The 111,056-nt window shown below is 67.0% G+C and carries 105 protein-coding genes and 1 pseudogene (2 of these 106 running past the window's edge); 51 read left to right on the top strand and 55 right to left on the bottom strand.

What is annotated here, in order from left to right; genetic code table 11:
- Positions 1–26, bottom strand: partial view of a MurR/RpiR family transcriptional regulator gene (locus tag ACZ1A1_RS03455; RefSeq protein WP_415212139.1) — the beginning only. It extends 838 nt beyond the left edge of the window; 26 of the gene's 864 nt are visible here — the first part of the coding sequence; its start codon is at positions 24–26; the stop codon falls past the left edge of the window.
- Positions 27–262: 236 nt separating this feature from the next.
- On the opposite strand from ACZ1A1_RS03455, the gene ACZ1A1_RS03450 reads away from it, so the two are divergent.
- Positions 263–1,744 carry a M81 family metallopeptidase gene (locus tag ACZ1A1_RS03450; protein WP_463618769.1) on the top strand — a complete coding sequence of 494 codons (1,482 nt, stop codon included), beginning with the start codon at positions 263–265 and terminating at the stop codon, positions 1,742–1,744.
- A gap of 62 nt (positions 1,745–1,806) precedes the next feature.
- Here the strand turns inward: ACZ1A1_RS03450 and ACZ1A1_RS03445 are convergent, their stop codons facing one another.
- Positions 1,807–2,280, bottom strand: a complete 474-nt coding sequence (locus ACZ1A1_RS03445) for a VOC family protein (protein ID WP_313193794.1) — start codon at positions 2,278–2,280, stop codon at positions 1,807–1,809.
- Between the two features lie 190 nt (positions 2,281–2,470).
- A complete protein-coding gene (locus ACZ1A1_RS03440) occupies positions 2,471–3,364 on the bottom strand; it encodes a LysR family transcriptional regulator (protein WP_463618768.1) in 894 nt (297 codons plus the stop codon).
- A gap of 161 nt (positions 3,365–3,525) precedes the next feature.
- Between ACZ1A1_RS03440 and ACZ1A1_RS03435 the strand changes: the two genes are divergently transcribed.
- From ACZ1A1_RS03435 to ACZ1A1_RS03415, 5 genes and pseudogenes are all read left to right on the top strand, one after another.
- Entirely contained in the window at positions 3,526–4,716 is a 1,191-nt protein-coding gene (locus ACZ1A1_RS03435; protein WP_463618767.1) for an MFS transporter, read from the top strand.
- Positions 4,713–5,165 carry a cyclophilin-like fold protein gene (locus tag ACZ1A1_RS03430; protein ID WP_463618766.1) on the top strand — a complete coding sequence of 151 codons (453 nt, stop codon included), beginning with the start codon at positions 4,713–4,715 and terminating at the stop codon, positions 5,163–5,165. Before ACZ1A1_RS03435 ends, ACZ1A1_RS03430 begins: the two co-directional genes overlap by 4 nt.
- Positions 5,166–5,182: 17 nt before the next feature.
- Positions 5,183–5,573 (top strand): annotated as a pseudogene (locus ACZ1A1_RS03425) ((R)-mandelonitrile lyase).
- Between the two features lie 28 nt (positions 5,574–5,601).
- Entirely contained in the window at positions 5,602–6,621 is a 1,020-nt protein-coding gene (locus ACZ1A1_RS03420) for a zinc-dependent alcohol dehydrogenase family protein (RefSeq protein WP_463618765.1), read from the top strand.
- Between the two features lie 113 nt (positions 6,622–6,734).
- Entirely contained in the window at positions 6,735–7,244 is a 510-nt protein-coding gene (locus tag ACZ1A1_RS03415; protein WP_313193798.1) for a hypothetical protein, read from the top strand.
- A 45-nt stretch (positions 7,245–7,289) separates the two neighbouring features.
- Here ACZ1A1_RS03415 and ACZ1A1_RS03410 read toward each other — a convergent pair whose 3' ends face one another.
- Positions 7,290–8,186: a fructose bisphosphate aldolase gene (locus ACZ1A1_RS03410; RefSeq protein ID WP_463618764.1), complete on the bottom strand. Its 897-nt coding sequence runs from the start codon at positions 8,184–8,186 to the stop codon at positions 7,290–7,292.
- A 105-nt stretch (positions 8,187–8,291) separates the two neighbouring features.
- Positions 8,292–9,011: a polysaccharide deacetylase family protein gene (locus ACZ1A1_RS03405; protein WP_463618763.1), complete on the bottom strand. Its 720-nt coding sequence runs from the start codon at positions 9,009–9,011 to the stop codon at positions 8,292–8,294.
- A 198-nt stretch (positions 9,012–9,209) separates the two neighbouring features.
- Between ACZ1A1_RS03405 and lhgO the strand changes: the two genes are divergently transcribed.
- The gene (lhgO, locus tag ACZ1A1_RS03400; protein WP_463618762.1) at positions 9,210–10,400 is read left to right on the top strand and encodes an L-2-hydroxyglutarate oxidase; all 1,191 of its coding nucleotides are present in this window, start codon (positions 9,210–9,212) and stop codon (positions 10,398–10,400) included.
- Positions 10,401–10,406: 6 nt separating this feature from the next.
- On the opposite strand, the gene ACZ1A1_RS03395 is transcribed toward lhgO, so the two are convergent.
- Positions 10,407–10,826: a MarR family winged helix-turn-helix transcriptional regulator gene (locus ACZ1A1_RS03395; protein WP_415212129.1), complete on the bottom strand. Its 420-nt coding sequence runs from the start codon at positions 10,824–10,826 to the stop codon at positions 10,407–10,409.
- A 206-nt stretch (positions 10,827–11,032) separates the two neighbouring features.
- On the opposite strand from ACZ1A1_RS03395, the gene ACZ1A1_RS03390 reads away from it, so the two are divergent.
- Positions 11,033–12,850 carry a chloride channel protein gene (locus tag ACZ1A1_RS03390; RefSeq protein ID WP_463618761.1) on the top strand — a complete coding sequence of 606 codons (1,818 nt, stop codon included), beginning with the start codon at positions 11,033–11,035 and terminating at the stop codon, positions 12,848–12,850.
- Between the two features lie 37 nt (positions 12,851–12,887).
- On the opposite strand, the gene ACZ1A1_RS03385 is transcribed toward ACZ1A1_RS03390, so the two are convergent.
- Positions 12,888–13,172: a hypothetical protein gene (locus ACZ1A1_RS03385; RefSeq protein ID WP_463618760.1), complete on the bottom strand. Its 285-nt coding sequence runs from the start codon at positions 13,170–13,172 to the stop codon at positions 12,888–12,890.
- Positions 13,173–13,388: 216 nt separating this feature from the next.
- On the opposite strand from ACZ1A1_RS03385, the gene ACZ1A1_RS03380 reads away from it, so the two are divergent.
- The 3 genes from ACZ1A1_RS03380 to ACZ1A1_RS03370 all read left to right on the top strand — a co-directional run bounded on the left by ACZ1A1_RS03380 (position 13,389) and on the right by ACZ1A1_RS03370 (position 15,012).
- Positions 13,389–14,078: an RNA polymerase sigma factor gene (locus ACZ1A1_RS03380; RefSeq protein ID WP_463618759.1), complete on the top strand. Its 690-nt coding sequence runs from the start codon at positions 13,389–13,391 to the stop codon at positions 14,076–14,078.
- Positions 14,079–14,161: 83 nt separating this feature from the next.
- On the top strand, positions 14,162–14,683 hold the full coding sequence (locus ACZ1A1_RS03375; protein WP_463618758.1) for a DUF4142 domain-containing protein: 522 nt from the start codon (positions 14,162–14,164) through the stop codon (positions 14,681–14,683).
- Positions 14,680–15,012, top strand: coding sequence for a cupredoxin domain-containing protein (locus ACZ1A1_RS03370; RefSeq protein ID WP_463618757.1), 333 nt, complete (start codon positions 14,680–14,682; stop codon positions 15,010–15,012). The genes ACZ1A1_RS03375 and ACZ1A1_RS03370 overlap by 4 nt, the downstream gene beginning before the upstream one ends.
- Before the next feature lie 23 nt (positions 15,013–15,035).
- Here ACZ1A1_RS03370 and ACZ1A1_RS03365 read toward each other — a convergent pair whose 3' ends face one another.
- Complete coding sequence (locus ACZ1A1_RS03365; RefSeq protein WP_463618756.1) at positions 15,036–15,935, bottom strand: homocysteine S-methyltransferase family protein; 900 nt, start codon at positions 15,933–15,935, stop codon at positions 15,036–15,038.
- A gap of 212 nt (positions 15,936–16,147) precedes the next feature.
- Between ACZ1A1_RS03365 and ACZ1A1_RS03360 the strand changes: the two genes are divergently transcribed.
- Genes ACZ1A1_RS03360 through ACZ1A1_RS03350 form a run of 3 tightly spaced genes read left to right on the top strand, consistent with a single transcriptional unit; the run spans position 16,148 to position 18,827 of the window.
- Positions 16,148–17,149, top strand: coding sequence for an SIS domain-containing protein (locus ACZ1A1_RS03360; RefSeq protein WP_463618755.1), 1,002 nt, complete (start codon positions 16,148–16,150; stop codon positions 17,147–17,149).
- An 18-nt stretch (positions 17,150–17,167) separates the two neighbouring features.
- Positions 17,168–17,878, top strand: coding sequence for a GntR family transcriptional regulator (locus tag ACZ1A1_RS03355; protein ID WP_463618754.1), 711 nt, complete (start codon positions 17,168–17,170; stop codon positions 17,876–17,878).
- Between the two features lie 10 nt (positions 17,879–17,888).
- The gene (locus ACZ1A1_RS03350; RefSeq protein WP_463618753.1) at positions 17,889–18,827 is read left to right on the top strand and encodes an ornithine cyclodeaminase; all 939 of its coding nucleotides are present in this window, start codon (positions 17,889–17,891) and stop codon (positions 18,825–18,827) included.
- A 12-nt stretch (positions 18,828–18,839) separates the two neighbouring features.
- On the opposite strand, the gene ACZ1A1_RS03345 is transcribed toward ACZ1A1_RS03350, so the two are convergent.
- The 3 genes from ACZ1A1_RS03345 to ACZ1A1_RS03335 all read right to left on the bottom strand — a co-directional run bounded on the left by ACZ1A1_RS03345 (position 18,840) and on the right by ACZ1A1_RS03335 (position 21,470).
- Positions 18,840–19,628, bottom strand: coding sequence for an amino acid ABC transporter ATP-binding protein (locus ACZ1A1_RS03345; protein ID WP_463618752.1), 789 nt, complete (start codon positions 19,626–19,628; stop codon positions 18,840–18,842).
- Positions 19,628–20,548 (bottom strand): amino acid ABC transporter permease, encoded by a 921-nt coding sequence (locus ACZ1A1_RS03340; protein ID WP_463618751.1) that lies wholly within the window; start codon positions 20,546–20,548, stop codon positions 19,628–19,630. Before ACZ1A1_RS03340 ends, ACZ1A1_RS03345 begins: the two co-directional genes overlap by 1 nt.
- 76 nt (positions 20,549–20,624) lie before the next feature.
- Positions 20,625–21,470 (bottom strand): transporter substrate-binding domain-containing protein, encoded by an 846-nt coding sequence (locus ACZ1A1_RS03335; protein WP_463618750.1) that lies wholly within the window; start codon positions 21,468–21,470, stop codon positions 20,625–20,627.
- A 260-nt stretch (positions 21,471–21,730) separates the two neighbouring features.
- Here ACZ1A1_RS03335 and ACZ1A1_RS03330 point away from each other — a divergent pair, with 260 nt between their 5' ends.
- Both ACZ1A1_RS03330 and ACZ1A1_RS03325 read left to right on the top strand, forming a co-directional pair.
- Positions 21,731–22,819: a LacI family DNA-binding transcriptional regulator gene (locus ACZ1A1_RS03330; protein ID WP_313193815.1), complete on the top strand. Its 1,089-nt coding sequence runs from the start codon at positions 21,731–21,733 to the stop codon at positions 22,817–22,819.
- A 225-nt stretch (positions 22,820–23,044) separates the two neighbouring features.
- On the top strand, positions 23,045–23,932 hold the full coding sequence (locus tag ACZ1A1_RS03325; protein WP_463618749.1) for a PfkB family carbohydrate kinase: 888 nt from the start codon (positions 23,045–23,047) through the stop codon (positions 23,930–23,932).
- 12 nt (positions 23,933–23,944) lie between these two features.
- On the opposite strand, the gene ACZ1A1_RS03320 is transcribed toward ACZ1A1_RS03325, so the two are convergent.
- From ACZ1A1_RS03320 to ACZ1A1_RS03310, 3 genes are all read right to left on the bottom strand, one after another.
- A complete protein-coding gene (locus ACZ1A1_RS03320) occupies positions 23,945–24,613 on the bottom strand; it encodes an aspartate/glutamate racemase family protein (RefSeq protein WP_463618748.1) in 669 nt (222 codons plus the stop codon).
- 90 nt (positions 24,614–24,703) lie between these two features.
- Complete coding sequence (locus ACZ1A1_RS03315) at positions 24,704–25,744, bottom strand: DUF6282 family protein (protein WP_463618747.1); 1,041 nt, start codon at positions 25,742–25,744, stop codon at positions 24,704–24,706.
- Between the two features lie 70 nt (positions 25,745–25,814).
- Positions 25,815–27,164: an MFS transporter gene (locus ACZ1A1_RS03310; RefSeq protein WP_463618746.1), complete on the bottom strand. Its 1,350-nt coding sequence runs from the start codon at positions 27,162–27,164 to the stop codon at positions 25,815–25,817.
- A gap of 359 nt (positions 27,165–27,523) precedes the next feature.
- On the opposite strand from ACZ1A1_RS03310, the gene ACZ1A1_RS03305 reads away from it, so the two are divergent.
- Positions 27,524–28,372, top strand: coding sequence for a MurR/RpiR family transcriptional regulator (locus tag ACZ1A1_RS03305; protein ID WP_463618745.1), 849 nt, complete (start codon positions 27,524–27,526; stop codon positions 28,370–28,372).
- Here ACZ1A1_RS03305 and ACZ1A1_RS03300 read toward each other — a convergent pair.
- Positions 28,369–28,806: an Lrp/AsnC family transcriptional regulator gene (locus ACZ1A1_RS03300; protein ID WP_119255129.1), complete on the bottom strand. Its 438-nt coding sequence runs from the start codon at positions 28,804–28,806 to the stop codon at positions 28,369–28,371. The genes ACZ1A1_RS03305 and ACZ1A1_RS03300 overlap by 4 nt on opposite strands.
- A gap of 118 nt (positions 28,807–28,924) precedes the next feature.
- Here ACZ1A1_RS03300 and rocF point away from each other — a divergent pair, with 118 nt between their 5' ends.
- Together rocF and ACZ1A1_RS03290 are read left to right on the top strand one after the other, a co-directional pair.
- Entirely contained in the window at positions 28,925–29,845 is a 921-nt protein-coding gene (gene rocF / locus ACZ1A1_RS03295) for an arginase (protein ID WP_415212112.1), read from the top strand.
- A gap of 26 nt (positions 29,846–29,871) precedes the next feature.
- A complete protein-coding gene (locus ACZ1A1_RS03290; RefSeq protein ID WP_463618744.1) occupies positions 29,872–30,933 on the top strand; it encodes an ornithine cyclodeaminase in 1,062 nt (353 codons plus the stop codon).
- 84 nt (positions 30,934–31,017) lie between these two features.
- Here the strand turns inward: ACZ1A1_RS03290 and ACZ1A1_RS03285 are convergent, their stop codons facing one another.
- The 7 genes from ACZ1A1_RS03285 to ACZ1A1_RS03255 form a co-directional block, all read right to left on the bottom strand.
- Positions 31,018–32,166: an alpha-hydroxy acid oxidase gene (locus ACZ1A1_RS03285; protein ID WP_463618743.1), complete on the bottom strand. Its 1,149-nt coding sequence runs from the start codon at positions 32,164–32,166 to the stop codon at positions 31,018–31,020.
- A gap of 108 nt (positions 32,167–32,274) precedes the next feature.
- A complete protein-coding gene (locus ACZ1A1_RS03280; RefSeq protein WP_463618742.1) occupies positions 32,275–33,066 on the bottom strand; it encodes an L-fucose dehydrogenase in 792 nt (263 codons plus the stop codon).
- Positions 33,066–34,340 carry an L-fuconate dehydratase gene (locus ACZ1A1_RS03275; protein WP_463618741.1) on the bottom strand — a complete coding sequence of 425 codons (1,275 nt, stop codon included), beginning with the start codon at positions 34,338–34,340 and terminating at the stop codon, positions 33,066–33,068. Before ACZ1A1_RS03275 ends, ACZ1A1_RS03280 begins: the two co-directional genes overlap by 1 nt.
- 110 nt (positions 34,341–34,450) lie before the next feature.
- Complete coding sequence (locus ACZ1A1_RS03270) at positions 34,451–35,395, bottom strand: ABC transporter substrate-binding protein (protein ID WP_313193827.1); 945 nt, start codon at positions 35,393–35,395, stop codon at positions 34,451–34,453.
- A gap of 66 nt (positions 35,396–35,461) precedes the next feature.
- On the bottom strand, positions 35,462–36,439 hold the full coding sequence (locus tag ACZ1A1_RS03265) for an ABC transporter permease (protein WP_119255136.1): 978 nt from the start codon (positions 36,437–36,439) through the stop codon (positions 35,462–35,464).
- Between the two features lie 16 nt (positions 36,440–36,455).
- A complete protein-coding gene (locus ACZ1A1_RS03260; RefSeq protein ID WP_463618740.1) occupies positions 36,456–37,961 on the bottom strand; it encodes a sugar ABC transporter ATP-binding protein in 1,506 nt (501 codons plus the stop codon).
- Between the two features lie 24 nt (positions 37,962–37,985).
- Positions 37,986–38,723 carry an SDR family oxidoreductase gene (locus ACZ1A1_RS03255; RefSeq protein WP_463618739.1) on the bottom strand — a complete coding sequence of 246 codons (738 nt, stop codon included), beginning with the start codon at positions 38,721–38,723 and terminating at the stop codon, positions 37,986–37,988.
- Positions 38,724–38,843: 120 nt separating this feature from the next.
- Between ACZ1A1_RS03255 and ACZ1A1_RS03250 the strand changes: the two genes are divergently transcribed.
- Positions 38,844–39,632, top strand: a complete 789-nt coding sequence (locus ACZ1A1_RS03250; protein WP_313193830.1) for an IclR family transcriptional regulator — start codon at positions 38,844–38,846, stop codon at positions 39,630–39,632.
- Positions 39,633–39,673: 41 nt separating this feature from the next.
- Here ACZ1A1_RS03250 and ACZ1A1_RS03245 read toward each other — a convergent pair whose 3' ends face one another.
- Both ACZ1A1_RS03245 and ACZ1A1_RS03240 read right to left on the bottom strand, forming a co-directional pair.
- Positions 39,674–39,970 (bottom strand): DUF2218 domain-containing protein, encoded by a 297-nt coding sequence (locus ACZ1A1_RS03245; protein WP_313193831.1) that lies wholly within the window; start codon positions 39,968–39,970, stop codon positions 39,674–39,676.
- 58 nt (positions 39,971–40,028) lie between these two features.
- Complete coding sequence (locus ACZ1A1_RS03240) at positions 40,029–42,002, bottom strand: TonB-dependent receptor domain-containing protein (RefSeq protein ID WP_463618738.1); 1,974 nt, start codon at positions 42,000–42,002, stop codon at positions 40,029–40,031.
- A 333-nt stretch (positions 42,003–42,335) separates the two neighbouring features.
- Between ACZ1A1_RS03240 and ACZ1A1_RS03235 the strand changes: the two genes are divergently transcribed.
- Positions 42,336–43,115 carry a helix-turn-helix transcriptional regulator gene (locus tag ACZ1A1_RS03235; RefSeq protein ID WP_415212142.1) on the top strand — a complete coding sequence of 260 codons (780 nt, stop codon included), beginning with the start codon at positions 42,336–42,338 and terminating at the stop codon, positions 43,113–43,115.
- 11 nt (positions 43,116–43,126) lie between these two features.
- On the opposite strand, the gene ACZ1A1_RS03230 is transcribed toward ACZ1A1_RS03235, so the two are convergent.
- Positions 43,127–43,852 carry an endonuclease/exonuclease/phosphatase family protein gene (locus ACZ1A1_RS03230; RefSeq protein ID WP_415212104.1) on the bottom strand — a complete coding sequence of 242 codons (726 nt, stop codon included), beginning with the start codon at positions 43,850–43,852 and terminating at the stop codon, positions 43,127–43,129.
- Positions 43,853–43,933: 81 nt separating this feature from the next.
- On the opposite strand from ACZ1A1_RS03230, the gene ACZ1A1_RS03225 reads away from it, so the two are divergent.
- On the top strand, positions 43,934–44,866 hold the full coding sequence (locus tag ACZ1A1_RS03225) for a lysylphosphatidylglycerol synthase domain-containing protein (RefSeq protein WP_463618737.1): 933 nt from the start codon (positions 43,934–43,936) through the stop codon (positions 44,864–44,866).
- Here ACZ1A1_RS03225 and ACZ1A1_RS03220 read toward each other — a convergent pair.
- Complete coding sequence (locus ACZ1A1_RS03220; RefSeq protein WP_463618736.1) at positions 44,764–46,296, bottom strand: phospholipase D-like domain-containing protein; 1,533 nt, start codon at positions 46,294–46,296, stop codon at positions 44,764–44,766. The genes ACZ1A1_RS03225 and ACZ1A1_RS03220 overlap by 103 nt on opposite strands.
- Before the next feature lie 244 nt (positions 46,297–46,540).
- Between ACZ1A1_RS03220 and ACZ1A1_RS03215 the strand changes: the two genes are divergently transcribed.
- Both ACZ1A1_RS03215 and ACZ1A1_RS03210 read left to right on the top strand, forming a co-directional pair.
- Positions 46,541–47,434: a DMT family transporter gene (locus ACZ1A1_RS03215; RefSeq protein ID WP_463618735.1), complete on the top strand. Its 894-nt coding sequence runs from the start codon at positions 46,541–46,543 to the stop codon at positions 47,432–47,434.
- 689 nt (positions 47,435–48,123) lie between these two features.
- On the top strand, positions 48,124–48,297 hold the full coding sequence (locus tag ACZ1A1_RS03210; protein WP_463618734.1) for a hypothetical protein: 174 nt from the start codon (positions 48,124–48,126) through the stop codon (positions 48,295–48,297).
- A 12-nt stretch (positions 48,298–48,309) separates the two neighbouring features.
- On the opposite strand, the gene ACZ1A1_RS03205 is transcribed toward ACZ1A1_RS03210, so the two are convergent.
- Complete coding sequence (locus ACZ1A1_RS03205; RefSeq protein WP_463618733.1) at positions 48,310–49,608, bottom strand: alpha/beta fold hydrolase; 1,299 nt, start codon at positions 49,606–49,608, stop codon at positions 48,310–48,312.
- An 87-nt stretch (positions 49,609–49,695) separates the two neighbouring features.
- The gene (locus ACZ1A1_RS03200; protein WP_463618732.1) at positions 49,696–50,373 is read right to left on the bottom strand and encodes a CerR family C-terminal domain-containing protein; all 678 of its coding nucleotides are present in this window, start codon (positions 50,371–50,373) and stop codon (positions 49,696–49,698) included.
- A gap of 115 nt (positions 50,374–50,488) precedes the next feature.
- On the opposite strand from ACZ1A1_RS03200, the gene ACZ1A1_RS03195 reads away from it, so the two are divergent.
- The 5 genes from ACZ1A1_RS03195 (at position 50,489) to ACZ1A1_RS03175 (ending at position 56,228) form a co-directional block, all read left to right on the top strand.
- Entirely contained in the window at positions 50,489–51,469 is a 981-nt protein-coding gene (locus ACZ1A1_RS03195; protein ID WP_463618731.1) for an efflux RND transporter periplasmic adaptor subunit, read from the top strand.
- A gap of 6 nt (positions 51,470–51,475) precedes the next feature.
- Positions 51,476–53,239: an ATP-binding cassette domain-containing protein gene (locus ACZ1A1_RS03190; RefSeq protein WP_463618730.1), complete on the top strand. Its 1,764-nt coding sequence runs from the start codon at positions 51,476–51,478 to the stop codon at positions 53,237–53,239.
- A complete protein-coding gene (locus ACZ1A1_RS03185) occupies positions 53,236–54,381 on the top strand; it encodes an ABC transporter permease (protein ID WP_463618729.1) in 1,146 nt (381 codons plus the stop codon). The genes ACZ1A1_RS03190 and ACZ1A1_RS03185 overlap by 4 nt, the downstream gene beginning before the upstream one ends.
- Positions 54,381–55,499 (top strand): ABC transporter permease, encoded by a 1,119-nt coding sequence (locus tag ACZ1A1_RS03180; protein ID WP_463618728.1) that lies wholly within the window; start codon positions 54,381–54,383, stop codon positions 55,497–55,499. The genes ACZ1A1_RS03185 and ACZ1A1_RS03180 overlap by 1 nt, the downstream gene beginning before the upstream one ends.
- A 75-nt stretch (positions 55,500–55,574) precedes the next feature.
- Positions 55,575–56,228, top strand: coding sequence for a glutathione S-transferase family protein (locus ACZ1A1_RS03175; protein ID WP_463618727.1), 654 nt, complete (start codon positions 55,575–55,577; stop codon positions 56,226–56,228).
- Between the two features lie 9 nt (positions 56,229–56,237).
- Here ACZ1A1_RS03175 and ACZ1A1_RS03170 read toward each other — a convergent pair whose 3' ends face one another.
- Positions 56,238–57,857: a dihydroxyacetone kinase subunit DhaK gene (locus ACZ1A1_RS03170; protein WP_463618726.1), complete on the bottom strand. Its 1,620-nt coding sequence runs from the start codon at positions 57,855–57,857 to the stop codon at positions 56,238–56,240.
- A 164-nt stretch (positions 57,858–58,021) separates the two neighbouring features.
- On the opposite strand from ACZ1A1_RS03170, the gene ACZ1A1_RS03165 reads away from it, so the two are divergent.
- Together ACZ1A1_RS03165 and ACZ1A1_RS03160 are read left to right on the top strand one after the other, a co-directional pair.
- Positions 58,022–58,396, top strand: coding sequence for a CidA/LrgA family protein (locus tag ACZ1A1_RS03165; RefSeq protein ID WP_318912930.1), 375 nt, complete (start codon positions 58,022–58,024; stop codon positions 58,394–58,396).
- Positions 58,389–59,087 carry an LrgB family protein gene (locus ACZ1A1_RS03160; RefSeq protein WP_313193845.1) on the top strand — a complete coding sequence of 233 codons (699 nt, stop codon included), beginning with the start codon at positions 58,389–58,391 and terminating at the stop codon, positions 59,085–59,087. The genes ACZ1A1_RS03165 and ACZ1A1_RS03160 overlap by 8 nt, the downstream gene beginning before the upstream one ends.
- 6 nt (positions 59,088–59,093) lie before the next feature.
- Here the strand turns inward: ACZ1A1_RS03160 and ACZ1A1_RS03155 are convergent, their stop codons facing one another.
- Genes ACZ1A1_RS03155 through ACZ1A1_RS03140 form a run of 4 tightly spaced genes read right to left on the bottom strand, consistent with a single transcriptional unit; the run spans position 59,094 to position 63,317 of the window.
- Positions 59,094–60,122, bottom strand: coding sequence for an acyltransferase family protein (locus ACZ1A1_RS03155; protein ID WP_463618725.1), 1,029 nt, complete (start codon positions 60,120–60,122; stop codon positions 59,094–59,096).
- Positions 60,119–61,378, bottom strand: coding sequence for an O-antigen ligase family protein (locus ACZ1A1_RS03150; RefSeq protein ID WP_463618724.1), 1,260 nt, complete (start codon positions 61,376–61,378; stop codon positions 60,119–60,121). Before ACZ1A1_RS03150 ends, ACZ1A1_RS03155 begins: the two co-directional genes overlap by 4 nt.
- 14 nt (positions 61,379–61,392) lie before the next feature.
- The gene (locus ACZ1A1_RS03145; RefSeq protein WP_463618723.1) at positions 61,393–62,625 is read right to left on the bottom strand and encodes a polysaccharide biosynthesis/export family protein; all 1,233 of its coding nucleotides are present in this window, start codon (positions 62,623–62,625) and stop codon (positions 61,393–61,395) included.
- Positions 62,626–62,639: 14 nt separating this feature from the next.
- Positions 62,640–63,317, bottom strand: a complete 678-nt coding sequence (locus tag ACZ1A1_RS03140) for a sugar transferase (protein ID WP_463618721.1) — start codon at positions 63,315–63,317, stop codon at positions 62,640–62,642.
- A gap of 699 nt (positions 63,318–64,016) precedes the next feature.
- On the opposite strand from ACZ1A1_RS03140, the gene ACZ1A1_RS03135 reads away from it, so the two are divergent.
- Both ACZ1A1_RS03135 and ACZ1A1_RS03130 read left to right on the top strand, forming a co-directional pair.
- Complete coding sequence (locus ACZ1A1_RS03135) at positions 64,017–64,310, top strand: exopolysaccharide production repressor protein (RefSeq protein WP_463618720.1); 294 nt, start codon at positions 64,017–64,019, stop codon at positions 64,308–64,310.
- An 82-nt stretch (positions 64,311–64,392) separates the two neighbouring features.
- On the top strand, positions 64,393–65,379 hold the full coding sequence (locus ACZ1A1_RS03130) for a glycosyltransferase family 2 protein (protein ID WP_463618719.1): 987 nt from the start codon (positions 64,393–64,395) through the stop codon (positions 65,377–65,379).
- Between the two features lie 225 nt (positions 65,380–65,604).
- Here the strand turns inward: ACZ1A1_RS03130 and ACZ1A1_RS03125 are convergent, their stop codons facing one another.
- Both ACZ1A1_RS03125 and ACZ1A1_RS03120 read right to left on the bottom strand, forming a co-directional pair.
- A complete protein-coding gene (locus ACZ1A1_RS03125; protein ID WP_463618718.1) occupies positions 65,605–66,531 on the bottom strand; it encodes a polysaccharide pyruvyl transferase family protein in 927 nt (308 codons plus the stop codon).
- Positions 66,532–66,548: 17 nt separating this feature from the next.
- Positions 66,549–67,508: a glycosyltransferase family 2 protein gene (locus ACZ1A1_RS03120; protein ID WP_463618717.1), complete on the bottom strand. Its 960-nt coding sequence runs from the start codon at positions 67,506–67,508 to the stop codon at positions 66,549–66,551.
- A 122-nt stretch (positions 67,509–67,630) separates the two neighbouring features.
- Between ACZ1A1_RS03120 and ACZ1A1_RS03115 the strand changes: the two genes are divergently transcribed.
- The 9 genes from ACZ1A1_RS03115 to ACZ1A1_RS03075 all read left to right on the top strand — a co-directional run bounded on the left by ACZ1A1_RS03115 (position 67,631) and on the right by ACZ1A1_RS03075 (position 78,829).
- Complete coding sequence (locus ACZ1A1_RS03115) at positions 67,631–69,109, top strand: lipopolysaccharide biosynthesis protein (RefSeq protein WP_463618716.1); 1,479 nt, start codon at positions 67,631–67,633, stop codon at positions 69,107–69,109.
- Positions 69,110–69,471: 362 nt separating this feature from the next.
- Positions 69,472–70,602, top strand: a complete 1,131-nt coding sequence (locus ACZ1A1_RS03110) for an acyltransferase family protein (RefSeq protein WP_463618715.1) — start codon at positions 69,472–69,474, stop codon at positions 70,600–70,602.
- A gap of 2 nt (positions 70,603–70,604) precedes the next feature.
- A complete protein-coding gene (exoK, locus tag ACZ1A1_RS03105; protein WP_463618714.1) occupies positions 70,605–71,390 on the top strand; it encodes an endo-1,3-1,4-beta-glycanase ExoK in 786 nt (261 codons plus the stop codon).
- A gap of 13 nt (positions 71,391–71,403) precedes the next feature.
- Positions 71,404–72,606 (top strand): glycosyltransferase family protein, encoded by a 1,203-nt coding sequence (locus tag ACZ1A1_RS03100; RefSeq protein WP_463618713.1) that lies wholly within the window; start codon positions 71,404–71,406, stop codon positions 72,604–72,606.
- A complete protein-coding gene (locus tag ACZ1A1_RS03095) occupies positions 72,596–73,594 on the top strand; it encodes a glycosyltransferase family 2 protein (RefSeq protein WP_463618712.1) in 999 nt (332 codons plus the stop codon). The genes ACZ1A1_RS03100 and ACZ1A1_RS03095 overlap by 11 nt, the downstream gene beginning before the upstream one ends.
- Positions 73,591–74,514, top strand: coding sequence for a glycosyltransferase family 2 protein (locus tag ACZ1A1_RS03090; RefSeq protein WP_463618711.1), 924 nt, complete (start codon positions 73,591–73,593; stop codon positions 74,512–74,514). Before ACZ1A1_RS03095 ends, ACZ1A1_RS03090 begins: the two co-directional genes overlap by 4 nt.
- A complete protein-coding gene (locus ACZ1A1_RS03085; RefSeq protein ID WP_463618710.1) occupies positions 74,511–75,491 on the top strand; it encodes a glycosyltransferase family 2 protein in 981 nt (326 codons plus the stop codon). The genes ACZ1A1_RS03090 and ACZ1A1_RS03085 overlap by 4 nt, the downstream gene beginning before the upstream one ends.
- Positions 75,492–75,495: 4 nt before the next feature.
- Complete coding sequence (locus tag ACZ1A1_RS03080; protein ID WP_463618709.1) at positions 75,496–76,401, top strand: UTP--glucose-1-phosphate uridylyltransferase; 906 nt, start codon at positions 75,496–75,498, stop codon at positions 76,399–76,401.
- 85 nt (positions 76,402–76,486) lie between these two features.
- Entirely contained in the window at positions 76,487–78,829 is a 2,343-nt protein-coding gene (locus tag ACZ1A1_RS03075; RefSeq protein ID WP_463618708.1) for a polysaccharide biosynthesis tyrosine autokinase, read from the top strand.
- Between the two features lie 10 nt (positions 78,830–78,839).
- Here the strand turns inward: ACZ1A1_RS03075 and ACZ1A1_RS03070 are convergent, their stop codons facing one another.
- From ACZ1A1_RS03070 to ACZ1A1_RS03045, 6 genes are all read right to left on the bottom strand, one after another.
- A complete protein-coding gene (locus ACZ1A1_RS03070) occupies positions 78,840–79,622 on the bottom strand; it encodes an ABC transporter permease (RefSeq protein WP_119255173.1) in 783 nt (260 codons plus the stop codon).
- 2 nt (positions 79,623–79,624) lie between these two features.
- Complete coding sequence (locus ACZ1A1_RS03065) at positions 79,625–80,803, bottom strand: ABC transporter permease (protein ID WP_463618707.1); 1,179 nt, start codon at positions 80,801–80,803, stop codon at positions 79,625–79,627.
- Positions 80,800–81,882, bottom strand: coding sequence for an ABC transporter ATP-binding protein (locus ACZ1A1_RS03060; RefSeq protein WP_463618706.1), 1,083 nt, complete (start codon positions 81,880–81,882; stop codon positions 80,800–80,802). Before ACZ1A1_RS03060 ends, ACZ1A1_RS03065 begins: the two co-directional genes overlap by 4 nt.
- 67 nt (positions 81,883–81,949) lie before the next feature.
- Positions 81,950–82,990, bottom strand: a complete 1,041-nt coding sequence (locus tag ACZ1A1_RS03055; protein WP_415213801.1) for an ABC transporter substrate-binding protein — start codon at positions 82,988–82,990, stop codon at positions 81,950–81,952.
- A gap of 220 nt (positions 82,991–83,210) precedes the next feature.
- Complete coding sequence (locus tag ACZ1A1_RS03050; protein ID WP_463618705.1) at positions 83,211–83,951, bottom strand: SDR family NAD(P)-dependent oxidoreductase; 741 nt, start codon at positions 83,949–83,951, stop codon at positions 83,211–83,213.
- Between the two features lie 79 nt (positions 83,952–84,030).
- On the bottom strand, positions 84,031–84,699 hold the full coding sequence (locus ACZ1A1_RS03045) for a GntR family transcriptional regulator (protein WP_463618704.1): 669 nt from the start codon (positions 84,697–84,699) through the stop codon (positions 84,031–84,033).
- 186 nt (positions 84,700–84,885) lie between these two features.
- Here ACZ1A1_RS03045 and ACZ1A1_RS03040 point away from each other — a divergent pair, with 186 nt between their 5' ends.
- Positions 84,886–85,962, top strand: a complete 1,077-nt coding sequence (locus ACZ1A1_RS03040) for a phosphotransferase (RefSeq protein ID WP_463618703.1) — start codon at positions 84,886–84,888, stop codon at positions 85,960–85,962.
- 4 nt (positions 85,963–85,966) lie between these two features.
- Complete coding sequence (locus ACZ1A1_RS03035) at positions 85,967–87,283, top strand: aspartate aminotransferase family protein (RefSeq protein WP_463618702.1); 1,317 nt, start codon at positions 85,967–85,969, stop codon at positions 87,281–87,283.
- A 10-nt stretch (positions 87,284–87,293) separates the two neighbouring features.
- Here ACZ1A1_RS03035 and yjfF read toward each other — a convergent pair whose 3' ends face one another.
- From yjfF to ACZ1A1_RS02985, 10 genes are all read right to left on the bottom strand, one after another.
- Positions 87,294–88,262 (bottom strand): galactofuranose ABC transporter, permease protein YjfF, encoded by a 969-nt coding sequence (gene yjfF / locus ACZ1A1_RS03030; protein ID WP_463618701.1) that lies wholly within the window; start codon positions 88,260–88,262, stop codon positions 87,294–87,296.
- Positions 88,259–89,284: an ABC transporter permease gene (locus ACZ1A1_RS03025; protein WP_463618700.1), complete on the bottom strand. Its 1,026-nt coding sequence runs from the start codon at positions 89,282–89,284 to the stop codon at positions 88,259–88,261. The genes yjfF and ACZ1A1_RS03025 overlap by 4 nt, the downstream gene beginning before the upstream one ends.
- Complete coding sequence (gene ytfR / locus ACZ1A1_RS03020; protein WP_463618699.1) at positions 89,281–90,798, bottom strand: galactofuranose ABC transporter, ATP-binding protein YtfR; 1,518 nt, start codon at positions 90,796–90,798, stop codon at positions 89,281–89,283. Before ytfR ends, ACZ1A1_RS03025 begins: the two co-directional genes overlap by 4 nt.
- A 94-nt stretch (positions 90,799–90,892) precedes the next feature.
- Complete coding sequence (gene ytfQ / locus ACZ1A1_RS03015; RefSeq protein WP_337182946.1) at positions 90,893–91,855, bottom strand: galactofuranose ABC transporter, galactofuranose-binding protein YtfQ; 963 nt, start codon at positions 91,853–91,855, stop codon at positions 90,893–90,895.
- Positions 91,856–92,038: 183 nt separating this feature from the next.
- The gene (locus ACZ1A1_RS03010) at positions 92,039–93,004 is read right to left on the bottom strand and encodes an ATP-binding cassette domain-containing protein (protein ID WP_463618698.1); all 966 of its coding nucleotides are present in this window, start codon (positions 93,002–93,004) and stop codon (positions 92,039–92,041) included.
- The gene (locus ACZ1A1_RS03005; protein WP_119255184.1) at positions 93,001–93,912 is read right to left on the bottom strand and encodes an ABC transporter ATP-binding protein; all 912 of its coding nucleotides are present in this window, start codon (positions 93,910–93,912) and stop codon (positions 93,001–93,003) included. Before ACZ1A1_RS03005 ends, ACZ1A1_RS03010 begins: the two co-directional genes overlap by 4 nt.
- On the bottom strand, positions 93,909–94,730 hold the full coding sequence (locus ACZ1A1_RS03000; RefSeq protein WP_313193876.1) for an ABC transporter permease: 822 nt from the start codon (positions 94,728–94,730) through the stop codon (positions 93,909–93,911). The genes ACZ1A1_RS03005 and ACZ1A1_RS03000 overlap by 4 nt, the downstream gene beginning before the upstream one ends.
- A 5-nt stretch (positions 94,731–94,735) precedes the next feature.
- Positions 94,736–95,671: an ABC transporter permease gene (locus ACZ1A1_RS02995; protein ID WP_203315542.1), complete on the bottom strand. Its 936-nt coding sequence runs from the start codon at positions 95,669–95,671 to the stop codon at positions 94,736–94,738.
- Positions 95,672–95,757: 86 nt separating this feature from the next.
- A complete protein-coding gene (locus tag ACZ1A1_RS02990) occupies positions 95,758–97,350 on the bottom strand; it encodes an ABC transporter substrate-binding protein (protein WP_463618697.1) in 1,593 nt (530 codons plus the stop codon).
- A gap of 56 nt (positions 97,351–97,406) precedes the next feature.
- Positions 97,407–99,032: an amidohydrolase gene (locus ACZ1A1_RS02985; RefSeq protein WP_463618696.1), complete on the bottom strand. Its 1,626-nt coding sequence runs from the start codon at positions 99,030–99,032 to the stop codon at positions 97,407–97,409.
- A 242-nt stretch (positions 99,033–99,274) separates the two neighbouring features.
- On the opposite strand from ACZ1A1_RS02985, the gene ACZ1A1_RS02980 reads away from it, so the two are divergent.
- On the top strand, positions 99,275–100,210 hold the full coding sequence (locus ACZ1A1_RS02980; RefSeq protein WP_463618695.1) for a LysR family transcriptional regulator: 936 nt from the start codon (positions 99,275–99,277) through the stop codon (positions 100,208–100,210).
- Here ACZ1A1_RS02980 and ACZ1A1_RS02975 read toward each other — a convergent pair whose 3' ends face one another.
- The 4 genes from ACZ1A1_RS02975 to ACZ1A1_RS02960 all read right to left on the bottom strand — a co-directional run bounded on the left by ACZ1A1_RS02975 (position 100,211) and on the right by ACZ1A1_RS02960 (position 104,621).
- The gene (locus tag ACZ1A1_RS02975) at positions 100,211–101,011 is read right to left on the bottom strand and encodes a M55 family metallopeptidase (protein WP_463618694.1); all 801 of its coding nucleotides are present in this window, start codon (positions 101,009–101,011) and stop codon (positions 100,211–100,213) included.
- A complete protein-coding gene (locus tag ACZ1A1_RS02970; protein ID WP_463618693.1) occupies positions 101,008–102,045 on the bottom strand; it encodes a DmpA family aminopeptidase in 1,038 nt (345 codons plus the stop codon). The genes ACZ1A1_RS02975 and ACZ1A1_RS02970 overlap by 4 nt, the downstream gene beginning before the upstream one ends.
- Positions 102,046–102,071: 26 nt before the next feature.
- Complete coding sequence (locus tag ACZ1A1_RS02965; RefSeq protein ID WP_463618692.1) at positions 102,072–102,923, bottom strand: D-amino-acid transaminase; 852 nt, start codon at positions 102,921–102,923, stop codon at positions 102,072–102,074.
- A 135-nt stretch (positions 102,924–103,058) separates the two neighbouring features.
- Positions 103,059–104,621 carry a D-aminopeptidase gene (locus ACZ1A1_RS02960; RefSeq protein ID WP_463618691.1) on the bottom strand — a complete coding sequence of 521 codons (1,563 nt, stop codon included), beginning with the start codon at positions 104,619–104,621 and terminating at the stop codon, positions 103,059–103,061.
- A 234-nt stretch (positions 104,622–104,855) separates the two neighbouring features.
- On the opposite strand from ACZ1A1_RS02960, the gene ACZ1A1_RS02955 reads away from it, so the two are divergent.
- The 6 genes in view from ACZ1A1_RS02955 to ACZ1A1_RS02930 are tightly spaced (at most 34 nt apart) and all read left to right on the top strand, a layout consistent with a single transcriptional unit that may run on beyond the window.
- Positions 104,856–105,359, top strand: coding sequence for an Lrp/AsnC family transcriptional regulator (locus ACZ1A1_RS02955; protein WP_313193885.1), 504 nt, complete (start codon positions 104,856–104,858; stop codon positions 105,357–105,359).
- Positions 105,360–105,362: 3 nt separating this feature from the next.
- Positions 105,363–106,907 carry a hydantoinase/oxoprolinase N-terminal domain-containing protein gene (locus ACZ1A1_RS02950; protein ID WP_463618690.1) on the top strand — a complete coding sequence of 515 codons (1,545 nt, stop codon included), beginning with the start codon at positions 105,363–105,365 and terminating at the stop codon, positions 106,905–106,907.
- The gene (locus ACZ1A1_RS02945) at positions 106,904–108,025 is read left to right on the top strand and encodes a DUF917 domain-containing protein (RefSeq protein ID WP_313193887.1); all 1,122 of its coding nucleotides are present in this window, start codon (positions 106,904–106,906) and stop codon (positions 108,023–108,025) included. The genes ACZ1A1_RS02950 and ACZ1A1_RS02945 overlap by 4 nt, the downstream gene beginning before the upstream one ends.
- Positions 108,026–108,059: 34 nt before the next feature.
- The gene (locus ACZ1A1_RS02940) at positions 108,060–109,622 is read left to right on the top strand and encodes an ABC transporter substrate-binding protein (protein ID WP_463618689.1); all 1,563 of its coding nucleotides are present in this window, start codon (positions 108,060–108,062) and stop codon (positions 109,620–109,622) included.
- Positions 109,623–109,638: 16 nt separating this feature from the next.
- Positions 109,639–110,661: an ABC transporter permease gene (locus ACZ1A1_RS02935; protein ID WP_203315532.1), complete on the top strand. Its 1,023-nt coding sequence runs from the start codon at positions 109,639–109,641 to the stop codon at positions 110,659–110,661.
- Positions 110,658–111,056 carry the 5' end (the start) of an ABC transporter permease gene (locus tag ACZ1A1_RS02930; RefSeq protein ID WP_203315531.1) on the top strand. The gene runs 441 nt beyond the window's last position, so only the first 399 of its 840 coding nucleotides appear in the window; it begins with the start codon at positions 110,658–110,660; the stop codon falls past the right edge of the window. Before ACZ1A1_RS02935 ends, ACZ1A1_RS02930 begins: the two co-directional genes overlap by 4 nt.

The raw sequence follows: 111,056 nt of genomic DNA, 5'->3' as shown, positions 1-111,056 counted from the left end.
TCCGTCAATGCATGAAAAAGGTCCATCCGCGCTCCGCCGGCAAGGCCGCCCTCGCCTTCCTGAAAATGAATTTCACGTGCCAAACGGTCATAGCACAGGCGGAAACCGCATCAATACGACGCCGTATGTGAAATTAAATTTCCTATATCGGCATTTTTGCCATCCATCCTCACAGAAATCCCTTGCAAATCGCCGCATGAGTGAAAATAAATAACAAACAGAAGCTGGCAGAGGCCGGCGCCATTCATCGGGACCTGTCACCATGCGCATCTTCACGGCCTCGCTTGCCACCGAGACCAACACCTTCTCGCCCGTGCCGACGGACATGAATGCCTTCAAGGCCGCCTTCTATGCCGGCCCGGGCGAGCATCCGGATACACCGACGCTCTGCTCCTCCGTCGTGCCGATCCTGCGACGGCGCGGGCGGGCGGAGGGTTTCACCGTCATCGAGGGCACGTCCTGCTGGGCCGAGCCGGCCGGTCTCATCCAGCGCCAGACCTACGAGACGCTGCGCGACCGGATCGTCGGCGAGATCGAAGCCGCGCTGCCGGTCGATGCCGTCGTGCTCGGCCTGCACGGCGCGATGGTGGCGCAGGGTTATGACGATCCGGAAGGGGATTTCCTGTCGCGCATCCGCGCGCTTGTCGGGCCGGACGTGCTGATCGCCGTGGAATTCGATCCGCACAGCCACCTGACCGCCAGGCGTGTCGCCAATCTCGATATCATGGCGGCCTTCCTCGAATTTCCGCACACGGATTTCGAGGAGCGCGGCGAGCATGTCGTGGAACTTGCGCTGCGCACCCTGAAGGGCGAGATCCGGCCCGTCATCTCCACCTTCGACTGCCGCATGATCACCATCTATCCGACGAGCCGCGAGCCGATGCGCTCCTTCGTCGACCGGCTGAAGGCGATGGAGGGCAAGGACGGCGTGCTGTCGATTTCCGTCATCCACGGCTTCATGGCGGGCGACGTGCCGGAAATGGGCACGCGCATCGTCGTCGTCACGGATGGCGACAGGACGAAGGGCGATGCGCTGGCGGAAAGGCTCGGCCATGAGCTCTACCGCCTGCGCCGGGAGACGGCCATGCCGATGCTGGACACGGAGGCCGGCCTCGACCGGGCGCTCGCGGTTCGCGCCGCGCAGCCGGACCGCCCCGTCGTCATCGCCGATGTCTGGGACAATCCCGGCGGCGGGGTGGCGGGGGACGCGACCTTCATCCTGCGCCGGATGATCGAGCGCGGCTTCGAGAATGTCGCGGTGGCGACGATCTGGGACCCGATCGCCGTGTCCTTCTGCCATGCGGCCGGGCAAGGCGCAGAACTGGCGCTGCGCTTCGGCGGCAAGTCGGGGCCGGAGGGCGGAGAGCCGCTCGACCTTCGCGTCACGGTGGAGGGCGTCTTCGAGGCGGGCTGGCAGAGCTTCCGCAACAGCCGCGTGACGCTCGGCAGCACGGCGGTGGTGCGCCCGGTCGGCACGACCATCGATATCGTGCTGATCACCAGCCGCACCCAGACCTACGAGCCCGACATCTTCTCCAACCAGGGCGTGGATTTCACCGGCAAGGCCTTCCTGCTGGTGAAGTCGACCAACCACTTCCACGCCGGCTTCCAGCCGGTCTCCTCCGAGATCGTCTATATCGCCGCGCCGACCTCCTACCCGACGGACCCGGCGACCACGCCCTACCGCAAGGCCCGGCTCGACATCTGGCCGCGCGTCGCCGATCCGCTCGGCCTGGAGGGCTGAGATTTCCGGCCTGGCCGGGGAGCGACGGCGGCGCTTGAAACACCGCCGCGCAGCCGTTTCCTTCAGCCACGCCGGGCGGCGGTGATCGCGGCGACGTCGATCTTTTTCATCGTCATCATGGCGTCGAAGGCGCGCTTCGCCTCGCCGCCGCCGGCCGCCATCGCCTCCATCAGGACGCGCGGCGTGATCTGCCAGGAAATGCCCCACCGGTCCTTGCACCAGCCGCATTCGCTTTCCTGCCCGCCATTGCCGACGATGGCGTTCCAGTAGCGGTCGGTCTCTTCCTGGTCTTCGGTGGAGATCTGGAAGGAGAATGCCTCCGAGTGCTTGAACATCGGCCCGCCATTGAGCCCGAGGCAGGGAATGCCGGCGACCGTGAACTCGACCATCAGCACATCGCCTTCATGACCGGAGGGATAATCACCCGGCGCGTGGTAGACGGCTGTGACCGCACTGTCGGGGAAGACCTCGGCATAGAAGCGGGCCGCGGCCTCCGCGTCCTTGTCGTACCAGATGCAAATGCTGTTCTTTGCCATTGTCCGTTCCTTTCGCTCGGTTCGTTGCCGGCGGCTTCCGGCATGGATTGCCCACAGTGCCGGATCCGTTCGGCCAGAGGACGAAGGAAGCTGCCGCGTCCCGACAGCCGCCTAAAAAAAATCTCGGCAAGGACTGTCCTGACACTCGCATTTACTTAGGGCCGGCCGGGCGGTTGAACAGCCTGTCTCGTCAACCTTCCCGGTAGCGCAGCGCATCGAGGACGATCTGGAAGGCCGGGGCGTTCTGCCGGCGGCTTGGATAGTAGAGATAGTAACCGGTAAAGGGCGGCGACCAGTCTTCAAGGACGCGTTGCAGCCGCCCGACCGCCACATGGCCCGCCACGATATCCTCCGGCACATAGGCGATGCCGTAGCCGGCGAGGGCGGCTTCCACCATCGGCAGCGTCGAATTGAAGGTGAGCTGGCCGTCGACGCGCATGCGGATGTCCCGCCCGCCCTGCTGGAATTCCCAGGCATAGAGCCCGCCGGCCGTGGTGAGGCGCAGGCAGATGCAATTGTGCTGCATCAGGTCCTGCGGCGTCCGCGGCACGCCGCGCGCCGCGAAATAATCCGGCGCGCCGACCGCGACCAGCCGCCAGTCCGGGCCGATGCGCACGGCGATCATGTCCTTCTCGACCGTTTCGCCGAGCCGCACGCCTGCATCGAACCCGTCCTCGACGATATTGCGGAAGCCGTTGTCCCGGCTGAACTCGACCTTGAGGTCCGGATAGTGCGCAAGCACCGGCCGCAGCTTCGGCCAGACGAGATGCTCCAGCGCATGGTCGGAAAGGGTGATGCGCACCGTGCCGGACGGCTTGTCGCGATAGGCGGTGAGCGCCGCGATGTCGGTCTCGATCCCGGCGATGCGCGGGGCGAGCGACTGGCGCAGGCGCTCCCCCGCCTCGGTGGTCGAGACGCTGCGCGTGGTGCGGGCGAGCAGCCGCAGCCCCATCCGCGTTTCGAGCCGCTTGATCGTATGGCTCAGCGTCGACTGGGTGATGCCGATCTTGGCGGCGGCCCGCGTGAAGCTGCGCTCCTCCGCCACCACGAGGAACCACAGGAGATCGTTGAAGTTCTCGCGCATGCCTTGCCCCGGTTCTTAGCCTCGCCGTCTTATTTATGGCCTTTATCGATAAGTTCAAACGAAATACAGCGTCTAATCAATCCAATTGCCCGCTGCTACTTAAGGCACACCACGCGCCGCCCGGTCTGCTGCCGCCGGCCTCTCCTCACACGGGATCGATCATGGATACGACGTTTGACGAACGGCTGGTGAAGCCTGAAGCCGCCTGGGGCGCGGTGTTTTCGATGGCGCTCTGCGTGGCCGTTCTCATCGCCTCCGAATTCATGCCCGTCAGCCTGCTGACACCGATCGCCGGCGATCTCGGCATATCGGAAGGCAGGGCCGGCCAGGCGATCTCCATTTCCGGCTTCTTCGCCGTTCTCACCAGCCTCTTCATTGCCGGCCTCGTCCGGCATATCGACCGCAAGCTCGTCCTGACGTCCCTTTCCCTGCTCCTCGTCGCTTCCGGCCTGATCGTGACCTTCGCGCCCGACTATGCTGTCCTGATGATCGGCCGGGCACTGCTCGGCATCGCCATCGGCGGCTTCTGGTCGATGTCGACGGCGATCGTCATGCGCCTCGTTCCCGAGGATGCGGTTCCGAAGGGCCTTGCACTGCTCAATGCCGGCAATGCCATCGCCGCGACCATCGCCGCCCCGCTGGGGAGCCTGCTCGGCGATCATGTCGGCTGGCGCGGTGCCTTCTTCCTCGTCGTCCCCCTCGCGATGCTGGCGCTCGTCTGGCAATGGATCGGCATGCCTGCGCTGCCGCCGCGCGGCCGGAAGAGGTCGGGCAATGTCTTCGTCCTGCTCAAGCGCCGGCAGGTAGCGCTCGGCATGGCCGCGATCTTCCTGCTCTTCATGGGACAGTTCGCCCTGTTCACCTATCTTCGGCCCTTCCTGGAGACCGTGACGCGCGTCGATGTGTCGACGCTCTCGGCGATCCTGCTCCTGATGGGGCTTGCTGGCGTGGCGGGCACATGGGCCATCGGCCACCTGCTGAAGAGGCGGCTCTATAGCATCGTCATCGCCATTCCGCTCGTCATGGCCCTTCTTGCCGCCGCGCTGGTCGCGCTCGGCACCATGCCGGTCGCCGCCACGGTGCTGCTGGTCGGCTGGGGCTTCTTCGGCACCGCCGCTCCCGTCGGCTGGGGCACATGGCTCAGCCGCACGCTGAGCGAAGATGCCGAAGCCGGCGGCGGCCTGCAGGTCGCGGTCATCCAGCTTGCCATAACCCTCGGCGCGTCGCTCGGGGGGCTGCTCTTCGACATGTTCGGCTGGTGGAGCCCTTTCATGCTCTCTGCAATCCTGCTGCTCGGCTCGGCGCTTGCCGCGAGCGCCGCCGCCACGGACCACCGGAGGGCCGCGCAATGACAACCCCGCTCCTCACGCGCCGCACGATTCTTCAAGCCACCGCGGCCGCGCCCTTCGCGCTCAGCAAAGTCGCCCATGCAGAGAAAGCCGCCTCCATGAAGATCCGCATCGCCTTCGCCGGCCGGACGATGACCGCCGCGCTGGAGGACAATCCCTCCGCCCGCGACTTCGCATCCATGCTCCCGCTTCACGATCTCACCATCGACGATTATGCCCATAACGAGAAGATCGCCTACCTGCCGCGCAAGCTCACCGAAGCGGGCAGCGGCCGCTTTTCCGGCGAGCGGCCGGGCGACCTCTGCTACTATGCGCCCTGGGGCAACCTCGCCCTCTTCTACGGCGAATACCAATGGTCGCGCGGCCTGATCCGGCTCGGCCGCATCGACGGCAGCTTCGAACCCTTGCTGGCGCGGGGAGAATTCCCGCTTCAGATCGACCTCATCCGATAACAGACAGGAGAACGACCATGGATATCTCACGCGCAGGATCGCGGGCATCCGCCAAAGGGCCGGAGGCATGGTTCACCGGCACGGTGCGCATCGACCCGCTCTTCAACCCGTTCGACGCCGAGCGGGTGCAGGGCGCGCAGGTGACGTTCGAGCCGGGGGCGAGGACGGCATGGCACACCCATCCGCTCGGCCAGACCCTGCTCGTCGTTTCCGGCCTCGGCCGGGTGCAGCGCGAAGGCGGCCCGGTGGAGGAGATCCGGCCGGGCGACGTGGTCTGGTTCGCCCCCGGCGAAAGGCACTGGCACGGCGCCGGACGTCGCCATGACCCATATCGCGCTACAGGAGGTCAAGGACGGCAAGGTCGTCGACTGGCTGGAGCATGTCACGGAAGCTGAATACGGCGCCTGAGACGGGCGCGACACGAAAGGAATATCCCATGCTTGGAACGGTGCTTTACAGCCCCGGCGACATCCGCTGCGAAGAGGTGGCGGAGCCGGAGATCCTTCAGCCCACCGACGCGATCCTGAAGCTTGCCGCCACCTGCATCTGCGGCTCCGACCTCTGGCCCTATCGCGGGCTGCAACCGCTGAACGGCCCCATGCATATGGGCCATGAATATTGCGGCGTGGTGGTCGAGGTCGGCAGCGCGGTAAAGACCGTCAAGCCCGGCCAGTTCGTCGTCGGCTCCTTCTGCTGTTCGGACAATACCTGCCCGCATTGCCGCTTCGGCTTCCCCTCCTCCTGCGAGAACCGCGAATTCATGGCGCGCGCGCAGGCCCCGCTGCTGCGCGTGCCGCTCGCCGACGGAACCCTCGTCGCCACGCCGCACATGCCGGACGAGGACCTGATCCCGAGCCTGCTTGCTGCCTCCGACGTGCTCGGCACGGGCTGGTATGCGGCCGATGCCGCGCGCGTGCGGCCCGGCGGCACGGCCGTCGTCGTCGGCGATGGCGCGGTCGGCCTGATGGGCGTTCTGGCCGCAAGGCAGATGGGCACGGAAAAGATCATCGCGATGAGCCGCCACAAGAGCCGGCAGGACCTCGCCCTCGAATTCGGCGCCACGCACATCGTCTCCGAGCGGGGCGAGGAGGGCGTCGCCCGCATCAGGGACCTGACGGACGGCGTCGGCGCGGAATCGGTGCTGGAATGCGTCGGCACGCAGGAATCGATGTCGCAGGCGCTCGCCTCCGCCCGCCCCGGCGGCTCGGTCGGCTTCGTCGGCGTGCCGCATGGTGTCACGCTCGACGGCCAGCAACTGTTCTTCGCCCAGAAGAACCTGCTCGGCGGCCCCGCCCCCGTGCGCCGCTTCCTGCCGGATCTGATCGACCTGGTGATGACCCGCAAGATCAATCCCGGCAAGGTCTTCGACCTCGAACTGCCCCTGCAGGACGTCGCCGAAGGCTACCGCGCCATGGACGAACGGCGGGCGATCAAGACGCTGCTGCACCTCTCGTGAACCGCACCCGGGAGCCCCGCCGCCGCGGGGCTTCCGGCCGCCGGACATGTCCTTCGGGGAACTTCGCGCGGATTTAGCGATTGTATCGCCTCAACCCGGTTCGGAGAAAGGCGATGTATCACACCCATGCCAGATACCTTATCTGCTGCGCTGCGGGGCTGCTCTTCACGCCGGCCCAGGCCAGCGAGGCGCAGTTCCTCGGCGGGCTGGAAGGCCAGTATGTCGGCAAGGGACAGGTGAGGCTCCGTACCAACCGGCAGCCGATCAATATCAGCTGCACCTTCACCTCCACCACGTCGCCGAGCTCCCTGTCGCTCAAGGGGCGCTGCCGGGGCCTGCTCGTCGTCTCGCGCGCGGTCGGGGTCGACCTCAAGGCTTCGGGCGGAACCTATCGCGGCTCCTATATCGGCGCGGGCTCCGGCCCCGCCTCGCTTTCCGGCCGGCGAAAGGGCAACAGCCTCGCCCTCACCATCCAGTGGGCAAAGCCGATAAACGGCGACCGCCGCGCCAGCCTCACCGTCGCGCAGACCGGCGCGCGCGGGCTGAAACTCACCACCTCCGACCGCGACCCCGCCTCGGGAAAGACCGTCGTCACCAGCCAGATAACGCTTCAACGCCAATGATCGCCGGGAGCAGGTACGCGACACCCACTCCCGACCAGGCCGCGCTCAAACCTTCACGACGCTCGCGGTGTAGATCTCGTCGATCGTCGCGGCAAGGCTGGCGTTGAATTCCGCATCGCTCATCGTCACGCGCAGGTCTTCCGTCAGGGCCCGGGAGAAGCTGGCGATCATGTCGCGGTTGCGGCTGAGCTTCTCGCAGGCGACCGCGCGGCTGTAGCCACCGGAAAGCGCGACGACGCGGGCGACCGAATTGTGGGCGGCCAGCGGCTCGTAGAGGCCCGCGACACTCGGCAATGTCAGCTTGAGCATCACCCGTTCGCCTGCCGGCAGGGCATCGAGCTCCCTTGCGATCTCGTCGCGCAGGATGGCCTCGGCCTCCTCCTTGCTCGGACTCTTGATCGAAACCTCCGGCTCGATGATCGGCACGAGACCGTGGCGAAGGATCTGCCGGCCGATCTCGAACTGCTGGCGGACGACGGCCGCGATGCCGGCCTTGTCGGCATGGCCGATCACCGAGCGCATCTTGGTGCCGAAGATGCCCTTCTTCACCGCGCGGGCGAGCAACGCGTCGAGTTCGGGCATAGGCTTCAGCACCTGGACGCCGTTCTCCTCGGCAGCAAGGCCCTTGTCGACCTTGAGGAAGGGCACGACGCCGCGATCCTGCCAGAGATAGGCGGGAACGGGCTTGCCCCCGGCTTCCCCGTCCATGGTCTTCTCGAAGAGGATGGCGCCGATCACCTTGTCCCCCGAAAAGGCAGGCGCCGTCATGATGCGCACGCGCATCTCGTGCATGAGGCGGAACATCGTCTCCTCGCCGTCATAGTCGGAATCGGCGATGCCGTAGAGCCGCAAGGCGCCGGGCGTCGAGCCGCCGCTCTGGTCGAGGGCCGCGATGAAGCCCTCCTTGTCGGTCATCTGCGCCATCATCCTTGCATCGGTCATGCTCGCCTCCCTGTTGCATGCCCGCGGCCCCGGACGCGCTCCACCGCGCCCGGCCCGCCGGCCGATCCGCAGCCTATCATCGAGACAGGCGGATGTCCCACCGTGTCAGCGACGGTCGTCCTCTTTCGTATCGACCTCGTCGAGGCGGCGGAAGGCATAGCCCTTCGCCTTGAGCGCCAGGACGCCCCTGGCGACGCCCGCTCCCGAGGCCCGGCCCGGCTGGTTGATATGCGCGATGATGACATCGCCGTCCCGCGCATTGCCGATGATCCTCTCCGCCTTGGCGGCCGGCACCGTGGCGCCGTAATCGCCGCTCAGCGAATAGCCGCCGATGCGAAAGCCCATGGACTTGATCAGGTCCAGCGCATCGGAGCTGTAGCGCGCCGTCGCGTCCCGATACCAGCCGGCCTGCACGCCGAAATCCGCCGTGATGGCGTTGGCGCCGCCCTCGACCTCCGCCCTGACATTCGCGAGGGTTCCCGCGGGCTTGATGCCGAAGACCGGCTTGTCGCCCACCACCGCCGGAACGTGGTTGCTGCCGTGGTTCTCGATTTCGAAGAGGTCCGGATGGGCCGCCAGCAGCTTGACGGTCGGGCCGTTGCGGACGAGCCAGCGCCGAGTCACGAAAAGCGTGGCCGGGATACGGTTGTCGACAAGCATTTTCAGGATTCGCTCGTCGACGCCGCCGCTGCAGGCGTCGAATGTCAGCGCGACCTGCGGGTGGCCCGAACCGCCCTTCGCGATCGTCAGCCGCGGCTCGCGCAGATCCTTGGCGACGGCGGGGGATGCCAGCGCCAGCAGAACGAGAATGAACCAGAACCGCATCGCGCCTTCTCCCGAAATTTTCTCCGCCGGAAACCATCTTCCGGCGGGAATACGCGCCGCACTACGGCCGAGGCGGCGCGAAATTATGTCCATGCGCGCTATAGCCATCCGCGCGGCTTCCGTCATCCGCGCAGGTGTCGCATCTTCGATTGCGCACCGAATCCTGATAGGCGGCAGGAAGCCATCGAGGGAGGGGACATGGTTTTCGATTATTGCGTCGTGGGCGGCGGGATCGTCGGGCTGGCGACGGCGATGCGGCTTCTGGAGCGGCGGCCGGGCAGCAGCCTCCTGCTTCTGGAAAAGGAGGCGGCGCTCGGCCGGCACCAGACCGGACACAACAGCGGCGTCATCCATGCGGGTATCTATTATCCGCCCGGCAGCCTGAAGGCCGAGCTCTGCCGCAAGGGCGCGGAGGCGACGAAGGCCTTCTGCGCGGAAAACGGCATCCGCTTCGACGTCTGCGGCAAGCTGCTCGTCGCCACCTCCGATCTCGAGGTGGAACGCATGGAAGCGCTGCATGCGCGCTCGAAGGAAAACACCATCGAGGTGCACCGCATCAGTGAAAGCGAGCTGAAGGCGCGCGAGCCGAACATCAGCGGCCGCGGCGCGCTCTTCGTGCCCTCCACCGGCATCGTCAGCTATGCCGAGGTCTGCCTTGCCATGGGACGGCGCATCGCCGCGCTCGGCGGCGAGGTCAGGCTCTCGACGCGGGTCACCGGCATTTCCGAAGCGGTCGACGCGGTCGAGATCACCGCGGAGGGCGAAAGCTGGCGGGCAAGGAAGCTCGTCGCCTGCGCCGGCCTCCAGTCGGACCGGCTCGCCGTCCTTGCAGGCCTTTGCATCGAGCATCGCATCGTGCCGTTCCGCGGCGAATACTACCGTCTGCCGGCCGAAAAGAACGATATCGTCCGGCACCTCATCTACCCGGCCCCCGATCCCGCCCTGCCCTTCCTCGGCGTTCATCTGACGCGCATGATCGACGGCAGCGTCACGGTCGGCCCCAATGCGGTGATTGGTTTTGCCCGCGAGGGCTATCCGAAGCTCTCACTCAACCTTGCGGACATGGCCGACTATGCGCTCTTCCCCGGCTTCTGGAAGACCGTTATCGCCAACCGCGCCTCGGCGATGACGGAACTGAAGAACTCGCTGTGGAAGCCCGGCTATCTGGAAGAGTGCCGGAAATATTGCCCGAGTCTCACGCTCTCCGACCTCCTGCCGCACGAAGCGGGCATCCGCGCCCAGGCAGTGCGCCGCGACGGCACCCTCATCCACGACTTCCTCTTCGCCGGGACCGATCGGATGCTGCATGTCTGCAACGCCCCTTCCCCCGCCGCCACCTCGGCAATCCCCATCGCCGACATGATCGTCGACCGGCTGACGGCCGCCTGATCCGGCCTAACGCGTCACGTCCAGCGTGCGGAGAATGTCGATCAGCCGCGGCGCCATCTCGCGGATTTCCGTGAGGTGGATGGCGGTCAGCCTTTCGAGGATGGCGTCGGCCTTGTCCGTCAGCGCGAGAGTCTGGCGGCGGCGGTCGGCGGGGTCGGAATGCCGCGTCACATAGCCGGCGGCGACGAGCCGGCCGACGAGCTCCGTTGCCGAATGGGGCGCGATCAGCAGCCGCTCGGCAAGCCGGCCGACGGTCATCGGCTCTTCCTCGCGGTGCCCCCTGATCGTCAGGAGCGCCTGGTGCTGCTGGGCGGGAAGCCCTTCCTGATGCGCCGCCGAGGTGCTGAAATCCATGAAGCGGCGCAGCGTGTAGCGCAGGTTCGAGAGTGCTTCGTAATCGGCATCGCTCAGCCTGTCTTTCGCCATTCTCCCCTCCCGCTTCTGCATTCCGGCCGCCGGCACGCCGTGGGCGGCACTTTCCGCGACGGCATCCCTCCACCCGGCTTACCGCAGGTTGGACCGGCGGGCTAGTGCGCCAGGCGACCTCCCCGCCATGCCGTCGATCCCTGTTGATTTATATCGTATTACGATGTATTTGCGGCCGCCTTCACCATTTCAGCGACGGGAAAGCCATGCCGCAAACGAAGACCCACCACCGCCCGCACGATTTCACGGGTGGCCTTGCCCGGCGCGAGGCCGGCGATTTCACGACGGACCGGCGCGTGCTGGCGCTGATAGGCATGGCGCTTGTCGTCGGCAGCGGCGGCGCGCTTGCCGCCAGGCTGCTGGTGAGCCTGATCGCGCTCGTCACCAATCTTGCCTGGTTCGGGCAGTTCAGCCTCGCGGCGGCCACTCCCGCGCAGGCTCCGCGCTCGCTTTGGATGGTCCTAACGCCCGCCATCGGCGGCCTCATCATCGGCCTGATGGCGCGCTTCGGTTCGGAGAAGATCCGCGGCCACGGCATTCCCGAGGCCATCGAGGCGATCCTCATCGGCGGCAGCCGCATGTCGCCGAAGGTCGCGATCCTGAAACCGCTCTCCTCGGCGATCTCCATCGGCACGGGCGGCCCGTTCGGCGCCGAGGGGCCGATCATCATGACGGGCGGGACGATCGGATCGCTCTTCGCCCAGTGCTTCCACATGAGCGCGGCCGAGCGAAAGACGCTGCTGGTGGCGGGCGCCGCCGCCGGCATGACCGCCATCTTCGGCTCGCCGATCGCCGCCGTGACGCTCGCCGTCGAACTTCTGCTTTTCGAATGGAAACCGCGCAGCTTCATTCCCGTCGCGATCGCCGCCTGCGTCTCGGCCTGCTGGCGCCCGTTCCTCTTCGAGGCGGGCGCCCTCTTTCCGCGGCAGTTCCACATGGACCTGCCGTGGTGGGGCATCGGCCTTTGCGCCGTCGCCGGCCTCATCGCCGGCCTGCAATCGGGCCTCCTGACCATGCTGCTCTACCGGATCGAGGATGCCTTCGAGGCGCTGCCTGTCCACTGGATGTGGTGCCCGGCGATCGGCGGCCTTGCCGTCGGCCTCGGCGGCCTGATCGAGCCGCGCGTGCTCGGCGTCGGCTACGACCTCATCGATGGCCTCCTCAACAGCCGCATGCTGCCGCAGGCCGTGCTGACGATCCTGCTCGTCAAGGCCGCGGTCTGGCTGGTCTCGCTGTCTTCGGGCACGTCGGGCGGGGTGCTAGCGCCGCTTCTCATTCTCGGCGGGGCGCTCGGCTGGCTGGTCGGGCTGGTGTTTCCCGGCGATCCGGGCTTCTGGGCGCTGCTCGGCATGGCGGCGATGATGGGCGGCACGATGCGCGCGCCGCTCACCGGCACCTTCTTCGCGGTGGAACTGACCGGCGACGTCTCCAGCCTGCTGCCGCTGCTCGCCGCGACGATCTCCGCCTATGCCGTCACCGTGCTTCTCCTGCGCCGCTCGATCCTGACGGAGAAGATCGCCCGGCGGGGCCAGCACATCACCCGCGAATACGGCATCGATCCCTTCGAATATGCCCGCGCCCGCGACATCATGATCGAGGCGGTCGACACGCTTCCCGCGCAGATGCGCGTCGGCGAGGCCTCCGCCTTCTTCGCTACGACCGATAAGACGCACCGGATCTATCCGGTGATCGATGCGGCCGGACGGCTGAAGGGCGTCGTCTCACGCGGCGATGCGCTGCGCTGGCAGCAGAACCCGGCCCTCGCCGACCAGAGCCTCGACGAGCGAGTCTCCGATACGTCGGTGCCCGTCGCCCATCCGGAGGATACGATCGGCTATGTCGCCGACCTGATGCTGGCGACCGATGTCGGCCGCATTCCGGTGGTCGATCCGCAGAGCGGCCGGCTCGTGGGGCTGGTGGCGCGCAAGGACCTGCTACGGCTGCGCCATGCCGCCAACACGCTGGAGAACGAGCGCAAGCCCTATCTCGGGCCGAGGAAGACGACGCCCGGAAAGGCCGGCTAGCGGGAGGGCCGCTTCGACGCCGGGCTTGTCCTCAAGGCTATTTCTTCAGGACGGGCCCGGTGTCGAAGCTGGCGTCGACCTGCGCCATCCAGAGGCGGATCTGGTCGAAGAGAAGCGCGAAGTCGTAGCGCCATTCCAGGAGGAGAACCTGCCAGGCGCTGCCGTCCAAGGCAGCAAGGCGCTGGTCGAGCCTTTGCCGGAGCGCGGCGAGCTGCCCGGATTGCAGCGCCTCCCCGCCATGCACAGGGTGATGCGCCGCCTGCTGAAGCTGCCGGTCCAGTTCGAGAAGCTCGCTCTTCAATGATGCCAGGTCCGTCGCCATCGGATGGTCCTCCGTTCGATGCGCGGTAATTATATCGTAATACGATATATATTTTCAAGACCCGTGCCGGATGAAGGACCGTCGACATCCTTCCGGCATCGGCGCAAGATGCGCGTGGCGGCCGCGGGCCAGCGGGACTTTTGCGCGGAAAGTCGCACCCTGCGGGAACCTCTCCCGAAGTCTGGCATCCAATATCCGTTTCGAAGGAGCCCGCCGATGCCAGCCTTGCCGACCATTCCCATAGCCGACCCCGCGGAAGGGGAAGCCGATCTCGTCCGGCGCGCCGCCGCGGGCGAGGCGCAGGCGATCCGCGCCATCATCAGAAGCCATAACCAGCGGCTCTACCGGCTCGTGCGCGCCGTACTGCGCAACAATGCCGATGCGGAGGACGTGTTGCAGGAGGCCTATCTTCGCGCCTTCGCCAATCTCGGCGGCTTCCAGGGCGAGGCCTCGCTGTCGACCTGGCTGTCGCGCATCGCGCTCAATGCCGCGCTGATGCGGCTTCGCGCGCAGAAGCGGATGAAGCGGGCCGCGCCCGCGCCGGAACTGGCGAAAGCCGAGATCATCCCCTTCCCCCATGCCTCTTCCACCGCAGACCCGGAGCGCGTCATGGCGCAGCGACAGCTTCTTCATCTCGTCGAGGAGGCGACCGACGCGCTTCCCGAAACCTTCCGCCTCGTCTTCGTCGCCCGCGTCATCGAGGGCCTCAGCGTGGAGGAAACGGCGGCGCTGCTGGAGCTTGCCCCGGCGACGGTCAAGACCCGGCTGCACCGCGCCCGCAAGCTCATCCGCATGCGGCTCGAGGAACGGATCGGCCCTGTCCTCGTCGAGGCCTTTCCCTTCGCGGGCGAGCGCTGCGAGCGGCTGACGCAGGCCGTTCTTTCGAAACTCGGGCTTGAGGAATAGCGGGAACCTCTTCGCCGGACCGGCATCCAATGCCGTGTCAACAAAACCGGCGCCGGCCATCCGGCGGCGCCAAGGAGAGCCCGATGAAAACCCTGATTTCCACCCTCGCCGCGACCTGCATGGCCCTGACCGCCTCTTTCGCGCTGGCCGCCGACAAGCCGACCGATCCGCAGATCGCCCATATCGCCTACAGCGCCGGCGTCATCGATGTGGAAGCCGCCAGGCTTGCCCTCCAGAAGACGAAGAATGCCGAGGTCAAGGCCTTCGCCGAATCCATGCAGAAGGACCACGAGGCCGTCAACGAGATGGCGCTGGCGCTCGTCAAGAAGCTCAAGGTCACGCCCGAGGACAACGCAACCAGCAAGGCGCTCGTCACGGCGGCCGACGAGAAGCGCGCCGAGCTCGGCAAGCTCGAAGGCAAGGCCTTCGACAAGGCCTATATCGAAAACGAGGTCGCCTACCACAAGCAGGTGAACGGCGCGCTGGAGACCCTGCTCATCCCCTCGGCGCAGAATGCGGAACTGAAGAGCCTGCTGGAGACCGGCCTCAAGCTGTTCCAGGGCCATGAGCAGCATGCCGAACATGTCGCGGCGGACCTGAAATGACAATCCTCCTTCTCACCCGGAGGCAGGTGCTCGCCACGGGCGCGGCGATGCTTGCCGGCGGCACGCTCGCCCGCGCCCATGACGGCACGGTGCATGTCGCGATCAGGAACCTCGCGTTCCAGCCGGCCGAGATCGAGGTCAGGGCGGGCGAGACCATCGAATGGACGAACGACGATCCCTTCGCCCATACCGCCACCGTCAAGGGCGGCTGGGAGGTCACGATCCCGCCCGGCAAGACGGCGACCCATGTCGCGACCGCCGGCGACAATGTCGACTACTATTGCCGGTTCCACCCCAACATGAAGGGGCGGATCAGGGTCATCGGGTAGCCGGCCGCCGCCGGCGACGGCGGTCAGCCGAGCCGGCGGCGCAGGTTGTGGATATGCGACGCGCCGACCCCGCAGCAGCCGCCGATCATCGTCGCGCCGCTTTCCGCCCAGTCGCAGGCGAAGGCGGCGTATCGATCCGCCGAAAGGTCGTCGCGGATGGCGTGCAGCGCCTCGTTCGCCGCGCCTTCGTCCTCCGTGGTGAAGGCATTGGCATAGACGCCGATCTCGACCGGGCGGCCGCTTTCCGCGAGGATGGCAGCCGCGACATCGACCGCCTGCCGCATCACCTCCGGCCGGCTGCAATTGAACAGCATCGCCGAGGCACGAGAGGCCGCGATCCAGCGAGCCGCGTCCGCCACGCTCTCGCCGGAGCGCAGCGCGGGCGGCTGCGTTTTGGCGCCCGGCTCGTCCTGGAGCGTGAAGGAGATCCAGAAGGGTTTTCCGGTGGACGCCACCGCCCCCTCCACGGCTTGCGCCTCCGCGATCAGGCTCAGCGTCTCGCCAAGAAAGACATCGACGAAGGGATCGAGCTCCTCGACCAGGACGCCGAGATAATCCTGCACGCGCTCCGGCTGGAAAAGCTGCGGCTCGTAGGAGCCGAAGATCGGCGGCAGGGAACCTGCGACCTTGACCTTTCCCTTCCCGGCCGCATCCGCAGCCTCCCACGCCAGCCGGCCGGCCAGCGCGATCAGCCGGCGCCCTTCCGCGCGAAACCGCGCCTCACCGATATGAAAGGGCACCAGCGCATAACTGTTCGTTGTGACGACATCCGCCCCCGCGGCGATGAATTCCGCATGCACCTGCCGGACGATATCGGGGCTTTCCATCAGCGCCACCGCCGACCATTCGGGTTGCCGCAGCTCGGCCCCGAGGCGGACCAGCTCGCGGCTCATGCCACCGTCCAGAATTGTGATCCCCGTCATGAAACCTCCCATCGTCCGCCGAAAAGCCGGAAACATCGATAGTCCGTCCTGCCAGAAGTTTCCGGCGCGGTCCACACCGCTCATTCGAAACGGCAAGCCTTCCACCCGATGTGAGAACGTTCGCAAAATTTTCGTGCCCGAGGGTCAAGCAGCCTTGACGCAGCCGGAAAATCTATAATACGTATTATGACGTCATATAGAAAGGTACACCCATGTCCCTCCCCTCCGCCTTCGATGCCGGCGTTGTCGCGGCGCTTTCCGCCCTGAACGCGAAATCGATCAAGCATGTGTTCTTCGTCGCCTGCGGCGGGTCGCTTTCGATCATGCATCCGGCCAAGTTCCTTCTCGACCAGCATTCCGCGCTGCCGTCGGATGTCTACAACGCCGCCGAATTCGTCGCCCGCGCGCCGCGTTCGCTGGATGCAGGCTCCCTCGTCATCCTCTGCTCGATGACCGGCACCACGAAGGAGACCACCGCCGCGGCCGAATTCGCCCGCGCCAGGGGCGCGACGACCATCGGCCTGACGGTCGAGCCGGCCTCCCCGCTCGGCAAGGCCGTCGACCATGTCGTCGGCTTCGAGGCGCCCTACACGACCGGCGTGCCGATCGATGCCCGGAACAGCAACTATGCCCGGATCTACCAGATCGTCATGGGCCTCGTTGCCCGGACCGGCGGCGAGGACCTCACCGAAACGCTGATCGACAGCCTCATCGCCCTCCAGCCGGCGATCGACCGCGCACAGGCGACCTTCGCGCCGATGTTCGAGGATTATGCGCCGCGCTTCGCCAAGGAAGACGTCATCTACACGGTCGCCAGCGGCGCGAGCTACGGCGCGGCCTATTCCTTCGCCATCTGCGTGCTGATGGAAATGCAGTGGATCAACAGCCAGGCGATCCACGCCAACGAATTCTTCCACGGCCCCTTCGAGGTGCTCGACAAGGACCGTGCCTTCATCCTGATGAAGGGCCTCGACAGCACGCGCCCGCTGGAAGAGCGCGCCGACGAGTTCCTGCACCGCTTCGGCTCGGCGGAAAACATCCTCGTTCTCGATGCGGAAAAGCTCGATCTTGCCGGCATCGACCCGCAGTTCCGCGGCAATGTCGTGCCGCTGATCTTCTTCGACACGCTCTGGCGTTTCGCCTATAAGATCGCCGACCTGCGCAAGCACGAAATGCTCGCCGCACGGCGCTACATGAAGAAGATCACCTACTGACCGGGCCTGGAAGGGCGGATGGAAGACCAAGCAAACCTCTTGCCGCTCTATGAACAGGTCCGGCGCGCGATCCTGGCCGGCATCGAAACCGGCCAGTTCGCCGTGGGCAGCTTCCTGCCCGCCGAGCCGGAGCTGATGTCGCTCTACGGCGTCAGCCGGATCACGCTCAGGCGGGCGATCGGCGAGCTTTGCGCCGATGGCAGGCTGCAGCGCCAGCAGGGCCGCGGCACCATCGTCATGCCGGGCAAGGTGCGCCAGACGCTCGTCTCGCTGTCGGGCTTTTCCGAAACCATGGACGGGCTCGGCCGCAAGGCCGGCCACCGCATCCTCGCGCGGACGGACGATCCCGATGCGCCCGCCATCCGCGAACGGCTCAAGGCGAAGGCGCTGCTGCGCTTCGACCGGCTGCTGGAGGACAACGGCCGGCCGATGACCCTCGAAACGCTCTGGTTCGATCCCTCACGTTTTCCCGAGGTGATCGAGCCGGTCGCCGCCGGCGGCTCCTTCTTCGCGGCGCTGCGCGACAAGGCCGGCATTACGCCGGCCCATGCGGAGCGGCAGATCGACGTCGGCCTTGCCCTGCCCGCCGAGCGCGACATCCTGGCCGTGACGGCCGCCCAGCCGGTCTACCGGATCGAGAAGATCGTCACCGACGCCGAGGGGCGCCCGCTCGCCCTGTCGCAGCTCGTCACCCCAAGCCATCTGGTCACCTATACGATCAAGACCTGAAAGGTTCGCCATGCACGTTTTCGACGCCGCCGCCGTTCACGCGGCGCTTCCCTGGCCTTTTCTGATCGAGGCCCTGCGCAAGGCGCATTTCGGGCCGATGCCCCTTTCCGACGTGGTCGTGCAGTCGGATCCCGCCGGCGGTGAAGCCCAGTTCGTCACCCTGCCCGGCTGGGCGCCCGGCGGCCCCGTCGTCGTGAAGATGGTCGGCGTCTTTCCGCACAATGCCGCGCTCCAGCCGCCGCAGCCCGCCGTGCAGGGGCTGGTGGCGCTGTTCGACGGGAAGACCGGCGGGCCGCTTCTTGCAGCGGACGGCGCGGCCATGACGGCGCGCAAGACCGCGGCCGATTCCGCCCTCGGGGCGGCCATCCTCGCGCGCGAGGATGTGGAGGACCTGCTGATCGTCGGCGCCGGCGCGCTCGCGCCGCATTTCGCCGAGGCGCATATGGCCGCGCGTCCCTCGCTGCGCAGGGTCACCATCTGGAACCGCACCGAGGCCCGGGCCGAGGCCGTGACGGCCGCACTTCGGGAGAAGGGCATCGATGCGACGGTCAGCGACGATCTCGACCGCTCCGTCGCCGGCGCCGACGTGGTCTCCTGCGTCACCATGTCGGACACGGCGCTGGTCAAGGGCGCGCTGCTGCGGCCGGGCGCCCATCTCGATCTCGTCGGGGCCTATCTGCCCCACCTTCGGGAGGCCGACGATGCGGCACTGGCGCGCGGCACAATCTTCGTCGATAGCCGCAACAACATGGAGGGCGGCGGCGATCTCTCGCAGGCCGTCGCCTCCGGCGCGATCACCTGGGAGAGCGTGAAAGCCGACCTCTTCGAACTCGTGCAGGGTAAAAGGGAGGGCCGCACCGGCCGCGACCAGATCACCGTGTTCAAGAACAACGGCGGCGCCCATCTCGACCTCTTCACCGCCTCCGCGCTGTCCGAGACGCTCGGCTGACGCGGGGAGCGTTCAAGCGTCGGCCAGAACCCGCGCCAGGAAGGTCCGCGTGCGGTCGTGCTGCGGGCGCGTCAGCACATCGACGGGCCGGCCCTGCTCCACGATCACGCCGCCATCCATGAAGATGAGATGGTCGGCGACGTCCCGGGCAAATCCCATTTCATGCGTGACGACGACCATGGTCATGCCGTCGTCGGCGAGCTGGCGCATCACAGCGAGCACCTCGCCGACGAGTTCCGGGTCGAGCGCCGAGGTCGGCTCGTCGAAGAGCATGACGTCCGGCTTCATCGCCAGCGAGCGGGCAATCGCCGCGCGCTGCTGCTGGCCGCCGGAAAGCTGGGCGGGATAGTAATGCGCCCGCTCCTTCATGCCGACGCGCTCGAGAAGCCGCATCGCCTCCTCGATGGCCGTGGCGCGCGGCACGCGCTTCACCAGAACCGGGGCCTCGATGACGTTCTCGAGCACGGTCTTGTGCGGGAAGAGATGGAAGCCCTGGAACACCATGCCCATGCGCTGGCGCTGGCGGGCGAGCTCGTTGAAGCTCATCTCATAGAGCTTTTCGCCCTTCCAGCGCACGCCGACGGGCTCGCCGTGGAGGAAGACCGCGCCGCCCGTCGGCTTTTCGAGATAGTTCAGGCAGCGCAGCAGCGTGCTCTTGCCCGAGCCGGACGGGCCGACGATGCAGGTCACGTCGCCCCGGGTCACCGCGACGTCGATGCCGCGCAGCACCTCATGCGCGCCGAAGCTCTTGCGCAGCCGCTCGACCTTCAGGAGCGGTTCGGCATTGGCATTCTCGTTCATCACAGGCCCTCCTGCTGGCGTGCGAAAAGGCGGAAGGGAAAGAAGCCGCCCGCCTTCTTCGCGCCGGCGCGATGTTCGGCCTTCAGCCGGTTCTCGACGGAATGCTCGACGACGGTCAGGACCGTGGTGAGCACGAGATACCAGATGGTCGCGACGAGCAGCAGCGGCACCGTCTGGTAGGTGCGCGCATAGACCATCTGCGCGGAATAGAGCAGGTCAGGCAGCGCCAGCACCGACACCAGCGAGGTGAATTTCAGCATGGAGATCGTGTCGTTGCCGATGGGCGGAATGACGATGCGGAGCGCCTGCGGCAGCACGATGCGGCGAAGCGTCTGGCCGCGCGTCATGCCGAGCGTGGCGGCGGCCTCCGTCTGGCCGGCATTGACGGCCTGGATGCCTGCGCGGATCATTTCGGCGGCATAGGCGCTTTCGGTGAAGGCAAGGCCCATGATGGCGGCGCTGAACGGGGTGATGAGCGCGTTGGTGTTCCACGAGAGGAGCTTCGGCCCGCCGAACGGAATGCCGATCGAGATCTCCGGCAGGAGCAGGGCGAGATTGTACCAGAAGATCATCTGGACGAGCGGCGGCACGCCGCGGAAGAACCAGATCCAGCCCCAGCTCACGGACTGGAAGATCCTGCTTGCCGAAAGGCGCATGATGGCGAGCACGACGCCGATCGCAAGGCCTAGCACCATGGCGAGAACCGTCAGCAGCAGCGTCATGCCGAGGCCCGACAGGATGGCCGGGCTGAACATGTATTCGGCAACCACGGTCCACTGCATGTTTTGGTTGGTGACGAGCACCTGCAGGAAGACGACCGCAAGGATGGCAAGCGCCACGCCGCCGATCCAGTGGCCGATCTTCGGCACCGCGATGGGCTTGAGGTCGTGGATCGAGGGGCGGTGCGGTTTTTCGGACATCGTCGTTCCTTGCTGCCCGTTTCCGGGCCGTCTCACCGGCCCGAAGCGGCTTCGGGCCGGCGGCGATCGCGGCGCCTTAGAGGTCCGCCGGATGCTCTTCCGTGATCAGCAGTGCCTTGTCCAGCATCCCGCCGTCGTTCAGGCCCCACTTGGCCATGATCTTCTCATAGGTGCCGTCGTCGATCATCGACTGGATCGTGTCCGTCAGCACCTGGCCGAGCGGATCGCCCTTGCGCACGCCGATGCAGCTGTTGACTGGCGAGAGGACCAGGTCCGACGTCTTCAGGTCGCCCGTCTGCTTGGCCATGTAGGCAAGCTTGACCGATCCGCCCACCGTCGCCTCGGCGCGGTTGGAGCGGACGGCGAGCTCGGCCTGGGCCTGCGTGCCGTGCGTCTGCATGATGATCGGCTTGTCCTTGCATTCGCTGGCGTTCAGCCTTTCCAGGAGGCCGATGTCCCAGGCGCCGTTGAGGACGGCGATCGTCAGGCCGCATGCGTCGGCGGCGGACTTGATGGAAAGTGTGCTCGCCGCCGGATAGGCGAAGGACGTGCCGATGCGGCGCTGGGAGACGAAGTCGAGCGCCTTCAGCCGCTCGGCGGTCGTGCCGAAGGAGGCAAAGCCGGCGTCGAAGCGCTTGGACTGGAGGCCCGGAATGATGGCGTCGAAGCTCGTGCCCTCGAAGGTGAAGGTCACGCCGAGGCGCTCCTGCATCTCCTTGGCGATATCGACGCTCCAGCCCTTGAGCTGGCCGTCGGCATCGAGATATTCGTCCGGCGCCCAGTCGTTGAAGACCGCCGCCTTGATGCCGTTGTCCTTGTATTCCTGCGGCAGGGCATCGTGCAGGGCGGGAATGACGTCGGCAACAGCCGGCATCGCAAGCACGGCGCTGAGAACGCAGCCGGCCAGAATGGATTTGATCATGACAGCCTCCTTGTCGTGGCGAGCCCGGCGGGCTCGCGATTGCGCTCTCTGCTTCCCCTCACATGATGGCGAGAACGTTCTCACATATGAGACACGGAGACAGCCCCTCCGTCAAGCGCCCTTTTGCGGGAGAATGCCATTCACAGGCGTTGAAAAGCGCCGCCGATCTGGTAACACCTAAAAAGGGCTGCTGTTTTTCTCCCCAAATGGGATGAAATATTCTCATGCCGCAGCCCCCTGGATGTGAGAGGAAACTGGCCGTGGCTCCCAAAGGCAAGGCGACGATCGCGGATGTGGCGCGCGCAGCAGGCGTTTCCACGGCAACGGCCGGCCGCGTTCTCGGCGGCTACGGCTATACCAGCGAGGAGAAGAAGGAACAGGTGCTGAAGGCCGCCCAGGACCTCGGCTACCGGCCCAACGCGCTCGCCCGCAGCCTCATCACCGGCAAGACGCGTACGCTCGGCGTGGTGGCCGGCGATATCCAGAACCCGTTCTACGCCTCCGTCCTGCGCGGCATTTCCAACGTCGCGGAGGCGAACGGCTTCGGCCTGCTGATCACCAACAGCGACGAGGCCCAGCCCAAGGAAGTCCATTCGGTCGAGCTCCTGGCGCAGAAGCAGGTGGACGGGCTTATCGTCACGCCCAGCGACACCCGCAGGGCGCGGCACCTGCACAACCTGCGGGCCATGGGCGTGCCGCTGGTCCTCATCGACCGCGCCGTCGCCGGCCTGATGGTCGACCGCGTGGCGACCGACAACATCGCCGCCGCCGAACATGCCGTGCGCCATCTCATTGCCGCCGGGCACCGCCGGATCGGCATCGTCGCCGAACTGGTCGACGAGGAGAGCGGCGGGCTCGACGCCTTCCTCGCCCGCGCCATCGCGGGCGACCCGATCGAGAGCGAAACGCTCTACCCGAGCTGGCAGCGCCTGCTCGGCTATATCCGGGCGCACCGCATCGAGGGGCTGCCCGTGGACCCTGGCCTGACGCTGCGGGCGGGAAGCTATTCCGCCCTCGCCGCCCATGCGGCGGTCCCGCGCCTGATGACGGCGCCCGACCGTCCGACGGCGCTGTTCACGACGGACGGCACCATGTCGGAAGGCGCCATGCGGGCCCTCACCGAGCTGAAGCTCTCGATCCCGCAGGACCTCTCGCTCGTCTGCTTCGACGATCTCGACTGGATGAGCTTCCACCGCCCCGGCATCACCACCGTGGCGCAGCCGCGCCTCGCCATGGGAGAAGCCGCCGCGCGCATGCTGCTGGAGCGCATCCGCGGCGAGGACTATCCGCCCCGCACGGTGCTGATGCCCGCCGAGCTGATCGAGCGCGGCTCCGTCGCCCGCATCTGACCTTCCAGCGCCAGCCGCCTCATAACGGTGGGATTCCCGACGCTTTTCCGCGCCGCTCCCCGGCAGAGCCCGCGAAATCCATCGCATCTCCTCGCCGTCGCAGGCCGTTCCTTCATTCCATGCAGCCCGCCTCCGCGCAGCTTGCGGCAGGAAACCATTTGCCTTTTCTGCCGCCCGACGATAATTGAGAACGTTCTCAGTTTTCATCTCAGGAGAGCCTGCCCGATGCCCCGCCCCGCCCGAATCCTCGCCTTCGGCGACAATGTGGTCGATTGCTACCGCGACCAGAACCTGATGTTTCCCGGCGGGAACTGCGTCAATCATGCCGTCTTCGCCCGCCGCGCGGGCGCCGAGACGGCCTATGCCGGCGCGGTCTGCGACGACGATGCGGGACGGCTGATCCGCCAGGCGCTGGTCGAGGAAGGCGTCGATGTCTCCTTGCTGCGGATGGAGCCGGGCACGACCGCCTATTGCGTGATCGAGACGCCGGACGGCGACCGGCTGTTCGTCGGCGCCAATCTCGGCGTGTCGATCATCGCGCCGTCGCGGGCGGACCTTGCGCGGCTAGCGGATTTCGACGCGATCCATACCGGCCGCTCCAGCCATGTCGATGCCTGGCTGCCGCGCTTTGCCGAGGCGACGAAGGTTTCCTACGACCTTGCCACCGTCCATGCTCCCGACCGCATCGCGCAGGTCGCGCCGCACTGCTTCCTCATCGCCTTTTCCGCCGGCGGCCTGACGCGCGAGAAAGCCCTTGCGCTGGCGCAGACCGCGCGGGACGCCGGCGCGCGCTGGAGCCTCGTCACCCGGGGCATCGAAGGGGCGCTGCTTGCCGGCGAGGCCGGCGTGTTCGAGGCGCCCGCCCAGCCCGTCGAGGCCATCGACACGCTCGGCGCGGGCGATACCTACATCGCCAATGTCCTCGTCGGCCTGCTCGACGGGCGCCATCCCGAAACGATCCTGAAGGATGCGGCACAGGCGGCAGCGAACACCTGCCTGATGCGCGGCGCCTTCGGCCATGCCGCCCCCATGAGCGTCGACCTTTCGAACATGATGAGCCTCGAGGAGGTCTACCGCACCACCCGGCCCGCAAAAGCGCCCGAAGAGGCCTGACGGGCGCGCGGCTCAGATGGCCGCATCCGCCATGGCGGTCCTTGCGAGCGCGAGGCGGATGGCGGCGGGGACCGGCTCGATGATGGGGACCGCGAAACGGGCGCCCAATGCAACGGCGTGAACGGCGAGCGGTCCGCCGCCGATGATGACCGCTTCCGCGCGGTCCTCGGAGATCGCAAGGGCGCAGGCCTCCATGAGGCTTTCCTCCAGCCGCACCGGGTCGCTCATCACGCTGGCGACGTCGCCCTCCGTGAGGCGGACGCCGGTGAAGGAGGCGGAAAAGCCGTAGGCCTCCACCCGCTTTTCGATGGCTTCGACCAGATCGGGCGTCGTGGTGACGATCGAGAAACGCCGTCCGGTGCCGGCCGCCTCGATGATGCCGGCTTCGGCGATGCCGGTGACCGGCACCGGCGAGAACCGCCGCAGCGCATCGATGCCCGGATCGCCGAAGGCCGCGACGACGATGCCGGAATGGCGGGCAAGGTCGAGCGTCCTCGCCAGCTCCACGACGGCGGAGGCTCCGACCGACAGCAGCGCGTCGTCATAGATGAGCGGCGCGCCGCGCCGGGCCGTCACGCCCTCCACCGCCTGGCCGGCAGGCGCGGTGTTGCGCGCGATGGCCACCATCTCCTCGGTGGTGGCGGCATTGGTGTTGGGGTTGATGAGAAGCAGGGGCTTCATGGCCTATTCCTTGTGTGCGAAGGCAGCCGGAGGCATGCCGTCCACCTTCGCCGATGGGTTCGCCGGGCGTTCCCGCCCGGTACACTCTTCCTAGAGATCCAGCAGGTTTTCCGGGTTGGTCTTGACCATGGTGTGGATTTCTTCCGGTGTGAACTCCAGATCGAGAAGCGAGCTGATCAGGATACGCATGCCCTCGACGGGCGTCGGGCCGGAGCGGATGCCGTAATCGGTGCCGACCACGAAATGCTCGATGCCGATTTCCCGGATCTGCCGCGCCCAGGGCACGATGCCGCTGAAGGCATCCGGCGAGCTGGCGATGCCGGCGATCTGGTCCGCCCATTCGCGCTCGACATAGTAGTTCGTGCGCGGCAGGCCGCGATGGAACATCCAGTCCGACACGCAACCCTCCAGCATCACGCCCTTCTTCGCAAGGTCCTTCTGCTGCTGCGTCGACAGGCGGACGCGGCAGGGATGGGCGACGACGATCTTCCTGATGCCGAACTCGATGGCAAGGTCGACCAGCCGGATCGCCTCTTCGGCGGAAATGTGCCCGGTATTGAGATGGACATGGGGATGATCGGCGATGAGCTGGAGGATTTCGGCAAGCTCTTCCGAAATAGGCCCTTCCAGCGGGATGCGGACCGCGCGGGACAATTCGTCCCTGGCGAATTTCGGATACTGGTCCTTGAAATAGACTGGCTTGCCGTCGACGAAGGAGCCTTCGTGGCTCGCCATGTAATGGGTGCAGTGGGCGCCGAAATGCACGAAGCGGGCGCCGGCGCCGTAATAGAGCGCCGTCTTGACCGCACGCGGATTGAGGCCGCCGAAATTGGAGGTGAGGATGATGCCGCCGAAGACATCGATGCCCGGCACCTGCCAGTTGACCAGCTGGGACGTACCGTTGCTGACGCCGAGCGTGTGGTCGTAGAAGACGAGCGCCTTCATGCCCGCCGCCTTCGCCTGCTCGGCGATCTCGAAGGGCGTCAGCCGGCCGGGGCAGGATTTCAGCCAGGGACCGCTATGGACATGGATGTCGGTGGTGCCGACCATCAGCTCGTCCGGCAGGCTCATGGAGCGATTGTAGAAGGTTTCGCGCGGCAGCGGCTTTGCGGTCTCGGGGGCGTCGGTCACGTCGGTTCTCCTTGTATGCTGTTATAGTGGCCGCCGCCCGCAACTTTCGGCATGCGGGCGGCGCGCCGGATCACGAAGCTGCAGCTTTTCCGGCCGGCAGGGCGGTGGTCTCGGCCGGCTCCTTGCGGATGAAGAGGAGGATCAGCAGCACGGCGATGAACTCCACCCCGGCGATGATGAAGAGGCCGGGCGAATAGACGCCCGTGGCGGTCTTGACGGCGCCGAGGAACTGCGGGGCGAAATAGCCGGCAAGGTTCGCGATCGAATTGATGAGCGCGACGCCGGCGGCAAGCGCCGTTCCCGACATGAAGCGCGGCGGCAGGCTCCAGAACACCGGGATGGAGCCCATCGTGCCGGCGGCCGAAAGGGCAAGCGCGGCGATGACGCCCGGCGCACTGCCGGCTTCCTGGGCGAATGCCGCCAGCACGAGGCCCGTGGCGCCGAGCGCGGCGGCGACGGCGGTGTGCCAGCGGGATTCGCGGCTGCGGTCGGAAAGCCAGCCATTGGTCATCATGCCCATCCAGCCGAACAGGAAGATGCCCGACATGATCCAGCCGACCACCGTGATATCCGTAAAGCCCGCGGCGGTGATGAGGCTCGGCCCGTAGAAGGAGAGCGTCGCATTGCCGGTGATGATGCAGAAGAGGGTGAGGATGAGGACCCAGACGTCCCGGCTGCGCAGCGCCGCGCCGAACTTGTGCTCGCGGCCCTGCATCTGCGCCGCCTCCTGGTCGAGCTCATAGGCCACCTGGTCGCGCTCGGCCTGGCTCAGCCACTTGGCCTCGCTGGGCTTTGCGGTCATCACGAAGACGGCGAGCAGGCCGAGGATGATCGACGGGACGCCCTCGATGATGAAGAGCCATTGCCAGTCCCGCATGCCCATCAGGCCGTCGGTGCTCGTCATGATATAGGCGGCGAGCGGGCTGCCCAGAAGCAGGGCGATGGGCGAGGCGGACATGAAGATGGCGATGGCGCGCGAACGCCGGTGCGCCGGAAGCCAATAGGTGAGATAGAGGATGAGGCCCGGATGAAGACCGGCCTCGAAGGCGCCCTGAAGGAAACGCAGCACGTAGAAATGCCAGGGCTGCGTGCACAGCGCCATCAGCACGGACACGACGCCCCAGCCGAGCGCGATGCGCAGGATGGTCTTCGGCGCGCCGATCTTCTGGAGAAGCAGGTTGCTCGGCACCTCGAAGAGGAAATAGCCGAAGAAGAAGATGCCCGCCCCCGCGCCGTAGACGGCGTCGCTCCAGCCGAGATCGTCGAGCATGGTGAGTTTGGCAAAGCCGACATTCACCCGGTCGAGCCATGCGAAGATATAGACCAGCGTGGCGAAGGGCAGAATTCGCCAGGCGATGCGCTTGAATGTCCGGTCCCTCTCCTCAAGGGTCGAGACCGTCGTTTTCGGTTTCGTTTCCACAGCTATCCTCCCATAGGACTGTGTCGCATGCCCAGCCGGAAGGCGAGCCTGCTTATCTGATGGTTGCGCCGGCCTCCGTCCCGTTTTCCAACCGCCGGCCGGCAGGCGGTCGTCTCTTTCGAAGAGCAGCCGGAAACCTCCGCCGGCCACGACTTCATGAAAGCATTTTTTCAAAAAAAGTGTCTACAAAAAAATACATTCATGGAAAAATTGTTTTCAGGGGCGCCCTTCCGGCCTACGAAAAACGCCTTGAACCCCTTGTTATCATGGCTATTTCCATCAGCCCTGGTGAAAAGGCAGTTCCCTTCCCGGCCGGCAGCGGCTAGAGTTTGCGAAAGAAGATTTTCATGGACGCCCGGATGCAACAGCCCGTTCCCAAGCAGTCATTTCTCCAGCGCATCAGAAACGAGCTGCGCCAGATGCATCCGGCGGAGCGGCGGCTGGCGGATTTCGTGCTCAGCTTTCCGGGCGAGCTTGCGAGCTATACCGCGTCGGAGCTCGCGCGGCTGGCCAATGTCTCCAACGCCACCGTCTCGCGCTTCGTGCAGCGGCTCGGTTATACGAACTACGAGGAAGCGCGCCGGCATGTGCGGTCCGAGCAGATGTCGGGCGCCGCGCTCTACCGCGTCGTGTCGCCCGCCGACCCGCCGGACCAGACGCTGCATGCCCATCTCCAGCAGATTCACGCCAATATCGACCGTTCCTTCGCGGCCATCACCTTGCAGGAGATCGACGACGTCGCGCAGGCGATGCTGTCGGCCCGCCGCGTCTGGATTGTCGGCTTCCGCACCAGCCAGTCCTTCGCCACCTACCTGCAATGGCAGGTCCAGCAGATCATCGAGAACACGGCGTCGCTTCCCCATGCCGGCCAGACGATGGCCGAGCATATCGCCAGCATCGGAAGGGAGGATTGCGTCATCGCCTACGGGCTGCGCCGTCAGGTGCGCGCCTTCCCGCTCATCCTCTCGCAGATCGTCAAGACCGGCGCGAAGACGATGGTCGTAACGGACGACGACTGCGAGCGCCTTGGCGAGGTGACGTGGCATTTCCGCTGCCAGACGGCAGCGGCGGGGCCGCTCTACAGCCATGTCGCCGTCATGGCCCTGACGGACCTGCTCGCGACGCGCGTGATGGAGCTTGCCGGCGCCAAGCGCCGCGGCCGCCTCTCGGCCATCGAGACGCTCCACGACGCGATCGAGGAAATCTAGAGCTTTGCCCTGGTCGAACGCGGTGTCGACAGGAGAAGGCTGGTTTCGCTGCCGGTAATGCCGGGCACGAGGCGGATCTTGCGCAGAACGGCGTCGAAATCGGCAAGGCTCGCGGCGCTGAGCTCCACCAGCAGATCCCAGCGGCCGTTCGTCGTATGGATCTGCGATATCTCCGGAAAGCCACCGAGCGTGCGGATCACGCGGTCGGTCACATGGCCCTCGATCTCGATCATCATGACGCCGCGCACGACGTCCTCCAGCGCATCGGCGCGCAGCATCACCGTATAGCCGAGGATGGTGCCGTCCTCCTCCATGCGCTCGATGCGGCCACGCACGGTCGCCCGCGACGCGCCGGTTTCAAGGGCAAGGTCCGAGACGGAGCGGCGGCCGTTGCCGCGCAGGAGGGTCACGATCTTCCGGTCGAGGTCATCCATGTCAATCTGGTCTCCTGGCTTTCCAATCTGGTCAATATGCCATTCCGATATGCCAAAATTCAATATTCAGTCTGCCAGTTGCGCTTTCTACAATGGGGAAAACGAACGGGAGTACACCATGGACTGCACGCTGATCGGCGCCCCCTTGCAAATCGGTGCGGGGCAGCTCGGCTGCGAGATGGGGCCGAGCGCCCTTCGCATCGCCGGCCTTCGCACCGCGCTGGAGGAACTCGGCCATGCCGTGAAGGACATCGGCAATCTGAGCCCCCGCCCCTTCGCCGAAATGCCCCATCCGAACAAGGCCGTGCACCACCTCGGCGAGACGGTGGCCTGGGTCGAGGCGCTGTCGGCGGCGGCCTACGAGCACAGCAGGGGCGGCATGCCCATCTTCCTCGGCGGCGACCATGCGATCTCCGCCGGCACCGTTCCGGGCCTCGCGCGCCGCGCCGCCGAGCTCGGCCGGCCGCTCTTCGTGCTTTGGCTCGACGCCCATACCGACTTCCACAGCCTCGAGACGACCGCCAGCGGCAACCTGCACGGCACGCCGGTCGCCTACTATACCGGCCAGGCCGGCTTCGGCGGCTACTTCCCGGAACTCGCCCACGCCGTTCCGACCGAAAACGTCTGCATGATCGGCATCCGCAGCGTCGATCCCGCCGAGCGGGCGGCGATCCGCAAGACCGGCATCACCGTGCACGACATGCGCGTGATCGACGAGCACGGCGTTGCCGTCCTGGTGCGCAGCTTCATCGAGCGCGTCCGGGCCGCAAACGGCCTGCTGCATGTCAGCTTCGACGTCGACTTCCTGGAGCCGGACATCGCGCCCGCCGTCGGCACCACCGTGCCGGGCGGCGCGACGTTCCGCGAGGCGCACCTGATCATGGAAATGCTCCATGACAGCGACCTCGTGACGAGCCTCGACATCGTCGAATTGAACCCGTTTCTCGACGAGCGCGGCAAGACCGCCAAGCTGCTCGTCGATCTCGTTTCCAGCCTGATGGGCAAGCGGGTGATGGATCGCCCGACGCTCGCGGGCTGAACATCGCTGTTCCGGTTGGAGGAAAAATGAACACGGATCCGAAATTGAACGTCGTCCCGTTCGTCAGCGTGGACCACATGATGAAGCTGGTGCTGAAGGTCGGAATCGACAGGTTCCTGACGGAGCTTGCGGCCACCATCGAGGAGGATTTCCGCCGCTGGCCGGTCTTCGACAAGACCCCGCGGGTCGCCTCGCATTCGCAGGAAGGCGTCATCGAACTGATGCCGACCAGCGACGGCACGCTCTACGGCTTCAAATATGTCAACGGCCATCCGAAGAACACCCGCGACGGCCGCCAGACCGTGACGGCCTTCGGCGTGCTCTCGGATGTCGGCAACGGCTATCCGATGCTGCTGACCGAGATGACGATCCTGACGGCGCTGCGCACCGCGGCGACCTCGGCCGTCGCGGCGAAGTACCTCGCCCGGCCGAACGCCCGCACCATGGCGATCATCGGCAACGGCGCGCAGAGCGAATTCCAGGCCCGCGCCTTCAAGTCGCTGCTCGGCATCGACACGCTGCGCCTCTATGACATCGACGCCTCGGCGACGAGGAAATGCGCGCGCAACCTCGCGGGCCTCGGTTTCACCATCGTCGAATGCGGCTCGGTCGAAGAGGCCGTCGAGGGTGCGGACATTATCACCACCGTTACCGCCGACAAGCAATATGCGACGATCCTTTCCGACAACCATGTCGGCCCCGGCGTCCATATCAACGCGGTGGGCGGCGATTGCCCGGGCAAGACGGAACTCAGCAAGGACATCCTGCTGCGCTCGGACATCTTCGTCGAATATCCGCCGCAGACCCGCATCGAGGGCGAGATCCAGCAGCTTGCGGCCGATCACCCCGTCATCGAACTCTGGGAGGTCATGACCGGCGCAACGCAAGGCCGCAGGAGCGCGGACCAGATCACGCTCTTCGACAGCGTCGGCTTCGCCACCGAGGACTTCTCGGCCCTTCGCTATGTGCGGGAAAAGATCGCCGAACACGGCATGTTCGCGGAACTCGACCTCCTGGCCGATCCCGACGAGCCGCGCGATCTCTACGGCATGCTGCTGCGCTGCGAGAAGAAGCTCAACGCCGCCTGAAAAGAGCGCCGGTGAAAATGCGACCGCCCGGCTTGCCGAAAGGCAGGCCGGGCGGAACTGCTTTCAATGCGTGGAGCGGTTGCGCTACGTGCGGAACCGCAGGTTGCTGGTCGTCAGGCGATCGACGGTGGCGCAGCCCATGAGCTTCATGCCGCGCTCGATTTCCGTTTTCATCAGCGACAGCGACCGCTCGACGCCGGCCCGGCCGGCGGCGGCCAGCGGGAAGAGATAATAGCGTCCCACGCCGACGGCCTTCGCCCCCAGCGACAGGGCCTTCAGGACATGCGTGCCGCGCTGGATGCCGCCGTCCATCATGACATCGATGCGGTCGCCGACCGCATCGACGATTTCCGCGAGCTGGTCGAACCCGCTGCGCGAACCGTCGAGCTGCCGCCCGCCATGGTTCGACAGGACGATGCCGGTGCAGCCGATATCGACGGCGCGCCTCGCATCCTCCACGGTCATGATCCCCTTGAGGCAGAAATGACCGCCCCACTCCTTCACCATCTCGGCGACATCGTCCCAGTTCATCGCCGGGTCGAGCATCTCCGTGAAGTAGCGGCTGATCGACATCGTCCCGCTGCCCATGTCGACATGGCTTTCCAGCTGCGGCAGGCGGAATTTCTCATGCGTGAAATAGTTGAGCGCCCAGCCCGGCTTGACCGCGAACTGCGCCATCCCGGCGAGATTCAGCCGGAACGGGATCGCAAAGCCGGTCCGCTGGTCCCGCTCGCGGTTTCCGCCGGTGATGCTGTCGACGGTCAGCATCATGACCTCGACGCCCGCCTGCTTCGCGCGCGCCATCATGTCCCGGTTGAGACCGCGATCCTTGTGGAAGTAGAACTGATAGACCTGCGGCGCGCTGCTGATGCGCCGCGCTTCCTCCAGGCTGATCGTGCCGAGCGAGGAAACGCCGAACATCGTGCCGAACCTGTTCGCCGCATGGGCGACCGCCCGCTCGCCTTCGTGGTGAAACAGGCGCTGAAGCGCGGTGGGCGAGCAGTAGACCGGCATGGCCAGCTTCTGCCCCATCACAGTCACCGACATGTCGACGTCGCTGACCCCGTTGAGGACGCTCGGCAGGAGATCGCAGTCCTCGAAAGCCGCCGTGTTGCGCCTGTAGGTGACCTCATCATCCGCCGCGCCGTCGATATAGTTGAAGATCGGGCCGGGAAGACGCTTTTTGGCCAGGCGGCGGAAATCGTGGAAATTGTAGCAATCAGAAACCCGCATGGCCGACCTTGATCATCTCTCGTCATCAAAAGCACGTCATAACAGCGCGCCGCGAGTCCAACTAGGCCTCCCGCGGCCTTGTGGACAAGCGGGCGGCAAAGAAAATCTTCAATCGGCTGCGGGATTTTCTCCCGCATGCCCGCGAATTGCCCTGTCGAGATGCGTATAGCCGCCATCCGGGAAAAGCCACTGCCCCGTCATGTGGCTGGCGCGGCTCGACAGCAGGAAGGCGCAGGTGTCGCCGATCTCGCGCGCCGTGGTCATGCGCTGGCCGAGCGGAATGCGCCGGACGATCTCCTCGAGGGCCGCCTCGCCATCCGGCAGGGTATCCAGCCAGCGCCGGTAGAGCGGCGTCATCACCTCGGCGACGACGATGGCATTGACGCGCACGCCGTCAGCCAGGAACTCGACCGCCCATTCGCGCGTGAGCCCCAGTTGTGCAGCCTTGGCGGCGACATAGGCCGAGGTGCCGCCCTGCCCGGTCAGAGCCGTCTTGGAGCTGATGTTGACGATGGCGCCGCGCGCCGCCCGCAGGTCGTCCTGCAACAGATGGACCATCGTGTAATAGTGGATGAGGTTCTGGTTGAGGCTGTCGCGAAAGGCATCCGGCCCCTTGCCGATGCCGACGCCGTCATTGGCGCCCGCATTGTTGACGAGGCCGTGAACGGCACCGCATCGCGACCGGACGGTTTCGATCGCGCGCCGGCAGGCCGCATCGTCGGAAAGTTCCGCCTGCACGAACTCGGCGCCGGTGCGGCGCAGCCAGTCCGCGTCGGGCGTCCGCCGTGCGACGATGACGGGCCGGGCGCCCTCCTCCGACAGCACTTCCGTGATGCCGGCGCCGATGCCCGAGCCGCCGCCGGTCACCACGACGACCTTGCCTTGAAGCCCGAGGTCCATCACGCCCCCCGGAAACGGTAGGCTTCGAGGCTGTCGCGCTTCATCTCGATGGAGAAGCCCGGCGCCTGCGGCGGCATATAGGCCGCGTCGCGGATGATGCAGGGATCGACGAAATGCTCGTGAAGGTGATCGACGAACTCGATGACCCGCCCTTCCCGCGTCCCGGCAATGCAGAGATAGTCGATCATCGACATGTGCTGGACATATTCGCACAGGCCGACGCCGCCCGCATGGGGGCAGACCTTCAGCCCATATTTCGCGGCCATCAGCATCACGGCGAGAACCTCGTTGAGCCCGCCCAGCCGGCAACTGTCGATCTGCACGACATCGATGGCGCCGCGCATGATAAACTGCTTGAACATGATACGGTTCTGGCACATCTCGCCGGTCGCGACCTGGACGGGCGCGACGGCCTCGCGAATCTTGCGGTGACCTTCCACGTCGTCGGGGCTTGTCGGTTCCTCGATGAACCACGGCTTGACGAAGGCGAGTTTTTTCACCCAGTCGATCGCCTGGTCGACTTCCCAGACCTGGTTGGCGTCGATCATCAGGTTGACGTCGGGGCCGACTTCGTCCCGGGCGATGGTGAGGCGGCGGATATCGTCGTCGAGGTCGCGGCCGACCTTCATCTTGATATAGTTGAAGCCCGCATCGACTGCTTCGCGGCAAAGGCGGCGCAGCTTGGCGTCGTCATAGCCGAGCCAGCCGGCCGAGGTCGTGTAGCAGGGGTAGCCCTCGGCCTTCAGCGTCGCGATACGGTCCTGCTTGCCCCGGGCCTGCTCCGTCAGGAATTCGAGCGCCCATTCGGGCGTGATGCAGTCCGTGAGATAGCGGAAGTCGATGCAGCGCACGAGGTCCTCGGGCGTCATCTCGGCGACGAGTTGCCAGACCGGCTTGCCCTCGATCTTGGCCCAGAGGTCCCAGACCGCATTGACCACCGCGCCGGTGGCAAGATGGATGACGCCCTTGTCCGGCCCGACCCAGCGCAACTGGCTGTCGGAGGTGATATGCCGCCAGAAGCGTCCCATGTCCTCCGCCACCCACGCCATGTCGAGGCCGACGACGAGCGGGCGCAACGCCTCGATGGCCGCCACGCAGATCTCGTTGCCGCGGCCGATGGTGAAGGTCAGACCGTGGCCTTCGTGCGGGCCGTCGGACTCCAGGATCACATAGGCCGCCGAATAGTCCGGATCCGGATTCATCGCGTCGGATCCGTCCAGATGCTGGCTTGTCGGGAAGCGCACGTCCATAGTGCGAAGACCGGTAATCTTCATGCCTTCATAACCTTCTGCATTTTTTCGCGGAGTGCTTCGGTGCCGAGCCGGATCGTACGCCGCGTCTCGGAAAGGGCCCGGAGACCTTGGTCCCCGGGCCGGATTTCGGATCAATCGTAGAGAACGGCGGAGATTTCCGGCGAGTCGATATTGGTCTTGTCGTACCAGTAGAAGCCGGTATCGATGTTCTTCTCGACCGCCTCGCCCTTGGCGGCGGCAACGGCAGCCTTGACCGTCTCGTAGCCGATGCCGACCGGGTTCTGCGTGATCGCGCCGGCCATGGAGCCGTCACGGACCGCGTCCTTCTGGGCCTTGCCGGAGTCGTAGCCGACGACCACCACCTTGGCACCCGCTTCCTTCACGCCGTTGACGACACCGATGGCGGAGCCTTCGTTGGTGCCGAAGATGCCCTTGATGTCGGGATTGGCGGTCAGGATCGCCTTGGTGATCTCCGTCGACTTCAGATGGTCGCCGCCACCGTATTCGATGGTAACGATCTCGACATTCGGATGGCTCTCCTTCATCCGGTTGACGAAGCCGTCGCGGCGGTCGACGCCGGTGCGCGAGGTCTGGTCGTGGGCGACCACGGCAACCTTGCCGGCATCGCCGATCAGCTCGGCGAGCTTGTCGGCGGCAAGCGCGGCCGCCGCGATGTTGTCCGTCGAGGCCGTCGCGACCGGGATGTCGCTATCGACGCCGGAGTCGAAGGCGATGACCGGGATCTTGGCGTCCTGGGCCTGCTTGAGAAGCGGAATGGCCGCCTGGCTGTCGAGCGCGGCAAAGCCGATGGCGGCCGGCTTCTTGGCGAGGGCTGCGGCCAGCATGTCGATCTGCTTGTCGACCTGGCTTTCGTTGTCCGGTCCCTCGAACGTCACCTCGACGCCGAGTTCCGCACCGGCCTTGTCGGCGCCGGCCTTCACGGCCTGCCAGAACTGATGCTGGAAGCCCTTTGAGATGAGCGGCACGTAGAGCTTGTCCTGTGCGCCTGCTCCCGTCGCCGCACCGAGCAGCGAGATTGCCGCGACCGCACCAAGTAGAGTTCTTCTCGTGAACATGTTTTCCTCCTTGTGTTCACACTGCATGAACTTATCGACCGTCCGGAGGCCTCAGCCTCCCTCCGGTTATTTCGCCTCGCGCCGGCGCATCTGGTCGGCATAGACCGCGATGATGATGATGGCGCCGGTGACGACCGTCTGCCATTCCGGCGCAACGGAAAGCACGCGCAGACCGTTGGTCAGAACCGACATGATCAGCGCGCCGATCAGCGTGCCGAGGATGGTGCCGCGCCCGCCGGCAAGGCTGGTGCCGCCGATGACCACGGCCGCGATCGCCTCCAGCTCGTAGCCGAGGCCGAGCGCGGGCTGGGCGGAATTCAGCCGGCTGGCGATGAGAAGGCCGCCGATGCCGCAGATCGCGCCGGACAGCGTGTAGATGGCGATCTTCCAGAAATTCGTGTTGACGCCGGAAAGGCGCACCGCCTCCTCGTTGGAGCCGAGCGCGAAGGTGTAGCGGCCGAGCACGGTGCGGCTGAGGATCCACGAGGTGATGCCCGCGACGATGAAGAGCACCAGCACCCCGTTCGGCACGGGAAAGGCCGGAACGAGCTGGCCGATCAGCGAGCCCTGCGCGATGAGGGTGAAGCCGGGCGTGTCGTTGAAATAGATCGGCTTGGTGCCCGTGACGATCAGCGACAGGCCCTTGAGCACCAGCATCATGCCGAGGGTGGCGATGAAGGGCGGTATCTTCATGCGGGCGACCAGACCGCCGGAAACGAAGCCGCAAAAGGCGCCCGTGCCGATTGCCGCCAGCACGCCGAAGGGCAGCGGCATGCCCGCCCAGGTCAGCACCACGCCCGTCATCACCGCGCAGAAGGTCATCAGCGTGCCGATGGACAGGTCGATGCCGCCGGTGATGATGATCATCGTCACGCCCACGGCCAGAACCCCGTTGACCGAGGTGGCCTGCAGGATCGCCATGATGTTGGAGACCTGGAAGAAGTTCGGGCTGGCCAGCGAGAAGCCGATCAGCAGCACGATGAGGCTGGCAAAGGCCAGGATTTTCTGCTGCGCGCTGCCGCGCAGGCTTGCCTTTTCACTCATAGTTCCCGTGTCCCCCTCAGGCAGCAGTCTTGCCGTTGCGTTGCGTTGCCAGTTCCATGATCCTCTCCTGCTCCGCCCCGCCGGGCAGGATGCCGGTCAGGCGCCCCTCGCACATGACGGCGATGCGATGGGAGAGCCGCAGCACCTCGGGCAGCTCGCTGGAAATGACGATGATCGCCTTGCCGGCGGCGGCCAGCTCGTTGAGCAGCCGGTAGATCTCCGCCTTGGCGCCGACGTCGATGCCGCGCGTCGGCTCGTCGAAGATCAGGATGTCGCAGTCGCGCAGCAGCCATTTCGCGATGACCACCTTCTGCTGGTTGCCGCCCGAGAGCAGCCGCACCTCCTGCCGGTCGCCCGGCGTGCGGATGGCGAGCTTCTGGATATAGTCCTTCGCCACCCGGGCGAGCGCGGCCTCGTCGATCCTGCCGATGGCGTCGCAATGGCGCCGAAGGCTCGCCATGGCGATATTGGCGCGCACATCCATGCCGAGCGCCAGGCCATAATGCTTGCGGTCCTCGGACAGATAGCCGATCCCCGCGCGCACGGCCTCGGCCGGGCTCGTGATGCGCAGGGGCTTTCCGTGGACGCGGATCTCGCCGCTGTCTATCGGCTCGGCGCCGAAGATGGCGCGGGCAAGCTCGGTGCGTCCTGCACCCATCAGGCCGGCAAAGCCGAGAATCTCGCCTTTCCTCAGGCTGAAGCTGATCTCCTTCAGCTCGCGCCCGCGGCTGACATCGATCACCTCCAGCGCCGTCTCCGCCCCGGAAAGGTCGGGGATCGTCACCGCCTCGTCGGTCAGCTCGCGGCCGACCATCATGGAGATGATCCGGGAGATCGGCGTCTCCTCCGCCGCGACCGTCCCGACATAGGCGCCGTCGCGCATGACCGTCACCCGGTCGGAGATGCGCTTGATCTCGTCCATCTTGTGGCTGATGTAGATGATGCCGACGCCCTCGGCCTTGAGGCGGCGGATGATGGTGAAGAGCTCGGCGATCTCCGCGTCGTTGAGCGCGGCCGTCGGCTCGTCCATGATCAGCACGCGCGAGCGGTAGCTCAGCGCCTTGGCGATCTCCACCATCTGCTGGCGGGCGATGGTGAGGCCGGCGACGGGCGTGCGGGGATCCATGTGGATGTTCATGCCGGCGAAGATGGCGGCGGTGTCCGCGTTCAGCTTCGCCTCGTCGAGCCGGCCGAAGGAAAGGCGCGGCTCGCGGCCGATCCAGATGTTCTGCGCGACGGTGAGATCGCGCATCAGGGCCAGTTCCTGGTGGATGATGCCGATGCCGAGGTCCTGCGCCGCCCTCGGCGTGGGGACCGACACTTCCTGTCCATCGACGAGGATACGGCCGCCATCGGGCCGGTAGACGCCGGACAATACCTTCATCAGCGTCGACTTGCCGGCGCCGTTCTCGCCCATCAGCGCATGGACCTCGCCGGTCTGCAGATCGAAATCGACGGCCTTCAGCGCATGCACGCCGGGAAAGCTCTTGTCGATCCCCTCCATTCGCACCAGTTCGCTCATGACGCGCTCCTCCCCGTCAGGCTCTCAGATGGTGACGCCGCCATCCACCAGCATGGCCTGTCCCGAGACAAATCTACTCTCGTCGGACAAAAGGAAAACCACCATCGGAACGATATCGTCGACCGTCGCAAGGCGCCCCATGGGCTGGCGCGCGATGAAATCCTTCTCAGCCTGCACCGGATCGGCCGAGGCCGCAATGCGCCCGCGCAGCGAAGGCGTATCGACCGTGCCGGGGCACAGCGCATTGCAACGGATGCCCTGCTTGACGAAATCGGCGGCGATCGCCTTCGTCAGGCCGATGACGGCCGCCTTGCTCGCGCCATAGGCCGTGCGATTGGCAAAGCCCTTTATGGAGGACGCCATGGAGGCCATGTTGAGGATCGAGGCGGTTCCCGTCTTCGCCGCCCGGTCGAGCATGCCGGGCAGGCAGGCGCGCGTCAGGCGCATCATCGCCGTGACGTTGAGGTCGAAGGCGAAGGCCCAGTCCTCGTCCTTGATATCGAGAAGCGTGCCGTTGTGCACCACGCCGGCGCAGTTGAAGAGGCCGTCGAGCGGGCCGACCCGGGCCGCGATGGCCTCGACGGCGTCGGGCCGGGTCACGTCGAGCACCGCCGTCTCTACGCCCTCCAGCCCTTCCAGCAGCGCACCGTCGATATCCGTCGCGATCACGCGGGCGCCCTCGTCCCGGCATGCAAGGGCGCTCGCCCTGCCAATGCCCTGGCCGGCTGCCGTCACAAGAACGGTCTTGTCTCGCAGGCGCATGGTTTCCTCCCCGCTCCCGTTTGTATATAAAATAATGTTTCACATACAAATCACTTTGACAAGCTGGCCCCTATGTCTTTTTTGAACGGGATCGGTATGAGTGCTGGATGGGAGGGCGAGATGGCAAGGAAATCGCTGAAGACGGAGACCGGGGAAGACCTCACCGCGGACGACAAGTACCGCGCGCCAGCGCTCGACAAGGGGCTGGACATCATCGAGATCCTGGCGCGGCAGAGCGGCGGCATGACCCGGACGGAGATCGTGCGCGAGATGGGGCTCAGCCCCTCGCAGATTTTCCGCATGCTGGAGCGCCTGGTCGCGCGAGGCTATGTCGCCCGGTCGGAAGGCGGCGACCGGTACTCGCTGTCGATGAAGATGTTCGTCCTCGCCAACCACTATCCTCCCTACCGGCGGCTGGCGGCCAGCGCGCAGCCCCTGATGGACGACTTCGCGCGCCAGACGGACCAGTCCTGCCACCTCGTCATCCCGGAATTCGGAGCGGGCCTCATCATCGCCCAGGCGAGCCCCGTCTCCCATTGGGAATTCCGGGCCCGAGTCGGCAGCCAGCTCGATCTCTTCACGACGGGTTCGGGAATAGCCCTGGTCGCCTTCCAGGCGCCGGAACGCATGGAGGAAACACTTCGCCAGTGGGGCGTCGCCTCCACCGCCGCGCTCGCCGGCATCCAGGACCAGATCGATGCGGCCCGCCGGCAGGGCTATCGTCTCGGCGCTTCCGGCCAGTTCGTCGGCGTCACCGATATCAGCGCGCCCATCTTCGGCCCCGACGGCGACGCGACCGCCGTCCTGACCTGCGCCTTCATCCAGCATGTCGACGATACCAGGGCACAGAAGCTGGACGACGCGCTGGCGCGGCTGCTCACCCTCACGGAAACGCTCCGGCTTCCCTGAACCGCAGCCCGCAAGCGTCGCCTGTCACCGCTGGTGCAAGATCAGGCGGCTCTTGCCTGCCGCCAGTCGAGCCCCTCCAGCTTCTCGCGGAAGGCGAAGCGCAGGAGATGGGATTCGATGATCGCCTGCGTCTGGGCCAGCCCCTCTGCATCCGCGGCGCTCACGGCCATGCTGAGGCCGCTCTCGTCCGCCTCGAAGATGGCTTCGCCGCGGGGAAAGCGACAGTCCCCACGGCTTTCCGTATAGGTGACGGCGATCTTGTGAGCGAAATGCTTGCAGAGCTGCACCAGATATTTCCGGCCGCTTGCGGTTTCGAGATAGGCGACGGATTCCTGCACGGACTGTCCTTTCAGAATATGGAAACCCCTGCCGCCGGAGCGGCAGGGATCGGGAAGATCAGAACTTCACGCCGGCATGCAGCGTGATCGTGCGGCCCGGCGCGTAGACCGGATCGATGCCGCCGCGGTTCGAGCTCGTGGCATAGCTCGATCGCTCGAAATACTTCCTGTCGAACAGGTTGTCGACGCTGAGGCGCAGCGTGACGTTCTCATAGGATGGCGGCGTCCACTCCGTATAGATGTTGACCACGGTATAGGACGGCTGGTCGTAGAAGCCGCTCGCCGTCGCCAGTGCGTCGGAGATCTTGCCGGCCCAGGCCACGGTCGTGCCGACCTTCATGTTGTAGTCGGGGATGGCGTGGTCGATGTAGAAGGTCGCCATGTCGCCGACCGGCATGAAGGTTCCGCTGTTCGGCAGGGCCGACTTGCCGCCCGCCGTCACCCTGGCATGGGTGAAGGTCGCGCCGAAGGTGGTCTCCTCCCATGTATAGCTGGCATTGAGCGTGACGCCGCGGCTGCGGTATTCGTTCGGATCGTTGTTCAGCGAGGGCGTGTCGTAGTTCGGCAGGCCGTTGATGCGCGTGTCGAACAGCGTCACGCCGGCATTCCAGTCCTCGCCGCCGAAATTCGCGCCGACCTTGAAGTTCTTCGCCGAGCCCGTGTCGAAGGACGGGTCGGTATAGAACGCGTTGTCGCGCGCATGAACATAGCCGTAGTCGCCGATGACGTAGCCGAGCCAGGTGCGCGAGGCGCCGGCGAATACCTCGAAGCTCTCGGTGAACTTGTAGGCGACCGTCGCGTTCACGCTCGCGCCGCTGTCGGAGAAGCGCTTGTCGTCCCAGTCGTTAAAGCGGTGCGTGTCGTAGCGCGCGCCGGTCGAGACGTTGAAGCCGTTGTCGAATTCGAAGCGGCCCTGCGTGAAGACGCCGAACTGGGTGGTGTCGAAGTCGCGGTAGCGGCGGTTGTTGTTGCCGTAGTTGTCGGTGTGGTAGTCGTGCTGGCCGAAATCTATGCCGGCGGTGATCTTGCCGGGATCGATCGTGAAGGTGTTCTGGATCTTTCCGCCGTAGAGGTCCTCGTTGAGGATCATGTTGCCGTTCGTGCGGTTCTGATAGTTGGTCCGCCAATAGTCGTTCTGGCTGTAATACAGCATGAACTCGGGGTCCCAGAGATCCGTCGGGGCGGTCGAGCTGTAGGTCAGCTTGACGGTGTCGCGGGCGACCTCCAGCGGGTGCAGCTCATCGCCCGCCAGGCCCATGTTCATCTTGATCAGGCGATCCGCCTTGTCGCGGCTGCGCTCGTAGCCGAGCTCGAAGCGGTTGTCCTCGACCTCGTAGCCGAGCTTGGCGAGGATGTTGCGGGCGGCCGGTTCCGTGCCCTTCACGACATCGCCGCCGCCGTCCTTGTAGTCCTTGCCCTTCTGGCCGTGGGTCATGACGAACCAGTCGAAGTCGCCGACGCGGCCATAGGCCGCCGCACTGCCGGAAACGCCGCTGCCATTGGTGCCGACCGAAGTGCCGATCCGCGCGCCGAAATCCTTGCCGTCCTCCAGCAGATCCTTCGCGCCGACCGTCTCGTAGCGCACCGCGCCGGCCGCCGCGGCAAAGCCGGAATCGGCCGCGGCCGCGCCCGCTTCCACCTCGACGCGCTTGAGGAAGGCGGGGTCGATGACGCTGGAGCCCGTATGGTGCCAGCTCGTCGCCGTCTGCGGCACGCCGTCGACCGTCACGGCAAGGTTGGACTGTTCCATGCCGAAGACGTGGATGCGCTTGGACGGCCCGCCGCCGCCGGATACGGTGATGGAGGACTGGCGCGAGAACAGCTCGGACACATTGGCCGGCTTCAGCTTCTCCAGCTCGTCCTCCGAGACGACCGTGCCGCCCGTGGCGACCACGTTCTCGCGGCCCTGGTTGATGATGGTGATCGTATCGAGCACGGTCACCTCCTCCTGTTTCTTCTCCTCGGCGTGGAGGGCGGAAGACAGGGCGAGCAGGGAAACGCCGGCAAGCGGCATCATGCGGGTGAATTTCATCTCGGTACTCCAGCCAGTCGATCGAAGGGGCGGGAAAGCCCCCTGCCTTCCCTCCGGGCGGCGGACTTGTCACCCGCGAGGGAAGGGCATAAACATGATTTCTGAACTCATGTATTAGGGAGCACCCGTCCCCCTGTCGACGCGAAAGGTTTTGTCGGAAATGTCAAAGATTTACGCGGAAACAGCATAGCGGCGGCGCACCCGAACCGATCGAATTCTGACCCCAGGGCCATCGCCATGCAGTACACGCCGGAAGAACTTTTCGTCGGCTCCGTCGAGAACGTGCCGAATTGCACGCCCTATACGGGCGAGCAGACGATCTGGCCGAAATTCATGCTGATGATCGTGCTGGAAGGACAGCAGCAGTTCGTCATCGACAACGTCCCGTTCCGGCTGGAGGCCGGCACGGGACGGAGCCGCATGCCGCTGGTCTTCATGCTGAACGTCGCGCAGCACAGCACGCTGCGCTTCATCACCAATAGCGGCGCGCCGCTGCGCAAGGTGATGATCGCCGCGCCCCGGCCGTGGCTGAGGCGCCTGATCGAGACGGAGGACGGCGTGCCGGCGCGGCAACTGCACGATTTCCTCGCCCGGCACCTGGCGCATTTCTCCTTCGAGCCGGGGCAGCATATCCTGCAGCTCGCGGAGAAGATCGCGCATCCCCCGCCGCTGCTGGAGGGCGAGCTCGGCTCCCTCTATCTGCGGGCGCAGGGGCTCGACATCATGTGGCAGTCCTGCCTGGCGATGATGGCGGAGGAGATGGAAAGCCCGCAGGCTCCATCCTTCCTCAGCCTCAGGGCCTGCGAGCGCGCCCGCGACTACATCCTTGCCAATCTCGGCAAGGAGCTCACCATCGACCTGATCGCCGGCGAGGTGGGCGCCAGTCCCTCCACCGTGCAGCGCCGCTTCAAGGAGCATTTCGGCGTGACGGTCTTCGATTTCGTGCGCGAAAAGCGGCTGGAAGCGGCGCGGGCGGCGCTTGCCAACGAACGCGTGCCGGTCGGCACCGCCGCCTATCTCGCCGGTTACAACCACGTCTCCAGCTTCACCACCGCCTTCCGCAAGGCCTACGGGCTGACGCCCAAGCAGGTCCGCAACAGCAGGCAGCCGTAAAGCACAGAAGGCTATTCGATCTCCAGATCGGCCCATAGCGGCAGGTGGTCGGAAGCGCGGCGGGCGAGAGGGGTATCGTGCACCGCCGTGCGGTGGACCCTGACCCCCTCGCCGACGAAGATGTGGTCGAGACGCAGGAGCGGGAAACGCGAGGGGAAGGTCGGCCGGATCCGGCCGCCGGCCTCGACCTGCGCATCCTTCAGCCGCCGCGCGAGGAGCTTGTAGGAGGCCGAACGCGTCACCGCATTGAGGTCGCCGGCAAAGAGGATGCGCGCATCCCCGGGCATCGGCGCGCCGAGCCAGTCCGGCCCGATCAGCGCCTCGGTCTGGCGCATGCGCTCGGCGCCGAGAAGGCCGAGATGGGTGACGAAGACCTGAAGCCTCGCCTCCCCCACCGGCACTTCCACCCAGAGCACACCGCGCGGCTCCCCGCGGGACGGCAGGCCGCCGGCCTTCACGAGCCGCGTCGGCAGCGCCGTCAGCAGGGCATCGCCATAGCGCTCCTCCTCGAGATGGAGCGCGGGGTGGAAATGCGAGACCATGCTCAGGTGCTTCGCGATGCTTTCGGCCTGGTCGATGCCGCCGCTGCGCGCCCGCGCGACGTCCACTTCCTGCAGCGCGACGATATCCGCCTCGCATTCGGCGATCACCTCGGCGATGCGGCCGGGATCGAGCCGCCGGTCCGTGCCGAAGCAGCTATGCACGTTGTAGGTCACCAGTCGCAGCCGCCTTGCCATGCCTTCCTCTCAAGCCCCGGACGCCGTTGGAACACGGAAGGCCTTGTTTTCGTTCCGCTCCGTCGGATTGAAGGAAAACGCATGAAACGCACCCATATCCTCCACGCGGCCGTCGCCGGCGCCGTTCTCGTCGCCGGCTGGCTCGTCTACCGGACGCTGAGTCAGTATACCTGGGAGGATATCCGCAACTCCGTTTCCGCGATCCCGAAGATGAATTTCGCCCTGGCGCTCGCCTTCTCGGCCGGCTCCTATGTCTGCCTGACCTTCTTCGATTTCCTGGCGCTGCGCTATGTCGGCAAGCCGCTTCCCTACCGGCAGGCGGCGCTCGCCTCCTTCACCAGCCTTTCCATCGGCCACAATGTCGGCATCGCGGCGCTCAGCAGCGGCGCGGTGCGCTACCGCTTCTACAGGCGCTGGGGCCTCGATACGGAAGAGATCGCCAAGCTGATCGTCTTCTGCGGGGTGACGGTCGGCCTCGGGCTGATCGTGCTCGCGGGCATCTGCCTCCTCCTGCTTCCCGGCACCGCCGGCAAGGTGGCGGGTCTCGGCAGGGCCGCCTCGCTGGCGCTCGGCCTCGCCTGCCTTGCAGTCGGCGCCGTCTATCTTGCGCTTTCCGCCTTCCTGCGCGGCGAGGTGCGTGTCCGGCACTGGCGCTTCGCGCTGCCGTCGCCGGGGCTGGCCGCCTTGCAGCTGGCGGTCGGCACGGCGAATTTCGCCTTCGTCGCGGCCTGCCTTCACCAGCTCCTGAATGGTGACGTCGGCTATATGGAAACGACGGCGGCCTATGTGGTGGGCAACCTCACGGCCCTCGTCAGCCATGTGCCCGGCGGGCTCGGCGTCATGGAGGCCGCGATCGTCTTCCTTCTCGGGAGCTCGGTCTCGATCGGCGCGCTGATCGCGTTCCGGGCGGCCTATTTCTTCATTCCGCTTCCGCTCGGGGTGGTCTGCCTGCTCGCCAGCGAAGCCTTGCTGGATGCGAACGGCGAGGCGGCCCTGCGCAGGAATCCGGGCTGACGGCCAAGCAGCGACCGCCAGCCGGCGAACCAGCCGGACAGCGGCCACCAGGGCGCGACAGGATCGACGAGCGCGGTGCCCGGAACGGCCGCCGTCGCCCCGCCACGCTTCACCTCGCGGAACGGCCGCAGCCCCCGCGCCTTGCCGTTGAATGCGTCGATCACCGGACCGAGACGCCCTTCCGCGCGCACGGCCGCGCCGAAGGTCCCGGCATCCGCATCGAGATGCTCGGCCAGCAACCGGTCGCGCAGCGCGAGGATGCCGCGCCGCTCCGCGTCCGACTGCGCCTCCACGGCGATATCCAGCTCGGTATCCAGCCCCTCGCTGCGCTGGTTGAGATTGGAGGAACCGACGCGCAGGAAGGCATCGTCGACGATGACCAGCTTGGAATGAATGACGATCTCCTGCTCCGAGCCGTCTGCCCTCGGCACGACGGGATAGAAGGCGCGCATCCGCCCGTGCCGGTCGCACCGCGCAAGGCGGCGGATGAAGCGGTCGCGGTTGGCCCCGAGCACCAGGCGCTCGATGGTGCCGTGGGAACTCAGGGTCGAGACGATGACGACCTCTGGCCCGTCCGGCTCGGCAAGCCTTTCGCACAGCACCTCGCAAACCCGCACCGAGGCGAAATACTGGCTTTCGATATAGATCTGGCGGCGGGCGGCCTTGAGGGCCGCGATGGTGAGCTCCACCGCCTCGGCGATGCCCTCTCGCCCGCGGATCGCCGGCTCCGTGCGGGCGAAGGCGACGCCGACCGCCGTCATGTCGGCGACCCGGCCGTCGAGGCGGATATCGGCCGGGATCTTCAGCGCCGGGACGGCCTCGTCCGTGGCGAGAAGCCAGCGGTGGCGCGCCATGTCGCCGGCAAGCCGGGCCGCCTCGCCCTCCAGCCCCACCTGCATGTCGTGCACCGGCTCGTAGCGCTTGCCCGAAGGCATCGTGCGGCGGGGATCGCCGGCGCGGTGGGCGCTCGTGTCCCAGCGCTTGGCCGTCAGGTCGATGCCGCCGACAAAGGCGACCTGGTCGTCAATGGCTACGAGTTTCTGGTGGTGCGATCCCCGCAGCGGATGGCGGCTGTCGAAGGCCAGCATGATGCGCGGGTGGGACGACCAGCGGCGCTTGCGGAACATCTTCAGCGATTTGCCGGAATAGACCGGCCCCATCGCCCAGACCAGCACGCGGATCGTCAGCGCCGGCCGCCCTTCGACGAGCCGCAGCAGAAAGGCGCCGAGCGTCGGGGATTGCGGATCGCCCGGCCGCAGGCGGATGTCGGGATTGAAATCCCAGCCGACGATCCAGACTTCCTGCCGCGCCTCCTCCAGCGCGCTTTCCAGCGCTTCGAAATAGGCTTCGCCGTCGACGAGCACGCTCAGCCTGTCTGCGCTCGCGACACGCCAGGCGTTGCGGCCGGGCTGGATGATGGAGGAAGGCATGCTTTCTGCTGCCCCGGTCAACGGAAACCCTTCGCTTCGCACTCTCTGCCGCCTTGTCTGCTGACGTCACTGGTTCGCGCGATCAAAATCCGCGGAAGAGCGTTTGGTTCCCGCGCGCCGGAGAAGGGGGCGCGCCAAACCCGCTGTTGATGGCCGGAAACGGCTCTGGACGGGAGCGGCAGGATCACGCTTTAACGGGGCGGACGGCATCTTCGCCGCAAAGCACCTCACCGGGCGGAACCAGATGCCGATCCACGAACTTGCCGCCCTCGGCGCCGCGACCTGCTGGGCCTTCACCGGATTGATCTCGGCAGGGCCCGCCGGCCATCTCGGGGCGCTTGCCTTCAACCGCGCCCGCCAGATCTTCGTCACGGGGCTGCTGGCGCTCTATGTGCTCGCCAGCGGGGCGTGGCATCAGCTCGACATGGCCAATGCGGGCCCGTTGCTGCTTTCCGGACTCATCGGCATCTTCATCGGCGATACGCTGCTCTTCGCGACGCTCAACCGCGTCGGCCCGCGCCGCTCCGGCATCCTCTTCGCGCTCAACGCGCCGATCGCCGCCCTGCTCGGCTGGCTGGTGCTTGGCGAATCCCTGCCGCCGCTTGCGATCGCCGGCATCGCGCTGACGGCGGCCGGCGTGTTCCTCGCCATTCTCTTCGGCAAGCGGCGGGCGCAGATCCACCAGTGGGAAACGGTCAAGGGGCCGCTCTGGATCGGCGTGCTGCTGGGGATCGGCGCGGCGACGGGCCAGGCCGTCGGCTCCATCATCGCCCGTCCCGTCATGGAGACGGGCATCGATCCCTTCCTCGCCTCGCTCATGCGGGTCGGCGTGGCGGCCTTCTGCCTCAGCATCCTGATCCAGCTGCCCATCCCCTCCGTCAAGCCGAAGGGACCGCTGACGCTGAAGATCGCGGTCCTCACCGCGCTGACCGGCATTCTCGCGCTGGCTATCGGCATGACGCTGCTGCTCTTTGCGCTTTCCGGCGGCAAGGTCGGCATCGTCTCGACCCTCTCGGCCACCTCGCCCGTCATGATCCTGCCGATGCTGTGGCTGCGCACCGGCGAACGGCCCGCCGGCGGCGCCTGGGCGGGCGCGGCCCTCGTCGTCATCGGCATGGCGTTCATCTTCATCCGCTGACCGCCGGAAGCCGCTTTCGGCAAGGTAAGAGGAGCCCGCGACCGGCACCCAAGAATTGCAGCGCAGCCATCGGGGAACACGAGGCAGGCCGATCCCGTTCCGGGGGCGGAAGAGGCATGCTGTCCGTCAACGGGACAGGCGGCACCTCTTCTTCGCCTGTGTTTTTCCGGCGCCACGCAGATAGTGAAAATTCGATTAAAATCGCTTCCTGCCGGTTTACGGGCCGCATACCAACGTGCCGCTCGCAATCGCCGGTAGGTGGGATCGACCGGACGAGGCGATACCTTGGCGCCGCTCCATGATGGAGCCTGATTCGAGGAATGACCATGCCCCACCAGCGCCTCCGCTGCCCTTTCCGGGACCACGCGCCCGCTGACCGTCTCGCCCGCGCGATCGACGACATCGACCGACGGATCGAGGAGCACCGCCTTGCCGACGAGCCCGCGCCGCTCAGCGCCTACCGCGCCCGCCGGATCCTTCAGGAGGCCTATTCCCGCTGCCGCGAGCGCGCGGAAAGCCGGGCGCCGGCAATTCCCTTCCCACCAGCTGCGCGGCCCGATGTGATGCCCAAGCCGCATCGGTCACGCAGGGACCCGGTCGAGCGATACGAGGCGCTCCCGGGTCCTCACCATCCCCTTGCCGGATCACAGGATTTCAGGGGTTGCCTTGGGCAGGCGACGGAGGCAGATTTGCGTTTCCGCAAATTCAAGCGCGGATCGCATGCCTATGAGGGGACGACCATGGCCTATGACTGGACCGGTGAAACGACGCGCAAACGCAACCGCCTGAAACTGGCAACCGCCGTCTTCCTCAGCCTCGCCATCGTCCTCGGCATCCCGGCGGCCGTTTCGCCCTTCCTCTGATCGGCCGCTTCCCTACCGACCGGCCTTCAGCGGACCGCCCTTTTCCGCCACCATCGTGACGAGCCGTTCGAAGACGGAAGCCGACTGGCGGATGCCGTCATGCTCGAATTCGTTGGTGATCCAGACATCCACGTTGCCGACGGCGCGGGCGGTCTCCAGCGAGAGGCCGGCATCGACATACATGTCGTCATGGTAGACGACCGCCGAGACCGGAACCTCATTCGTCACAAGCCGGGCCTTATCATAAAGCTGGCTATAGCGCGGGCGCCGGGCCAGCGCCTCGGCGCTAGCGCGGAAGGGCTTCAGCAGCGCGATCTCCTCGAACATCCACGGATAGATCATCTCGCCGGTGAAGAGGAGCGGCCGCGCCTTGGCGTCGAATTCCGGGAATTCGCCGAGCAGCCGCTCGGCCGCCCAGCCGGTGGCCCCCTCGCCCTGCCCGTAGATCGCCTCGTGGATCGCGGCGAAGAGCGGATTGCCGTTATAGGCGGTCGCGTGCATCACCGAGCCGAGGAACTGGTCGGAGAGGCGATCCGGCGCGGCGAAGGCCTCGTCGAGCAGCCAGTGGATGTTCTCGTGGCCCGGCCCCATGCCAAGGTCGAGGCCGAGGCTCTGGAAGCGGCGCACGGTGAGCCGGTCGCCATCGGGCAGCAGAACCGGCTTGGCTTCAAGGACATCGGCGATACGGGCGACCAGCGCCCTGTCGTCGGGGTAGCGCTTATAGAACATATCGTTCTTGGCGCGCACGCGCGGATAGGTGTGACGATAGACCGCCTCGGCGGAGGGATCGAGGCTCGGAATGCCGCCGGCGACATAGCAGGCCGAAAGCCCTTCCGGCGCGCGGCTGAGATAGGTCAGCGTCAGGAAGCCGCCATAGCTCTGGCCGAGCGTCTGCCAGCGCTCGCCGCCGAAGGCGGTCTTCCTGAGATGTTCGAGGTCGTCGACGATGGAATCGGCGCGGAAGCAGGCGAGATAGTCGGCGCCGGCCTCGCCGTCGAAGCGGGCGATGGTCGCCGCGTCGACCGGGGTGGATCGGCCGGTGCCGCGCTGGTCGGGCAGGATGATGCGGTGCGTCTTCAAGGCCTTGGCGAGCCAGGAGGGGCTACCCTTCGTCGGGCGCGGCGACTTGCCGCCCGGCCCGCCCTGCAGGAAGCAGAGGAGCGGCAGCGTCTCGTCCTTGCGGGCCGGATCGACCACCTCGCGGGCGAAGAGCTCGATGGTCTCGCCCACGGGCTTCGACCAGTCGAGCGGCACCGTCACGACATGGTCGCGCACATGGAGGCCGGGAATGGTGTATTCGGAAACGATCATGGAGAAGTCCTCCTTCAGTGCACGGCGCTGACGCAACCGGAATCGAGCAGCACCTAAAGCAGGTCGGCCACCGTGTTGGCAATGCCCTCAAGCTTCGCCTTTGCCCGACGCGAGCTGCGCGATGCCGCCGAGCGCGAAGGCCGCCAGGCGGGCGGCGAGCCGCTCGTTGCTCACATGGCCGCGGCCGAGCGGGGGCATCACTTCCGAGAGGCGCTTTTCGGCGATCAGCAGCATGAAGCAGGGCGCCATGATGGAAAGGGCGGCCTGGGCGACGAGGGGATGGTCGGTGGAAACGCCCATGATCTCGGCGATGACGCCGAAGACCAGCGCCTTCTTCGGTTCCAGCTCCTCGCGCCGCAGCCTTTCGAAATGCGGCGTCGGGGAGACGAGCTCGCGCGCGATCAGCTTCGCCGGCCAGGAGGCATCGCCCTGCGAGCGCACCACGCGCACGAGAAGGCCGATCAGGCGCCGCAGCCTGTCCTTGGGGTCCGTGTCGACCGAGGCGGCGCGCGCCAGCGCCTGATAGTTGACGAGGCGGCGATGCGCCTCGGCGAGCACTTCGGCATAGAGCGGCGCGATGCCGCCGAAATGATAGTTGACCGCCGCCGCATTCGCCCCGGCGCGGAGCGCGATCTCCTTGGCGGTCGCCCCGTCGAAGCCGTGCTCGGCGAAGACCGGCCCGGCGGCCTCCAGCAGGCTCGCACGCGTGGCGGCGCCGTCCGGCCGCGGGCCTGAGACAGACGATCGTCTTGCGCCTCGCGCCATGTCGGTCTCCCTTTCAGAATTCAAATCTAGATTTCAAATTTGGATTTGACAATCCCCTCCGATCGTCCTTAGCTGGAAAGGCTCGCCCCAGGAGCACCCGCGGAGTCAAACCGGCATGAAGCGCATCCTCCTCATCGTCCTCCTTCTCGCCGCCCTTGCCGCCGGTGCCTGGTGGTACCGGCACCGCGACAGCGGCCCGGCCGAGCTCGTCCTTTACGGCAATGTCGATTTCCGCCAGGTGACGCTCGCCTTCAACGGCAACGGGCCGGTCGCCGAGGTGCTCGTCGAGGAAGGCGCGGCCGTGAAGAAGGGCGAGGTCATCGCCCGGCTCGACACCGGCAGGATCCGCCCGCAGGTCGACCAGGCCGTGGCGCAGGTCGAGGCCCAGCAGGCGAACCTGACCCGCCTGAAGAACGGCAACCGGCCGGAGGAGATCGCGCAGGCGCGCGCCAATCTCGCCGCCGCCGATGCGGAAGCGGCCAATGCCCGCCTGCAACTGGAGCGCCAGAGCGCGCTCGTTCCCCGCGCCGCCGTCAGCCAGCAGGCGCTTGACAACGCCCGCTCCGCCGCGGCGGTGGCGGAGGCGAAGGTGGATGCCAGCCGCAAGGCGCTCGACCTCCTCGTCGCCGGCACGCGCGCCGAGGACATCCAGCAGGCCGCCGCCCAACTGCGGGCCGCCGAGGCGCAGGTCGCGTTCCTGAGGGCGGAGCTCGACGACGCCGACCTCAAGGCCCCGGCCGATGCGACCGTGCGCTCCCGGCTGATCGAGCCGGGCGAGATGGCCTCGCCGACGCGCGCCGCCTTCTCGCTTGCCACCAACAATCCGAAATGGGTGCGCGCCTATGTCTCGGACATGCAGCTCGGCCGGATCAGGCCCGGCATGAAGGCGGAAGTCCTGGTCGATTCCCTGCCCGGCCGCACGATCCCGGGCTGGATCGGCTTCATCTCCTCGGTGGCGGAATTCACGCCCAAGACCGTGCAGACCGAGGAATTGCGCACCAGCCTCGTCTATGAGGTGCGCGTCTTCGTCGACGACCCCGACAACGTGCTGCGCCTCGGCATGCCCGCCACCGTCCGGCCAGGGCAGGAAGGATGAGCCGCCATGGAGGACCGTCCGCTCTGTCTCGTCGCGAATGACCTTAGCAAGCGCTTCCAGCGGGAAACGAAGGAGACCGTGGAGGCGCTTGACGGCATTTCGCTCGCGATCCGCAAGGGCACGCTGACGGCGCTTGTCGGCCCCGACGGCGCGGGCAAGACCACGCTTCTGCGGCTTGCAAGCGGGCTGATCGCCCCGGACGGCGGAAGCCTCGAGGTCGTCGGCCTCGACGTGACCGCCGCCCCGCAGGCCGTGCAGGACAGGATCGGCTACATGCCGCAGCGCTTCGGCCTTTACGAAGACCTCAGCGTGCAGGAAAACCTCGACCTCTATGCCGACCTGCACGGCGTTTCCCATGCGGAGCGCCGGACGGTCTATCCCCGCCTCTTCGAGATGACGCAGCTCGGCCCGTTCAAGGCGCGGCCGGCCGGCAAGCTTTCCGGCGGCATGAAGCAGAAGCTCGGCCTTGCCTGCACGCTGGTGCGCGCGCCAGAACTGCTGCTGCTGGACGAGCCGACGGTCGGCGTCGATCCTTTGTCGCGGCGCGAACTCTGGGAGATCGTGTTCAAGCTGATCCGCGAGGATGGCCTCTCCGTCGTCGTCGCCACCTCCTATCTCGACGAGGCGGAGCGCTGCGAGCATGCCGTGCTGATGCATGCGGGGAAGATCCTCGACGAAGGCCCGCCGGCCGAAATCACGGCGAAGGCGGAGGGCTGCTGCTTTCTCGTCCGGGGGCCGGACGGCGTGCCGGCCCGCTCGTTGCAGGCGCGCCTCTTCGCGCTTCCCGGCGTCGTCGATGCCGTGCCGGAAGCGGGCCGCGTCCGCGTGGTGCGCCGGCGCGAGCAGATGGAGGAACCGCTGGCGCTCGAAGGGCTGTCCCTCGAAACGGAGCCGACCGAAGCCCGCTTCGAGGATGCCTTCATGATGCTGTTCGACCGCGTCGCGGGGGAGCGGGAGCATGTGGACCAGGCGGCGCTCGCGGCGGGCTCCGGGCAGCCGGCCGGCGAAAAGGTCGTGGAGGTGCGCGATCTCGTGCGGATGTTCGGCGATTTCACCGCCGTCGCCCATGTCAGCTTCAGCGTGCGGCGCGGCGAGGTCTACGGCCTTCTCGGGCCGAACGGCGCGGGCAAGAGCACGACCTTCCGCATGCTCTGCGGCCTCCTGCCCGCCACCTCCGGGGCGTTGCAGGTCGCGGGCGCCGATCTCCTCAAGGCCGGCGCGAAGGCGCGCGAGCGCCTCGGCTACGTCGCCCAGAAATTCTCGCTCTACGGCCAGCTGACGGTGGATGAGAACCTCGAATTCTTCGCCAGCGCCTACGGGCTGCGGGGCGGCCGCAAGAAGGAGAGGATCGCCACGCTGAAGGCGGCCTTCGATCTCGACCGCTTCCGCGACCTGCCGAGCGGGCAGCTCCCCGGCGGCTTCAAGCAGCGTCTTGCGCTCGCCGCCGCGCTCCTGCACGAGCCCGACATCCTCTTTCTCGACGAGGCGACGAGCGGGGCCGATCCGCTCGCCCGCCGCCAGTTCTGGGGCCGGATCACCGCGCTTTCCGAACAGGGCGTGACCGTCATCGTCACCACGCATTTCATGGAGGAGGCGGAATATTGCGACCGGGTGATCATCCTCGATGCCGGCCGCAACCTTGCGGAGGGAACGCCGGTCGACATCCGCGAGCAGGCCGGCACCGCAGCCGGCGCCGCGCCCGGCATGGAGGACGCCTTCATCGCCATCGTCGAGCGGGAACGCCGCAAGCGCACGGAGAAGGCCGCATGAGCGCCCCCCGCTCCATGGCCGGCGGCCTTGCGGGCCTGCTGCGGCGGACACGGGCCCTGATCCGCAAGGAAACGCGCCAGCTCCTGCGCGATTTCAGCAGCATCGCGATCGGCATCGTCATGCCCGTCACGCTGCTTATCCTGTTCGGCTACGGCATCAACCTCGATGTCCGCAACGTGCCCGTCGCGCTCCTCATGGAGGAAAGCTCCGCCCCGGCGCGGGGCGTTGCCGCGGCCTTCGAGCTCTCGCCCTATTTCTCCACCCGCAGCGTACGCACGATGAACGAGGCCGAGAAGATGCTGATGAGCGCCGAGGTGCGGGCCATCGTGCGCATCCCCGCCGATTTCGCCCGCAGCATCGATCTCGGCACCGCCGAGGTACAGGTCATCATCAACGGCGCGGATGCCAACACGGCGCGCATCTCGCTCGGCTACGCGCAGGGCGCGGTCGCCGTCTGGGCGGCCAAGGAGGCCGGGCGCAACGGCGCGGCGGCGGGCGGCGTCACGGTCGAGCCGCGCCTCTGGTTCAACGAGGCCAACGACAGCAGCTACTTCCTCGTGCCCGGGCTGATCGTGCTGGTGATGACGCTGATCGGCGCCCTCCTCACCGCGCTGGTGATGGCCCGCGAATGGGAGCGCGGCACCTTCGAGGCGCTGTTCGTGACGCCGGTGCGCCCGGCCGAGATCCTGCTCGGCAAGACCGTGCCCTATTTCGCCCTCGGGCTGATCGGCCTTGCGCTCTGCGTCGTCGGCAGCAAGCTGCTGTTCGGCGTGCCGCTGCGCGGCTCCCTCGTCATCCTCACAATCGTGTCGATGCTCTACCTGCTCGTCGCGCTGGGGCTCGGCCTCGTCATCTCCTCGGCGACCAAGAGCCAGTTCGTCGCCAGCCAGGTGACGGTGCTGCTCACCTTCCTGCCGGCCATGATGCTCTCCGGCTTCATGTACGATCCGCGCAGCATGCCCTGGATCGTCCAGATGATCACCTACATCTTTCCGGCGCGCTACTTCGTGACTCTGCTGCAGACCCTTTTCCTTTCCGGCAACAACTGGAGCGTCATCCTGCCCAACGCCGCCGTGCTCGCCGGCATGGCGACGGCGCTGCTGACGCTTTCGGTGCGCCTCACCCGCAAGAGGATCGCCTGATGCCGATGTCTCTCCTGCGCATCCTGACGCTCATCCGCAAGGAACTGCTCGTCATCCTGAAGGACCCGAAGAGCCGGGCGAGCCTCTTCCTGCCGCCGATCCTGCAATGCCTGATCTTCGGCTATGCCGCGACCTACGACCTCAACAGCGTGCCCTATGTTCTCGTCGACCAGGACCGCAGCGCCGCCTCGGTGACGCTCGTCGCGAAGCTGGAGGGCTCCGGCATCTTCCAGCGCCAGGGCACGTTCGCGCAGATCGATCAGGCCGCCCCCCTTCTCGACGCGCGGCGCGCGCTGGTCGTCGTCGTCATCGGCAACGGTTTCGAGCGGGATCTCGAGGCCGGCGCGCCGGCCCCCGTCCAGGTGATCGCGGACGGCCGCAACTCCAACACCAGCGGCATCGCCGAGGGCTATGCCAATGCCATCATCGGCGATTTCGCCGCCGCCTGGCTTTCGGAGAAGGGCATTGCATCCGCCGGGGTGAAGGTCTCGACGCGCGCCTGGTTCAATCCGCAACTGGAAACCCGCTGGAGCATGATCCCCTCGCTGATCGGCACGATCACCATGATGATGACGATGATGCTGACCGCCATGTCGGTCGCCCGCGAACGCGAGGAAGGCACCTTCGACCAGCTTCTGGTGGCGCCCTTCACGCCGACCGAGATCATGATCGGCAAGGCCGTGCCCTCCATGCTCGTCGGCATCACGCAGGCCTCGGTGATCCTGCTCGTCGCGCTCTTCTGGTTCCGCATTCCCTTCGCGGGCTCCTTCCTCACGCTCTATGCGGGCCTTGCGCTGTTCCTTGCCGCCGCCATCGGATTCGGCCTCTTCCTCTCCTCGCTTGCCGGCAACATGCAGCAGGCGATGATCCTCGCCTTCGTCTTCCTAATGCCCTTCATGCTGCTCTCGGGCCTGATGTCGCCGACCGAGAACATGCCCGCGGTCCTGCAATACGTGACCGTCATCAACCCGCTGACCTACGCGATCCGCATCACCCGCGCCGTCTATCTAGAAGGCGGCCGCTTCACGGACCTCCTGCCCGACATGCTCGCCCTCGTCGCCATCGCCGCCGTCACCATGCCGATCGCCGCGTGGATGTTCCGCCACAGGCTGAACTAGTTCGGATTTCGCGGGCGGCCTGTCGGAATCCCGCCCCGCCATCCGTCTTCCATGCACAAGCCAGGGAGAACACCGATGACGATCACCATCACAGCCTTCGAACGATCCCCCGACCGCGGCAAGGGGCTCGCCCGCGACATGCGCGTCCGCTGGGCGCTGGAGGAGGTCGGCCAGCCTTACGATGTCCGCCTTCTTTCCTTCGAGGCGATGAAGCAGCCCGGCCATCTCGCCCTTCATCCCTTCGGGCAGATCCCGACCTACGAGGAGGACGGGCTTTCGCTCTTCGAAACCGGCTCGATCGTCTTCCATATCGCCGAGCGCCATGCCGGCCTGCTGCCCCGCGAGGCGAAGGCTCGGGCGCGCGCCATCACCTGGATATTCGCCGCGCTGAACACGATGGAGCCGCCGATCGTCGAACTGGAGACCGCCGTGCGCGAGGAGCGCGGCAAGACGTGGCATGCCGAGCATCGCGCCGTTCTCGAAGGACGCGTGCGCACCCGGCTCGGCCAGCTTTCCACACATCTCGGCGCGGCCGAATGGCTCGAAGGCGCATTCAGCGCGGGGGATCTCCTGATGGTCTCCGTGCTGATGCGGCTCGCATGGTCGGACATTCTGGACGACTACCCCAACCTTGCCGCCTATCTCGCCCGGGGCCAGGCACGCCCGGCCTACCGGCGCGCCTTCGAGGCCCAGCGCGCCGTCTTCGCCACCGCCTCGGCGGGAGACTGAAACGACAGCTCAGCCGGCAAGATGCGCGAAGAGCCGGGCGACGGCCTCCGCGCCGGGATCGACATGGCCTTCGAGCTGCCGCGCGTTGACATAGGTCGCGCGGCCGGCTTTCGCCCGCGTCAGCGTCGCAGTGAAATCCGCCCCCTTGCGCGCCGCGGCCGCAGCGGCAGGCAGGCCGGCGTCCAGCGCATCCAGCGCCGGGGAAAGCGCATCCACCATCGTGCGGTCGCCGATCCGTGCCCCGCCCACTTCCTGCATGCGCGAAAGCCCGGCACGAAGCGCAGCATGCAGCGAGGCGCCGCCCGAAGCCGCATCGCCGGCCGCGGCGAAGAAGATCGCCAGCAGCACGCCGGAGGATCCGCCCATCGTCTGGCCGAGTTCCTGCCCGATGGCGAGTAGAAGCCGGCTCTCGTCGGCCAGCGGCAGGCGATCCACGGCCGCTATCAGCGCACGGGCCGCGCCCGCCAGCGTCGATCCCGTGTCACCGTCGCCGGATTTGGCGTCGAGCGCGTTGAGATTCTGCTCGGCGGCGATCATTGCGTTGCAGCAGCCGACGAGGAAGGCGCGCGTGGCCGCATTCTCGGACGGCGCCGGGGCAACCGGCGCAAGGCCCGCCGGCAGGGCCGCCACGGCGACCGGGCGCACCTCGCAAAGGCCCGGCCAGGCCGGCATCGCGACCGGCGCCTTCAGAAGCTCCAGCTCGGCCGCATCCGCCGGGAAGACGGAGAGGGAGAAACCCTGCATGTCGAGCGAGGTCATCAGCGGCGCGGGGCCGACCACATGCGCGATGCGCGCGCCGAGCGGGGAAGCGAGAAGGTCATGCGCCAGCACCGACATTTCGAGGACGGAGGTGCCGCCGAGATTGTTGATCAGCGCCACATGCGGCCCCTCGCCCATCGCGGCGGCAAGGCGCTCCGCCATGACCGCGACGGCGCCCCGCGCGCCGGCAAAATCGATCTGCTCCACGCCCGGCTCGCCATGAATGCCGAGGCCGAGCTCCGCCTTGGACTCGGGAATGCGCTCCTCGCGCGGCGAACCCGGCACCCGGCAGGTGCCGAGCGACAGGCCGATGGTGCGCGTTGCCGCGGCAACCCGCCTTGCCGCCGCCGCCACGCTTTCAAGGTCGGCCCCGCGTTCGGCGAGCGCCCCGGCGATCTTGTGGACGAAGAGCGTGCCGGCGACGCCGCGCGCCTGCGGCAGGTCCGGCAGGGCGATGTCGTCGTCAACGATGACCATGGCGACGTCGAGCCCCTGCGCCCGCGCCCGCTCGGCGGCGAGGCCGAAGTTGAGGCGGTCGCCGGTATAGTTCTTGACGATCAGCAGGCAGCCGGCCGGCCCCGTCACGGCAAGGATGCCGGCCAGCACCGCATCGACGCTCGGCGAGGCGAAGACGTCGCCGCAGACCGCGGCCGTCAGCATGCCGCGCCCGACGAAGCCGGCATGGGCCGGCTCGTGGCCCGAGCCGCCGCCGGAGACGACCGCCACCTTCGACCTGTCCCAATCACTGCGCAGCACCACGCGGATATGCGGATAGCCGTCGAGGCGGGCAAGCGTGCCGCCGGAAAGCGCGAGCGCCCCGTCGATGGCCTCGGTAACGACGTCCTCGCGCCGGTTGATGAACTGCGACATGGCGAACTCCCGAAATGAAACGTGGGCCGCAAGGCCCGATGCGGCCATGGATTTAACGGCCGAACCCATTTAATCCTCTCCGCAGGCGCACCGTCGCGGTTCGCCTGGAACGAGGACAAATGGTTTGAACGCCCGTGTCAAGCGCGGGCTCCGGAGTTGCGCCCATGCTCGTCGGAATTACGATCCTGCTTGTTTTTCAGTTGATTGGCGAAATATCCGCCTATTTCCTCGGCGGCTTCGTGCCCGGACCCGTCATCGGCATGGCGATGGTCGCCGTGGTGCTGACGCTGACCGGCGGCATGACGTTCCTGGAACCTGCCCATCGGCAGACCGTCGACACGTCCAGGGCGATCCTCGCCAATCTCGGCATCCTCTTCGTGCCGGCCGGCGTCGGCATCATCCAGCATCTCGACCTCATCCGCGACCGGGGCTTCGCCCTGCTCGCCATCGTGCTGCTGTCGACCGTGATCACGCTGGCGGTGACGGTCTGGGTCTTCATCCTCGTCAAGCGGCTGGCCGGAGGGTATGGCCATGACTGAGGGGCTCTGGGTCTATCTCGCTACATCGCCGCTGCTCTGGCTCGCCGGCACGCTCGTCGTCTGGCTGGCGGCGAACGGCATTGCCGGCCTCAGCCCGGGGAACCCGCTGCTGAACCCGATCATGCTCTCCATCGCCGTCATCGCCATCGTGCTGCTGGTCGCCGGGATCGACTACGGCACCTATTTCGAGGGGGCGCAGTTCATCCACTTCCTCATGGGGCCGGCGACGGTCGCGCTCGGCATCCCGCTCTACGAGAAGCTTTCGCTGGTCAAGAGCAACCTCGTGCCGCTGCTCGCCGCCCTCTTCATGGGCAGCCTGACGGCGGTGGGCTCGACGGTCTTCCTCAGCCATCTCTTCGGCTTCACGCCGGCCGTCGTCGCCTCGCTCGCGCCGAAATCCACCACCGCCGCCGTCGCCATGGCGATTTCCTCCGGCCTCAAGGGCGACCCGGCGCTGACGGCCGCCGTCGTCGTGCTCACCGGCATCTGCGGCGCCATCATCGTGACGCCGATGATGAACGCCATGCGCATCAGGGACTACAGCGCGCGCGGCTTTGCCGTGGGGCTCACCTCGCACGGCATCGGCACCGCGCGGGCCTATTCGGTGGATCCGGTGGCGGGGCTCTTCTCGGGGATCGCCATGGGCCTCAACGCCGTGCTGACCTCGCTGATCGTCCACCTGTTCCTCTGAAACGCGTCACGACGGCGTTTCGAGGGATGCGGGCACGGGCCGGGGCGCAGGCTTCGCCCGCAGGAGCGGCCGCTCGACCAGACGGTAGGCGCAGAACCCGGCGGCGACGCCGGCGCAGGCCGACAGGAGGAGGACGAGCGATGGCGGGAGGGCGGCCTTCGCCCCGATCTTCGCGACGACCGAGATCGCGAAGGTGTGCCAGAGATAGATCGAATAGGACGCATCGCCGAGCATGGCGGGGACGGTGAACCGCGCTATGCCGCCATGCCTGTCGAGCGCCGCCGTGCCGCAGACCAGCATGCAGGCGAGCGGGCCGCAGGTCCATTCGTCGAAGGGCAGCCGGAAGAGGCCGATGACCGCGAAGCCCGCAAGGCCGAGGCCGATCATCCCGAGCGCCGCGGTTCGGCCCGGCACGCGCCCGGCAAGCCACAGCCGCCCGATCAGCATGCCGGCCACGAATTCCAGGATGATGGGCCGCGTATAGGTGACGAAGAGCGGTGCGTCGCTGTCGACCGCGAGGCCGAGCGCCACCAGCAGGCAAAAGCCCGCCGCCATGACGGGAAGCCGCAGCCGCGCCGGCAGGAAGAGGCAGGCGGCGAAGGCGGCGTAGAAGAACATCTCGTAATTGAGCGTCCAGCCCTGCACGAGCACCGGCCAGAGTTCGCCGCTGCTCGGCGAGCGGGCCGGCACGAAGAACAGCGAGGCGGCGACATGCCCGGCCGTCAGCACCAGGTTGGGAAAGAGCCCGGCCAGCGCGCCCGCCACCATGACGCCCGTCGCCAGCCAGTAGACCGGCACGATCCGCCGGACGCGCTCGGCGAGGAAGCGGCCCGGCGTCACCGGCCGCCGCTCGACGATCACCCACATGATAAAGCCGCTGATGACGAAGAAGACATCCACCCCCGCCGCGCCGATGGCGAAGGCATGGCCGCTGCGCTCGGCGGCATGGAAGAGAACGACAGCGAGTGCCGCGAGGGCGCGAAGATACTGGATGCCGTATAGCGTTCCCCGGCCCTTGGCCGGCCCGGCACTCATGCGGGCACCGCATGGTGGCGGGGCGCCAGCGGCCGCACCGCCCTTCTCCGCCGGCCGTCGGCCAGCTTGCCGGCCGAGAAATAGAGGAGGAAGGAGCCGACGTGATAGGGATTGAGGATGTCGATCTCCACGAAGGTGCGCACTGCGAGCAGCGCGGCGACGGTGAAGAGCACCAAAGCCTCGCCGTCCCGCGCCGCCGAGAGGAGCCGGCCGAGATGGCCGGCAAGCGTGACGACGAGCACCATGGTCAGGAGGCAGCAGCCGATCAGGCCCGTTTCCACCGTGGCGGCGATGAAGGTGTTGTGGAAATGGAAGCCGCTGCGGGTGGAGATGAAGAAATCCGCCCAGAGCCGCTCCGCCTCGGCAAAGCCCTGCACCCAGAACGCCTGGTAGCCGATGCCGGCGAAGGGCGCTCCGCCCGCCGCCACGATGCCCTGCTGCCAGAGATAGGTTCGCCCCGTCAGCGTCGCATCCTTGCCGAAGGCGCCGAGGATCATCGCGTAGCCGCCGCCATAGGCGGCGGCAAGGCCGGTGAGCACGATGAGGACGGCGAGCGCCGTGAACAGCATCTTGCGGTGGAAGGGCGCCAGCATTTCGAGCGCCCTGAGCGAGAGGCAGAGGCCGGCGACGGCGGCGGTCGTCAGCACGGAGGTCGCCGATTGCGAGGCCTTCAGGCAATAGAGCGCGATGAGCACGGCGCCGACCGCGACGAGCTTCCAGACGCCGCGCTCCACCCCGAGGAAGAGCGCGGCAAAGGCGAAGAGCACGGCGAGCGAGGCATAGAAGCCGAGCTGGTTCTTGGAGGCGAAGGCGCCGACGAAGCTGTAGGTGCCGTCGAGCGGATCGAGATGGTAGACGCCGAAGAGAAGCGAGAAGACGAGCACCAGCCCGGTGCCGACCAGCCCGCCGCGCACCAGGATGCGCGTATCGACGACGCGCATGGCGATCAGCGCGCAGATCACATGGGAAAGGTACTGCACCGCCGCGCGGGCCGTGACGCCCGGCGCCTGCGACCAGAAGACCGAGAGGCAGGCGAAGAGCGCGAAGGCGAAGATCCAGAGATAATGCCGGTAATTGCCCAGCACGCGCCTGTAGTCCACCACGACGAGCGGCAGCCACAGGGCGTAATAGGCGAGGATCGAGGCCTGGCCGAAGCGGAAGGAATAGGCGAAGACGAAGAAGGAGAGCGCCACGGCGACGACGCCATAGGCCTCGTTGCCGGCAGGTCCGATCAGCCGCGCCTTGGCGATCCGCATCGAAGCCTCCCCGTTTACTGGGTCGCGGGGAGGTTGACGTCCACCTTCACGACGTCACCCGGCAGGACCGGCGTCGTCTCGGTGGCGCGGATCTCTTCGGCCTTGCCCTTGACGGTGCGCAGGATCGAATAGCCGATGTTGGCGGCCGAAAGCCCGCCCTTCAGGGAAGCCGCATCGGAGGACTGCATCAGCGCCTCGGACATGAGGTCGCGGCTAGTGCCGAGCTTCAGCGCCAGCGTGTCGAGCTCCTGCTCGGTGTTCTGCAGCTCCTGCGCCAGCTGGGCGTCCCAGTCGTTCGTAAGGTTCGTCTCGTCCTGCCCGGCCTTGTTGATATCCTGCCGCGCCTTCAGCGTGGCCGTGTCGATGTCGAGCAGGGCCGCCTGGAGATCGGCCGTGCGCTGTTCGAGCGCTAGGCGGCGCGAGCTGATGGCAAGGCCCTTCTCGGCCAGCGCATCCATCTTGGAAAGGTCGCCGTGGACGAGCTCGAGCTGGCGGGTCTGGGTCTCGGATTTCTTGCCGAGCGAACCGATCTCATTGTCGAGCAACGACTTGAGGTCGGCGAGCGCGGTCAATTGCAGGCGCAGCCGTTTTTCCCGCGAGGTCATCAATGCCTTCTCGCTCTCCATGATCGGGCGCGCCTCCTCGGATTTCTCGAGTTCCTTCGGCATCTCGATGTCCTTGGCCCCGCTCATCTCGGCGACGATGCGCGCCCGGCGGATGAGCAGGCGATTGCGTTCGGCGACGTAGACGGCCGCCTCGCCCTCCGACCGCAGGAAATCGCGGGCAAAACGCTGGCCGGGATCGGCCCGGCGCAGCCCGCCGCCGAAACTGACGGCCTTGAGCACCGTCAGCCCCGGCGCATAGGGATAGGCCCCCGGCGTCTGCACCTCGCCGGAGAGATAGACCGGCCGGTATTCGGCGATTTCCACCGAGGCGGAAGGCAGGTCCTTGAGGCCGAAGAGCACCTGCATCTTCTTGCCGATCTCGACGGAAAGCTCGGCGGCGGTGCGTCCGTCCGCCTGCAACTGCCCGATGAACGGCAGGGACAGCGCGCCATCCGCACCGATGCTGTAGTCGCCGCTGACGGCGCTCCAGTCGCGGATCGCGCCCTCGGCGGTCTGCCATTCGGCGACGCGGATGCGCAGCTTGTCCATCACGCCGAGCCGGTATTCCTCCGCCGAGGCGGCGGAGGCGAGCAGCAATGCGACGGCGAAGGCGGCCGATACCGTCTTGGTAATCGTCTTCATGAAGACCCCTCTCTTCAATAGCTGCCGCGCGACAGGCACACGGCCGGAATGGTGCGCGCGACGATGACGAGGTCGGAGGTGAGCGACCAGTTGCGGACATAGTGCGTGTCGAAGGCGATGCGGGCGGCATAGGAGACGTCGTTGCGGCCGCTGACCTGCCAGAGGCCGGTGAGGCCGGGGCGGCTGCGCAGATAGTAGACGGCGGACGCCTCGTAGAGCTCCAGCTCGTCCTCCACCACCGGGCGCGGGCCGACGATGCTCATCTCGCCCCTGAGGATGTTGATGAGCTGCGGCAGCTCGTCGAGGCTGAGCTTGCGCAGCACCGAGCCGACGACGGTGACGCGCGGATCGTCCTGGAGCTTGCGCGTCTCGCGCCACTCCTCCCGTGCCTGCGGGTTCTCGTCCAGATAGCGCTGGAGAAGGGCATCGCCGTTCTCCGCCATGGTGCGGAACTTCAGGCAACGGAAGGTCGATCCGTTGTAGCCGATGCGGCGGTGGCCGTAGAAGACCCTGCCGCCGTCGGAATATTTCACAAGCGCCATGATCAGCACGAAGATCGGGCTGAGCACGACAAGGGCGGCAAGCGCCACCAGAATGTCAAAGCTGCGTTTCGATATCCCCCCTACCGGCGGCGCGCCGGCTGCAATCGAACTGAAAAACGGCGAACTGGCCGATCTGCTCGCGGACTTCATAGAGATGGCTCCATTGGATTTGCGATATGGTCGGGTCCCTCGGACGCGTCCCGACATCCAATGCGGAGTGTATGGTCACAGTTTGTTTTTCGAAGCGTGATCGGCCGAATTGTTTACCCGTCGCCGGCATTTAAGAAATTCTTAATATCCGGGAATCTTGCGGATGAAAGTATCCGCCAAGTAACGGATCGCGCCTTGCGAAAAGAAATCCCCTGAACCGCCGGCGGTTTTGCGCCCGGCCACCCGCCGATCACTTCTTTTGAACGCCATGCCGCCAGCCGATTTACGTATCTATACGAGAACCGGCCGCCGAGGCGCTGCCGGGATAGGCGCGGATACCTGAAGACGGGGCATTATTTTGCAGTGCAATATTATCTTGCACTGCACATTTTTTCCATGAGGTATCGCTCATATTGTAACAAAGTGTGATCGGACAATTTCGGAGCCGCAACCCATCGGCTGCGGCCGCGAAGGGCGCACTCGCCCATACGGCGCATTTTCAGGCATCGGTGACGAAATCGCGGCAAGAAGGAGGCCGACGCGATTCTCCCGGCGGCCACAACCGGCTTAACGGAAGCGCAACACAAATGGACAAGGATCGGAACCGGCCCGCGGCGCACTGGTTAATCCTGATGATTGCACGCCCGCGTGCCGCACCCTATAGTCCTGAACGAGCCTGGAGGAGAAGGCGACCCACCGATGAAACTTGCGCCCGAAACGAAATGGCGGGAGAGCCCGGCCTATGCGCCGCGCTTCTTCCTGAGCATGGCGATCGCGCTCGTCGTCTTCGCCGTGATCAGCTATGCCAGCACGGGCTCCATCGCGATCACCGCGCTGCGCACCGTGGTCTGCGGTGTGCTCATCCAGGTCGGCTATTTCCTCGCCACGCTCTTTCTCGTGCGCCGCGCCGCGCGGGCCCGCCAGGCGGATCTCGAAAAGGCCAAGCCCAAGGTCTCCGTCTCGATGAACGAGCCCGGCCACTCCAAGCCCTGACCGCCGTATCCGGAAGGCCGTTTTTGTGCCCCCTTTCCCTTTCATGCTGCATTGCAGCGCAAACGCATGAAAGAGGTATGCCGTGATCCAGGATGAGAAGGTCTGCGTCATCATCGCCGCGAGGAATGCGGAAAAGACGATCGGCCGGGCCGTGCGCTCGGCGCTCGCCGAGCCCGAGGTCGACGAGGTCGTAGTGGTGGACGACGGCTCGGACGACCGCACCATGGCGGCGGCGGCCGCCGCCGACGACACGACCCGGCGGCTCGACATCATCCGCTTCCGCGCCAACCGCGGACCGTCCGCCGCGCGCAACCACGCCATCGCCGTTTCCCGCGCGCCGCTGATCGCCATCCTCGACGCGGACGATTTCTTCTTCCCCGGCCGCTTCCGGCGCATGCTCGCCTGTCCGGACTGGGACTTCATCGCCGACAATATCGCCTTCATGCAGGAGGCCGACACGGCCCCGCAGCCGGAGGACTTTCCGCCGCATCCGCGCCGGCTCGATCTCAGGGACTTCATCCTCGGCAACATCTCGCGCCGCGGCGCCCCACGCGGCGAGCTCGGCTTCCTGAAGCCGGTCATGCGCCGCGCGTTCCTTGACGCCCACGACCTGCGCTACCGCGAGGACATGCGGCTCGGCGAGGATTACGAGCTCTATGTGCGGGCGCTCCTTGCCGGCGCGCGCTATACCGTCATCGAAAGCTGCGGCTACGGCGCGGTGGTGCGCGCCAATTCGCTGAGCGGGCAGCATCGGACGAAGGACCTCGCCGCGCTGCACGAGGCCGAGCGCACGATCCTCGCCGCCGGCAACGTGCCCTCGGAAGCAGCCGAGGCCATGCGCCGCCACTGCCGCCAGGTCGGCCAGCGCCACGCGCTGCGCCATTTCCTAGACCGCAAGCGCGAGGGCGGCGCAGGCGCGGCGCTGGCCTATGCCGCCGCGAACCCCACCGCCCTACCCGCCATCGCCGGCGGCATCCTGCGCGACAAGCTGGACGCGGCGCGGGGGAGGATGCGCACGGAACCCGCGCCCCAAGAGGGATTGCGCTATCTGCTGCCTGCCGGGCGGTAATCCGCCCTGCTCTATGAAGGAAACCCGCGCCGTTCTGCCTCCTTCCCCCCGCTTGCGGGGAGAAGGTCGCGGCAGCGGGATGAGGGGCGGAACGGCAGCCGGAACCTCAGCCATAGCGGGTAGGTGGGCGCAGCAAACGCCCCTCATCCGCCTGCCGGCACCTTCTCCCCGCAAGCGGGGAGAAGGTGATGGGGCGAGGTCGTGCCTCAAGGGCCGTCTTATTCCTCAGAGATAGTCCCGCCGCACGCCTTCCAGCACCGCGTAAAGCCGCGCCTTCCGTTCCGAAAGACGCGCATCCGTGCTGAGCTGCGGCTCCGCCCGGCTCGCCTGCCACAGAGCCAGCGTCGAAGGCGCGGCGAGGACCTGCTTGGCGGCGCTGCGCAGGCCGGAGCGGGGCGCGGCCTGCGCGACGGCGACGGCGCCGCGGCCAGTGGCCTGCTCCGCGCCCTCGTAATCGACGCCCCAGAAGCGGGCGCCCTTGATGATGGCCTCGGCGCGGGTGGAGATCGGGATGCGCCGGGCGGTCGGGTCGACGCCGACCGTCGCGGCCCAGTCGCGCCACTTGAAGCCGTTGATATTGGCCGAGGTGCTGACCGCCACCCAGGGCACGCGGAAGGCATCGGCGAGGATCGCGCCGTGCATGGATTCGGCGATGATCAGCTCGCAGGCGGCGATCTCGCCGATCACGTCCTTCGCCTCGCCGCGCGGGTCGATATAGTGAATGCCCGCCGTCGCGCAGACGACCGGCCACAGCCCGGCCACCGCCGATTCCCAATGGGGCACGAAGGCGCATTTATGCCGCTTCGGCTGGTTCGCGAATTCCGGCATGTCGGCGACCAGCACCGCCGGATCGACGATGCCGAGTTCCTCCGGCACGCCGACCTTCCCGGCGGTCAGCGGGCCGCGCACGCAGCGCACGTCCCAGAGCTCCCGGTCGCGCATGTCCGGCAGCGTACCGTAGCCGAAGCCGCTGCCGAGCACGAGCTTGCGGCCCTCCTTCGGCAGGAGCGCGCTGTTCAGCACCGTGCCGACGCCGACGAGCAGCACGTCCTCATGCGCCTCGCGGAACCCCGGCAGCAGGAAATCCCAGAGCCAGAGATTGAGGTCGTCACCGAAATTGCCGTGCTGCGATTCCCAGTAATAGGGCTTCATCCAAAACTCCTGTCAGTTCAGCGGGAGAACTTGCCGACGGCAAGCCCGACGGCGCTCGCGAGAATGCGCGGATCGCGCATCGCCCAGCGGGCCAGCATGTCGAATTGCGGCAGCTTGCGGCGCTTGACGCGCCGGGCCTGGCTCCAGAGCGCCTGCCGGCGCGCCGTCTGCTTGTAGGAGCGCAGCGAGGCGACCTCGGCGGGGCGCTCGGCGAAGCGGCTCTCCAGCCGGTCGAGCGCCACCCAGGTATTGAACTGCTGGCGAAGGAACTGCGGCGAATCGTTGTCGACGCCGTGGAAGATATTGATCCCTTCCCCGCGCACCGCGCCCGCCGCACCGCTCAGCACCACCCGCCGCGCGGCGAGCACGCAGTCGCAGAAGAACAGCACGTCCTCGGCCGCAAGCCTCAGCGCCGCGTCGAAGCGCACCCGCTCGAAGACCGGCCGGGCGATGACCATGGCGGACAGGTGCAGGAAGCTCCAGTTCTTCAGCATGACCTGCGTGAGATCGGGAATCTCGATCAGCAGCGGATCGTCATTGAGACGTACCGTCGCCTCCGTCTTTTCGAGGTCCTCAACCCCGAAATGATAGTAGAAGGCATCGCCCCCGGTGATCGAGGCGAAATAGCAATCGGCGGAAAAATGCGTCATCGCGGCATGGGCGATCGCGAGGTGATCGGGCGCCAAGGTATCGTCCGAATCAAGGAAGGCGACGAAGTCGCTCGCCGCCGGAACATGGTCGAGCCCGGTGTTGCGCGCGCCGCCCGGCCCGGCATTCTCCTGGCGTATGACGCGCACGCGCGCCTGCTCCGCCTCGCAAAAGTCGATCAGATCGCCATCGGGCGGATAGGGGGATTCATCATCGACGACAATGACGTCGAAGTCGTTGAACCCTTGAGCAAAAACGGACGTGAGCGCACGCCTCAGGATGCCCGGCTCCTTCTGGTAGAAGGGGATGATAACTGTCAGCTTCGCCATCTTTTCGTCCCTGTGGTTTCTCTAGAAAGAGGTTCGTCTGGTCTCCTCCCACCGGGGCGCGGCCGTTTCCGGCGCAGGCTTTTCGTCTCGTCCAGGCTCCTTTTGTGAAGCGGAATCCACCCATGTCCCAGTCCGTCAACGCGAAGTCGGTAACGCGAAACGTCGGCTGGAGCGTCCTATCCAAGACAAGCACATTCGGGCTTAAATTTGTCACCGTGCCCATTCTCGCCCGGCTCCTGACGCCCGAAGAGTTCGGCGCGGTGGCCGTCGCGCTCGCGGTCGTGCAGTTCCTCGCCATGATCGGCGGGGCGGGTCTCGCCTCCGCCCTCATCCTCGAACCGAGGGAGGAACGGGAGACGATCCACTCGGTCTTCTGGGCCAATCTCGGCTTCGCCTGCCTGATGGCGGCGGGGCTTTATGTCTTCGCCGAACCGCTGGCCGACTGGTTCGGCGCGGCGGATGCGGCCTGGCTGCTCCGGATCATGTGCCTGCTCATCCCGTTGCAGCTTGCCGGCGACGTCGCCTATGCGCTGGTCGCCCGGCGCATGCAGTTCAGCCGCGACGCGCTGTGGAGCATGATCTCCGAATCGCTCGCCGCCATCGCGGCGGTCATCCTCGCCATCGCCGGCTTCGGCGTCTTCGCGCTGGTCGCCCAGCTCTTCGTCGCCGGGGTCATCCGGCTTGCCGGCCTCTTCTTCGTCTCGCGCTACCTGCCGCGCTTTCGCTTCCATGCGGCGAGCGTCGTGCGGCTGACGCGCTTCAGCCTCGGCCTGATGGGCTCGGAGGTCGCCAATTTCGTCACCTTCCAGTCGCCCATGGTGGTGATCTCGCGCTTCCTCGGCCTTGCCGATGCCGGCGCCTATTCCGCCGCCAACCGCTTTTCCAGCATTCCCAACCAGGTGGTGCTGTCCGGCGTCATGGGCGTGCTCTTCCCCGCCTTCAGCGCGATGATGCACGACCGCGAGCGCCGCTCGCAGGCGCTGATGCTCAGCACGCAGGTGACGACGCTCCTGCTCGCGCCGATGATGTTCGGCCTGTGGGCGCTGGCCGAGCCTTCCATGCTGCTGCTCTTCGGCCCGCAATGGGCGGCCGCCTGGCCGGTGCTCGGCCTTCTGGCACTCTCCAAGGGGCTGCTGACGCCGTGCAGTACCTTCATCCCCTATCTCAAGGGCTCGGGCCATGGCGGGGCGCTCTTCTGGTGGGCGGTCGGCCGCGCCGTGGCGACCACCGCCGCCGTCGCCTACGGCGCCTATGGCGGCACGCTCATCGAGGCGATGGTCGCCCTCTGCCTCGTCAATGCCGTCGTGCTCGTCGGCTATTCGCAGGTGGTGTTCCGGGCGGACGGGACGCCATTCCTGTCCGGCTTCTACCGCTCGATCCGCCCCATGCTCACCGCCGCGCTGATGGCGCTCGCCGTGCGCTACGCGCTCAATCACTATCTCGCGCCGCATTTCCATCCCGTCCTGCAGGTCGCCATCGGCATCGCGCTCGGCGGCGTGATCTATGCGGTCCTCACCCTTCTCACCGAGCGGCCGCTGCTGCGAAAGCTCCTCGACATGGTGCGCCGTCCCCGCGCCTCCGCCGTCGCCAGCCTGCCTTGAGCCTGCCCCATTTCGAGGCCCGGCGGCCGGAATTACCGCAGTCTCGCGGAGAATCGGCATGGCAAAGGCAAAAAAATTCGACGCCGCCTTCACCCAGAAATTGCGGATACATCAGTAATTTCGAATAAGCTTCAAAGTATTGAAGCACAGGTCTTCACATTTCCCTCACGCATATGTGAGCGTGTATTTCCGCCGGCATGCAATTCCGCGCGATATGCTGCAATGCAACCGGCCGCACTGACGAATTTGCTGCGTTGCCATATTTTCCGCCGCCCCGTCACCCAAACTCCTCTTCACGGGGCTCACGCCTCATTCGCTTGAAAGCCGCCCCACCGGCGGCCCACCAGAGGGGTGACGGAACCGTGCAGATCGACGCGACCGTTTCGGCACGCATCAACATGATGCGCATCGTGCTGATCACCGGGATCATCTTCGTGCATGTTCCCTACGATCCGGCGACGAGCCCCTATGCGGGCACGTTCGGCGGGCTCGACTGGCCGCGGGTGTTCCTGGCGGACAGCCTCTTCCGCATCGGCGTGCCTTGCCTTTCCGCCATCTCCGGCTACCTGCTCTTCCATCGCGGCATCGAGGCCTTCGATTACCGCCGGACGCTGCGCACCAAGGCATCGACCATCCTCCTGCCCTTCCTTCTCTGGAACACGGCCTTCCTCGCCCTCGTCTATCTGGCGCAGTCGCGCGGCATCGGCTTCGGCTACCTGCCCGATGTCGTCAACGCCACGCCGCGCGAGCTGATGAATCTCGGCCTCGCCGTCGAGAGCTGGCCTATCGACATCCCGCTCTATTTCCTGCGCGACCTGCTGCTCTGCCTCGTCCTGTCGCCGCTGATCGCGCTCGCGGTCCTGCGCTATCCGCGCATCGCGCTCGCCCTGATGCTGGCCTATGCGGTGCTGCCGCTGCCGAACGGCATCTTCCTGAAGAAATCCATCCTCTTCGGCTTCAGCTTCGGCGTTACGATGGCCCTCCACCACATCGATATCCGCCGCATGGACCGCTTCGCCCTGCCGGTGACGCTCGCCGTGCTGGCGATGGCGCTGGGGCTGTCGGCCGCGCTCTATGCCTATGGCCCGGAATTCCCCGTCTGGCTTGACATGCTGCGCGGCCTTGCGGCCATCGCCGGCATCTTCGGCGCATGGGCCTTCTCGGCGCTGCTCATCCGCACGCGCGCCGGAAAGGCGCTGGCGCGGCTCGGCGGGCTCAGCTTCTGGATCTTCTGCGGCCATTATCCGCTGCTCGTCCTGTTCTGGATGATCTGGAACCGGCTCGGCATCGCCCACTACCCGCTGTTCTACGCGGCAAGCCCGGTCCTTGCGCTTGCCATCCTCGTTTCCACCCACGCGGCCACGCGGCGCTTTTTGCCGGCGCTGCACGCCATCCTCACCGGCCGCCGCACGGGCCAGCGCAAGCAGCCCGCGGCCGGGCGACACCCGCATCCGGAGATGGAGCCCGCCGGTTCCATCGCCCAAAGGAGGTGACCATGACCGTTTCCCCGAAGATCACCCTCACGGCATCCGCCCTTCTCGTAGCGCTTGCCGCCGCAAGCCCCCTTTCCGCCCAGGACAGCGCGAACGGCACGTCCTTCGTCGAGGAATTCGACCGGCTCGACACCTCCCGCTGGTATATCTCCGACGGCTGGAACAACGGCGCGCACCAGAACTGCACGTGGTCGAAGGATTCCGTGAAGGTGGAGGGCGGCAAGCTCGCGCTCTCCTTCGACGCCAAGCCGGCCGGCGACCGCCAGTATGCCTGCGGCGAGATCCAGACCCTGAAGCGCTACGGCTACGGCACCTATGAGGTGCGCATGAAGTCGGCGACGGGTTCCGGCCTCAACTCGGCCTTCTTCAGCTATATCGGCCCGACCGACAAGAAACCGCACGACGAGATCGACTTCGAGGTCCTGGGCAAGGATACGTCCCGCGTGCAGGTCAACCAGTATATCGCCGGCAAGGGCGGCAACGAGAAGCTGGTCCCCGTTCCGGGCGGGGCCGACGGCGGCTTCAACGACTATGCCTTCGTCTGGCGGAAGGAGCGCCTCGCCTACTACGTGAACGGCACGCTCGTGCAGGAGGTGACGGACGCCACGAAGCTGCCCACCCATGCGCAGAAGATCTTCCTGTCGCTCTGGGGCACCGACACGCTGTCCGGCTGGATGGGCCGCTTCGCCTTTACAGGGCCGGCGACGATGGAGGTGGAGCGTATCGCCTTCACCGCCGAAGGCGAGCCCTGCCAGTTCGACGGTTCCGTCGCCTGCCTCGTGAACTGAGCGGACGGCGCCGATGCTTCAGGTCCTCTATCTCGTCCACGATCTGTCCGATCCCGCCGTGCGCCGGCGGGTGCTGATGCTGCAGGCGGGCGGCGCTTCGGTGACGCTCGCCGGCTTCCGCCGCGGCGAGAACCGGCTTGCCGGGATTGAGGGCATCACGCCCGTGCAATTGGGCGCGACGAAGGATGCCCGCTTCGGCCAGCGCCTCCTGGCGGTCGCCGGTGCGGCGGCGACGCTTTCCAGCAAGCTCGCCGGCATCCCGCGGCCGGACGTCATCCTCGCCCGCAACCTCGAAATGCTGGCGCTGGCGGGCCGCGCCTCGTCCCGCTTCGGCACTGTCCCCATCGCCTATGAATGCCTCGACATCCACCGCCTGCTGCTGCGGGGCGGCATGGTCGGGCGGGCCTTGCGGGGGGCGGAGCGCCATTTCGGCCGCAAGGCGGGCCTCGTCGTCACCAGCTCGCCGGCTTTTATCGAGCACTATTTCAAGCCGCTTTCCGGCATCCGCGCCCCCTTCCACCTGCTGGAGAACAAGGTGCTGGAGCTCGACGGCGAGGCGGACCTTCCCGTCCGCACGCGCCCTGCTGGAGAACCCTGGCGCATCGGCTGGTTCGGCGCGATCCGCTGCCGCAAGTCACTCGATCTCCTCTCCGCCTTCACCCGGCGGATGGAGGGGCGCTTCGAGGTGGTGCTGTGCGGGCGGCCCGCCTATTCCGAATTCGACGATTTCGACGGCCGCATCGCCCGCGAGCCCTTCATCCGTTTCGAAGGCCCCTATCGCAACCCGGAAGACCTGCCCGCCATCTATGGCGCGGTCGATTTCACCTGGGCCATCGACTTCTTCGAGGAAGGCCGGAACTCGCTCTGGCTGCTGCCGAACCGCCTCTATGAAGGCTGCCGGCACGGGGCGCTGCCCATCGTCCTCGAAGGGACCGAGACGGCGCGGCTCGCCCGCGAGCGCGGCATCGGCATTTCGCTTTCCGACGACCGTCCCGAAACCCTCGCCGGCCGCTTCGCCGACTTCGACGCCGCCACTTATGAGGCGCTGCACGCCGATCTCGCCAGGCTCGGCGCGCGTCCCTGGGTGCTCGACCGCGCCGACTGCGCCGCCTTCGTCCAGCGCCTCGCCGCCCTTCGCCGGCCGGCCGGGCAGGCGGCGGCGTTCGCCCCTCTTCCCTCCCTCGCGACAAACAAGGTGGATTGCCATGACCGCTGACGCCGCCGCATCCGTGCGTTGCCTGATCGTGATTCCCTGCCTCAACGAGGCGCGTTACCTGGAGCCGCTGGTCCGCCATCTCGAACCCACGCTCTGCGACCTCAACGCGACGCTCGTCGTCGTCGACGGCGGCAGCACGGACGGCACGCTCGACATCGCCCGCCGCCTCGCCGCAAGCGTGCCGGACATGCATGTTCTCGACAATCCGAAGCGCATCCAGAGCGCGGCGATCAACCTCGCCGTCGCCACCTTCGGCGTCGAGCACGACTATCTCATACGCATCGACGCGCACGGCACCTATCCTGACGGCTATTGCCGCGTGCTGGTGGAGGATGCGCTGGAGACCGGGGCGGATTCCGTCGTCGTCGCCATGCGGACCGTCGGCTTCGGCGCCTTCCAGAAGGCGACCGCCTTCGCGCAGAATTCCGTGCTCGGCAATGGCGGGGCCAAGCATAGGGCAGGCGCGGAAAGCCACTGGGCGGACCACGGCCACCACGCGCTGATGCGCATATCCGCCTTCCGCGCGGTCGGCGGCTATGACGAGACCTTCACCGCCAACGAGGATGCCGAATACGACTACCGGCTTCACCAGGCCGGCTACCGCGTCTGGATGACGGCGCGCACCAGCATGGTCTATTACCCGCGCTCAAGCGCCCTGCCGCTCTTCCGGCAGTATTTCGGCTATGGCCGCGGCCGGGCGCGCAATCTCCTGAAGCACCGCGCGCGCCCCGGCCTGCGCCAGCTCCTGCCGCTGATGGTCGCCCCGGTCGCCGCCGGTGCCTGCCTCGCGGCGATCACCTGGATCGCCGCCGTGCCCTTCGTGCTCTGGGCCGCCGCCTGCATGGGCTACGGCGCGTGGATGGCGCTCGGCGAGCGCAATCCCTACGGCCCGCTCGCCGCCGTCTCCGCCATGATCATGCATTTCGCCTGGTCGGCCGGCTTCTGGCGCGAGCTGCTCGACATCCGCCAGCGGAGGGCCTTCGCATGACGGCGCCGCTTCGCATCGACATCGCGGTCTGCACCTTCCGCCGCCCGGCGCTGAGCGAGACGCTCGCCTCGCTCTCGAAGCTGATCGTTCCGGCCGGCGTGCGCCTCGGCGTCATCGTCGCCGACAACGACATGGAGCCGAGCGCCCGCCCCCGCGTCGAGGCCGCCGTGCCGCTGCTGCCGACGGATATCGTCTATGTGCATTGCCCGGCCGGCAACATCTCCATCGCCCGCAATGCCTGCCTCGACTATACGGACGCCGACTTCATCGCCTTCGTCGACGACGACGAGATGGTGGACCCGCTCTGGCTCGACCGGCTGCTCGCGGCGGCGGAAAGAAGCCGCGCCGACGTGGTGCTCGGCCCGGTGCGCGCGCTCTACGGGCCGGACGCGCCCGGCTGGATGCGCAGTGGCGACTTCCACGCCACGCGCCCCGTCTGGGTGAACGGCGAAATCCGCACCGGCTATACCTGCAACGTGCTGATGCGCCTTGCCGCCCCCTCCATCGCCGGCCGGCGCTTCGACCTTGCGCTCGGGCGGAGCGGCGGCGAGGACACCGCCTTCTTCACCGCCGTCCACGCGGCCGGCGGCCGCATCGCCTTTGCCGAGGATGCCTGGGTGGAGGAGCCGGTTCCGGCCTCCCGCGCCCGCTTCTCCTGGCTGGCGCAGCGCCGGCTGCGCATGGGGCAGACCCACGGCCGGCTGCTCGCCGCGCGGCACGAGGGTGCCGCCCGGCTGAGCGCTGCCGGCCTTGCCGCCGCGAAATGCACGGCCTGCCTTGCCGGCGCCACGGCCTTCGCCCTCTCGCCGGTGCGCCGCAACCGTTTCCTGCTGCGCGGGCTTCTCCATGCCGGCGCGGTCGGCGGGCTCTTCGGCACCCGTGCCATCGAGCCCTATGGCAAGCTGGAGACGGCGCCATGACGGAACCCGACGTCAGCATCGTCATCGCCGCCTACAACGCGGCCGACACCATCCAGCGCGCCATCCGCAGCGCGCTGGCGCAGGAAGGCGTGACGGTGGAGGTGATCGTCGCCGACGACTGCTCGGCCGACACGACGCGCGAGGCCGTCACCACGCTCCGCGCGCCGGCCGTGCGGCTCGTACCACTCGACAGCAACAAGGGTCCCGGCGGCGCACGCAATGCGGGCTTTGCCGCCGCCCGCGGCCGCTGGATCGCCGTGCTCGACGCCGACGACACGATGCGGCCGGACCGCCTTCGCCGCATGATCGACGCGGCCGAAAGGCAGGGCGCCGCCGCGGCGGTCGACAATATCGACGTGCTGCATGGCGACGGCCGGAGCACACGGATGTTCCCCCGCGACCTTCTTGCCGCCACGCCGCAGCTGACGCTGCCGGCCTTCATCGATTCCAACCGGATTTTCCGCGCCACGCATAATTTCGGCTACATGAAGCCGGTCTTCCGCCGCACCTTCCTCGAAGACAACCGCCTCGCCTATGACGAGGCGCTGAGGATCGGCGAGGATTACCTGCTGCTCGCCGCCGTGCTCGCCGCCGGCGGGCGCTGCGCCGTCGTGCCCGAGGCCGGCTATCTCTACCATATCCGCGAGACCTCGATCTCCCGCGTGCTGCATCTCCACCATGTCGAGGCCATGCTTGCCGGCGACCGGCGGTTCCTCGCCCGCTTCCCGCTGCAGGGCGAGGCCATGGCGGCGCAACGCCGCCGCACGCGTAGCCTTGAGGAGGCCCGCGCCTTCCTCGCCCTCGTCCGGCATCTCAAGAACCGCTCGCTCGGGCCCGCCCTCAAGGTGGCGCTCGGCGATCCCGTCGCGCTCCGGCATCTTTCCATGCCGATCGCTGCCCGGTGGCGCCGCCTGACGGCGTCCCCGGCGTCCCATGCGGCGGCCGCATCCGGCCAGCCGCTCAAGAACAAAGGATAATTCCATGGTGCGAACCAAGACCGTCCGCAAGGCCGTCATCCCCGTCGCCGGCAACGGAACCCGCTTCCTGCCCGCCACCAAGGCCATGCCCAAGGAAATGCTGACCATCGTCGACCGGCCCGTCGTGCAATATGCCCTCGACGAGGCGCGCGAGGCCGGCATCGAGCATGTCGTCTTCGTCACCAGCCGCAACAAGCAGGTCATCGAGGACCATTTCGACGACACGCCGGAACTCGTCGCCGCGCTGGAGAAATCCGGCAAGGACGAGAAGGTGAGCGAACTCAGCGAGCTGCTGCCGGCCGCCGGCTCGGTGAGCTTCACGCGCCAGCAGGCGCCACTCGGCCTCGGCCATGCCGTCTGGTGCGCCCGCGACCTCATCGGCGACGAGCCCTTCGCGCTGCTCCTGCCCGACATGATCTCCTTCGGTGCGCGCGGCTGCATGGCGGGCCTGATGGAGCTTTACGAGGAGGTCGGCGGCAATGTCGTCGGCGTCGAGCAATGCGCGCCGGAAGAGGCCTCGCAATACGGCATCGTCGGCAAGGGCGCGGCCGTGCGCCATGGCTTCGCCGTCACCCATATGGTGGAAAAGCCGAAGGCGGGCGAAGCGCCGTCCAACCTTTTCCTCAACGGCCGCTACATCCTCCAGCCGGAAGTCTTCGGCCATCTCGCCCGCCAGAAGCGCGGCGCGGGCAACGAGATCCAGCTCACCGACAGCATGCTGAAGCTCTCCGAGACGCAGCCCTTCCACGCCCATCCCTATGAGGGGCGGACCTACGATTGCGGCTCGAAGCACGGCTTCATCGAGGCCAATGTCGCCTTCGCGCTCGCCCGCCCGGATATCGGCGCGGCCGTCTACGAATCCCTGCGCGACATGGTCTTGTCGCACGAGGGCCGGATTCGCGCGGCATAATCCCGTGGCTCCGGGCCGGTTCCAGTCCGGAGCCGCATCCGGGGAGGAAAGCTTTTCATCGCGCCGAAAGGCAGAACGGAGCCCCATGCATCAACGCACCGTACCGCACAGCAGCATCCTGCGACGGGAACCGGACCCTTCCGATTCCTTCATCGACCTCAACCGCCTGCTGGCGATCCTCGTCCGCCGGGCCCGGCTGATCGGGCTCTCGGTGGCGCTCGCCGTGGCGCTCGGTATCGCCTATCTCCTGTTCGCGACGCCCGTCTATACCTCGCAGACGCAGATCCTGCTCGACGAGGACCTGTCGCGCTATGCCGAGGAGAGCGAACCCTCGCCGCAGAGCAGCCAGCAGATCGACATGCGCATATCGAGCGCCGCCGAGATCCTGAAATCCGGCCGGCTGGCGCTGCGCGTCGTCGACGACCTGAAGCTTTCCGACAACGAGACCATCCTCAACCCGCCGCAATCGCCCGTCGCCATGGTCAAGGGCTGGGCGAAGGCCCTGACGTCCTCCGGCCCGGACGTCCCGGAAGAGGCGCTGGCGAACGGGCGGCGCGAGAAGGCCGCCGCCACGCTGCAGCAATCCCTGACGGTGGAGCGCGCCGGCCGCAGCGCCGTGCTCGCCGTCTCCTTCCGCTCGACCGACCCGCAGCTCGCTGCCGCGATCACCAAGCGCTATGCCGAAGCCTTTTTCGAAGACCAGCTCAGCGCCAATTTCACCGCGACGGAACAGGCCTCGACCTGGCTGCAGGAGCGCCTCACCGACATCCAGGCCCGCGCGCAGGACGCCGCGCTGGAGGTCGAGCGCTACCGCGACGAGAACGGCCTCACCACGGCGCGCGGCGAACTGATGTCCGAGCAGCAGCTCGCCGATCTCAACAGCCAGCTGATCCTGGCGCAGGCGGACGCCGCAAGCGCCTCGGCACGCTATGCCCAGTTCAAGGCCATCGTCGAACAGGGGCCGGACAAGGCCGTCGACAACGCCTCGATCCCGACGCAGCAGGCGGGCGGCTCGGTGCTTCAGGAGCTGCGCGAGCGCTACAATTCCGTCGTCAAGCGCGCGCAGGACATCACGCAGAATTTCGGCGCGGACCATCCGCAGGCGGCAGCGCTCAGGGCCGAGAAGGAAGACCTTGCCGGGCAGATCTACCGCGAGCTCCAGCAGCTCACCGCCAGCTACCGCAACGAATACGAGGTCGCCCGCTCGCGGGAAACGTCGCTGCGCGAGAACATCGACAAGGTCGCCGGCAGCAATGCCGTGGCGAACCGCTCCTCGGTGCGCCTGCGCGAACTGGAGCAGAAGGCGACGGCCCTCAAGGCGCTTTCCGAATCCTATCTCAGCCGCTTCGAGCAGGCCTCGCAGAAGCAGTCCTTCCCCATCGCCAAGGCGCGGGTGATCTCCGATGCCGGCGTGCCGACCGCGCCGTCGAGCCCGAAGAAGACGCTGGTGCTCGGCCTTTCGCTGGTGCTCGGCCTCATGGCCGGCGGGGCGCTGACCTTCGTGCAGGAGCTGCGCGAGCGCGCCTTCCGGCTGGAGAACGACGTGCGCACGATCCTCGGCCTGAAGCCGCTCGGCTACCTGCCGCTCGTCGGCGGGCAGAAGAAGCGCAAGCCCGCCATGATCGGCGCGAAGGCGGTGAAGGCCGAGCCCGCGCCGGGCGAGGCGGACGAGGACATACCGCTGGAACGCATGACGCGCATCGTGCTCGACGCGCCGCGCTCGGCCTTCGCCGAAACCCTGCGCAACGCCAAGCTGACCAGCGAGACCATGCTGACCGGCCGCGAAAGCCGGGTGATCGGCGTCACCTCGGCACTGCCCGGCGAGGGCAAGTCGACGGTCGCCACCAATTTTGCCGCGCTTCTCGCCATCAGCGGCAAGCGCACGCTGCTGATCGATGCCGACGTGCGCCGGCCGGGCCTCAGCGCCATGATGAAGCCTGCCCCGCAGGTCGGCCTCATCGAGGCGGTGAGCGGCGAAATTCCCTGGACGCAGGCGGTCAAGACGGACCGGCGCTCGCAGCTCACCATCCTGCCCATCGCGCTCGGCAAGGACGTGGCCCGCCGCCACGACGGCAACGAGCTGATCAGCTCGCCCGCCATGAAGCAATTGCTGGACGAGGCGCGGCAGGCGTTCGACTACGTGATCGTCGACCTCGCGCCCGTCGGCCCGGTCGTCGACGCCAAGGCCTTCGAGCCGCTGGCGGACGGCTTCCTCTTCGTCGTGGAATGGGGCAAGACGCCGTCGAACCTCGTGCGCGACCTGCTTGCCGCCGAGCACCGCATCGAGGCCAAGACGCTCGGCGTCGTGCTCAACAAGACGGACATGGCCGCCCTTGCCCGCTACAGCGATGCGGGCGCGGCGGAAAAGTACCGCGACCTCTACGACCAGTACTATACCGACAACATGGAGGCCGCCGCCCGCAGATAGGGCGGCGGTTTCACCTGCGCCGTGCCAGCATGGAGCGGGACAGCACCACGGCAAGGCCGATGAGGATCGTCGCGGCGATGAAGAGGAAGGCCGCCGCCGCGATGGCCGGGCTGATATTCTCGCGGATGCTGGAGAACATCTGCCGGGCGAGCGTGCGCTGGTTGGGGCCGGCGACGAAGAGCGTCAGCACCACCTCGTCGAGCGAGGTGGCGAAGGCGAGCACCGCGCCCGACAGCACGCCCGGCATCGCGAGCGGCAGCGTCACCCGGCGAAAGACCGTGACCGGCGATGCGCCGAGGCTTTCCGCCGCAAGCTCCACCCGCCCGTCGATGCCGGCGAGCGCCCCGGTGACGCTGACCACCACGAAAGGCACGGCGACGACGGTATGCGCGATGATGACCCCGGCATAGCTGTTGGTGAGGCCGAAGCGGGCGAGCAGCACCTGCATGCCGACGCCGAGCACCACGGCCGGCACGACCATCGGCAAGAGGAAGAGCGTGCGGAAGGTGCCGCGCATGAAGAGCGTCCGGTTGCGCAGGCCGAGCGAGGCGGCCGTGCCGAGCGTCGTGGCGAGCAGCGTCGTGCCCGTGCCGACGATCAGGCTGTTGACGATCGCCCGCTGCCAGGCATCGGCGGTGAACAGCTCCGTGAACCAGCGCATCGACCAGGCGGGTACCGGATAGGTGAGGATGACGCTCGAGGTGAAGGCGAGCGGCAGGATGGCGACGAGCGGCGCCACCAGGAAGAGGATGGCGAGCGTTGCGAAAGTGAGGCGGGCAAGGCGCATCGGCATGGTCAGCGCCTCCCCGGCTCGTCGGCCGAAAGCCGGGCGTAGACGGTGTAGAGCGCGAGCGTTGCGATGAGCAGCACGACGCCGAGCGCGCCCGCCATGCCCCAGTTGGCCGAGCCGGTGGCGTAGAAGGCGATGATCGAGGAGATCATCTGGTCGCCCGGCCCGCCGATCAGCGCCGGCGTGATGTAGTAGCCGATGGCCGAGATGAAGACGAGGAGGCCGCCGGAGGCGACGCCTCGCAGGCTGAGCGGCAGGAGCACGCGCAGGAAGGCGCGCAGCGGCGGCGCGCCGAGCGAGGCGGCCGCCGGCATCAGGTTCTTCGGAATGGTGATCAGCACCGAATAGATCGGCAGCACCATGAAGGGCAGCAGCACATGGGTCATGGCGATGATCACGCCGGTGCGGTTGAAGATCAGCGGCAGCGGCGCGCTCGTGAGCCCGAGCCATTGCAGGAGGTCGTTGATGAGTCCCTTTTCCTGCAGGAGGATGAACCAGGCGGCGGTGCGCACCAGAAGCGAGGTCCACAGCGGCAGCAGCACGGCGGCCAGCATCAGGTCGCGCTTCCAGCCCGTCAGCGAGGCGGCGATGATGGCATAGGGATAGCCGATGCACATGCAGGCGAAGGTGACGAGCGCCGAAATCCAGAAGGTGCGAACCAGGATCACCCGGTTGACCGACTGGTCCGGCGGAAGCTGCTCGATATGGCCGTCGGCATTGCGGCCGAGATCGACGGCGGCCAGAAGGTTGCGGTCGGTGAGCGGCGAGAGCGCATCGGCGATGGCGAGCCAGAATTCGGGCCTTTCCCAGCGCTTGTCGACCGCGGCGAGATCGACCGGCGGGCCGGCGGGATCGGCGAGCGCCGCCGTCGTCTTCGACATCAGCGTGCGGAAGCCCGAACGGGCGCTGTTGAGGCGGCGCACCATGTCGCCGAGCGCCTGCTGGTCGTCCACCGCCTTGAGGTCGGCGATCAGCGCTGCCTGCATCTGCGGCGTCGGCGGCGACTTGCGGTCCCAGCCGGCCAGCACCTCGGCGCTCTGCGGCAGGAGGCGCAGCACCGCCGTGTCGGAAACCGACTGCGACATCATGCTGAACAGCGGCCAGACGAAGAAGGCGACGAGAAAGGCCACGAGCGGCGCGATCAGCAGGACCGAACGCCCCGCGCGGGAGCGCCCGGCGCTCATGACACCTGCCCCGGCGGCAGGATGACGCGGCAATCGCCGGCCGAGAAGGCGGCGAAGACCTTCGTACCGGGCGTGAACTCGCGCGAGCGGCGGCCGAGCTTGGCGATCAGCGGATGGCTGCCGGCGGCAAGCTGCACGCGCAGGTGATCGCCCTGGTAGACGGAATCGGCGACCTCGGTCTCCAGGCAATTGTTCGCCCCGCTCGCCGTTTCGGCAAGGTCGATCCGCTCGGGACGGACGGAGAGGAAGACGGGCTGGCCGGCGGAAACCTCCGCCGGGGCGGCGGCGAGGATCTCCGCGCCGGAACCGAGCCGGACGGCGGCCTCGCCCCCGGCGACGCGCGCGACGACGCCCTCCAGAAGATTGGTCTCGCCGATGAACTCAGCCACGAAGCGGGTGGCCGGCTCGTCATAGACCTGCCGCGGCGTGCCGATCTGCTCGATCCTGCCCTTGTTGAAGACGGCGACGCGGTCCGACATGGTCAGCGCCTCGGACTGGTCATGGGTGACGAAGACGATGGTGAGCCCGAGGCGGCGGTGCAGGTCGCGGATGTCGAGCTGCATCTGCTCGCGCAACTGCTTGTCGAGCGCGCCGAGCGGCTCGTCCATCAGCACCACGCGCGGCTCGAAGACGAGGGCGCGGGCGAGCGCCACGCGCTGCTGCTGGCCGCCGGAAAGCTGGCTCGGCCGGCGCTCGCGCATGGTGGAAAGCTGCACCATGTCGAGGGCGCGCGTCACGCGCTCGGCGATCTCCGCCTTGCCCAGCCCGCGCATCTGCAGCGGGAAGGCGATGTTCTCGCCGACAGTCATGTGCGGGAAGAGCGCATAGCTCTGGAAGACGACGCCCATGTCGCGCCGGTGGGTCGGCACGTCATTGACGGCCTGGCCGTCGACGAGGATCGCGCCGGATGTCGGCTGTTCGAAGCCGGCGAGCATCATCAGCAGCGTCGTCTTGCCCGAGCCGGAAGGGCCGAGCAGGCTGACGAACTCGCCCTTGGCAATGGAAAGGTCGAGATTCTCGACGACGCAGAGCGCGCCGTAGAATTTCGTTATGCGGTCGAAGCGGATGAATTCGGCCAACGGGTGCTCCCTCGCGCGTGCGGCGTCCGGGGGCGCGGAAAGCCGCGCCCTCGGAATTGCAGCAGACTTACTGGGCGAGCCAGGCGTTGAACCGCTGGGTCAGCGCCTCGGAATTGTCGATCCAGAAATCGACATCGAGCGAGAGCGCATCCGTCATGTTCGCCGGTTCGGTCGGCAGGTCCTTGGCAAGCTCCGGCGGCACCTTGGCGGCGGCTTCCTTCACGGGAAGGCCGTAGGCGACATATTGCGGAAGCTTCGCCTGGTTGTCCGGCTCGCTGGCGAAGGCGATGAAGTCCTGCGCGGCGTCCTTGTTCTCGGCGTCCTTCAGCACGACCCAACTGTCGACGGCATAGATGCTGCCCGGCCAGACGACCTTGAAGTTCTTGCCCTCGGTGCGGTTGATGCCGGTGATGCGGCCGTTATAGGCCGAGGTCATGGCGACTTCGCCGGAGGCGAGGAACTGGAGCGGCTGCGCGCCCGATTCCCACCAGACGATGTTCGGCTTCAATTCGTCGAGCTTCTTGAAGGCGCGGTCGACGCCCTCGTCGGTCGCCAGCACGTCGTAGACCTCGTCCTTCGACACGCCGTCGGCCAGAAGGGCGAATTCGAGCGTGTATTTCGGCCCCTTGCGCAGCGAGCGCTTGCCGGGGAACTTCTCGACGTTCCAGAAATCCGCCCAGGAGGCCGGGCCTTCCTTCAGCTTGTCGCCGTCATAGGCGATCGCCGTGGACCAGACGATGGCGCCGACGCCGCAATCGTTGACGGCCGAATCGAGGAACTTGTCCTTGCCGCCCATCTTGTCCCAGTCGATCTTCTCGTAGAGGCCGTCGGCACAGCCGAGCGCCAGCTCTTCCGCCTCGACCTGCACGGCATCCCAGTTCGGCGCGCCGGCCTTCACCTTGGATTGCAGCACGCCGATGCCGCCGTCCCAAGCCTCGTCCAGCACCGGCTTGCCGGTCTTTTCCGCGAAGGGCTTGAAGTAGATTTCGCGCTGGCCGTCCTGGTAGTTGCCGCCCCAGGAGACGACGGTGAGGTCGCGCGCGAACGCCGGCGCGGCAAGCCCCGCCGAAAGCGCCAGCACGGCCGCCGTCAGAATGCCCTTCCTCATGCTCTTGGTCTTCATGCTCTGCATCGTACTCCCCTTTTTTCGTTTTTTCGGACCGGCCCGATCGCCGGTCCCGAACGGTCCGTCCAAGACGGCAGCCCCTCCCGGGCCGGAGGCCTTCGCGCGATGTTCGCACCGCGGCAGGCGCCTCGTTCCTCTTTGATTTGCTATCGGGCCAATTCAGGCATTCCCGCCCGTCCCGGTCAATGGCTTTCTTGCGCCGTCAGACGTGCTGGCCTCCATTGATATGGATCTCGGCGCCGTTGATGTAGGATGATTGTTCGGTGCACAGGAAATAGATCGTCTCGGCGACCTCGCGCGGCTCGCCGAGCCGGCCCATCGGCACTTCGGCGGCAACCAGCTCGTCCGTGCCGGGCGAGAGGATCGAGGTCTCGATCTCGCCGGGGGCGATGGCATTGGCGCGCACACCGCGCTTGCCGAATTCGTGCGCCATTTCCCGCGTCAACGATGCAAGCCCCGCCTTGGAGGCAGCATAGGCGACGCCGGCAAAGGGATGGACACGCGAGCCGGCGATGGAGGTGACGTTGACGATCGAGCCTTTGGCGGCCTCCAGCTCCGGCAGCAGCGCACGGGCGATCAGCGCGGTCGAGACGAGGTTGACGTTGAGCACGTGGGTCCAGACGTCGGCGGTCGTCTCGGCGACGCCGAGGCGGCTCCTGTCCGGCCCCTTCGGCGAGATGCCGGCATTGTTGACCAGCGCCTGCAGCCTGCCGGAGGGCAGGCGCTCGCGCACCGTCGCGGCGAGGCGGTCGATCTGGGAAAGGTCGGCGAGATCCGCCTGGATATGGCTCTCGCGGGCGGAGGGCCAGGCGCATTCCTCGGAGAACGGCTGGCGCGAGACGGTGAGGATGCGCCAGCCCTTCGACTGGAAGAGCTTGACCGTCGCATGTCCGATCCCGCGGCTTGCCCCCGTCAGCAGCATGGTGGGGCGTTCTTCGGTCATGCGGGACTTCTCCGTTGATGCTTGATACATCGTAATGCGCGGCGGGCGAAATGCAAGCCTCGACGAAAGGTGGAGGCGATCAGGCCTTCCGCGTCCCCTTCTCGATGCGTTGCAGCAGCGGTTTCCCACCAAGGAGGATGTCGTCGACGATGGCCATGGAGGCGGCGGCCGGGTCGTGGCGCTTCAGCGCCTCGACGACGGGATAGTGATGGTCGATCATCGCCCGCCCGCCCGGCAGATAGGCATCCGAGATCAGCGGCCCCATCTGGAGCCAGAGCCGGCGCAGGATGCCGTTGAGCACCGGAAGGCCGGCGATCTTCGGCAGCATGAAGTGGAACATCTGGTTGAGCTCGGCCCCCTTCAGCCCGTCGCCGCAGGCAAGGGCGGCCTCGTTCTCGCGCAGGATCGCCTCCAGCGCGGCGATGTCGGCGGAGGTGGCGACCTGCGCGGCCGTCTCGGCCGCCAGCCCCTCCAGCCGCACGCGGATCGACCGGATCTCGCGGTAGCGCGCTTCGCTCATGGCGGGGATGCGGATGTCGCGCGGCGAGCGGAAGGTGATCGCCTCGTCGTTGGCGAGCTTCAGGATCGCGTCGCGGATGGGCGTGACGCTGGTGCCGAACTGCTCGGCGAGATCGCGGATCTTCAGGCGGTCGCCGGGCTGGAAACGCCCCTGGATCAACGCATCGCACAGCGCGCCGTAGATCGTGCTGTTCAGGTTGGAATGATCGAGCGTTTCGAATTCGGGCATCGCCGGCTCTGACAAAAATCAATGATACGATACTTGATGCATCTTTTTCCGCTTGTTTCAACCGTCGCATCGGGTCAAACATGGGCAATCCCGGTAAAGTGCGCGATGCCCGTACCCGGATTAACATTCGAACCAGAAGACGGAGCGTTTCGCAGTGGGAAAGCAGGCCTGTTCCGGGGAGCCACGATGACGCAAGAAACGCCCTTCCCGGCCCCGGCGAACGGCGGCGATGCGCCCGCCGGAGGCGATGCGATGTCCGCCGCCTTTAGCAAGACGGAGCTTTCGGATGCCGCCGCGCTCACCGGCGACATCTACGGCATCGCCGGCACGGCCGGGCGGCTTTCCAGCGAGCGCGACGAGACCTTCCTCTTCACCGCGACGGACGGCACGCGCTACACGCTGAAGATCGCCAATCCCGCCGAGGACCCGGCGGCGCTCGCCTTCCAGGACGGCGCGCTGCTGCATCTTGCCCGCCACGCCCCCGCCGTTCCCGTGCCGCGGCTGGTGCCGACCCGCTCGGGCGGAACGAGCCACCGGATCGCCACCCACGAGGGGCCGCGCATCGTGCGCCTCCTGACCTTCCTGCCCGGCGAATTGCAGTACCGTACGCCGCCCTCGACGAACCAGAGCCGCCATATCGGCCGTGCGCTCGGCGCGCTCGGCCTCGGCCTTTCCGGCTATGCCGGCCGCCCGCCGGCGGGCAAGCTGATGTGGGACATCTCGCACACGCTCGACCTTGCCGCGGTGGTGGATTCCGTCGCGCCCGAGCGGCAGGCGCGGGTCGAGGCGGTGCTGGAGGAATTCCTGCGCATGCTGCCGGCCTTCTCCGCGCTGGAGCGCCGGCAGATCATCCATAACGACTTCAACCCGCACAATATCCTGGTCGATCCGGCAGCACCCGAGCGCGTCGCCGGCATCATCGATTTCGGCGACATGGTCGAGGCGCCGCTGGTCAACGACCTCGCGGTGGCGATCTCCTACCATCTCTTCACGCCCGACTGGGCCGAGCGCGTGGGCGCCTTCCTCGAAGGCTACCTTTCCGCCCGGCCGCTTCTCCCGTCGGAAGCCGCGATGCTTCCGACGCTGATACGCGCCCGGCTCGCCATGTCGATCATCATCGCGGAATGGCGCTCGGCACGCTTTCCCGAGAACCGCAGCTACATCATGCGCAACCACGCCGCCGCCTGGGCGGGGCTGCACAACATATCGGACCTGACGCCGGCCGGGCTCAAGCGGCTGGCGCCCCATCTTGCGGAGGCTTGAAATCATGTCGATGGTGAACGCATTCTCGCGTGAGGATTTCGAACGACTGGGCGAGGCGGACAAGGAGCTGATCGCGCGGCGCGAGAAGGTGCTCGGCCCCGCCTACCGCCTGTTCTACGAGGAGCCGCTGCATCTGGTGCGCGGCGAAGGCGTCTTCCTCCATGACGCATCGGGCGAGAAATATCTTGACGCCTACAACAATGTCGCCTCGGTCGGCCATTGCCATCCCCGCGTGGTGGAGGCGATCACCACGCAGACCGCCGTGCTCAACACCCACACCCGCTACCTGCACGAGGGCATCGTCGATTATGCCGAGACGCTGACGGCGACCTTCCCGGACGCGCTCAGCCAGGCGATGTTCACCTGCACCGGCAGCGAGGCGAACGACCTTGCCGTGCGCATCGCCCGCTTCGTCACGGGCGGCACCGGCATCATCGCGACGGAGCTTGCCTATCACGGCCTGACGAGCGCGGTGGCGGAATTCTCCCCCTCGCTCGGCGAATCCGTGACGCTCGGCCCGCATGTGCGCACCGTGCCGGCGCCCGACAGCTACCGCCATTCGCCCGGGGAGATGATGGAGAAGTTCGGCCGCGACGTTGAGGCCGCCATCGCCGATCTCAAGCGCCACGGCATCAGGCCGGCCATGCTGATCACCGACACGATCTTCTCCAGCGACGGCATCTTCGCCGGGCCGAAGGGCTTCCTGAAGCCGGCGGTCGACGCGATCCATGCGGCCGGCGGCCTCTTCGTCGCCGACGAGGTGCAGCCCGGCTTCGGCCGCACGGGCGAAGCGATGTGGGGCTTCGAGCGGCACGGCGTTGCGCCCGACATGGTGACGATCGGCAAGCCGATGGGCAACGGCTATCCGATGGCCGGCATCGTGCTGCGCCCGGAGGTGATCGCCGAATTCGGCCCCCGTGCCCGCTACTTCAACACCTTCGGCGGCAATCCCGTCGCCGCGGCCGCCGGCAAGGCGGTACTCGACACGATCCGCATCGAGGGCCTGCAGCAGAACGCGCTGGAGGTCGGCAGCTACCTGATGGAGGGCCTCAGGACCCTCGCCCGCAGCCACCCCGCCATCGGCGACGTGCGCGGCGCCGGCCTCTTCGTCGGCGTCGAGATCGTGTCCGACCCGGCGGCGAAGCAGGCCGACGCGGCGCTGACGACGCGCATCGTCAACGGCCTTCGCCGCCGCCGCGTGCTGATCAGCGCCTCCGGCCCGCGCGCCAATGTGCTGAAGATCCGCCCGCCGCTCGTCTTCTCGCGCGAGAATGCCGACATGCTGCTGGAGGCGCTGGAGGACGTGCTGAAAACCGCCTGAGCGGACGGCGTCAGGCGTAGCGCCTGCGCCGGCCCGTGAAGTGGATCAGCCCCTTCTGCAGCAGGATGAAGGCGAAGAGCAGCAGGCCGATGAGGATCTTCGTCCACCAGCTCGACAGCGAGCCGTCGAAGGTGATGTAGGTCTGGATCAGGCCCTGGATGAGGATGCCGACCAGCGTGCCCGCGACGAAGCCGGAGCCGCCCGTCAGCAGCGTACCGCCTATGACGACGGCCGCGATGGCGTCGAGCTCGACGCCCACCGTCGCCAGCGAATAGCCGGCCGAGGTGTAGAGCGAGAAGACGATGCCCGAAAGGCCCGCGAGGAAGCCGGAGAGCGCGTAGATGCCGATCGTCGTTCCGGCGATCGGCACGCCCATCAGCCGCGCCGTCGCCGTGCCGCCGCCGAGCGCATAGACATTGGCGCCGAAGCGGGTGCGGTGCGCGATGAGGATTCCCGCCGCAAAGACCACCAGCATCAGCCCGCCTATCAGCGTGATGCGCCCGCCGCCGGGCAGCTTGTAGTAGAGGCCCTTCAGGGTCCCATAGAAGGGGTGCTTGATCGGGATAGAATCGATGGACAGCACGAAGGCCATGCCGCGCGCCAGGAACATGCCGGCCAGCGTGACGATGAAGGGCGGCATTTCGAGGTGATGGATGATCGCCCCCATCAGCGCGCCGAAGGCGGTGGTGATGGCAAGCGACAGTGCGAAGGCGACGAGCGGGTGGACCGACGTCGCCTGGAGCAGCACGGCGAGGAAGACGCCGGTGAAGGCGATGACCGCGCCGATAGACAGATCGATGCCGCCCGACAGGATGACGAAGGTCATGCCGACGGCGGCGATGCCGAGGAAGGCGTTGTCGGTCAGGAGGTTGCCGATCACCCGCGTCGACAGCATGTTGGGATATTGCGCGATGCAGACGGCATAGGCGATGAGGAAGATCGCGACCGTGGCGGTGAGCGGAAGATAGCGCGGGTTCATTTCGCCTCCTGTTCCGCCTTCTTCTCGCCGGCCCGGGGTCGGGAGAGGAAGGCGAAGGCCGTCTGGGCGCGCGGCGACTGGATGACCAGGATCAGCACGATGATCGCCGCCTTGATGATGAGGTTGAATTCCGGCGGGAAGCCGGAGAGCAGGATGCCCGTGTTGATCGACTGGATGATCAGCGCGCCGAGCAGCGAGGCCGCGATGGAAAAGCGCCCGCCGAGCAGCGACGTGCCGCCGACGACGACCGCAAGGATCGCGTCCAGCTCCAGCCAGAGACCGGCATTGTTGGCGTCCGCCCCGCGGATATCGGCCGCCGCGATGATGCCGGCGATGGCGGCGCACAGGCCCGACAGCACATAGGCGGCGATCAGCAGCACGCCTGTCGAAACGCCCGAGAGCATGGAGGCGCGGCGGTTGACGCCGAGCGCCTCGATCAGCATGCCGAGCGCCGTTTGGCGGACCAGCAGCGCCACGATAATGCCGAAAGCGATCCAGATGACGACGGGCATGGGCAGGCCGAGGAACGAACCGCCGCCGATGAAGATCAGCCCCGGATCGTTGAAGGTGAGGATCGCCCCCTCGGTGATGAGCTGGGCGATGCCGCGCCCGGCGACCATCAGCACCAGCGTGGCGATGATCGGCTGGATATCGAGCACGGCGACAAGGATACCGTTCCACAGGCCGCAGAGAATGCCGGTGCCGAGCGTAACGAGCAGCGTCGCCACCAGCCCGTAGCCCGAGGTGATGCAGGCGGCGGCAACCGCCCCGCAGATCGCCATGACCGCGCCGACAGAAAGGTCGATGCCCTTGGTGGCGATGACCACCGTCATGCCGATGGCGAGCAGCGCGACGGGCGCACCGCGATTGAGGATGTCGATCAGGCTGCCGTAGAGCCGGCCGTTCTGCATTTCGAGGCGGAAGAAACCGGGAAAGGCGATGGAGACCATGAGCAGGATCACGGCGAGCGCGGCGACCTGCGGAAAGAGGCGCAGGGCATAGGCTTTCAGCGTGGAGGTCATGCGTCCGCCCTCCCGCCGGCTGCGATGGCTTCGACGATACCCTCTGTCGTGACCTCGTCACCGGTCAGCTCCGCCACATGCGCCCGGTCGCGCAGCACGATGACGCGGCTCGAATAGGCGACGAGCTCTTCGAGTTCGGAGGAGATCACGATCAGCGACATGCCTTTCTCGCAGAGGGATTCGATGAGGCGGATGATCTCCGCATGGGCGCCGACGTCGATGCCGCGCGTCGGCTCGTCGAGGATCAGGAAATCCGGGTTGGTGGCGAGCCAGCGGGCGAGGATCGCCTTCTGCTGGTTGCCGCCGGAGAGCAGCTTGATCGGCTTTTCCCGGTCGCTGGTACGAATGTCGAGCGCCTTGATATAGTCGTCGGCAAGCCTGTCCTGCTCGCTGCGGCTGATCGGCCGCGCCCAGCCGCGCCGCGCCTGGAGCGCCAGCGCGATGTTCTCGCGCACCGAGAGGTCGCCGATGATGCCGTCGACCTTGCGGTCTTCCGGACAGAAGCCGAATTTCTCGCGGATGGCGGCGCGCGGCGAGGCAAGGTCGAGCGCGCGCCCGTCCGCCTCCGCCGTGCCGCTGTCGGCGCGCTCGGCGCCGAAGAGGATTTCCGCCGTCTCCGTGCGGCCCGAGCCGAGCAGGCCCGCGATGCCGACGACCTCGCCGGCGCGCACATCGAGGTCGAAGGGCTGGATATGGCCCTTGCGGCCGAAGCCGCGGAAGCGGAAGCGCACCTGCCCGGCCTCGCTCTTCGCGCCATGCCCGGCGGCGACTTCCTGCACCAGCTCGCGGCCGAGCATCATGGCGATCAGCTCGCGGCGCGAAAGCTCCGCCGTCTCGCGCGTGCCGACGAGCTGGCCGTTGCGCAGCACGGTGATGCGGTCGGAGATCTCGTAGACCTGTTCGAGGAAGTGGGTGATGAAGATGATGCCGAGGCCGCGATCCTTGAGGCGGCGCACGATGCGGAAGAGCATCGCGACCTCGTGGGCGTCAAGGCTGGCGGTCGGCTCGTCGAGGATCAGCACCTTGCCGGAGAGGTCGACGGCCCGCGCGATGGCGACCACCTGCTGCACCGCCACAGAATAGGCGGCGAGCTCGGTGGTGACGTCGATGTCGAGCTCGTATTCCGCCAGCAGCGCCCTGGCGCGGCGGTTCATCGCACGCGCATTGACGAGGCCGAAGCGCTTCGGCTGGCGGCCGAGGAAGAGGTTTTCGGCGACGGTGAGGTTCGGCAGGAGGTTCACCTCCTGGTAGACCGTGCCAATGCCGAGGTTCTGCGCCTCCAGCGTGCTCTGCGGATCGGCGTCCACGCCGTCGACGAGGATGCGTCCGCCGTCGCGGCGATAGGCGCCGGTCAGGCATTTGACGAGCGTCGACTTGCCGGCGCCGTTCTCGCCGAGCAGCGCATGCACCTCGCCGCGCCGCAGGGAGAAATCGACGCGGTTCAACGCCCTGGCGCCCGGGAAGATCTTGTCGATCCCCGTCGCCGAGAGAACATGGGAATTGTCAGGCTGCATGATCCCCGGTCCGCATGAAAGGACCGCCTGCCATCCCTGAGGAGACGACAGGCGGGCGAGGTCGATATCCCGCGAGGCGGGATATCGGGAGAGATCAGTAGCCGAGGCCCTTCTTCTCCTCGTATACCTTGGCCGGATCGTCGGCCTGGGTATAGAGCTTGGATTCCGTCTGGATCCACTTCGGCGGGGCCGTGCCGTCCTTGCGGAAGGCGTCGAGCGCGTCGAAGGCGGGGCCGGCCATGTTCGGCGTCAGTTCCACGGTGGCGTTCGCCTCCCCGGCGGCCATGGCCTGGAAGATATCCGGAACGGCGTCGATGGAGACGACGAGGATATCCGTGCCCGGCTTCAGGCCGGCTTCCTTGATCGCCTGGATGGCGCCGACGGCCATGTCGTCGTTATGGGCGTAGAGCGCACAGATGTTCTTGCCGCCGTCTTCCGCCTTCAGGAAGCTTTCCATGACTTCCTTGCCCTTGGTGCGGGTGAAGTCGCCCGTCTGGCTGCGGACGATCTTCAGGTTGTCATGGCCGGCAATGGCGTCCTCGAAGCCCTTCTTGCGGTCGATGGCCGGCGAGGAGCCGGTCGTGCCCTGGAGCTCGACGACGTTGCAGGGCTTGCCGGCGACCGTGTCCACCAGCCACTTGCCGGCGACATTGCCCTCGTGGACGGTGTCGGAGGTCACGGCGGTCATGTAGAGATCGTCCGACGCATCGACCTTGCGGTCGAGCAGGATGACCGGGATTTCCGCGTCCTTGGCTTCCTGCAGCACCTCGTCCCAGCCCGTCGCGACGACCGGCGCGACGAGGATGGCGTCGACGCCCTGCGCGATGAAGGAGCGCAGGGCCTTGATCTGGTTTTCCTGCTTCTGCTGCGCATCGGCGAATTTCAGGTCGATGCCGCGCTGCTCGGCCTGCTGCTTGGTGAGCGTCGTCTCTGCCGCGCGCCAGCCGGATTCCGAGCCGATCTGCGAAAAGCCCACGGTCATGTCGGCCGCGGACGCGACACCGAACATGGAGGCGGCAAGGATCGTGGCACTCGCGAGTGCGGTTGTGAATTTCATGATGTCCTCCCAAAGAATGCTGCTCCTCAGCAGCGTGAGTTAAAACATCATATTGTATTACTATTGTAAACCCAAAAATTGCGCTTCGGCACGTTTCGCCATGTGAACGCGCAGCCGGGCCGCACGGATATCCGGGCGGTCGCGGAACGCCGCCGTCTACGGGAACCGTTTCTGTGAAGGGCGTCAGCCGACGGCGGCCAGCCGGACGCGGTGCCGCGGGGCGATCTCGACCAGCTCGGACGGGAGCGGCGCGGAGAAGACATCCGGCGCGGTGCTGCCGTCGGTGACGAAGCCGCGGCCCTCGATCAGCGGCGAGTCGGGAATATTGCCCGGCCCCGTATCGAGGTTCAGGGCGGCATCCGGATCGGGGATGGCGGCGATCAGGCGGCGGGTATAGGGATGCGTCGGGTTCTCGAAGATCTCCCGCCAGCCGCCCTCCTCCACGACCTGCCCGAAATACATCACCAGCACGCGGTCGCTCATATGCTCGACCACGCTGAGGTCGTGGCTGATCATGAGGTAGGAGAGGCCGAGCTTTTCCTGCAGGTCGAGCAGGAGGTTGATGATCTGCGCGCGGATCGACACGTCCAGCGCCGAGACCGGCTCGTCCAGCACGACGATCTCCGGTTCGAGGATGAGCGCGCGGGCGATGCCGATGCGCTGGCGCTGGCCGCCGGAGAACTCGTGCGGGTAACGGCGCGCCTGCTCGGGTGTCAGGCCGACATTCTTCATCATGGCCTCGATGCGGCCCTCGATCTCCGAGGATGCCGTGATGCCGTGCAGCTTCAGCGGCGCTGCGAGCGAGGTGCGCACGGACTGGCGCGGATTGAGCGAGGCATAGGGGTCCTGGAACACCATCTGCACCGCTTTCGCGCGCTCCATGCGGCCCGGCGCGCCGGCACCGGCGAGCGGCTGGCCGCGATAGCGGATCGCCCCTTCCGTCGGCTCCTGCAGGCCGAGGATGGAAAGCGCGGTCGTCGACTTGCCGCAGCCGGATTCGCCGACGATGGACAGGCACTCGCCCTTGGCCAGCTGGAAGCTGATGCCGTTGACGGCGTGGAGCAGGCGCTTGCCGGCGCCGAAAAGCCCTCCGCCGGAAATCGGGAAGCGCACATGCAGGTCGTCCACCTGAAGGAGCGGGGCGGTCATGGCTGGCTCCCTTCCGCGCCGCGCGGCGCGATGAAGCGGGTCTCGGTCAGCTTCGAGCGGTCGGCGATGATGCTGTCGATATCGACCAGCCGCTGGCGGCCATGCTGGCTGCGGCTGCCGAGGCGCGGCAGCGCGCCGAGGAGGCCGCGGGTATATTCGTGCCGGGGGTTTTCGAAGAGCGCCCGCGTCTCGTTCTCCTCCACGAGGCATCCCGAATACATGACGCCGACGCGCTGGCAGATGCTGGCGATGACGCCGAGATCGTGGCTGATGAAGAGCACGGCCGTGCCGCGCTCGGCGCAAAGCTCCTTGATGAGACGCAACACCTCGGCCTGCACGGTGACGTCGAGCGCGGTGGTCGGCTCGTCGGCGATCAAGAGGTCCGGATTGCAGGCGAGCGCCATGGCGATCATCACGCGCTGGCGAAGGCCGCCCGACATCTGGTGCGGATAGTTTTTCGCCCGCCGGTCGGGATTGGGCACGCGCACGCTGGCGAGCGCCTCGACCGCAAGTTTCTGCGCCTCGTCCCAGCCCTTGCCCTGATGCAGCACGAACATTTCCGCGATCTGCCGGCCGACGGTGGAGAGCGGGTTCAGCGCCGTCATCGGCTCCTGGAAGATCATGGCGATGCGGTTGCCGCGCAGGCGCCGCATCTCGCGTTTCGAGAGGGCAAGGAGGTTCTGTCCCTTGAACAGGATCTCGCCGCCGGAAACGGCGAGCGGTTTCTTCAGGAGCCCCATGACGGCGAGCGACGTCACCGACTTGCCCGAGCCGGATTCGCCGACGAGCCCGTAGGCCTCGCCCGGCATGATCTGGAAGGAGACGCCCTTGAGGAGCGGATGGGAAACCGAGCGGCCGAGCGCGACGCCGAGCTGCAGGTCCCTGATGTCGAGCAGCGGCTGGGTCATGGCCTGCGCGTCCTCATATGCGGGTCGAGGCTGTCGCGCAGGCCGTCGCCGAGAAGGTTGAAGCCGAGCACGGAGAGGAAGATGGCAAGGCCGGGGAAGAGCGCCACCCAGGGCGCGAGCTGGATGAGCTGGCGCGCATCCGTCAGCATCGAGCCCCAGCTCGGGAACGGCGGCTGGATGCCGAGGCCGAGGAAGGAGAGCGCCGCTTCCGACAGCACCGCCGAGCCCATGCCGAGCGTCGCCATGACGAGGATCGGCCCCATCATGTTGGGCAGGATCTGCGTGAACATGATGCGCAGGTCGCCGTAGCCGAGCGTCTGCGCCGCCTGCACATAGCCCTGCGATTTCAGCGAGAGCGTCGAGGAGCGGGCGATGCGGCAGGTCCAGCTCCAGTTGGTGAGGCCGAGCGCGACGAGGAGCGAGGGCAGGCCCGGGCCGAGCACCGCCATCACGGCGAGCGCGAAGATCAGCGAGGGAATGGCGAGCATGACATTGGTGAGGCCGTTGACGAGGTCATCCCACCAGCCGCCCCAGTAGCCGGCGGTCATGCCGAGCGTGACGCCGATGATCGAATTGATCACCTGCGAGACGATGCCGACCGTCAGCGAGATCTGCGCGCCGTAGAGGATGCGGGTATAGACGTCCCGCCCCTGCCCGTCCGTGCCGAACCAGAAGGTGGCGTCGGGCGGCAGCTCGGAATTCATCAGGTCCGCGTCGAGCACCGGATCGAAGGGCGCGATCCATGGGGCGAGGACGCCGGCGAGGATCACCAGCACCGTCAGCCCCGCGCCGAGCCAGAAGTTGAAGCCGAGGCGCATTCTCGTCACTCCTGCTTGATGCGCGGATCGATCGCGGCATAGATCAGATCGACGGCGGTGTTGATGACGAGGAACCACAGCACGATGACGAGGATCGTGCCCTGCACCACGGGAATGTCGCGGATCGCCACGCTGTCGACCAGCAGCGAGCCGATGCCCGGCCAGGCGAAGAGCTTCTCGATGACGACCGCCTGGCCGATCAGCGAGCCGAATTGCAGGCCGACCGTGGTGACGATCAGCACCAGCGCGTTGCGCGCCACATGCCAGCGCACCACCTTCATCTCGCTCATGCCCTTGGAATGGGCGGTGCGGATGAAGTCGGCATTGAGCACGTCGAGCACGCCCGCCCGCGTGGTGCGCGCGAGAAGCGCGAGCGGCGTCACCCCTAGCGTGACGGCGGGCAGGATGAGGTTGCGGAACGATCCGTCGCCATAGCCGAAACTCGGCAGCCAGTTCAGCTGCAGGGCGAAGAGGTACATCAGCAGCAGGCCCAGCCAGAACTGCGGCATGGAAAGCCCCGAGACCGCCCCGACCATCGTCACCGTATCGAGCACCGAGCCGGGCCGGAGCGCCGCGAGGAAGCCGAGCGGCACGCCGACGACGAGGGCGAAGGCCATGGCAGCGATCGCCAGTTGCAGCGAGGCCCACATGCGGTCGTTGATGAGGTCGATCACCGGCTGGCGGGTGCGGAAGGAGGTGCCGAGGTCGAAACGCGCAAGGTCGGTGACATAGGTCACGAAGCGCTCGACGACCGGCTTGTTCAGCCCGAACTCCTCGTTGAGGCGGGCGATCATCTGCGGGTCGGCGGCACGCTTGCCGTCGGCGAAGAGGCTCGCCGCGAAGGTGCCGGGCACCACGGAGAAGATGACGAAGATGAGCAGCGCCACCACGACGACCGTGGGGATGACCTGCAGGATGCGGCGCAGGGTGAAGCGTAGCATGAGCGGTTCCGTGTTGGGCGCCCTTGCGGGGCGCGACAATCGATGCGGGGGCGGCGTGAAGACGCCGCCCCCGAACCCCTCAAGGCTTATTTGCGCGAGTCCGGCGCGGTCTCGTCGATCCAGATCTCGTCATAGGGCTGGACCGCCAGTTCCGTCGCGTTCGGAACGAGGCCGTGGATCCACGGCTGGTAGGCCATGACGGCCTTGTTGTAGTTGAAGAACCAGACCGGGGCGTCGTCCTGCACGATGTTGTTGGCCTGGCGCAGGAGATCGTTCTGCTTGGCCGGGTCACGCTCCTGCTGGGCCGCGTCGTAGAGCTTGTCGAATTCGGGGCTCGCATAGCTCGTATAGTTGCAGGCCGACTGCGCCGTCTTGGAATGGTAGCAGCGCAGCGCGTTCAACGGGTCGGGACCGGACAGGTTCGACCAGATGAAGGCCTGGAAGTTGTTCGTCGTCACCGCCTCGCCGAGGGCCGAGCTTTCCACCGGCTTCGGCTTCACGGTGATGCCGACCTTCTTCAGCATCGGCAGGATCGCCTCGACGATCGGCACGCCCCAGCTTTCGTTCGGGTTTGCGGTCACTTCGAACTCGAAGCCGTCGGCATAGCCGGCTTCCGCCAGCAGGGCCTTGGCCTTTTCCGGATCGAAGGCGTAGGGCGCCTTGTCCTTGTCGAAGGCCGGCGAGGAGATCGGCAGCCAGCCGGAGGCCGGATAGGCCTTGTTCTTGACGAGGCGCTCGATGATCAGCGGCGCGTTGATGGCATGGTTGATCGCCTGGCGCACCCGCTTGTCCTTGAAGGGCTCGAAGGCCGGGTTGAAGCCGATATTGCGGGTATAGACCTCGGCAACTTCCAGCAGGTGGTCCTTCAGCCCCTCTTCGCCCTGATAGGCCTGGTACTGCGTCGGGCCGAGGATCGAGACGTCGATTTCCTTGTTGCGGAAGGCGACGTCGCGCGCGGCGTCCTCGGCCATCAGCACGATGTTGATGCGGTCGAGATAGGGCTTGCCTTCCTCGTAGTACTTGTCGAACTTCTCGACGACGACCTGCGAGCCCGGCACATGCTCCTTGAAGACGAAGGCGCCGAGGCCGACGGGGTTCTTGCCGAAGGAGGATTCGTCCTCGACATTCGACGGATAGATGACCGTCGTGTTCTGCATCAGCGGGAAGCCCGGATTGATCGGGCCGGTATAGGTGATCTCCAGCGTGTTGTCGTCGATCTTCTTCAGGCCGGAAATCTCCTCGGCCTTGCCGGCGATATAGTCGTCCGCGCCCTTGATATTGGCGATGAAGCTTGCGCCCGGGAAGGCGTTCTTCGGATTGGCGATGCGCTTGTAGCTGTAGACGATGTCGTCGGCCGTCAGCGGCTTGCCGTTGTGGAAGACGGCGTTCTTGCGCAGGTGGTAGGTATGGGTCGTTCCGTCCTCGGAGACCTCTTCGGAATCGGCGAGTTCCAGCACCGGCTTGTTCTGGATGGAGTCCCAGCTATAGAGCGCGCGGTGGATGGCCTGGGTGATGAATTCTTCCTGCGTGTTCGGGCTTGCCTGCACGTCGAGCGTCGCGAAGCTCGAACCGTAGGGTGCGGTGAAGACGAGCGTTCCGCCGGAACGTTCGCCCGCGGCCAGTGCCCCGGTAGCCACCCCGAGGCCGAGCATTGCGGCCAGTGTCAGTCTTTTCAGCATTTCGTTCTCCCTCTCGTGCCGTTTTCGGCATCGTTTCGTTTCAGTCCGGCAGGCCGTCAGCGCGCATCGTGCACGACGCGGCCTGCAAGCAGGGTCAGCAGGCAGCGCGTGCCTGAGAGAATGGTCTCCGTCGGGGCCTCCAGAAGATCGTTGTCGAAGACGGCGATGTCCGCCCACTGGCCGGGCACGAGCCGGCCCTTCACGCCTTCCGCCTTCTGCGAATAGGCGCCGTATTCGGTATAGGCCTGCAGGGCCTCCTCGCGGCTCAGCGTCTCGGAAGCCTCCATCATCGTGCCCTTGCCGGTCTGGCGCGTCACCATGGCGTGGAGGTTCGGGAAGGGATCGGGCGAGCAGACCGGGGAATCCGAGCCGGTCGAGGGCTTGAGGCCGAGGCGCATCCAGGTGCCGATGGGGTAGGACGGAAGGCCGCGCTCCTCCCCGAGCACGGCGATGTAGCTGTCGCCGAAATCGTGGATGAAGGCCATCTGCGGCGCCGGCAGGATGCCCGCCGCCTTCATGCGCTCATGCTGCTCAGGCGTGGAAAATCCGCAATGCTCGATGCGGTGGCGGCGGTCCGGGTCGGGATTGCCGGCCAGCGCCTTCTCGTAGGCGGTGATGAGCTGCTCGATCGCCCCGTCGCCGATGGCGTGGCAGACCATCTGGTAGCCCCGGTCGTGATAGTCCTTGACGGCGGCATAAACCACGTCGTCGGGCAGCATCTGCACGCCGATATTGTCCGGCTCGCCCTCATAGGGCTTCGTCATCCAGGCCGTGCGCCCGCCGGCCGAACCGTCGAGGAAGACCTTGACGCCGCCGACCCGCAGCATGTCGTCGCCCTTGCCCGAAAGCAGCCCGGCCCGCCAGCAATCCTCGACGATGGAGACGCCGGGATCGCCGAGCAGCGTCAGCCAGACGCGCACCGGCAGGCGGCCGGCGAGCTTGGCCATCTCATAGGCCTGGATTTCCGCAAAGCCGGCGACATGGCCGACCGCCGCATCCATGCAGCTCGTGATGCCGAACGAAAGAAGATGCCTGCCGCCCCGCTCGATGGCATCGATCAGCTCCTCGGTCGTCGCCTCGGGCATTACGGCCTTGACGAGATTCTGGGCGTTTTCCGCAAGCAGGCCGTTCAGCCTGCCGTCGGTAAGGCCGATCACGCCGCCGTCCGGCACCGGCGTCGCCTCGGTGATGCCGGCAAGGTCGAGCGCGCGGGAATTGGCGATGGAGACATGGCCGCAGGCCCGCGTCAGCAGGACCGGATGATCCGGCACGGCACGGTCGAGATCCTCGCGCGTCGGGTGCCGGCCGGTATCCAGCTTGACCTGGTCGTAGCCGCGGCCGCGCACCCAGGCGCCCTTCGGCGTCGTCGCCGCACGTTCGGAAATCCGCGCCATGAGGGCGGCGAGCGTCGGCGCGGCGGCGGGCGTCGCATCCACATGGCCCATGGCGATGCCGGTGGCGATTAGATGCAGGTGGTTGTCGATGAGGCCGGGGCTCGCAAAGCGGCCTTCGAGATCGATGACCTCGGTCGAGGGGCCCTTGAGGCCCAGGATCTCGGCATTGCTGCCGGTTGCAAGAACCTTTCCCTGCCAAACGGCAAGGGCTTCGCTGACGCCCTCCGCGCGGCCGCGCCAGATGCGGCCGTTCACCAGGATAAGGTCAGCTTCAATTCCGAATGCCATTCACAGTCCCCCTGTCGGCACCGGCGGAGCGCGGAGACGCGACCACACACGCAACAGCGCCGAACGCTCCTGCGGCAGGACGGCTCCAGCCAGCACCTATTTCCTCCAGGTGCAACGTGAGAGGTTAAGCCGGCCTTGGCCAATTCGCTTTTGGCACCACCCTATGCGAAATCGGCATAGTGATTTCTATTGAATGACTTATGATCGCATTTTCAAGGCGCGGGAGGCGATGGGAGCCGGCGATGGAGATCAAGTGGCTTGAGGATTTCGTGACGCTTGCCGACACGTCGAGCTTTTCGCGCGCGGCGGAATTGCGCAATGTCACGCAGCCCGCCTTCAGCCGGCGCATCAAGCAGCTCGAGGGCTGGCTCGGCGCCACGCTGATCAGCCGCGCCACCATGCCCGCGGAACTGACGCCGGCCGGGCGCAACTTCCTGCCCGTCGCGCAGGAGGCGATCCGTACCTTCTATGCGGCGCGCGAGGCGCTTCGTCCGTCGAACGAGCCGGGCCTCATCCGCTTCGCCGCGCTGCATACGCTGACCGTCACCTTCTTTCCGCGCTGGCTGCAGGCGCTGGAAAGGCAAGGCGGCGCCTTCAGCACCTCGCTCATTCCCGACCGCGGCGGCATCGAGGCCAATCTCGACGCGCTCATCGGCGACGAGGCGGATTTCTTCCTGACCTATGCCCATCCCGAAGTGCCGTTCCACCTCGATCGCGGGCAGTTCGCCTCGCTGACCGTCGCGCAGGACCGGCTGGTCCCGCTCGTGGCGACGGAGATCGTGCTGTCCGGCACGCCGCAGCCGGGGCGCAACATCCTCGACCGGGCCGTCGCGCAGCCGCGGCTTGCCGTTCCCTATCTCAGCTACGGCTTCAATTCGTTCTTCGGTGTCGCGCTCTCGCGCCTGATGCTGCGCCGCCCGCCGTTCCGCCGCCGCACGACGCACGAGAACACGATCAGCGCCGGCCTGATGAACATGGCCATGACGGGGGCCGGCGTGTGCTGGCTGCCGGAAAGCCTTGCGCGCGAGGAAATCGAGGCCGGCCGCCTCGTGCCTGCCTCGGCCGACGAGGGCTGGAACCTCGACCTCGACATCCGCCTCTATCGCCACGCCGCGCCGCGCAACCGCAAGGTCGAGGACCTGTGGCGCACGGCGCAGCAGGCGCTGGAACGCGCCTGATCAGACTTTCAGGAAGAGCAGCGCGCGCAGGATCTCGGAAAAATCCCTGTGCTCGAAGGCAACGGCGCGGGGGCCGTGCGCCTTGGCGCCCGGATACCAGCCGGCGCGATAGGCCTCCGTTGGCGTGGCGAACTCGATCACCACCTCGTAGTGATCGGGCCTTGCCGGAAGCGCCTGCGCGAAATCGCCGGAGAGCGACGCCGCCACGCCTTCGCGGATCAGGCGGCGCGACCAGGCGGGCGAGATCGACGTGGAGGCCTTGCCTCTTCCGTCCAGCGTCTCGACCGCGGCAAGGCCGGGCACCATGGCCCGCGCCTCCGCGCACATGCCGACATCGCCTGAAAGGAAGACGGAGGGCACGCCGTAGCCGGCGGCACAGAGCGCATTGAAGGTGAATTCCGAGGCGACCTCGCCGTTGAGCAGCAGCCGCGAGATGCGGAGGTTCGACGTATGGGCGAGCGGGTTGACCTCCGTCCCCGCCTTGGAATGGTAGCCGGTATAGAGCGCTGCCGCGAAGGTCTCGTCGATGCCGAACATCATCTCGTCGGGATGGCCGGACCAGCCGCGCACGATGCGGGCATAATCCGGCAGGCGGTCGAGGATGAGGTTGCGGCCGCTGTCATGGGCGTCCTTGATCACCACCTCCGTCGCGCCCGCGGCCCGCGCGCCCTCGCAGGCGGCGACCACCTCGGCGGTCATCAGGGCGCGAAACTCGGCCCAATCGGGATGGGTGCGGTCGGCCTCGTTCCAATGGGCGATGCCGGCGGTGCCTTCGATATCTGCGGAGATGAAGACTTTCATGGCAGCGGATTCTCCTTGAGCCAGTCGGCGAGCGAGGGATAGAGGCGGCCGTTGCGGGCGGGCGTGGCGGGCGCCATGCAGAGCGCGTTCAGCACGGCCTCCTGCGTGGTCTCGGCGGCGGCGCGGAAGGCGATGTCGATATGGTCGTCGGCAAGCCGCTCCTGCGTGGCAAAGGCCTTGGCCGGATCGTGCTCCACCGGATCGGCGGTGGTGAAGCAGAGGACGACATCGCCGCTGCCATGCCCCCAGAACGCTCCCAGCCGGGCAAGCCCCGCCCCGCCGCGCCGCGCGACGCGCTGCAACTGGCGATCGCCGAGCGGAAGGTCCGTCGCCATCACAACGATGATCGAGCCGCGCTCGGGATTGGCCGGCGCGCGCGGATCGGGCCGGCGGCCGTCCGGCAGGACGAGATCGCCTGCCGCGCCGAAATTGGCGAGCACCAGCGCACCGAGCGTGAAATCGCGCTTGCCGATGCGCATCAGCCGCGAGGCCGTGCCGATGCCGGCCTTGAAGCCGAAGGCCGTCATGCCGGAACCGGCGCCTACCGCGCCCTGTTCCACCGGGCCGGACTTCGCCGCATCCAGCGCGGCGTCCGCATCGGCGGGCGTTACCGCCAGCGCCTGGATATCGTTGATGCTGCCATCGTTGCACTCGCAGACCAGCGCATTGACCGTCGAGGTCTTGCGGCCGATGGCAGGGTTGGCGGCGATAGCGCGGCGAATGAGCGCCTCGGTGCAGGCCGCGACGCTGAAGGTGTTGGTCAGGAGGATCGGCGTTTCGATGGTGCCAAGCTCGGCCACCTGCATCAGGCCGGCCGACTTGCCGAAGCCGTTGATGACCTCGACCGCCGCCCGCGGCTTCAGGCGGAACGGATCGCCGGCATGGGGAACGATGGCCGTGACGCCGGTGAAGCGCCCGTCGCCGCGCAGCGAGCGATGGCCGACGGCAACGCCAGCGACATCCGTGATGGCATTGCCCGGTCCCGGCGCGAGCCTGCCTTCGGGCATCAAGCCCCATTCCCGTGCCGTCTTCATGCCGCCTCTCCCAATTCCTGTCGTTCCTAGACCGGAACGCCGGCCGCTTCCAGATAGAGGGCCTGGAGTTTTCGCGTCATCGGGCCGGGCCTGCCATCGCCGACCGTACGCTCGCCGATGCGCACGACGGGCATGACGAGGCTGGAGGCGGAGGTCTGGAACGCTTCGGCGGCGCCCTGCGCCTCTTCCGGCGAGAAGGCGCGCTCCTCGATGACGAGGCCCTCGGCGGCGCAGAGCCGCGCAAGGGCGCGCTGCGTGCAGCCGGGCAGCGTCGCCTGCGAGGCAGCGCGGGTGAGGATGCGCCCGTCGGCGGTGATGACATGAGCCGTCGCGGAGGCACCCTCCGTCACCATCCCGTCCTCCACCAGCCACACGTCGTCGAAGCCCCGGGCGCGCGCTGCCTGCTTGGCCATGACCTGGCCGAGCAGCATGGCGGTCTTGATGTCCCGCCGCTGCCAGCGCGGGTCCTCCGCCAGATCGACGGAAATGCCCTCCCGCTGGCCCTTGGTGCCGGTCAGCACCTTTGCCTGCGTGAAGCCGACGAGCCGCGGCGCGAGCGCGTCCGAATAGAGGAAGTCGCGATCCGCCTCGCCGCGCGAGACATGCAGGTAGATCGTGCCGTCCCGCAGGCCGTTGCGGGCCATCAGCTCCGCCTGCACCGCCGCGATCTCCTCCAGCGGCAGCGGCAGCGGAATGGCGAGTTCCCCCACCGAGCGTTCGAGACGGGCAAGATGAAGGTCGTTGTCGATCATCCGGCCGTTGATGACGGCCGTCACCTCGTAGATCGCATCGCCGAACAGGAAGCCGCGGTCGAAAAGCCCGATGCGGGCCTCCTCCTCCGGCACGAATTGACCGTGGATATAGACGATCCTGCCCATCTCTTCCTCTTGGCTCCGGCTGCGCGGGACTGCCCCGCTTTCGCGCGGACCATAGGAACGACCGGCATCGGCTGACCAATTCAATTTGGGCAGGACCTTATGCAAAATCTGCCTAGGCTATTATCTTTCAGAAGCTTAGCCGCATTTTTCATAGCCGATGCCGCGCGCCAGCCAGCAGCCGAGCGTCAGGCCGGCAATGCGTCCGGCTTCGTCGCGATGGGCCTGCAGCGTCCAGTCGCCGGGCGCCGGCGCGTCCATCGAGCGCCGCGTCGCGACGATCCAGAGGTCCGGCCCCGCCGGCAGGACGATCTCCGGACGGCCTGTCCCGAGAAAGCCCTCGGCCCAGAGAAAGGTGGCGCCATCCCGGTATTCGATGACGACCCCGGCGTCCAGCTCCGTGGAATGGTAACGCCCGGCGATCTCCGCCGAGCAGACCGGCGGCGCGGCGGCTACCGGCACCAGCCGCTCGGCAAGGTTTTCCGAGGGGCGCCGCATCAGGATATCCCCGCCCTCGCGGCTGATCGTGGCGGAGGAGGAAGCAAGGCCCCCCTCCGGCACCTCCCAAAGCGTTTCCGGCGAGGTGGCGAAACGCAGGGTCGCCGCGTCGTATCCCGATTCCAGCCGCGCCAGCAGCCCGGTCTCGCGGCTGATCCACCGGCCCGTCCAGCGCTCCTTGAGAGGCTGGGCGACGGGATGCGGCAGGCCGAGCGCCGCGCGCAGGATCCGGTGGGCCGCACCATAGGCATCGCCGTGATGATTGAACATGACGACGACCGAAAGCCGCGCCTCGGTCGAGGCGATGCGGTAGGCGCGGAAGCCGCGCAGGGCGCCGCTATGGCCGGTGAAGGCGAAATCGCCGACGCGCGCATGCTGCAGGCCGAAACCATAGGCCGCTACCGCGCCGTCCCGGAAGGTCTGCGGCACGGCGATGCGCCGGTAGAGGCTTTCCGGGTCCTCGCGCGTCGCGTCGATCCAGCATTCATAGGCCAGCATGTCGTCGAGCGAGGCGGAAATGCCGGCATCGCCCCGCCAGTAGATGCCGTTCTCCGCCGGCATGTAGCCGGCTGCGTCGTTGCCCTCATAGCCGACGACCCCGTCTTCCGGCCGGCGCGTATCGGCCGTCAGCACCGCACCCGCCATGCCGGCCGGCTGCCAGATGTGGCGCGCATAAAGCGCCTCCAGCGTCTCGCCGGAAGCTTCCTCGACGAGCTCGGCGACGAGCCGGAAATTGCCGTTGCTGTAGGAATAGCGCGTGCCCGGCGCGAAATGCCCGGTGCGGGTGCGGGCGAAGACCTTCGCCGCATCCTCGCGCGAGAATTCCTGCTCGGCCTTCGCGCCATGCAGCACGGTCAGCGCCCAGTAGTCGCGCAGGCCCGACTGGTTGTTGCAGAGGTCCCGCACCGTCGGCAGGGGTCCCTCGAAATTCGGCAGGCGCGCGGCGAGCCGCGTATCCAGCGCCTCGGGCGAGCCGCAGGCGGCGAGCATCGCCGCGCAGGTGAACTGCTTGGACACCGAGCAGATCGGCAGCCGCGTTGCGGCGGTCATCGCCCGGTGCGTGTCGAGATCGGCAAAGCCGAAAGCCCGCCGGGCGATCACGCGCCCCTCGCTCACCACCCCGACAACGCCGCCCGGACCGGAAAAGCACGCCGCAAGCCCGTCCAGCTCCGCCTCGATCCGCCCGCTGTCGATCATGCCCATGCGTGTCTCCTTCGATTCTTCCGGCCGGATATTGGTCAGCGCCGGCAGGCGAGGCAACTCCTCAAATTCGGGAACGCTTGAAGGCATCGTCGTTGCCGGTTCGGCAATTTATCGCATCTAATCTTCCGAAGCAGGATATTTTCGACAACGTTTCCCTGTCATGGCTGAAATATTCTTGACATAATTCCGTTTCGGAAATTTACTCTCCCCATTCAGGCCGATATGGAACCGGAAATGAGCCAGCGCTACATCGTCGACGATCTGGACCGCGAGATCATCCGCTATCTCTCCGAGGATGGCCGTCTTTCGGCGGCGGAAATCGCCGGCCGGATCGGCAGCGTCTCCGAGCGCACGATCCGCAACCGCATCGCCGGCCTCCTCCAGGCCAAGATGATCGTGATCGGCGCCATTCCCGATCCCGTGGCGCTCGGGCGCGACGTGCAGGTCGAGCTCCTGATCGAGGTCGAGGCGGGCAAGCTGGAGGAGGTCGCCATCCAGCTCGCCGAATACGAGGAGATCGGCTACCTCGCCGCCACCAGCGGCACGGCCAATCTCAGCGCCTCGCTCTTCGTCGCCGACCATGCGGCACTTCTCGAATTCATCGACCAGGAGCTGGGCAAGCTGCCCGGCGTCAAGCGCGTGACGAGCTCGGTCGTCCTGCGGCTCTACAAGGTATTCGGCACGAGGACGACCGCGATCAGCCGCGGCTCGGACCTCGGCGGCAAGAAGAAAGGATAATCCATGCTGCGCATTGGGGTGGATGTGGGCGGAACCAACACGGATGCGGCGCTGCTGCGCGGCACCGAGGTTCTGGCGACGGTGAAGTCCTCGACCACGGCGGACGTGACCTCGGGCGTGAGCGCGGCCATCCGCACGGTGCTCGCCGAGGCGGGCGTCGCCGCCGGCTCGGTCGATGCCGTCATGATCGGCACCACGCATTTCCTCAATGCCGTCGTCGAAGGCCGGCACCTGGAAAAGGTCGGCGTGCTGCGCCTTTGCGGCGCCTCCACCCGCTCCCTGCCGCCGATGATCGACTGGCCGGACACACTCCGCCCCGTCGTCGACGGCGGCGCGGCGCTGGTCGGCGGCGGGGTCAACTATGACGGCTCGGAGATCGCCCCGCTCGACGGCCCGGCGATCCGCGAGGCCTGCCGCGACTGGCGCGCGCGCGGCATCGGCGCCGTCGCCATCTGCTCCGTCTTCGCGCTGGTCGATCCGCGCATGGAGAACGAGGCGGCCGAGATCGTCGCCGCGGAAATGCCGGAGGCGGCGATCAGCCTGTCGCACCGTGTCGGCCGCACGGGCCTGCTGCCGCGCGAGAGCGCCACCATCCTCAATGCCAGCCTCCACACGCTCGGCCGCGAGACGGTCGGCGCCTTCCGCGCGGCGTTTTCCGCGCTCGGCCTTAACTGCCCGCTCTATCTGACGCAGAACGACGGAACGCTGATGACGGCGGACTTCGCCGAGCGCTACCCAGTCTTCACCATCGCCTCCGGCCCGACCAATTCCATGCGGGGCGCGGCCTTCCTCACCGGGCTCTCCGACGCCGCGGTCATCGACATCGGCGGCACCACCACCGATATCGGCATGCTGGTCGCCGGCTTCCCGCGCACCCGCAGCGAAGGCGCGATGATCGGCGGCGTGCCGACGAATTTCCGCGTGCCCGACGTCTATTCCTTCGGCCTCGGCGGCGGCAGCATCGTGCGGCCCGGCGACGCGCCGACGGTCGGCCCGGATTCTGTTGGCTTCCGCCTGCCGGAAAAGGCGCTCTGCTTCGGCGGCGATACCTTGACGGCGACCGACATCGCGGTGGCCGCCGGCCTCGTCGATCTCGGCGAGCGCGACCGCCTGTCCCAAATCACGCCCGATTTCGCCCGCCGGATGCTGGCGCAGATGAAGGCCAGCATCGAGACGGTGCTCGACCGCATGAAGCCGAGCGCGGAGCCGATCCCGGCCATCCTCGTCGGCGGCGGCTCGGTGCTCGTCGACGGGCTGCTGGAGGGTACCTCCGTCTCGCTGAAGCCGGATCATTTCGGCTCGGCCAATGCCATCGGCGCGGCCATCGCGCAGGTCTCCGGCGAGGTCGACAGCGTGGTCTCGCTGGAAGGCACGACGCGCGAGAAGGCGCTCGAAAGCGTGGTGGCCGAGGCGCGCGCCCGCGCGGTCGAGGCGGGCGCGGCGGCCGAGACGGTGACGCTGGCCGAAATCGAGGAGACGCCGCTGGCCTACCTGCCCGGCAATGCCGTGCGCATCGCGGCGAAAGTCATTGGAGAACTCAGGGCATGAAGTACTGGACGCTCACCGAGGCGGATATCGACCGGATCGCGGTCGGCTGCGGCATTCTCGGCACCGGCGGCGGCGGCAGCACCTATCACGGTTCGCTGCGCGCCAAGGCGCTGCTGCGCGAGGGCAAGCGCATCCGCATGGTGCGCCCGGCCGACATGGCCCCGGACGCGCAGATCATCGGGATCGGCGGCATCGGCGCGCCGACCGTCGGCATCGAGAAGATCGCGGAGGGCGCCGAGGGCGTGCGCCTGATGCACGCGCTGGAGCATCACCTCGGCCGCAAGGTCGACGCGCTGCTCGGCGACGAGGTCGGCGGCGGCAACGGCATCGCGCCGATGCTGACGGCCGCCATGGTCGACCTGCCGGTGGTGGACGCCGACGGCATGGGCCGCGCCTTCCCCGAGGTGCAGATGACGACCTTCTTCATCCACGGCCAGCCGGTGCAGCCGGCGGCGCTCGCCGATGCCGACGGCAACGTGTTGATCGTCACCGAGGCGACCACGCCGAAGATGCTGGAAAAGCTTTTGCGCGCCAGCACCATCGCCATGGGCTGCACGGCGCTGATGACGACCGCGCCGATGTCCGGCGACTTCGTGCGCCGCTTCGGCGTGCCGCACACGACGAGCCAGGCCTGGAGCCTCGGCAATGCGGTGCTGAACGCCCGCGCCGCCAAGGAGGACCCGGTCGAGGCGATCCTCAGGCAATCCGGCGGCATACGCCTGATGCGCGGCAAGGTCACCGACATCGCCCGCCGCGTCAGCGCCGGCTTCAACCGCGGCACGCTGACCGTCGCGGGGCTCGACGAGGACGCCGGCCGCTCGATCGCCATCGAGATCCAGAACGAATACCTCATCGCCCGCGAGGGCGAGGCGATCATCACCATGGTGCCGGACCTGATCTGCATCGTTGATTCGGAGACCGGCCGCGCCATCGGCACGGAAGAGCTTCGCTACGGCCTGCGCATCGACGTGCTCTCCATGCCCGCGCCGGTGCTGCTGCGCAGCGAGATCGCGCTCGAATCCGTCGGCCCGCGGGCCTTCGGCTATGATTTCGACTTCGTGCCCGTCGGCATATCCGCCGATGCGCCCGCCGTCCCGCAATACGAAGAAGACGCCTGACCGTCCGCCCCACCAACCTCCATGGGAGACCGACATGAATCGCCGTAATTTCCTGAAGACGACCGCTCTCGCCGCCCTTGCCGCCGCCGGCACCCGCTGGAACCTTGCCATGGCGCAGGGCACGGGCAGCATCTTTACCCTCGCCTGCCCGACCAGCTTCCCGGACCTCGACCCCGCGACCTCGTTCTCCAACGACGGCGCGGTGCTCGCCAATGTCTATGAGGGCCTTGCCCGCTACATCCCGGCGACCGATACGGCCGAGGCGAAGATCGAGCCGCTGCTCGCCACCGGCTGGGAAGTCAGCGAAGACGGCCTCGCCTGGACCTTCACCCTGCGCGACGGCGTCAAGTTCCACGACGGCAGCCCGCTCACCTCCGAGGCCGTCAAGGGCTCGATCGAGCGCACGAAGAAGATCGGCGGCGGTGCCTCCTTCATCTGGGGACCGGTGACGTCGATCGAAACGCCGGAGCCGCTGAAGGTCGTCTTCAGGCTTTCCGAGCCGCAGCCGCTCGACCTCATCGCCTCGGCCGGCTTTGCCGCCTGGATCCATGCGCCGTCGTCACTCGACAAGGACAATGCCTGGTTCAACGCCGGCAACGATGCCGGTACCGGCCCGTTCAGGATCTCGCGCTACGAGCCCGGCCAGCGCGCGGTGCTGGAGCGCGTGGAAGGCTATTGGGGCGAAGTGCCCGAAGGCGCCTTCCAGACGGTCGCCTTCGAGATCGTCGAGGATGCGACCCTCGCCCAGAACATGATCGAGAGCGGCCAGGCCGACTGGACCTACAGCCTGCCCTACGAGAACCTGGAAGCGCTGAAGTCCAACCCGGACCTCAACGTCGTCGTCAATCCGTCCTTCGAGACGCTGTTCGGCCTCTACAACGTCAAGCGCGCGCCGCTCGACAAGGTGAAGGTGCGCCAGGCCCTGTCGCTGGCCTTCCCCTATGACGACGTGATCGCCGCCGGCACCAGCGGCTTCGGCACGCGCGCCAAGGGCGTCGTTCCGGCCGGCATCTGGGGCCACGATGCGGACGCGCCGGTTCCGAAGACCGACCTCGAAGCCGCCAAGGCGCTGCTGGCCGAGGAAGGTATCGAGCCGGGCCTCGAACTCACCATGACCTATTCCACCTCGCAGGCGCTCGAAGCCGTCGCCGGCGAACTCTGGAAGGCCAATCTGGAAACCCTCGGCATCACGCTGACGCTGCAGCCGATGGCCTGGGAGGCCCAGTGGCAGCTCGGCAAGTCGAACCCGGAAGCCGCGCAGGACATCTTCGTCATGTTCTGGTGGCCGACCTTCGTCACGCCCTACGACTTCCTCTTCAACCTGTTCCACAGCGAGGAGAAGCCTAACTTCAACCTCGGCTACTATTCGAACGCCGATGTGGATGCCAAGATCGACGAGGCGGCCAAGCTCTCCGGCACCGACCGCGCCCGCGCGGAAGCGCTGTTCATCGAGGCGCAGCGCAAGATCATCGAGGACGCCGCGGCCGTGTTCATGCTGGACCAGCCCAATGTCCACGTCATCCGCGCGGACGTGAAGGGCTATGTCGACAACCCGGCCTACGGGCATGTCAACTTCGTCAACGAACTGAGCCGGTAAGGCTTACGGCGGTCCGATGGAACTTCTCCGCTACATCCTGCGCCGCATGATCCTCTCCGCCTTCGTGGTGGTGGGGGTGACCTTTCTGGTCTTCATCGTGGCGCAGGTGGTTCCCTCGGACCCCGCAGCGCTCTATGCCGGCCCGCGCCCGACGGCCGAGCAGATCGAGAAGGCGCGTCAGGAGCTTAATCTCGACGCGCCGCTCCCGGCGCGCTTCGCGACCTTCGCCTCGGCCATGGCCTCCGGCGATTTCGGCGTCTCCTACAAGTCGCGCCGGCTGATCGCGGAGGACCTTAGGGCCTATCTTCCAGCAACGCTGGAGCTCGCGGTCTTCTCCACCGGCCTTGCGCTGCTGATCGGCATCCCGCTCGGCGTCGCCGCCGCGGCGCGGCAGGGCCGGTGGCCGGACCGGCTCGGCAGCCTCGGATCCATCGCGGCCGTCGCCATGCCGACCTTCTTCCTGGCGATGCTGCTGCAACTCGTCTTCGCGCAATGGCTCGGCATCCTGCCGCTCTCCGGACGCCTGTCGCGCGAAATCGCCATTTCCGCGCCGTTGCAGATGGTGACCGGCTTCAACCTCATCGATGCGATCATTGCCGGCCGCGCCGACGTCTTCGGCAATGCGCTGGCGCATCTCATCCTGCCGGCCCTGACGCTCGCTTCCTATCCGGCCGGCGTCGCCATGCGGCTGACGCGCTCGGCGATGATCGAGATCCTGGAGCGCCGCCACGTCGTCGCCGCCCGCGCGCTCGGCCTTTCCGAGCCGCGCATCCTCTTCGGCCACGCGCTGCCGAACGCCATGGGGCCGGCGCTGACGGTGATCGGCCTCTCCTTCGCCTATGCGCTGACCGGGGCGGTGCTGGTCGAGATCATCTTCGCCTGGCCGGGCCTCGGCCGCTATGTCTCCGAGGCGATCCTTGCCAAGGACTTCCCGGTCATCGCCGCCGTCACCATGGTGGTGACGATCTGCTATGTCGTGATGAACCTCATCATCGACATCGCCCAGGCCCTGGTCGACCCGCGGGTGGCGCTCTCATGACACGTCTCGTTCAACGCCTCGGCTGGCCGGGCACCATCGCCCTTGCAATCGTCGTCCTCTTCGTCGCCGCCGCGATCCTCGCGCCGTGGATCGCGCCCTATCCGGCGCAGGGCGCCGGCGCGCCGAACGTCATCGCCAAGCTTCGGCCGCCCTCGGCGGAGTACTGGCTCGGCACGGACCATCTCGGCCGCGACATCCTCAGCCGCATCATCTACGGCACCCGCGTTTCGCTGACCAACGGCGTGCTGATCGTCGCCTTCTCGCTGCTCATCGGCCTGCCGGTCGGCCTTGCCGCCGGCTATTTCGGCGGCTGGATCGACGAGGCGCTGATGCGCGGAACGGACGTCTTCCTCGCCTTCCCGGCGCTGCTGCTCGCCGTGCTGATGGCCGCGGCG

The organism is Shinella sp. R2-11, from assembly GCF_055330205.1.
Note: the sequence above shows the minus strand (reverse complement) of the source record. Positions and strands in the feature narration are given on the sequence as shown.

Coding starts and splice junctions, on each gene's coding strand:
- ACZ1A1_RS03450 (WP_463618769.1), top strand. CDS start 263: ATGCGCATCTTCACGGCCTCGCTTGCCACCGAGACCAACACCTTCTCG.
- ACZ1A1_RS03445 (WP_313193794.1), bottom strand. CDS start 2,280: ATGGCAAAGAACAGCATTTGCATCTGGTACGACAAGGACGCGGAGGCC.
- ACZ1A1_RS03440 (WP_463618768.1), bottom strand. CDS start 3,364: ATGCGCGAGAACTTCAACGATCTCCTGTGGTTCCTCGTGGTGGCGGAG.
- ACZ1A1_RS03435 (WP_463618767.1), top strand. CDS start 3,526: ATGGATACGACGTTTGACGAACGGCTGGTGAAGCCTGAAGCCGCCTGG.
- ACZ1A1_RS03430 (WP_463618766.1), top strand. CDS start 4,713: ATGACAACCCCGCTCCTCACGCGCCGCACGATTCTTCAAGCCACCGCG.
- ACZ1A1_RS03420 (WP_463618765.1), top strand. CDS start 5,602: ATGCTTGGAACGGTGCTTTACAGCCCCGGCGACATCCGCTGCGAAGAG.
- ACZ1A1_RS03415 (WP_313193798.1), top strand. CDS start 6,735: ATGTATCACACCCATGCCAGATACCTTATCTGCTGCGCTGCGGGGCTG.
- ACZ1A1_RS03410 (WP_463618764.1), bottom strand. CDS start 8,186: ATGACCGATGCAAGGATGATGGCGCAGATGACCGACAAGGAGGGCTTC.
- ACZ1A1_RS03405 (WP_463618763.1), bottom strand. CDS start 9,011: ATGCGGTTCTGGTTCATTCTCGTTCTGCTGGCGCTGGCATCCCCCGCC.
- lhgO (WP_463618762.1), top strand. CDS start 9,210: ATGGTTTTCGATTATTGCGTCGTGGGCGGCGGGATCGTCGGGCTGGCG.
- ACZ1A1_RS03395 (WP_415212129.1), bottom strand. CDS start 10,826: ATGGCGAAAGACAGGCTGAGCGATGCCGATTACGAAGCACTCTCGAAC.
- ACZ1A1_RS03390 (WP_463618761.1), top strand. CDS start 11,033: ATGCCGCAAACGAAGACCCACCACCGCCCGCACGATTTCACGGGTGGC.
- ACZ1A1_RS03385 (WP_463618760.1), bottom strand. CDS start 13,172: ATGGCGACGGACCTGGCATCATTGAAGAGCGAGCTTCTCGAACTGGAC.
- ACZ1A1_RS03380 (WP_463618759.1), top strand. CDS start 13,389: ATGCCAGCCTTGCCGACCATTCCCATAGCCGACCCCGCGGAAGGGGAA.
- ACZ1A1_RS03375 (WP_463618758.1), top strand. CDS start 14,162: ATGAAAACCCTGATTTCCACCCTCGCCGCGACCTGCATGGCCCTGACC.
- ACZ1A1_RS03370 (WP_463618757.1), top strand. CDS start 14,680: ATGACAATCCTCCTTCTCACCCGGAGGCAGGTGCTCGCCACGGGCGCG.
- ACZ1A1_RS03365 (WP_463618756.1), bottom strand. CDS start 15,935: ATGACGGGGATCACAATTCTGGACGGTGGCATGAGCCGCGAGCTGGTC.
- ACZ1A1_RS03360 (WP_463618755.1), top strand. CDS start 16,148: ATGTCCCTCCCCTCCGCCTTCGATGCCGGCGTTGTCGCGGCGCTTTCC.
- ACZ1A1_RS03355 (WP_463618754.1), top strand. CDS start 17,168: ATGGAAGACCAAGCAAACCTCTTGCCGCTCTATGAACAGGTCCGGCGC.
- ACZ1A1_RS03350 (WP_463618753.1), top strand. CDS start 17,889: ATGCACGTTTTCGACGCCGCCGCCGTTCACGCGGCGCTTCCCTGGCCT.
- ACZ1A1_RS03345 (WP_463618752.1), bottom strand. CDS start 19,628: ATGAACGAGAATGCCAATGCCGAACCGCTCCTGAAGGTCGAGCGGCTG.
- ACZ1A1_RS03340 (WP_463618751.1), bottom strand. CDS start 20,548: ATGTCCGAAAAACCGCACCGCCCCTCGATCCACGACCTCAAGCCCATC.
- ACZ1A1_RS03335 (WP_463618750.1), bottom strand. CDS start 21,470: ATGATCAAATCCATTCTGGCCGGCTGCGTTCTCAGCGCCGTGCTTGCG.
- ACZ1A1_RS03325 (WP_463618749.1), top strand. CDS start 23,045: ATGCCCCGCCCCGCCCGAATCCTCGCCTTCGGCGACAATGTGGTCGAT.
- ACZ1A1_RS03320 (WP_463618748.1), bottom strand. CDS start 24,613: ATGAAGCCCCTGCTTCTCATCAACCCCAACACCAATGCCGCCACCACC.
- ACZ1A1_RS03305 (WP_463618745.1), top strand. CDS start 27,524: ATGCAACAGCCCGTTCCCAAGCAGTCATTTCTCCAGCGCATCAGAAAC.
- ACZ1A1_RS03300 (WP_119255129.1), bottom strand. CDS start 28,806: ATGGATGACCTCGACCGGAAGATCGTGACCCTCCTGCGCGGCAACGGC.
- rocF (WP_415212112.1), top strand. CDS start 28,925: ATGGACTGCACGCTGATCGGCGCCCCCTTGCAAATCGGTGCGGGGCAG.
- ACZ1A1_RS03290 (WP_463618744.1), top strand. CDS start 29,872: ATGAACACGGATCCGAAATTGAACGTCGTCCCGTTCGTCAGCGTGGAC.
- ACZ1A1_RS03285 (WP_463618743.1), bottom strand. CDS start 32,166: ATGCGGGTTTCTGATTGCTACAATTTCCACGATTTCCGCCGCCTGGCC.
- ACZ1A1_RS03280 (WP_463618742.1), bottom strand. CDS start 33,066: ATGGACCTCGGGCTTCAAGGCAAGGTCGTCGTGGTGACCGGCGGCGGC.
- ACZ1A1_RS03275 (WP_463618741.1), bottom strand. CDS start 34,340: ATGAAGATTACCGGTCTTCGCACTATGGACGTGCGCTTCCCGACAAGC.
- ACZ1A1_RS03270 (WP_313193827.1), bottom strand. CDS start 35,395: ATGTTCACGAGAAGAACTCTACTTGGTGCGGTCGCGGCAATCTCGCTG.
- ACZ1A1_RS03265 (WP_119255136.1), bottom strand. CDS start 36,439: ATGAGTGAAAAGGCAAGCCTGCGCGGCAGCGCGCAGCAGAAAATCCTG.
- ACZ1A1_RS03260 (WP_463618740.1), bottom strand. CDS start 37,961: ATGAGCGAACTGGTGCGAATGGAGGGGATCGACAAGAGCTTTCCCGGC.
- ACZ1A1_RS03255 (WP_463618739.1), bottom strand. CDS start 38,723: ATGCGCCTGCGAGACAAGACCGTTCTTGTGACGGCAGCCGGCCAGGGC.
- ACZ1A1_RS03250 (WP_313193830.1), top strand. CDS start 38,844: ATGGCAAGGAAATCGCTGAAGACGGAGACCGGGGAAGACCTCACCGCG.
- ACZ1A1_RS03240 (WP_463618738.1), bottom strand. CDS start 42,002: ATGAAATTCACCCGCATGATGCCGCTTGCCGGCGTTTCCCTGCTCGCC.
- ACZ1A1_RS03235 (WP_415212142.1), top strand. CDS start 42,336: ATGCTGATGATCGTGCTGGAAGGACAGCAGCAGTTCGTCATCGACAAC.
- ACZ1A1_RS03230 (WP_415212104.1), bottom strand. CDS start 43,852: ATGGCAAGGCGGCTGCGACTGGTGACCTACAACGTGCATAGCTGCTTC.
- ACZ1A1_RS03225 (WP_463618737.1), top strand. CDS start 43,934: ATGAAACGCACCCATATCCTCCACGCGGCCGTCGCCGGCGCCGTTCTC.
- ACZ1A1_RS03220 (WP_463618736.1), bottom strand. CDS start 46,296: ATGCCTTCCTCCATCATCCAGCCCGGCCGCAACGCCTGGCGTGTCGCG.
- ACZ1A1_RS03215 (WP_463618735.1), top strand. CDS start 46,541: ATGCCGATCCACGAACTTGCCGCCCTCGGCGCCGCGACCTGCTGGGCC.
- ACZ1A1_RS03205 (WP_463618733.1), bottom strand. CDS start 49,608: ATGATCGTTTCCGAATACACCATTCCCGGCCTCCATGTGCGCGACCAT.
- ACZ1A1_RS03200 (WP_463618732.1), bottom strand. CDS start 50,373: ATGGCGCGAGGCGCAAGACGATCGTCTGTCTCAGGCCCGCGGCCGGAC.
- ACZ1A1_RS03195 (WP_463618731.1), top strand. CDS start 50,489: ATGAAGCGCATCCTCCTCATCGTCCTCCTTCTCGCCGCCCTTGCCGCC.
- ACZ1A1_RS03190 (WP_463618730.1), top strand. CDS start 51,476: ATGGAGGACCGTCCGCTCTGTCTCGTCGCGAATGACCTTAGCAAGCGC.
- ACZ1A1_RS03185 (WP_463618729.1), top strand. CDS start 53,236: ATGAGCGCCCCCCGCTCCATGGCCGGCGGCCTTGCGGGCCTGCTGCGG.
- ACZ1A1_RS03180 (WP_463618728.1), top strand. CDS start 54,381: ATGCCGATGTCTCTCCTGCGCATCCTGACGCTCATCCGCAAGGAACTG.
- ACZ1A1_RS03175 (WP_463618727.1), top strand. CDS start 55,575: ATGACGATCACCATCACAGCCTTCGAACGATCCCCCGACCGCGGCAAG.
- ACZ1A1_RS03170 (WP_463618726.1), bottom strand. CDS start 57,857: ATGTCGCAGTTCATCAACCGGCGCGAGGACGTCGTTACCGAGGCCATC.
- ACZ1A1_RS03165 (WP_318912930.1), top strand. CDS start 58,022: ATGCTCGTCGGAATTACGATCCTGCTTGTTTTTCAGTTGATTGGCGAA.
- ACZ1A1_RS03160 (WP_313193845.1), top strand. CDS start 58,389: ATGACTGAGGGGCTCTGGGTCTATCTCGCTACATCGCCGCTGCTCTGG.
- ACZ1A1_RS03155 (WP_463618725.1), bottom strand. CDS start 60,122: ATGAGTGCCGGGCCGGCCAAGGGCCGGGGAACGCTATACGGCATCCAG.
- ACZ1A1_RS03150 (WP_463618724.1), bottom strand. CDS start 61,378: ATGCGGATCGCCAAGGCGCGGCTGATCGGACCTGCCGGCAACGAGGCC.
- ACZ1A1_RS03145 (WP_463618723.1), bottom strand. CDS start 62,625: ATGAAGACGATTACCAAGACGGTATCGGCCGCCTTCGCCGTCGCATTG.
- ACZ1A1_RS03140 (WP_463618721.1), bottom strand. CDS start 63,317: ATGAAGTCCGCGAGCAGATCGGCCAGTTCGCCGTTTTTCAGTTCGATT.
- ACZ1A1_RS03135 (WP_463618720.1), top strand. CDS start 64,017: ATGAAACTTGCGCCCGAAACGAAATGGCGGGAGAGCCCGGCCTATGCG.
- ACZ1A1_RS03125 (WP_463618718.1), bottom strand. CDS start 66,531: ATGAAGCCCTATTACTGGGAATCGCAGCACGGCAATTTCGGTGACGAC.
- ACZ1A1_RS03120 (WP_463618717.1), bottom strand. CDS start 67,508: ATGGCGAAGCTGACAGTTATCATCCCCTTCTACCAGAAGGAGCCGGGC.
- ACZ1A1_RS03115 (WP_463618716.1), top strand. CDS start 67,631: ATGTCCCAGTCCGTCAACGCGAAGTCGGTAACGCGAAACGTCGGCTGG.
- exoK (WP_463618714.1), top strand. CDS start 70,605: ATGACCGTTTCCCCGAAGATCACCCTCACGGCATCCGCCCTTCTCGTA.
- ACZ1A1_RS03100 (WP_463618713.1), top strand. CDS start 71,404: ATGCTTCAGGTCCTCTATCTCGTCCACGATCTGTCCGATCCCGCCGTG.
- ACZ1A1_RS03095 (WP_463618712.1), top strand. CDS start 72,596: ATGACCGCTGACGCCGCCGCATCCGTGCGTTGCCTGATCGTGATTCCC.
- ACZ1A1_RS03090 (WP_463618711.1), top strand. CDS start 73,591: ATGACGGCGCCGCTTCGCATCGACATCGCGGTCTGCACCTTCCGCCGC.
- ACZ1A1_RS03085 (WP_463618710.1), top strand. CDS start 74,511: ATGACGGAACCCGACGTCAGCATCGTCATCGCCGCCTACAACGCGGCC.
- ACZ1A1_RS03080 (WP_463618709.1), top strand. CDS start 75,496: ATGGTGCGAACCAAGACCGTCCGCAAGGCCGTCATCCCCGTCGCCGGC.
- ACZ1A1_RS03075 (WP_463618708.1), top strand. CDS start 76,487: ATGCATCAACGCACCGTACCGCACAGCAGCATCCTGCGACGGGAACCG.
- ACZ1A1_RS03070 (WP_119255173.1), bottom strand. CDS start 79,622: ATGCCGATGCGCCTTGCCCGCCTCACTTTCGCAACGCTCGCCATCCTC.
- ACZ1A1_RS03065 (WP_463618707.1), bottom strand. CDS start 80,803: ATGAGCGCCGGGCGCTCCCGCGCGGGGCGTTCGGTCCTGCTGATCGCG.
- ACZ1A1_RS03055 (WP_415213801.1), bottom strand. CDS start 82,990: ATGAGGAAGGGCATTCTGACGGCGGCCGTGCTGGCGCTTTCGGCGGGG.
- ACZ1A1_RS03050 (WP_463618705.1), bottom strand. CDS start 83,951: ATGACCGAAGAACGCCCCACCATGCTGCTGACGGGGGCAAGCCGCGGG.
- ACZ1A1_RS03045 (WP_463618704.1), bottom strand. CDS start 84,699: ATGCCCGAATTCGAAACGCTCGATCATTCCAACCTGAACAGCACGATC.
- ACZ1A1_RS03040 (WP_463618703.1), top strand. CDS start 84,886: ATGACGCAAGAAACGCCCTTCCCGGCCCCGGCGAACGGCGGCGATGCG.
- ACZ1A1_RS03035 (WP_463618702.1), top strand. CDS start 85,967: ATGTCGATGGTGAACGCATTCTCGCGTGAGGATTTCGAACGACTGGGC.
- yjfF (WP_463618701.1), bottom strand. CDS start 88,262: ATGAACCCGCGCTATCTTCCGCTCACCGCCACGGTCGCGATCTTCCTC.
- ACZ1A1_RS03025 (WP_463618700.1), bottom strand. CDS start 89,284: ATGACCTCCACGCTGAAAGCCTATGCCCTGCGCCTCTTTCCGCAGGTC.
- ytfR (WP_463618699.1), bottom strand. CDS start 90,798: ATGCAGCCTGACAATTCCCATGTTCTCTCGGCGACGGGGATCGACAAG.
- ytfQ (WP_337182946.1), bottom strand. CDS start 91,855: ATGAAATTCACAACCGCACTCGCGAGTGCCACGATCCTTGCCGCCTCC.
- ACZ1A1_RS03010 (WP_463618698.1), bottom strand. CDS start 93,004: ATGACCGCCCCGCTCCTTCAGGTGGACGACCTGCATGTGCGCTTCCCG.
- ACZ1A1_RS03005 (WP_119255184.1), bottom strand. CDS start 93,912: ATGACCCAGCCGCTGCTCGACATCAGGGACCTGCAGCTCGGCGTCGCG.
- ACZ1A1_RS03000 (WP_313193876.1), bottom strand. CDS start 94,730: ATGCGCCTCGGCTTCAACTTCTGGCTCGGCGCGGGGCTGACGGTGCTG.
- ACZ1A1_RS02995 (WP_203315542.1), bottom strand. CDS start 95,671: ATGCTACGCTTCACCCTGCGCCGCATCCTGCAGGTCATCCCCACGGTC.
- ACZ1A1_RS02990 (WP_463618697.1), bottom strand. CDS start 97,350: ATGCTGAAAAGACTGACACTGGCCGCAATGCTCGGCCTCGGGGTGGCT.
- ACZ1A1_RS02985 (WP_463618696.1), bottom strand. CDS start 99,032: ATGGCATTCGGAATTGAAGCTGACCTTATCCTGGTGAACGGCCGCATC.
- ACZ1A1_RS02980 (WP_463618695.1), top strand. CDS start 99,275: ATGGAGATCAAGTGGCTTGAGGATTTCGTGACGCTTGCCGACACGTCG.
- ACZ1A1_RS02975 (WP_463618694.1), bottom strand. CDS start 101,011: ATGAAAGTCTTCATCTCCGCAGATATCGAAGGCACCGCCGGCATCGCC.
- ACZ1A1_RS02970 (WP_463618693.1), bottom strand. CDS start 102,045: ATGAAGACGGCACGGGAATGGGGCTTGATGCCCGAAGGCAGGCTCGCG.
- ACZ1A1_RS02965 (WP_463618692.1), bottom strand. CDS start 102,923: ATGGGCAGGATCGTCTATATCCACGGTCAATTCGTGCCGGAGGAGGAG.
- ACZ1A1_RS02960 (WP_463618691.1), bottom strand. CDS start 104,621: ATGGGCATGATCGACAGCGGGCGGATCGAGGCGGAGCTGGACGGGCTT.
- ACZ1A1_RS02955 (WP_313193885.1), top strand. CDS start 104,856: ATGAGCCAGCGCTACATCGTCGACGATCTGGACCGCGAGATCATCCGC.
- ACZ1A1_RS02950 (WP_463618690.1), top strand. CDS start 105,363: ATGCTGCGCATTGGGGTGGATGTGGGCGGAACCAACACGGATGCGGCG.
- ACZ1A1_RS02945 (WP_313193887.1), top strand. CDS start 106,904: ATGAAGTACTGGACGCTCACCGAGGCGGATATCGACCGGATCGCGGTC.
- ACZ1A1_RS02940 (WP_463618689.1), top strand. CDS start 108,060: ATGAATCGCCGTAATTTCCTGAAGACGACCGCTCTCGCCGCCCTTGCC.
- ACZ1A1_RS02935 (WP_203315532.1), top strand. CDS start 109,639: ATGGAACTTCTCCGCTACATCCTGCGCCGCATGATCCTCTCCGCCTTC.